Annotated in this window: 81 protein-coding genes, 3 tRNA genes, 8 pseudogenes and 1 riboswitch (2 of these 93 cut by a window edge); of the genes and pseudogenes, 38 read left to right on the top strand and 54 right to left on the bottom strand. The window is 66.5% G+C overall.

Annotated elements, in window-relative coordinates:
- The 4 genes from G6N68_RS27365 to G6N68_RS27345 all read right to left on the bottom strand — a co-directional run.
- Window positions 1-209 carry the start of a cytochrome P450 gene (locus G6N68_RS27365; protein ID WP_163719296.1) on the bottom strand. The gene continues 1105 nt to the left of window position 1, outside the view, so only the first 209 of its 1314 coding nucleotides appear in the window; it begins with the start codon at window positions 207-209; its stop codon lies beyond the left edge, outside the window.
- Window positions 210-358: 149 nt separating this feature from the next.
- Window positions 359-2287: a spermine/spermidine synthase domain-containing protein gene (locus G6N68_RS31260; protein ID WP_240355941.1), complete on the bottom strand. Its 1929-nt coding sequence runs from the start codon at window positions 2285-2287 to the stop codon at window positions 359-361.
- Between the two features lie 32 nt (window positions 2288-2319).
- Window positions 2320-3957: an N-acetylmuramoyl-L-alanine amidase gene (locus tag G6N68_RS27350; protein WP_163719993.1), complete on the bottom strand. Its 1638-nt coding sequence runs from the start codon at window positions 3955-3957 to the stop codon at window positions 2320-2322.
- 181 nt (window positions 3958-4138) lie between these two features.
- Window positions 4139-5089 carry a hypothetical protein gene (locus G6N68_RS27345; protein ID WP_163719295.1) on the bottom strand — a complete coding sequence of 317 codons (951 nt, stop codon included), beginning with the start codon at window positions 5087-5089 and terminating at the stop codon, window positions 4139-4141.
- A 214-nt stretch (window positions 5090-5303) separates the two neighbouring features.
- Here G6N68_RS27345 and glf point away from each other — a divergent pair, with 214 nt between their 5' ends.
- The 13 genes and pseudogenes from glf to G6N68_RS27280 all read left to right on the top strand — a co-directional run bounded on the left by glf (window position 5304) and on the right by G6N68_RS27280 (window position 28433).
- Window positions 5304-6560, top strand: a complete 1257-nt coding sequence (gene glf, locus G6N68_RS27340; protein WP_163719294.1) for a UDP-galactopyranose mutase — start codon at window positions 5304-5306, stop codon at window positions 6558-6560.
- Window positions 6560-8458: a glycosyltransferase gene (locus G6N68_RS27335; RefSeq protein ID WP_163719293.1), complete on the top strand. Its 1899-nt coding sequence runs from the start codon at window positions 6560-6562 to the stop codon at window positions 8456-8458. The genes glf and G6N68_RS27335 overlap by 1 nt, the downstream gene beginning before the upstream one ends.
- Complete coding sequence (locus G6N68_RS27330; RefSeq protein ID WP_163719292.1) at window positions 8451-9029, top strand: phosphatase PAP2 family protein; 579 nt, start codon at window positions 8451-8453, stop codon at window positions 9027-9029. The genes G6N68_RS27335 and G6N68_RS27330 overlap by 8 nt, the downstream gene beginning before the upstream one ends.
- A complete protein-coding gene (locus G6N68_RS27325; protein ID WP_163719291.1) occupies window positions 9026-9943 on the top strand; it encodes a decaprenyl-phosphate phosphoribosyltransferase in 918 nt (305 codons plus the stop codon). Before G6N68_RS27330 ends, G6N68_RS27325 begins: the two co-directional genes overlap by 4 nt.
- Window positions 9930-11921 (top strand): terminal beta-(1->2)-arabinofuranosyltransferase, encoded by a 1992-nt coding sequence (gene aftB / locus G6N68_RS27320; RefSeq protein ID WP_205351533.1) that lies wholly within the window; start codon window positions 9930-9932, stop codon window positions 11919-11921. Before G6N68_RS27325 ends, aftB begins: the two co-directional genes overlap by 14 nt.
- A 353-nt stretch (window positions 11922-12274) precedes the next feature.
- Complete coding sequence (gene ag85A, locus G6N68_RS27315) at window positions 12275-13309, top strand: diacylglycerol acyltransferase/mycolyltransferase Ag85A (protein WP_163719290.1); 1035 nt, start codon at window positions 12275-12277, stop codon at window positions 13307-13309.
- 172 nt (window positions 13310-13481) lie between these two features.
- Window positions 13482-14393, top strand: coding sequence for an alpha/beta hydrolase-fold protein (locus G6N68_RS27310; protein WP_163719289.1), 912 nt, complete (start codon window positions 13482-13484; stop codon window positions 14391-14393).
- Window positions 14394-14856: 463 nt separating this feature from the next.
- A complete protein-coding gene (locus G6N68_RS27305) occupies window positions 14857-15111 on the top strand; it encodes a PE domain-containing protein (protein WP_163719288.1) in 255 nt (84 codons plus the stop codon).
- A gap of 324 nt (window positions 15112-15435) precedes the next feature.
- Window positions 15436-18077: pseudogene (locus tag G6N68_RS31255) on the top strand (PE family protein).
- 126 nt (window positions 18078-18203) lie between these two features.
- Window positions 18204-19217, top strand: coding sequence for a carboxylesterase Culp6 (gene culp6 / locus G6N68_RS27295; protein ID WP_163719286.1), 1014 nt, complete (start codon window positions 18204-18206; stop codon window positions 19215-19217).
- A 303-nt stretch (window positions 19218-19520) separates the two neighbouring features.
- On the top strand, window positions 19521-21428 hold the full coding sequence (gene fadD32 / locus G6N68_RS27290) for a long-chain-fatty-acid--AMP ligase FadD32 (RefSeq protein ID WP_163719285.1): 1908 nt from the start codon (window positions 19521-19523) through the stop codon (window positions 21426-21428).
- A 10-nt stretch (window positions 21429-21438) separates the two neighbouring features.
- On the top strand, window positions 21439-26847 hold the full coding sequence (pks13, locus tag G6N68_RS27285; protein ID WP_163719284.1) for a polyketide synthase Pks13: 5409 nt from the start codon (window positions 21439-21441) through the stop codon (window positions 26845-26847).
- A gap of 11 nt (window positions 26848-26858) precedes the next feature.
- Window positions 26859-28433: an acyl-CoA carboxylase subunit beta gene (locus tag G6N68_RS27280; protein WP_163719283.1), complete on the top strand. Its 1575-nt coding sequence runs from the start codon at window positions 26859-26861 to the stop codon at window positions 28431-28433.
- A gap of 94 nt (window positions 28434-28527) precedes the next feature.
- Here the strand turns inward: G6N68_RS27280 and G6N68_RS27275 are convergent, their stop codons facing one another.
- From G6N68_RS27275 to G6N68_RS27245, 7 genes are all read right to left on the bottom strand, one after another.
- Complete coding sequence (locus G6N68_RS27275; RefSeq protein WP_163719282.1) at window positions 28528-28863, bottom strand: DUF732 domain-containing protein; 336 nt, start codon at window positions 28861-28863, stop codon at window positions 28528-28530.
- A gap of 15 nt (window positions 28864-28878) precedes the next feature.
- Complete coding sequence (locus G6N68_RS27270) at window positions 28879-30231, bottom strand: PPE family protein (protein WP_163719281.1); 1353 nt, start codon at window positions 30229-30231, stop codon at window positions 28879-28881.
- A gap of 11 nt (window positions 30232-30242) precedes the next feature.
- Window positions 30243-31466 (bottom strand): PPE family protein, encoded by a 1224-nt coding sequence (locus tag G6N68_RS27265; RefSeq protein ID WP_163719280.1) that lies wholly within the window; start codon window positions 31464-31466, stop codon window positions 30243-30245.
- A gap of 368 nt (window positions 31467-31834) precedes the next feature.
- Window positions 31835-32134 carry a hypothetical protein gene (locus G6N68_RS27260; RefSeq protein WP_163719279.1) on the bottom strand — a complete coding sequence of 100 codons (300 nt, stop codon included), beginning with the start codon at window positions 32132-32134 and terminating at the stop codon, window positions 31835-31837.
- Complete coding sequence (locus G6N68_RS27255) at window positions 32131-33912, bottom strand: acyl-CoA dehydrogenase family protein (RefSeq protein ID WP_163719278.1); 1782 nt, start codon at window positions 33910-33912, stop codon at window positions 32131-32133. Before G6N68_RS27255 ends, G6N68_RS27260 begins: the two co-directional genes overlap by 4 nt.
- 41 nt (window positions 33913-33953) lie before the next feature.
- Window positions 33954-34460 (bottom strand): hypothetical protein, encoded by a 507-nt coding sequence (locus G6N68_RS27250; protein ID WP_163719277.1) that lies wholly within the window; start codon window positions 34458-34460, stop codon window positions 33954-33956.
- Between the two features lie 51 nt (window positions 34461-34511).
- Window positions 34512-35393, bottom strand: coding sequence for an SGNH/GDSL hydrolase family protein (locus G6N68_RS27245; protein WP_163719276.1), 882 nt, complete (start codon window positions 35391-35393; stop codon window positions 34512-34514).
- 53 nt (window positions 35394-35446) lie between these two features.
- Here G6N68_RS27245 and G6N68_RS27240 point away from each other — a divergent pair, with 53 nt between their 5' ends.
- A complete protein-coding gene (locus tag G6N68_RS27240) occupies window positions 35447-36940 on the top strand; it encodes an arylsulfotransferase family protein (RefSeq protein WP_163719275.1) in 1494 nt (497 codons plus the stop codon).
- Here G6N68_RS27240 and G6N68_RS27235 read toward each other — a convergent pair.
- The 3 genes from G6N68_RS27235 to G6N68_RS27225 form a co-directional block, all read right to left on the bottom strand.
- Window positions 36937-38190 carry a PPE family protein gene (locus G6N68_RS27235; RefSeq protein ID WP_163719274.1) on the bottom strand — a complete coding sequence of 418 codons (1254 nt, stop codon included), beginning with the start codon at window positions 38188-38190 and terminating at the stop codon, window positions 36937-36939. The genes G6N68_RS27240 and G6N68_RS27235 overlap by 4 nt on opposite strands.
- A 491-nt stretch (window positions 38191-38681) precedes the next feature.
- Window positions 38682-41912: an arabinosyltransferase EmbB gene (gene embB / locus G6N68_RS27230; protein WP_163719273.1), complete on the bottom strand. Its 3231-nt coding sequence runs from the start codon at window positions 41910-41912 to the stop codon at window positions 38682-38684.
- On the bottom strand, window positions 41909-45256 hold the full coding sequence (locus tag G6N68_RS27225) for an arabinosyltransferase domain-containing protein (RefSeq protein WP_163719272.1): 3348 nt from the start codon (window positions 45254-45256) through the stop codon (window positions 41909-41911). Before G6N68_RS27225 ends, embB begins: the two co-directional genes overlap by 4 nt.
- 129 nt (window positions 45257-45385) lie before the next feature.
- Between G6N68_RS27225 and G6N68_RS27220 the strand changes: the two genes are divergently transcribed.
- Both G6N68_RS27220 and G6N68_RS27215 read left to right on the top strand, forming a co-directional pair.
- Window positions 45386-46522 (top strand): BTAD domain-containing putative transcriptional regulator, encoded by a 1137-nt coding sequence (locus G6N68_RS27220; protein ID WP_163719271.1) that lies wholly within the window; start codon window positions 45386-45388, stop codon window positions 46520-46522.
- A 45-nt stretch (window positions 46523-46567) separates the two neighbouring features.
- Window positions 46568-46921 (top strand): hypothetical protein, encoded by a 354-nt coding sequence (locus G6N68_RS27215; RefSeq protein WP_163719270.1) that lies wholly within the window; start codon window positions 46568-46570, stop codon window positions 46919-46921.
- Between the two features lie 223 nt (window positions 46922-47144).
- Here G6N68_RS27215 and G6N68_RS27210 read toward each other — a convergent pair whose 3' ends face one another.
- From G6N68_RS27210 to G6N68_RS27165, 10 genes and pseudogenes are all read right to left on the bottom strand, one after another.
- The gene (locus G6N68_RS27210; protein WP_163719269.1) at window positions 47145-50417 is read right to left on the bottom strand and encodes an arabinosyltransferase domain-containing protein; all 3273 of its coding nucleotides are present in this window, start codon (window positions 50415-50417) and stop codon (window positions 47145-47147) included.
- On the bottom strand, window positions 50417-52468 hold the full coding sequence (locus G6N68_RS27205) for a galactan 5-O-arabinofuranosyltransferase (protein ID WP_163719268.1): 2052 nt from the start codon (window positions 52466-52468) through the stop codon (window positions 50417-50419). Before G6N68_RS27205 ends, G6N68_RS27210 begins: the two co-directional genes overlap by 1 nt.
- Window positions 52469-52470: 2 nt before the next feature.
- Complete coding sequence (dprE2, locus tag G6N68_RS27200) at window positions 52471-53235, bottom strand: decaprenylphospho-beta-D-erythro-pentofuranosid-2-ulose 2-reductase (RefSeq protein WP_163719267.1); 765 nt, start codon at window positions 53233-53235, stop codon at window positions 52471-52473.
- Between the two features lie 10 nt (window positions 53236-53245).
- A complete protein-coding gene (dprE1, locus tag G6N68_RS27195) occupies window positions 53246-54649 on the bottom strand; it encodes a decaprenylphosphoryl-beta-D-ribose oxidase (RefSeq protein ID WP_163719266.1) in 1404 nt (467 codons plus the stop codon).
- Window positions 54650-54886: 237 nt separating this feature from the next.
- Entirely contained in the window at window positions 54887-55333 is a 447-nt protein-coding gene (locus tag G6N68_RS27190; RefSeq protein ID WP_163719265.1) for a GtrA family protein, read from the bottom strand.
- Between the two features lie 33 nt (window positions 55334-55366).
- Window positions 55367-55860 (bottom strand): annotated as a pseudogene (locus G6N68_RS27185) (GreA/GreB family elongation factor).
- 116 nt (window positions 55861-55976) lie between these two features.
- A complete protein-coding gene (locus G6N68_RS27180) occupies window positions 55977-57116 on the bottom strand; it encodes an SPFH domain-containing protein (protein ID WP_163719264.1) in 1140 nt (379 codons plus the stop codon).
- Window positions 57117-57148: 32 nt separating this feature from the next.
- Window positions 57149-57373: an NfeD family protein gene (locus G6N68_RS27175; RefSeq protein ID WP_163719263.1), complete on the bottom strand. Its 225-nt coding sequence runs from the start codon at window positions 57371-57373 to the stop codon at window positions 57149-57151.
- 17 nt (window positions 57374-57390) lie between these two features.
- Window positions 57391-57915: a 6-carboxytetrahydropterin synthase gene (locus G6N68_RS27170; RefSeq protein ID WP_163719262.1), complete on the bottom strand. Its 525-nt coding sequence runs from the start codon at window positions 57913-57915 to the stop codon at window positions 57391-57393.
- Entirely contained in the window at window positions 57908-58417 is a 510-nt protein-coding gene (locus tag G6N68_RS27165) for a GTP cyclohydrolase I (protein WP_163719261.1), read from the bottom strand. Before G6N68_RS27165 ends, G6N68_RS27170 begins: the two co-directional genes overlap by 8 nt.
- 164 nt (window positions 58418-58581) lie before the next feature.
- On the opposite strand from G6N68_RS27165, the gene G6N68_RS27160 reads away from it, so the two are divergent.
- Window positions 58582-59232, top strand: a complete 651-nt coding sequence (locus G6N68_RS27160) for a C39 family peptidase (RefSeq protein WP_163719260.1) — start codon at window positions 58582-58584, stop codon at window positions 59230-59232.
- Here G6N68_RS27160 and G6N68_RS27155 read toward each other — a convergent pair.
- The 10 genes and pseudogenes from G6N68_RS27155 to G6N68_RS27115 all read right to left on the bottom strand — a co-directional run bounded on the left by G6N68_RS27155 (window position 59229) and on the right by G6N68_RS27115 (window position 71279).
- Window positions 59229-61013: a PE family protein gene (locus G6N68_RS27155; protein WP_163719259.1), complete on the bottom strand. Its 1785-nt coding sequence runs from the start codon at window positions 61011-61013 to the stop codon at window positions 59229-59231. The genes G6N68_RS27160 and G6N68_RS27155 overlap by 4 nt on opposite strands.
- Window positions 61014-61149: 136 nt before the next feature.
- Window positions 61150-62919 (bottom strand): PPE family protein, encoded by a 1770-nt coding sequence (locus tag G6N68_RS27150; protein WP_163719258.1) that lies wholly within the window; start codon window positions 62917-62919, stop codon window positions 61150-61152.
- A gap of 177 nt (window positions 62920-63096) precedes the next feature.
- Window positions 63097-64899 (bottom strand): PE family protein, encoded by a 1803-nt coding sequence (locus G6N68_RS27145; RefSeq protein ID WP_372517445.1) that lies wholly within the window; start codon window positions 64897-64899, stop codon window positions 63097-63099.
- Window positions 64888-65112: pseudogene (locus tag G6N68_RS32435) on the bottom strand (PE family protein); the annotation flags it as partial. The pseudogene G6N68_RS32435 and the gene G6N68_RS27145, both read right to left, overlap by 12 nt.
- A 219-nt stretch (window positions 65113-65331) precedes the next feature.
- A complete protein-coding gene (locus G6N68_RS27140) occupies window positions 65332-66165 on the bottom strand; it encodes a class I SAM-dependent methyltransferase (RefSeq protein ID WP_240355939.1) in 834 nt (277 codons plus the stop codon).
- Between the two features lie 11 nt (window positions 66166-66176).
- On the bottom strand, window positions 66177-67007 hold the full coding sequence (gene wzm / locus G6N68_RS27135; protein WP_163719256.1) for a galactan export ABC transporter permease subunit Wzm/RfbD: 831 nt from the start codon (window positions 67005-67007) through the stop codon (window positions 66177-66179).
- A complete protein-coding gene (gene glfT1, locus G6N68_RS27130; protein WP_163719255.1) occupies window positions 67004-67918 on the bottom strand; it encodes a galactofuranosyltransferase GlfT1 in 915 nt (304 codons plus the stop codon). Before glfT1 ends, wzm begins: the two co-directional genes overlap by 4 nt.
- A complete protein-coding gene (gene wzt / locus G6N68_RS27125; RefSeq protein ID WP_163719254.1) occupies window positions 67911-68723 on the bottom strand; it encodes a galactan export ABC transporter ATP-binding subunit Wzt/RfbE in 813 nt (270 codons plus the stop codon). The genes glfT1 and wzt overlap by 8 nt, the downstream gene beginning before the upstream one ends.
- A gap of 3 nt (window positions 68724-68726) precedes the next feature.
- Window positions 68727-69296 carry a bacterial proteasome activator family protein gene (locus G6N68_RS27120; protein WP_163719253.1) on the bottom strand — a complete coding sequence of 190 codons (570 nt, stop codon included), beginning with the start codon at window positions 69294-69296 and terminating at the stop codon, window positions 68727-68729.
- 9 nt (window positions 69297-69305) lie between these two features.
- The gene (locus G6N68_RS27115) at window positions 69306-71279 is read right to left on the bottom strand and encodes a DUF6541 family protein (protein ID WP_163719252.1); all 1974 of its coding nucleotides are present in this window, start codon (window positions 71277-71279) and stop codon (window positions 69306-69308) included.
- 130 nt (window positions 71280-71409) lie between these two features.
- Here G6N68_RS27115 and G6N68_RS27110 point away from each other — a divergent pair, with 130 nt between their 5' ends.
- Entirely contained in the window at window positions 71410-72606 is a 1197-nt protein-coding gene (locus G6N68_RS27110) for a cysteine desulfurase-like protein (protein WP_163719251.1), read from the top strand.
- 354 nt (window positions 72607-72960) lie between these two features.
- Window positions 72961-74687, top strand: a pseudogene (locus G6N68_RS27105) (IS1634 family transposase).
- Window positions 74688-74845: 158 nt separating this feature from the next.
- Here the strand turns inward: G6N68_RS27105 and G6N68_RS27100 are convergent.
- Window positions 74846-76075, bottom strand: a complete 1230-nt coding sequence (locus G6N68_RS27100; RefSeq protein ID WP_163719250.1) for a helix-turn-helix domain-containing protein — start codon at window positions 76073-76075, stop codon at window positions 74846-74848.
- A gap of 36 nt (window positions 76076-76111) precedes the next feature.
- Here G6N68_RS27100 and G6N68_RS27095 point away from each other — a divergent pair, with 36 nt between their 5' ends.
- Window positions 76112-76390, top strand: a complete 279-nt coding sequence (locus G6N68_RS27095; RefSeq protein ID WP_205351530.1) for a hypothetical protein — start codon at window positions 76112-76114, stop codon at window positions 76388-76390.
- A 161-nt stretch (window positions 76391-76551) separates the two neighbouring features.
- Here the strand turns inward: G6N68_RS27095 and G6N68_RS27090 are convergent, their stop codons facing one another.
- Window positions 76552-76842 (bottom strand): DUF8820 family protein, encoded by a 291-nt coding sequence (locus G6N68_RS27090; protein ID WP_163719249.1) that lies wholly within the window; start codon window positions 76840-76842, stop codon window positions 76552-76554.
- A 91-nt stretch (window positions 76843-76933) separates the two neighbouring features.
- On the opposite strand from G6N68_RS27090, the gene G6N68_RS27085 reads away from it, so the two are divergent.
- A protein-coding gene (locus G6N68_RS27085) for an IS3 family transposase (protein WP_163715016.1) occupies window positions 76934-78071 on the top strand; the annotation gives its coding sequence in 2 pieces (ribosomal slippage) (window positions 76934-77211 and window positions 77210-78071; 1140 coding nt in all).
- 161 nt (window positions 78072-78232) lie between these two features.
- Here G6N68_RS27085 and G6N68_RS27080 read toward each other — a convergent pair.
- Window positions 78233-79549, bottom strand: a complete 1317-nt coding sequence (locus G6N68_RS27080; RefSeq protein ID WP_163719248.1) for a DUF6745 domain-containing protein — start codon at window positions 79547-79549, stop codon at window positions 78233-78235.
- 254 nt (window positions 79550-79803) lie between these two features.
- Between G6N68_RS27080 and G6N68_RS27075 the strand changes: the two genes are divergently transcribed.
- From G6N68_RS27075 to G6N68_RS27060, 4 genes and pseudogenes are all read left to right on the top strand, one after another.
- Window positions 79804-80292, top strand: a complete 489-nt coding sequence (locus tag G6N68_RS27075) for a hypothetical protein (protein WP_163719247.1) — start codon at window positions 79804-79806, stop codon at window positions 80290-80292.
- 272 nt (window positions 80293-80564) lie between these two features.
- Window positions 80565-82262: a PecA family PE domain-processing aspartic protease gene (locus tag G6N68_RS31700; RefSeq protein WP_163719246.1), complete on the top strand. Its 1698-nt coding sequence runs from the start codon at window positions 80565-80567 to the stop codon at window positions 82260-82262.
- A 32-nt stretch (window positions 82263-82294) separates the two neighbouring features.
- The gene (locus tag G6N68_RS27065; RefSeq protein WP_163719245.1) at window positions 82295-84103 is read left to right on the top strand and encodes a serine/threonine-protein kinase PknH/PknJ; all 1809 of its coding nucleotides are present in this window, start codon (window positions 82295-82297) and stop codon (window positions 84101-84103) included.
- A 367-nt stretch (window positions 84104-84470) separates the two neighbouring features.
- Window positions 84471-86200: pseudogene (locus tag G6N68_RS27060) on the top strand (IS1634 family transposase).
- Window positions 86201-86290: 90 nt separating this feature from the next.
- Here G6N68_RS27060 and G6N68_RS27055 read toward each other — a convergent pair.
- On the bottom strand, window positions 86291-86548 hold the full coding sequence (locus tag G6N68_RS27055; RefSeq protein ID WP_163719244.1) for a hypothetical protein: 258 nt from the start codon (window positions 86546-86548) through the stop codon (window positions 86291-86293).
- 495 nt (window positions 86549-87043) lie between these two features.
- On the opposite strand from G6N68_RS27055, the pseudogene G6N68_RS27050 reads away from it, so the two are divergent.
- Window positions 87044-88433 (top strand): annotated as a pseudogene (locus G6N68_RS27050) (IS1380 family transposase).
- 90 nt (window positions 88434-88523) lie between these two features.
- Here the strand turns inward: G6N68_RS27050 and G6N68_RS27045 are convergent.
- Window positions 88524-89759: a transposase gene (locus tag G6N68_RS27045; RefSeq protein WP_240355937.1), complete on the bottom strand. Its 1236-nt coding sequence runs from the start codon at window positions 89757-89759 to the stop codon at window positions 88524-88526.
- A gap of 247 nt (window positions 89760-90006) precedes the next feature.
- Here G6N68_RS27045 and G6N68_RS27040 point away from each other — a divergent pair.
- A pseudogene (locus G6N68_RS27040) lies at window positions 90007-91210 on the top strand (IS110 family RNA-guided transposase).
- A gap of 639 nt (window positions 91211-91849) precedes the next feature.
- A complete protein-coding gene (locus G6N68_RS27035) occupies window positions 91850-92842 on the top strand; it encodes an adenylate/guanylate cyclase domain-containing protein (RefSeq protein ID WP_240355935.1) in 993 nt (330 codons plus the stop codon).
- Here the strand turns inward: G6N68_RS27035 and G6N68_RS27030 are convergent.
- Window positions 92836-93957 (bottom strand): BTAD domain-containing putative transcriptional regulator, encoded by a 1122-nt coding sequence (locus G6N68_RS27030; protein WP_163719243.1) that lies wholly within the window; start codon window positions 93955-93957, stop codon window positions 92836-92838. The genes G6N68_RS27035 and G6N68_RS27030 overlap by 7 nt on opposite strands.
- A gap of 165 nt (window positions 93958-94122) precedes the next feature.
- On the opposite strand from G6N68_RS27030, the gene G6N68_RS27025 reads away from it, so the two are divergent.
- Entirely contained in the window at window positions 94123-94734 is a 612-nt protein-coding gene (locus tag G6N68_RS27025) for a hypothetical protein (RefSeq protein ID WP_163719242.1), read from the top strand.
- A 56-nt stretch (window positions 94735-94790) separates the two neighbouring features.
- Here G6N68_RS27025 and G6N68_RS27020 read toward each other — a convergent pair whose 3' ends face one another.
- Window positions 94791-96326 (bottom strand): serine/threonine-protein kinase, encoded by a 1536-nt coding sequence (locus G6N68_RS27020; RefSeq protein ID WP_240355933.1) that lies wholly within the window; start codon window positions 96324-96326, stop codon window positions 94791-94793.
- Between the two features lie 409 nt (window positions 96327-96735).
- Here G6N68_RS27020 and G6N68_RS27015 point away from each other — a divergent pair, with 409 nt between their 5' ends.
- Window positions 96736-98217, top strand: coding sequence for a serine/threonine-protein kinase (locus G6N68_RS27015; protein ID WP_163719241.1), 1482 nt, complete (start codon window positions 96736-96738; stop codon window positions 98215-98217).
- A 7-nt stretch (window positions 98218-98224) separates the two neighbouring features.
- On the opposite strand, the gene G6N68_RS27010 is transcribed toward G6N68_RS27015, so the two are convergent.
- The gene (locus G6N68_RS27010) at window positions 98225-99202 is read right to left on the bottom strand and encodes an NAD(P)H-quinone oxidoreductase (RefSeq protein ID WP_205351529.1); all 978 of its coding nucleotides are present in this window, start codon (window positions 99200-99202) and stop codon (window positions 98225-98227) included.
- Window positions 99203-99249: 47 nt separating this feature from the next.
- Between G6N68_RS27010 and G6N68_RS27005 the strand changes: the two genes are divergently transcribed.
- Window positions 99250-99336, top strand: a tRNA-Ser gene (locus tag G6N68_RS27005).
- Window positions 99337-99379: 43 nt separating this feature from the next.
- Here the strand turns inward: G6N68_RS27005 and G6N68_RS27000 are convergent.
- From G6N68_RS27000 to lipE, 3 genes are all read right to left on the bottom strand, one after another.
- Window positions 99380-100189: a TSUP family transporter gene (locus tag G6N68_RS27000; RefSeq protein WP_163719240.1), complete on the bottom strand. Its 810-nt coding sequence runs from the start codon at window positions 100187-100189 to the stop codon at window positions 99380-99382.
- Window positions 100190-100463: 274 nt separating this feature from the next.
- Window positions 100464-101480 carry a baeRF2 domain-containing protein gene (locus G6N68_RS26995; RefSeq protein WP_163719239.1) on the bottom strand — a complete coding sequence of 339 codons (1017 nt, stop codon included), beginning with the start codon at window positions 101478-101480 and terminating at the stop codon, window positions 100464-100466.
- Window positions 101481-101517: 37 nt separating this feature from the next.
- Entirely contained in the window at window positions 101518-102753 is a 1236-nt protein-coding gene (lipE, locus tag G6N68_RS26990; RefSeq protein WP_163719981.1) for a lipase LipE, read from the bottom strand.
- A gap of 30 nt (window positions 102754-102783) precedes the next feature.
- Here lipE and G6N68_RS26985 point away from each other — a divergent pair, with 30 nt between their 5' ends.
- Window positions 102784-103170 (top strand): hypothetical protein, encoded by a 387-nt coding sequence (locus G6N68_RS26985; protein ID WP_163719238.1) that lies wholly within the window; start codon window positions 102784-102786, stop codon window positions 103168-103170.
- On the opposite strand, the gene G6N68_RS26980 is transcribed toward G6N68_RS26985, so the two are convergent.
- The gene (locus tag G6N68_RS26980; RefSeq protein WP_163719237.1) at window positions 103157-103981 is read right to left on the bottom strand and encodes a crotonase/enoyl-CoA hydratase family protein; all 825 of its coding nucleotides are present in this window, start codon (window positions 103979-103981) and stop codon (window positions 103157-103159) included. The genes G6N68_RS26985 and G6N68_RS26980 overlap by 14 nt on opposite strands.
- A 24-nt stretch (window positions 103982-104005) precedes the next feature.
- Here G6N68_RS26980 and G6N68_RS26975 point away from each other — a divergent pair, with 24 nt between their 5' ends.
- Window positions 104006-104599 (top strand): TIGR03086 family metal-binding protein, encoded by a 594-nt coding sequence (locus G6N68_RS26975; RefSeq protein ID WP_163719236.1) that lies wholly within the window; start codon window positions 104006-104008, stop codon window positions 104597-104599.
- Window positions 104600-104692: 93 nt separating this feature from the next.
- Here G6N68_RS26975 and G6N68_RS26970 read toward each other — a convergent pair whose 3' ends face one another.
- On the bottom strand, window positions 104693-105154 hold the full coding sequence (locus G6N68_RS26970; protein ID WP_163719235.1) for a DUF4334 domain-containing protein: 462 nt from the start codon (window positions 105152-105154) through the stop codon (window positions 104693-104695).
- Window positions 105151-106236 (bottom strand): aromatic amino acid aminotransferase, encoded by a 1086-nt coding sequence (locus G6N68_RS26965; RefSeq protein WP_163719234.1) that lies wholly within the window; start codon window positions 106234-106236, stop codon window positions 105151-105153. Before G6N68_RS26965 ends, G6N68_RS26970 begins: the two co-directional genes overlap by 4 nt.
- A gap of 82 nt (window positions 106237-106318) precedes the next feature.
- Between G6N68_RS26965 and G6N68_RS26960 the strand changes: the two genes are divergently transcribed.
- Window positions 106319-106407, top strand: a tRNA-Ser gene (locus tag G6N68_RS26960).
- Between the two features lie 34 nt (window positions 106408-106441).
- Window positions 106442-106514, top strand: a tRNA-Arg gene (locus G6N68_RS26955).
- Window positions 106515-106755: 241 nt separating this feature from the next.
- On the opposite strand, the gene G6N68_RS31695 is transcribed toward G6N68_RS26955, so the two are convergent.
- From G6N68_RS31695 to G6N68_RS26940, 3 genes are all read right to left on the bottom strand, one after another.
- Window positions 106756-108813: a PE-PGRS family protein gene (locus G6N68_RS31695; RefSeq protein WP_163719233.1), complete on the bottom strand. Its 2058-nt coding sequence runs from the start codon at window positions 108811-108813 to the stop codon at window positions 106756-106758.
- 101 nt (window positions 108814-108914) lie between these two features.
- The gene (locus tag G6N68_RS26945; protein ID WP_163719232.1) at window positions 108915-110822 is read right to left on the bottom strand and encodes a neutral ceramidase; all 1908 of its coding nucleotides are present in this window, start codon (window positions 110820-110822) and stop codon (window positions 108915-108917) included.
- Between the two features lie 85 nt (window positions 110823-110907).
- Window positions 110908-111528 carry an Rv1289 family protein gene (locus G6N68_RS26940; protein WP_163719231.1) on the bottom strand — a complete coding sequence of 207 codons (621 nt, stop codon included), beginning with the start codon at window positions 111526-111528 and terminating at the stop codon, window positions 110908-110910.
- Between the two features lie 84 nt (window positions 111529-111612).
- Window positions 111613-111677, top strand: a riboswitch (guanidine-III (ykkC-III) riboswitch).
- Window positions 111678-111688: 11 nt separating this feature from the next.
- On the opposite strand from G6N68_RS26940, the gene G6N68_RS26935 reads away from it, so the two are divergent.
- Both G6N68_RS26935 and G6N68_RS26930 read left to right on the top strand, forming a co-directional pair.
- Entirely contained in the window at window positions 111689-112006 is a 318-nt protein-coding gene (locus tag G6N68_RS26935; RefSeq protein WP_163719230.1) for a DMT family transporter, read from the top strand.
- 97 nt (window positions 112007-112103) lie between these two features.
- Window positions 112104-112388: pseudogene (locus tag G6N68_RS26930) on the top strand (PE family protein); the annotation flags it as partial.
- Window positions 112389-112434: 46 nt separating this feature from the next.
- On the opposite strand, the gene G6N68_RS26925 reads toward G6N68_RS26930, so the two are convergent.
- Window positions 112435-113433, bottom strand: coding sequence for a phosphotransferase family protein (locus G6N68_RS26925; protein ID WP_163719979.1), 999 nt, complete (start codon window positions 113431-113433; stop codon window positions 112435-112437).
- Between the two features lie 32 nt (window positions 113434-113465).
- Window positions 113466-113813: a nuclear transport factor 2 family protein gene (locus tag G6N68_RS26920; RefSeq protein WP_163719228.1), complete on the bottom strand. Its 348-nt coding sequence runs from the start codon at window positions 113811-113813 to the stop codon at window positions 113466-113468.
- Window positions 113814-113972: 159 nt separating this feature from the next.
- Here G6N68_RS26920 and G6N68_RS26915 point away from each other — a divergent pair, with 159 nt between their 5' ends.
- Window positions 113973-114926, top strand: coding sequence for a class I SAM-dependent methyltransferase (locus G6N68_RS26915; protein ID WP_163719227.1), 954 nt, complete (start codon window positions 113973-113975; stop codon window positions 114924-114926).
- 37 nt (window positions 114927-114963) lie between these two features.
- Here the strand turns inward: G6N68_RS26915 and G6N68_RS31920 are convergent, their stop codons facing one another.
- Window positions 114964-115343: the final stretch of a PE family protein gene (locus tag G6N68_RS31920; RefSeq protein ID WP_240355931.1), read on the bottom strand. 2188 nt of this gene lie beyond the right edge of the window; only the last 380 of its 2568 coding nucleotides appear in the window; the start codon falls outside the window, past its right edge — the gene reads right to left on this strand; it ends in the stop codon at window positions 114964-114966.

Genomic DNA, 115343 nt, shown 5'->3' with positions numbered 1-115343 from the left:
CGCCGGAAATCGGGGTACGGGTCCGGGATGTTCCGCGCCAGCGTGGGGTCGAATGTCGTGCGCGGCAGCGCCGCGGGCGCCGAGCGCGGATGCGGCCGACGCAGATCGCGGTAGCCGCCGGTCGCCACCGGACGCCAGATGTCGCCTACGGAGCTGCGCGCCGCCGAGACGAGGGCCCGCGGCGGCGGCTTGAGCAGATCGGTCGCCACGCCGAAGACGCTAAGGCCTGGTACGTGTAATGGGAATAGCCGATCGTGCCTGTCCTGCGTTGATGCTGCGGTTTGGGCGGTGGTTACTCGCACTTCGTCGCCCTGGGCGCAGAGTCAATGTGGCGGCGGGGTGCCAGACCCCTGAGCTCCTAGCCGCGCAATGCCTTCGGCGGCACGGTGCAGGCGACCAGCGAATCGGCGTCAATGGTGCGGGGCTGGTAGGGAAGCGCCGACAATCGCGCCGACATGGTCGCCACGGGATCGTCCCGGACGGGTCCGGACAGCCCGGACAGAAACGCCCACTCGTGCTCGTCGCTACCGAAATAGACGACGGTGTCGAAGGTTTCGCGAAAGCGTCGCCAGGACCAATGCAGCGTCTCGTTGCGCCACAGCGTCGGACAACCGGCCTGCCCGACCACCACATGGCCGATCTTGCGGCACCTTTCCAGGAACCCAACGTCGTACAGCCGATTGTGTTGGGCGGGTTCGCTTCGCTCATCGGGCAGGTCGACGACGACGATGTCGTAGGCCACGGTGGACCGGTCCACGAAGTCCCAGCCATCTCGATAGTGCATGGTCACCGGGCCGAGACCCTGTTCCGCCCTGCGCAATTCGTCGACGCTGTAGCCATACGGCAGGTGCTCCGCGCACAGCCGGACGGCTTCGCGGTCGATGTCGACGTGGTCGACGTGCGTGGCCCCGGCGGCCACCGCCAGTTGACTCACCACGCCTTCCCCGGAGCCAATCACCAATACCCGTTCCAGCTTGTCCGCGAGCAGCAGCGCCGGCACGAGCAGTGCCTCGTGGTAGACGAGCTGACTGAATTCGGTGCTCTGGCGTTCGCCGTCGCTGAACAACGCGACGCCCTGTTCGGTCCGGGCGATCACCAGATCCTGGAACTCGGTGCGCACGTCGCACACCACCTCGGACAGGTGCCAATTGCGGGTCAGGCCCGGCCCGAGCGGCTCGACGATCTCCCTGGCCGGGTGGAGCGGCAGCGCAGCACTACCATCGAAATATGTTGGCAGCGGGGCGAATCCGTTGAATTCGGTCGACGCGTAGCTCGCCGTATACGCGCCCGCCGCCTCGATCTGCACCCTGTCGCCGGGTCGCAGCGTGATCGGCAACGGGTAGTTCCGGTACAGCACGTCGTCGCCGTCGCACGTCGGGCCGGCGACAACGGCGTCGGCAACGGGATCGGCGTCGCGGTCGGAGTGCAGCCGGTATCGGATGTACTCGTTCTCGGTCTCGGCAAGACCGCCGTAGCGTCCGATGTCGAGATACACCCAGCGCCGCCCGTCGGTGCCGGCGCGCACCGCGACCACCTCAGAATGGATCGTCCCGGCCGAACCGACAAGTGCCCGGCCGGGTTCGATCACCAGATGTGGCACGCCGTCGCCGAAGTGGCGGGTCAGTGCGGCACTGATCGCGTCGGCAACCGCCGACAACTCGGGCACCGCATCCGCGTAGGCAATTGGGAACCCGCCGCCGACGTTGATCGTGGCGAGGTCGCCCACCCGAGCGAAGACTTCGGCAGCACAACGTATCCCGAGATCCCACGCCGCCGGGTCAAGCTGCTGGGAGCCGACGTGGAAGCACACTCCCTCGGGGCGCAGCCCCAGGCTCCGCGCGCCCTCGAGCAGCGCAGCGGCGTCATCCGGATCGCAGCCGAACTTGTGGCCGAAGGGCGTGACGGACGACGGAAACGCCGGTGCGATACGGCATTCCACGCTCGCGCCGGGTGCGTGCTCGGCCAACGTGCTCGCGCCATCGGCTGTGTCGAACGCAAACCGCCGCACCCCGCGGGCATACGCCGTCCGCACCGCCGACGCCTTCTTGATGGTGTTGCCGAAGGTCAGCAGCCCGCCGTCGATGCCGGCGGCACGGCATGCGTCGATCTCGCCGAGCGAGGCGACGTCGAACTCGGCGCCCTGCGCCGCGAGCAGCGACAAGATCTCCCCGGCGGGGTTGGCCTTCACCGCGTAACGGATTCGCGCCTGCGGCAACAGGCCCTGCAACGCGACGAAGTTCTCGCGCGCCCGCTCGAGGTCGATCTTCAGATACGGCGTCTCGGGCACACGACGCAGACTAGCGCCAGTGGGCAGCTGACTCAGGGCTCCGGATTCGTCGGCGGCGTGAAGTGCTCGGCCGGCACCGTCGAACCGGCGGGCGGTTGGGTGACCACCGGCGTACTGATCCCGTCGACGACCGCGAAGACGTTGCCGGTGAGCCGCTCGAAGTTCAGCGTGCCGTGCTGGAAGTTCTGGGCGATGTACAGCGGCTCCTGGAATTCGGCGCCGGTCGGCAACCCGAGCGGGCCGCGTTCGTAGCTCAGTGACGCCCAGGCGTCATAGAGCGCGCCGGTGATCGGTTGCGGGCCGGTCGCCGGCGACCAGTACATCGCGCCCTTGCCGAAGGTCACAAAGACGGCGTCGCCCTCGGCGTCGGCCTCCGCTGAGGTCGGGGGTCCGAGATAGCTCTTCATCCCGCCCATTTCCTGCCAGTGCTGGTAGATCGCGCCGCCCTCCAGCGCTTTGATCAGCTCTGGCGGCGGATCGTTGACATGCGCCGCGATTTCGCGGATCTCGTCCATCAGTCCGTAGGCGGCATTGCCGGGACAGTGGGTGTTGCTGACGTCGCGGTGCGAGAAGATCGTCGGCAACTTGGCCACCGCACCGGCCGGGAACACGGTGTAGGAACTGCCCGCCGATTGCAGGTCCACCTCGCCCTTGGGGTCGACGTCGTTGAGGCTCAGCCGCCAGCCCAACAGCCGGCCGACGGCACGCAGTTGGACCGGCGTGGGCGGCATGTCATCGAAATTGCCGAGCATCGCCACACCCCAGGTGTCGCGGTTGAAGCCCCCGGTGTGGGAGGCCTCGACCGCCTTGGTGAGCCCGCCGGCGCTGCCCTCGAACACCTGGCCGTACTTGTCGACCAGCGCGTTATAGGCGATGTCGCACCAGCCCAGGGTCTTGCTGTGATACGTGTAAATCGCCTTGACGATCCCGGCGGATTCCAGCGGCGAGTAGTCGTTGCTGCCCGCGGTGTGGTGGACGACGGCGGCGCGTACTCCCCTGTCGTACCGCGGGCTTCCGCAGCGCAGTGACTCGTCGGCACCCCATTCCGCTCGGCTGATGATCGGCGGCGCCTGGCCCGGCATGGTCACCCCGGTCGGCGGCGTCCAGTGGATTTCGGACGGCGCCAGCGGCGGCGGGGAGATCAGGATGGCGGACAAGTTCTGCCCGAAGGGCTGTTCCTTGGTGGCGGGACGGTAACCGAGACCCCTGTCACGCGAGGAGTCGTGCGACGAAGGAGACGACCCGGGCGGGGCCTGCGTCACCGGAGCGTCCGCCGGGCGGGTCACCGCGATCTGCACGGTCGTTGTGCTGCCGACGAACACCGGAGAGGTCCCCCGGGCCTCCTCCGCACCGCCGCCGGTGCCGTCGACGGCGTCTAGCGTTGCAGTCTCGTACTCGGCCTGGTACCAGGGTCCCCACGACCCGTCCGGCCTCTTCGCGCGCACCCGGGTGGAGGTGCCGGACAGGTCGCCGGTGAGCGCGACCAGGGAGAACGGGGTGTCCTGGGTGAGTTCGCGCACGGTCTCGCCGCCACCGAGTCCCACCAGCGGCTGCTCGTTGAGCCGAGTGTCTTGGTTCGTGGTCGGCCGCGCGTGGTTGTTCCCGAAGGGCGGGGTGTGCAGCAGCCCCGAGACGATGACCACCGTTGTCGCTACAGCGGTGAGCAGCATCGTCGGTGCGCGGCTACGGGAGAGCACCAGGCGATGTTACTTGTGTGCCTAATGTTTCACGTGAGACGACACGGCATTTGTGGGACCAAACATGTCGACGACACCGCAGAGGATTAGGTGCTGGGCGGGGGTTGCCGAGCGTGACTCTGCGGTGTCGTCAGGTGACAGGTCGGTGGAGTTGTTAGGTGACCGGGATGAGGTCCGTGGGGGCGGGAGCTGCGGGCACCGCCGCCGCCACGGCCGGTGCACCGGGCACCGCGGGTGCGCCGGGGACCGGCAGCGCCGGCGCGCCAGGAATGGCAGGTGCGGCGCCCGCCGGAGCGGCCCCGCCGGCGTTTTGGATGCCCTGCATCATCGCCGGCATGACCAGGCCCTTGATCAGGTCGATCGCCTGAGTGGCGCCCAACTGGTTCGCCAATTGCATGACGTCGTTGACGAGTCCGCCGCCGCTGCTGCCGCCTGCGCCGCCGGTGGGCGTCACCGGGTAAAGGCCCGTGCCGGCGCCCAATGACGGGTCACCCAGGATCGGGTACGTGCCATCGAGGCCGGGGTCCAGTCCGACCGGAGTGGTGATGGGCACCTCGCCGAGGCCGGTGGCGGCACCGGGCGCGATGCCGACCGGGCTGGTGAGCGAGGGGTCGACTCCGGCGGCCGGCAGGCCCGCGGTGGGTAGGCCGGTTGCGGGCAGGCCCGTAGTCGGCGACAGCGTGGCTCCCGGCGCACCGACCGTTCCGTACGGGTCCACCGGGGGCAGGCCAGGGCTAGCCAGGCTCGGACTGGTGAGGCCGGGGGTCGTCCCGAGCCCAGGGGTGGTGCCGAGGCCCGGACTGACGCCCAGACCAGGGCTGGTGCCCAGGCCGGGGGTCGTGCCCAGACCGGTGGTTCCGGTGGTGCCCAGCGCGGGCACCGGTGGAATGTTGATCCCGAACTGCGACAACCCCTGCGAGAGCGCCCCGATCAGCTCGTTCGGCAGGTCAGCGATGTTGGCGGCCTGCTTGAACTCGTGGTGCTCCGTTGGCTTGTTGGCCTCGGTCGCTGAGTAGACGAGGAAGTATGCACACGGACTTGCGACTGCCAGGGCTGCGACCGCGCTCATGGCTTTCGAAAGCTTGCGTCGGCGTCGGTTCGGCACGAAAGTCTCCTAAGCATTTGAAATTACAGATGTGGCGTCAGCTCAAACCCACAGGATCGATGGTACGAGTGAGATTCATGTGACTAGAGTGGCGAGATCGAATCGTGAGGCAATCGCTACGGGAGCGGTTCATAAGCGTGACGTGTGATGAACCTCGCGTGGGACGTCGCCGCAAGCGGGTTTTGGCAGCAAGGTCAGATACCCTAGGCAACCGATGACTTCACCTTCTGGTCGCTTTGACCTCTATGTTGTCGGCTCCGGATTTTTCGGCCTGACCGTCGCCGAGCGCGTTGCTACCCAGCTGGGCAAGCGCGTACTCGTCGTGGAGCGGCGACCGCACATCGGCGGCAATGCCTATTCCGAGTCCGAGCCGCAAACCGGCATCGAGGTCCACAAGTACGGCGCGCATCTTTTCCATACCTCTAATAAGAAGGTGTGGGACTACGTGCGGCAGTTCACCGACTTCACCGGGTACCAGCACCGCGTCTACGCCATGCACAACGGGCAGGCCTACCAGTTCCCGATGGGCCTGGGCCTGGTCTCGCAGTTCTTCGGCAGATACTTCTCGCCCGACGAGGCGCGCAAGCTGATCGCCGAACAGGCCGCTGAGATCGACACGGCCGACGCGCAGAACCTCGAGGAAAAGGCCATCTCGCTGATCGGCCGGCCGCTCTACGAGGCGTTCGTCAAGGGATACACCGCCAAGCAGTGGCAAACCGACCCCAAAGAGCTGCCGGCGGCCAACATCACCCGGCTGCCCGTGCGCTACACCTTCGACAACCGCTACTTCAACGACACCTACGAGGGCCTGCCGGTCGACGGTTACACGGCCTGGCTGAAGAACATGGCCGCCGACGAGCGCATCGAGGTGCGACTGGACACGGACTGGTTCGAGGTTCGCGACGAACTGCGCGCGGCCAACCCGGAGGCACCCGTCGTGTACACCGGCCCGTTGGATCGCTACTTCGACTACGCCGAGGGACGGCTGGGCTGGCGCACCTTGGACTTCGAACTGGAAGTGCTCCCGACCGGGGATTTTCAGGGCACCCCGGTGATGAACTACAACGACCTCGACGTGCCCTACACCCGCATCCACGAGTTCCGGCACTTCCACCCCGAGCGCAGTTACCCGACCGACAAGACGGTCATCATGCGCGAGTACTCCCGCTTCGCCAAAGACGACGACGAGCCCTACTATCCGATCAACACCGAAGGCGACCGTGCGCTGCTGGCCGCGTATCGGGCCAGAGCCAAGGCCGAGACGGCTTCGGCGAAGGTCCTATTCGGCGGCCGTTTGGGTACTTATCAATACCTGGATATGCACATGGCCATTGCCAGCGCCTTGAACATGTACGACAACGTCCTTGCGCCCCACCTGCGCGACGGCGTGCCGCTAGCGGAGGCGGATGGGCCGCCTCCACCTCAGGCCGCTGCGCGGCCTGCATCGTCACCGACCGGAGAACCCTCCTGATGACTGCCGTAAGCCTGATTTCCCGAATAATCCTGCCGCGGCCCGGTGAACCCCTCGACGTACGCAAGCTGTACCTCGAGGAGTCGACCACCAACGCCCGGCGGGCCCACGCCACCAGTCGCACGTCGCTGGAGATCGGCAAGGAATCCGAAGTGTCGTTCGCGACGTACTTCAACGCCTTCCCGGCCAGCTACTGGCGGCGCTGGTCGATCTGCGAGTCCGTGGTGCTGCGCGTCGAACTGTCCGGCTCCGGCCGCGTCGACCTCTACCGGACCAAGGCCACCGGGGCGCGGATCTCCATCGGAGGCCGCAGCTTCGTCGGCAGCGAAGAGACTCCCGCGACCGTCGAGGTCGAGGTGCCGTTGAAGCCGTTCGAAGACGGCGGCTGGATCTGGTTCGACATCACCACCGACACCGATGTCACTCTGCACAGCGGCGGCTGGTACGCACCCATCCCAGCGCCGGGGCACGCCAACGTCGCCGTCGGGATCCCGACGTTCAACCGGCCCGCGGACTGCGCCAACGCGCTGCTCGAACTGACCGCCGACCCGTTGGTCGACGAGGTGATCGGTGCGGTGATCGTGCCGGACCAGGGCACCCGCAAGGTGCGCGACCATCCGGACTTCCCGGTCGCGTCCGCGCGGCTGGGCAACCGGCTCTCCATTCACGACCAACCCAACCTAGGTGGCTCCGGCGGCTACAGCCGGGTCATGTACGAGGCGCTGAAAAACACCGACTGCCAACAGATCCTGTTCATGGACGACGACATCCGCATCGAGCCGGACTCGATCCTGCGGGTGCTCGCGCTGAGTCGGTTCGCCAAGACCCCGATGCTGGTGGGCGGCCAGATGCTGAACCTGCAGGAGCCGTCGCACCTGCACATCATGGGCGAGGTCGTGGACCGGTCCAACTTCATGTGGACCGCGGCACCGCACACCGAATACGACCACGACTTCGCCGAATACCCGCTCAACGACAAAGACGAGAAGAGCAAGCTGCTGCACCGGCGCATCGACGTCGACTACAACGGCTGGTGGACGTGCATGATCCCGCGGCAGGTGGCCGAAGAGCTGGGCCAGCCGCTGCCGTTGTTCATCAAGTGGGACGACGCCGACTACGGGCTGCGGGCCGCCGAACACGGCTACCCCACCGCCACGCTGCCCGGCGCGGCGATCTGGCACATGGCCTGGAGCGACAAGGACGACGCCATCGACTGGCAGGCCTACTTCCACCTGCGCAACCGGCTGGTGGTCGCGGCGATGCACTGGGACGGCGACGTCCGCGGCCTGGTCCGCAGCCACCTCAAGGCGACTCTGAAACACCTTGCCTGCCTTGAATATTCAACGGTGGCGATTCAGAACCGGGCCATCGACGACTTCCTGGCCGGACCCGAGCACATCTTCTCCATCCTGGAATCCGGGTTGCCGGAGGTACATCGACTGCGCAAGGAGTACCCCGACGCAGTGGTGCTGCCGGCGGCGACCGAGCTGCCGCCACCATCGAACCGCACAAGGGAGATGAAGCCGCCGGTGAATCCGGTGTCGATCAGCTACCGGCTGGCCCGGGGGATTCTGCACAACCTCAAGGCCGCCGACCCGGCTGCGCACCAGCGTCCCGAGTACAACGTGCCGACCCAGGACGCCCGGTGGTTCCGGCTGTGCACCGTCGACGGCGTGACCGTCACCACCGCCGATGGGTGCGGGGTGGTCTACCGGCAGCGCGACCGGGCCAAGATGTTCTCGTTGCTGCTCGCGTCGCTGCGCCGCCAGCGCCAGCTGTTGCGTCGATTCGACGAGATGCGCAAGACGTACCGGGATGCGCTGCCCGTGCTGTCCAGCAAGCAGAAGTGGGAGTCGGTGCTGCTACCGGCGGGCGACGCGGCAGCAAAGCATGGCTGACGCCGAGCCGTTAGATCCGGTGGGGGAGCCGCCAAGCGGGGAAATCGCCGCGATGGTGGCCGTCCAGTCCGCACTGGCCCACCGCCCCGGAGTGTTGCCCGCGGCGCGGGCGCTGTCGCACTTCGGCGAACACAGCCTCGGCTGGGTCATCGTGTCGCTACTGGGCGCGGTCGTGGCGCCGCGCCGCTTTGGATCCCGACGGGACTGGCTGGTGGCCGCGGTGGGCAGTTTCGCCGCCCATGCGGCAGCGGTGGTGGTCAAGCGGGTGGTGCGACGCCAACGGCCGCGCCATCCCGCCGTCGCGGTCAACGTCGGGGTGCCCAGTCAGCTGAGCTTTCCGTCCGCGCACGCCACCTCCACCACCGCCGCCGCCATCTTGCTGAGCAGGGCAACCGGATTGCCGCTGGTGCCGCTCTTGGTGCCGCCGATGGCGCTGTCGCGAATACTTGCCGGGGTGCACTACCCGAGTGACGTGGCCGCAGGTGTGGCGCTCGGCGCCGCCGTCGCGGGCGTTGCCGTGCGCGTGGACAACGGTCTGCAGGGACGTCTGCAAGGAGGTACGGCCCGTTGAGTGAAGACCTGGCTCCCCCCGTGACCGGACCGCCGACGAACCTGGTCGCCGGGGTGATCAAAGCGATCCGCCCCCGCCAGTGGGTGAAGAACGTCCTGGTCTTGGCGGCGCCGCTGAGCGCGGCGGGCCGCGGGGTGCAATACGACCTCAGCCACCTGGCGGTCCAGGTGGGGGTGGCCTTCGTGGTGTTCAGCCTGGCCGCTTCCTCGATCTACCTGATCAACGACGTACGCGACGTCGAGGCCGATCGCGAGCACCCGACCAAGCGGTATCGCCCGATCGCGGCCGGCGTGGTGCCCGAGTGGCTCGCGTACGTCCTCGCGGCGGCGCTCGGCGTGGCCTCGCTGGCCGTGTCCTGGTGGTTGACGCCGCACCTGGCGGTGGTGATGGCGGTCTACCTCGCCATGCAGCTGGCGTATTGCTTCGGCCTCAAACACCAAGCGGTGATGGACATCTGCATCGTGTCGTCGGCGTATCTGCTGCGGGCCATCGCCGGGGGCGCGGCCACCAATACCCAGCTGTCCCAATGGTTTTTGCTGACGGCGGCGTTCGCGTCGCTGTTCATGGTCGCCGGCAAGCGCTACGCCGAGCTACAGCTGACCGAGCGCACCGGCGCGGCGATCCGCAAGGCGCTCGAAAGCTACACGAGCACATACCTGCGCTTCGTCTGGACGCTTTCAGCCACCGCTGTGGTGGTCTGCTACGGGCTGTGGGCCTTCGACCGTGACCAGGGCTCGGCGGGTTGGTTCGCCGTATCGATGGTCCCGTTCACCATCGCCATCCTGCGGTACGCCGTCGACGTCGACGGCGGGCTGGCCGGTGAACCTGAGGACATCGCGTTGCGCGACCGGGTCCTGCAGCTTCTTGCGTTGGCGTGGATCGGGACCGTCGGTGCTGCTGTTGCCTTCGGCTAGCGAGAGATTCAAGGCGCTGCAGCTTCGTGGGCTGGCGCCCGCGAAGCTCGCTCGGCCTGCGCTCAAATTGACCCGGCCGGCGTTCCCGTACGACAAGACGGTCCGGATCAGCCTGTGGGTCAGCGTGGCCGTTGTCACGGTGCTGTTCGGTTGGGGCGCCTGGCAACGCCGCTGGATCGCCGACGACGGACTGATCGTGCTGCGCACGGTGCGCAACCTGCTGGCGGGCAACGGGCCGGTGTTCAACCAGGGGGAGCGGGTCGAGGCGAACACGTCGACGATCTGGACATACCTCCTCTACGTGCTCAGCTGGGTGGCCGAGCCGATGCGCTTGGAGTATGTGGCGCTGGCCGCCGCGCTGGTGCTGTCGCTGCTCGGCGTCGCATTCCTCATGTTGGGGACGGGCCGGTTGTACGCGCCCAGCCTGCGCGGGCGGCAGGCGATCATGCTGCCGGCCGGTGCCTTGGTGTACATCGCGGTGCCGCCGGCCCGCGACTTCGCCACCTCCGGCCTGGAGAGCGGGTTGGTGCTGGCGTACCTGGGGCTGTTGTGGTGGATGCTGGTGTGCTGGTCGCAGGCGCTTCGGGCGCGGCCGGACAGCCGGGCGTTCATCGGCACCCTGGCCTTCGTCGCCGGCTGCAGCGTGCTGGTCCGGCCCGAACTGGCGCTGATCGGCGGGGGCGCGCTGATCATGATGCTGATCGCGGCGCGCACCTGGCGGCGACGACTGCTCATCTTCGTCGCCGGCGGTTTCCTGCCGGTCGCCTACCAGATCTTCCGGATGGGGTACTACGCCCTGCTGGTGCCCGGCACCGCCTTGGCGAAGGACGCCGCCGGCGACAAATGGTCGCAGGGCTGGACCTACCTGCTGAACTTCAACGGCCCCTATTGGCTGTGGGTGCCGGTTGTCCTGCTGGTGCCGTTGGGCACCGTGCTGATGCTGGCGCGGCGACGTCCGTCCTACCTTCGTCCCACGCTGGCGCCCGGGTACGGCCGAGTGGCGCGGGCGGTCCAGAGCCCGCCGGCCGTCGTGGCCTTCATCCTGGTCAGCGGGCTGCTGCAGGCGCTCTACTGGATTCGGCAGGGCGGCGACTTCATGCACGGCCGGGTGCTGCTGGCGCCGCTGTTCTGTCTGTTGGCGCCGGTCGCGGTGATTCCGGTGATGATTCCGGACGGCAAGGACTATTCGCGTCAGACCGGTTATTGGGTGGCCGGGGGAGTGACCGCGCTCTGGCTGGGGGTGGCGGGCTGGTCACTGTTTGCGGCCAACTCGTCGGGCATGGGCGACGACGCCACCCACGTCAGCTACGCCGGGATCGTCGACGAACGGCGCTTCTATGCGCAGGCCACCGGGCACGCCCATCCCTTGACCGCTGCCGACTACCTCGACTACCCGCGGATGGCCGCGATACTGGTCGCGATCGACAACACCCCGGAGGGCGCGCTGTTGTTGCCGTCGGGCAACTACACCCAGTGGGATCTGGTGCCGATGATCCCGCCCGGTAGCACCCCGGGCATCCCGCCGGACCAAAAGCCACAGCACGCAGTCTTTTTCACCAACCTGGGCATGGTCGGCATGAACGTCGGCCTCGACGTCAGGGTGATCGACCAGATCGGGTTGGCCAACCCGCTGGCCGCACACACCGAGCGGCTGAAACACGGCCGGATCGGCCACGACAAGAACCTCTTCCCGGACTGGGTGATCGCCGACGGCCCGTGGGTGAAGTGGTACCCGGGCGTGCCGGGCTACCTGGACCCGCAGTGGGTGGCCCAGGCAGAGGCGGCGCTGCAGTGCCCAGAAACCCGGGCGGTGCTGAATTCGGTGCGCGCGCCGCTGACTTTGCGCCGGTTCGTGTCGAACGTGCTGCATTCCTACGCGTTCACCAAGTACCGCATCGACCGCGTTCCGCTGTATGAACTGGCCCGATGCGGCCTTCCGGTGCCGGACGTGCCGCCCGCGCCGCCGCGCGGGGATTGACCGCCGATTCAGTACTTATCTGCTACCAGTTCAGTTCCGGAGGAGCCGAATGGGGCCAAAGTGTGACGCGCGCCTCACTTTTGACAGCAACATCACAAGAACGTCACGCGACCCGATGGCCATGAGCCGCAGGCACTTGCGGAAATGTTGTTTCCGGCAGCCTGTTCAAAACCGGCGATCGGCCCGGATTTCCGCCCGAGGCGGGGTTGCAAGGTCCGCTCGGGGTGAGGTGGCGGGAGAAGTTGTGGTTGACTACACGAGCACTGCTGCGCCCTGCGCATGCAGTCCTACCTAATTCAGGAAGCGCCCAGAACTTCAGGATGCGCCTAAAAGATGAGGATGAGGAAGCAAGGATGAAGTTTGTTGACAGGTTTCGCCGAGCCGTGACAGGTATGCCACGCCGGCTCGTAGTGGGTGCCGTTGGTGCGGCCCTGCTGTCGGGTCTGGTCGGCGTCGTCGGCGGTACGGCGACCGCGGGGGCATTCTCGCGGCCGGGCCTGCCGGTGGAGTACCTGCAGGTGCCCTCGGCTGCGATGGGCCGTGAAATCAAGGTCCAGTTCCAAAGCGGCGGTGCCAACTCACCCGCGCTGTACCTGCTCGACGGCATGCGCGCGCAGGAAGACTTCAACGGCTGGGACATCAACACCCCTGCTTTCGAGTGGTACCTGCAGTCGGGCATCTCGGTCGTCATGCCGGTTGGTGGCCAGTCCAGCTTCTACAGCGACTGGTACCGGCCCGCTTGCGGTAAGGCCGGTTGCACCACTTACAAGTGGGAGACCTTCCTGACCAGCGAGCTGCCGGGCTACCTGGCCTCCACCAAGCAGGTCAAGCCGACCGGCAGCGCCGCCGTCGGTTTGTCCATGGCGGGTTCGTCCGCCCTGATCTTGGCGGCCGACCACCCCGGTCAGTTCATCTACGCCGGTTCGCTGTCTGCTCTGCTCGACCCGTCCCAGGCGATGGGTCCCACGCTGATCGGCTTGGCGATGGGTGACGCCGGCGGCTACAAGAGCGAGGACATGTGGGGTCCGAAGGAGGACCCGGCCTGGGCGCGCAACGACCCGACGCTGCAGGTTGGCAAGCTCGTCGCCAACAACACCCGCCTGTGGGTGTACTGCGGTGACGGCAAGCCGTCCGACCTCGGTGGCAACAACCTGCCCGCCAAGTTCCTGGAGGGCTTCGTGCGGACCAGCAACCTGAAGTTCCAGGACGCGTACAACGCAGCTGGTGGTCACAACGCGGTGTTCAACTTCGACGCCAACGGCACGCACAGCTGGGAGTACTGGGGTGCGCAGCTCAACGCCATGAAGCCGGACCTGCAGGCCACGCTGGGCGCGACCCCCGGTGCCGGCCCGGCGACCGCTACCGCTGCTGGGAACTCCGGCAACTAGTCACCGACTAGAACCAGAACGAACCGCTACTAATGGCGGCGGCCCTCTCGGGCCGCCGCCATTAGTTATTCGCGTGTTATCGCCCCTTTATCGGATCGATAGCAGTGTGGTTAGCTTCTTTGCGGGCCGTTGACTGTGCCGCTAGTACGCGTGGAACACGATGGAGGTGGACATGAGGGGTCTGTCGTTGCTGCTACGGCTGCTCTGCGTTGCCGTGCTGGCAATCGCGTTCGGCGGCGTGCTGGCGGGGAGTCCGGCGAGCCCGGTGGGGACCGCCAATGCCGCCCCGTTCGAGACCCTGATGGTTCCGTCGGGGGCGATGGGCCGCGACATCCCGGTGCAGTTCCTGGCCGGCGGACCGCACGCGGTCTTCCTCCTCGACGCCTGCGACGCCGCCCCGGACGTCAGCAATTGGGCCACCGCGGGCAACGCGTTCAACACGCTGGCCGGCAAGGGGATCTCGGTGGTTGCACCGGCCGGTGGCGCCTGGAGCATGTACACCAACTGGGAGCAGGACGGCAGCAAGCAGTGGGACACCTTCCTGTCCAGTGAGCTGCCCGACTGGCTGGCGGCCAACAAGGGCCTGGCACCCGGTGGCCACGCCGCCGTGGGTGCCGCACAGGGCGGCTACGGCGCCATGGCGCTGGCGGCCTTCCACCCTGACCGGTTCGGCTTCGCCGGCTCGCTGTCCGGGTTCCTCTACCCGTCGAACACATTCACCAACGGCGCGATCCTGGCCGGTCTGCAGCAGTTCGGCGGAGTGGACGGCAACGGGATGTGGGGCGCTCCGCAGCTGGGCCGTTGGAAGTGGCACGACCCGTGGGTGCACGCCGCGCTGCTCGCGCAGAACAACACCCGGGTCTGGGTATGGAGCCCGACCAACCCCGGAGCCAGCAATCCCGCCGCCATGATGGGCGCGGCGGCCGAGGCAATGGGTAACAGCAGGGCCTTCTACCAGCAGTACCGCAGCGTCGGCGGGCACAACGGCCACTTCGACTTCCCCGGTGGCGGTGACAACGGCTGGGGCTCGTGGTCCGGTCAACTGGCCGCGATGTCCGGTGACATCGTCGGCGCCATCCGGTAGCCGTACGGGTTCCTGCACGGCGTCCGCACGGCCACGCCGCGCCTCGGCGTCCGGTCCGGCGACGTTGTCGTGCGCACTCGGACAGTGGTGGAGGCGCTGCAGCGGTCGAAATTCGACCGCCTCGTTTGGAGAATCTGACTATCCGACGGGCTGGCTACCGCCATGAACAATGCCGGTATGGGTGTCAAATCTGTCGACATTAATGGCCGGATCGTGTAATTCGAATTCAGCGATCGGCCGCTTATCGACGCGGGCCGCGCACCGAGTGTGGTCATAAAACCGCTGTTCAAAGCGGTTGAGGCGCTAATCAAGCGACAAATAAATAAAAATTCTCAGGTTGCGATAAAAATATTTCAGCGCCGCGAGTTGGTCGATAGCATCTGCATAGGACAGCGCGTCTACGACGTTGCAAATCTACTTTCACCGCAATCTTCGATCGTCGTGACCTATCGGGAGGTCGGACATGTCGTATGTCGTGGTACTGCCGGATGCGTTAGGAACGGCGGCCTCGGAGTTGGCCAGTCTGGGTGCTGCGCTCAGTGGGGCCAACGCGGCGGCTGCGGCGTCGACGACTCGCTTCGGCTGCCGCCAATCGCTGGCTGTGGTGGCAGGGACCTGTTACTGGGTTGCCGCAGTGGCGGCTGGTTTGGAGACGCCCACGTGCCCGCGGACGGGGGTACTTGACGGACTGATTCCACCCGCAACGAAAATCGCCTAGCTCAGTTAAGTAATTCGAGGTCCTCGTTATCTGCCAACAATGCCGCGGCAGGTGTCTTTCGGCCGCCATTGTGCGATGAATTCAATTTCGCTTGGCCGACCCTCCCGAGGGCGGACCGATCACCAAATCTGAAATGAAATTCGCAGTTCAAACGGGATTGCACCGAATTTCCGGCCGGGTAAATAAACGATCGGCATATTTTGGAGCATCATAGTTCAACACCGCGTGCTGGTCGATATGATTGCTACCAAAAGTGCGTTTTGGACGATCCAAGATTGCGAGCTTCGCAGTAACGCGACCGTAGGCCTATCGGGAGGTCGGGAAATGTCCTTCGTCGTCGTCGTGCCGGAGGTGTTGGGAACAGCGGCCACGGAGTTGGCCGCTCTGGGTGCTGCGGTCAGCGCGGCCAATGCGGCCGCGGCGGCGTCGACCACTCAGGTGTTGGCCGCGGCGGGGGATGAGGTGTCGGCGGCTATTGCGGCGCTCTTTTCCGCTCATGGCCACAGCTATCAGGCGCTCAGTGTGCGGGCGGTGTCTTTTCAGGCCGAGTTTGTGCGGGCGTTGGCGGCGGGTGGGGGTGCGTACGGGTCTGCGGAGTCCGCGGCCGCGTCGCCGTTGCAGAGTGTGATTGATGTGGTGAATGCGCCGGTGCAGGCGTTGACGGGGCGTCCGTTGATCGGCAATGGCGCTAATGGGGCGCCGGGGACTGGGGCGGCCGGTGCGCCGGGTGGGTGGTTGATAGGCAATGGCGGGGCGGGCGGGTCGGGGGCACCGGGATCTGGGGGTGCAGGTGGGGCCGGAGGGGCAGCGGGGCTGATCGGCTCCGGTGGTGCCGGTGGTGCCGGGGGCTCCTCGGCGGCGGGGGTCGCTGGGGCTGGCGGGGCAGGAGGGAATGCGTGGTTGTTCGGTTCGGGCGGAGCTGGCGGGGTCGGCGGGATGGGCGAGTTCGGATCGAAAGGGATCGGTGGGGCCGGCGGTGCCGGTGGGGCCGCAGGCCTGTTCTTCGGCGCCGCGGGCAACGGCGGCAACGGTGGTGGCTCAGCGCTTGGCGGGAGGCAGGTCCGGAGGTCCTCCAGCGGCGGGGTCGGCGGGGCTGGCGGCCAAGGCTTCGGTAGCGATGGTGGGGCGGCGGCGGGTCAGGCTGGCGGGTGGTGGTGGTGGCTGGCGGGCGGCGCGGGCGGGCCGGTGGTGGCGGAGCTGTCGGTGGGGCTGGTGGGTCTGGTGGTAACGCTGGATTGCTGGCCGTTGGTGCCGGTGGCGCTGGTGGGACTGGGGGGAGCAGCGGGGTTGGCGCGGCCGGGGCTGGCGGGGCTGGCGGGAATGCCGGGCTACTCTTCGGCGACGGTGGGGTCGGTGGGGTCGGTGGGGCCGGCGGCGCCGGCAGCAACTCCGGCGGGGCCGGGGGCGCGGGCGGCAATGCCGGTCTGCTAGTTGGCTCGGGCGGCGCCGGGGGCGCGGGCGGCGCGGGTGGCCCTAACGGGGTGACCATCGGGGGTGCCGGCGGCGCCGGTGGCAAGGCCGGGTTGCTCGGTAACGGCGGCAACGGAGGCAATGGCGGCGCCGGGTCGGCGGCCGGCCACGGCGGTGTCGGTGGCGCGGGTGGCAACGCCGGGTTGATCGGTAACGGCGGCAACGGCGCGCACGGCGGCACCGGCCAGAACATGGGCGCGACCGGTTCCGGGGGCGTCAGTGGGTTGCTGCTGGGTCTTGATGGCTCCAACGCCCCGGTGAGCGGCTCCCCAATTCACGCTGTTCAGCAGCAGTTGTTGAATGCGGTCAACGCGCCCATTCAGGCGGCGACGGGGCGTCCGTTGATCGGTAACGGCGCCAACGGGGCGCCGGACAGCGGGGATGCTGGTGGGGCCGGTGGGTGGTTGTTCGGCAACGGCGGCAACGGCGGGTCCGGAGCCGCTGGGTCCGATGGCGGGGCCGGCGGGCCCGGCGGGATCCTGTTCGGCGCCGGTGGCGCGGGCGGGGCGGGCGGTGGCACGACCTCCGGAAACGGAGGGTCTGGCGGGAACGGCGGCTCGGCCTCGCTGCTCGGCGCCGGCGGAACCGGCGGCAGCGGTGGGAGCGTGTCGCAGAACGGCGCGGTCGGTGGTGCGGGCGGCAACGGTGGGGCCGGTGGCCTGTTCAACAGTGGCGGCATCGGCGGGGCCGGCGGGGACACTACGGGCATAGTCTCTAAGGCAGGCGCCGGCGGTGCCGGCGGGGCTGGCGGGTTGTTCGCCAGCGGGGGTGCCGGCGGGGTCGGCGGGCATGGCGAAGGGGCTGTCGGCGGAGCGGGCGGGGCCGGCGGAGTAGGCGGGTCGTTCGGGGCCGGCGGTGCTGGCGGTGCCGGCGGGGAGGGCTCCGCCGGGGGTGCTGGCGGGGCCGGCGGTGCAGGCGGCCTGTTTGGTGCCGGAGGTGTTGGCGGTTTCGGTGGTTACGGCGGCAACGTCGGTGGAGGAGGCGGAGCCGGCGGGCATGCCGGCATTTTGGCCTTCGGCGCCGCCGGCGGCAGCGGAGGATCGGGTGGCGCTGCCGGTGGTGCGAACAACGTCGCCGGAGCTGGCGGGGTCGGCGGTGACGCGGGCATGTTCTTCGGCTTCGGCGGCGCCGGGGGTGCCGGCGGATCCCACGGGAACGGCACCGGAGGGCAAGGCGGCGCCGGCGGCAATGCCGGCATGTTCATCGGCTCGGGCGGCGCCGGCGGAGCGGGTGGCAATAACGGGGGCGCCACCAACCCCGGCGGCGCCGGCGGTGCGGGCGGTAAGGGCGGTTTGTTCGGCGACGGCGGTGACGGCGGGGCTGGCGGTGCCAGCCTCGGTGCCGGCGGCGACGGCGGCGTTGGCGGCGGGACGGTTCTGATCGGCACCGGCGGCAACGGCGGCAACGGCGGGACTGGCGCGACCGATGGCACGCCCGGCTCTGGCGGCACCGGCGGACAGCTGCTCGGACAGGATGGACTAAACGGCTTGCCGTAACGAGCCGGCGCTTGCGTCGTGATCGGGCTGCGGGCCGGTCTAAACCAAGCCGGTACCGTGTAATTGAGTGCAAGCAGAGGGCGGCGCGGCCACGCTGGCACCATCCGACTCTGTTAGCAGGAGAACATGGCCAAGATCTCTCGGCGTAAACGCAACCGACTGCTCGCCTGGGCGGCTGCCGCCTCGGTGGCGCTCCTCGTTGCGCTGGTCATGGTGGCCGCCGTCGTGATTTTGCGCCACCGCGACGCACCGCCCAGTGCGGTGCCGCCGGGCGTCCTGCCGTCGGGTCCGCCCACGTCATCGCAACCGAAGAAGCCGCGGCCCGCCTACCAGGATGCGTCCTGCCCGGACGTGCAGCTGATCTCGATTCCCGGTACCTGGGAATCGTCGTCGCAGGACGACCCGTTCAACCCGACGTTCAACCCGAACGCCCTGCTGCTTGGCGTGACCGGGCCGATCTCCCAGCAGTTCCCCAGCTCTCGGGTGCAGATCTACACGGTGCCTTACCCGGCCCAGTTCCGTAACCCGATGTCCGCTGACAACCAGATGAGCTACAACGACAGCCGCGCCGAGGGCACCCGCGCGACCGTCCAGGCGATCACGGACATGAACACCAAGTGCCCGTTGACCAGCTACGTGATCGTCGGCTTCTCGCAGGGCGCGGTCATCGCCGGCGACGTCGCCAGCGACATCGGCAACGGGCGTGGCCCGGTGGACGAGGACCTGGTGCTGGGTGTGACGTTGCTCGCCGACGGGCGCCGCGAGCAGGGCGTGGGCAACATGGTCCCGCCGAGCCCGCCGGGCGAGGGCGCGGAGATCACGCTGCATGAGGTGCCGGTGCTGTCCGGGCTCGGCCTGACGATGACCGGTCCGCGGCCGGGTGGCTTCGGCGCGCTGAACGACCGGACCAATGAGATCTGCGCCGATGGCGACCTGATCTGCGCGGCTCCTAAAGAGGCGTTCAGCCCCGCCAGGCTGCCGAGCACGATGAGTACGTTGGCCGGCGGCGCGGGTCAGCCCGTCCACGCCCTGTACGGCACGCCCGATTTCTGGAATTCCGATGGCCAGCCCGCGACCGTATGGATACTCAACTGGGCCCGCGGTGTGATCGAAAAGGCACCGCATCCCAAACACGGCTGATCGGGCGGGGGACACAGCCCCAGTTGCGGCGGTAGCGAGGCTACTCGGCGGTACCTTGTGATTTGGTCTGCCGAGCACCGCCCCTTAACATTAAGAGAAATTTAAGAGCATGTGTTTGACCCGGTTGGGTCGAGGCTGGTTAAGACAGGCGCCCACGAGAAGCGCGCGCCAGTCCGGACCGGCTTGCGTGCGAAGGCGACTGCCGGCGTTGCCGGCGCCCAGATTTGACCGTCGGCTCGAGAGACCGACCTGAAAAATCGGCCCGGGGCCGACCTAGAGAGTTTTGCGACAGGAGAGGGTGGCATGGCGACCGACAAACCGACCTACCACAACCCGTTCATCATGAAAGGGAAGATCCGCTTCCCCAAGGGCACCAACTTGGTTCGCCACGTGGAGCGGTGGGCCAAGGTTCGCGGCGACAAGCTGGCCTACCGGTTCCTCGATTACTCCACCGAACGGGACGGCATCCCCCGCGACATCATGTGGTCGGAATTCAGCGCCCGCAACCGAGCCGTGGGAGCCCGCCTGCAGCAGGTCACCCAGCCCGGTGACCGCATCGCCATCCTGTGCCCGCAGAACCTGGACTACCTGATCTCGTTTTTCGGGGCGCTGTACTCCGGACGGATCGCGGTGCCGCTGTTCGACCCGGCCGAGCCCGGTCACGTCGGCCGGTTGCACGCCGTCCTCGACGACTGCACCCCGTCGACGATCCTGACCACCTCGGAGTCGGCCGAGGGCGTCCGCAAGTTCATCCGCTCCCGTTCGGCCAAAGAACGGCCGCGTGTCATCGCCGTCGACGCCGTCCCCACCGAGGTCTCCTCGACCTGGGTGGAACCCGAGGCCGGCGAGGACACCATCGCTTACCTGCAGTACACCTCCGGCTCGACCCGCACCCCGTCCGGCGTGCAGATCAGCCACCTCAACCTGCCCACCAACGTGGTGCAGGTGCTGAACTCGTTGGAGGGCGCCGAAGGCGACCGCGGTGTGAGCTGGCTGCCGTTCTTCCACGACATGGGCCTGATCACGGCACTGGTGGCCCCGGTGCTGGGGCAGAGCTTCACGTTCATGACGCCAGCCGCGTTCGTGCGCCGGCCCGGCCGCTGGATCCGTGAGCTGGCCCGCAAGCCCGAGGACACCGGTGGGGTCTACTCGGCGGCGCCGAACTTCGCGTTCGAACACGCCGCGGTGCGTGGCGTTCCGCGCGAGGACGAGCCGCCACTGGACCTGAGCAACGTCAAGGGCATCCTGAACGGCAGCGAACCGGTGAACCCGGCGTCGATGCGCAAGTTCTACAACGCCTTCAAGCCCTATGGGCTGAAGGAGACCGCAGTCAAGCCGTCCTACGGTCTGGCCGAGGCCACGCTGTTCGTCTCGACCACCCCGATGGACCAGCCGCCGCGGGTCATCTACGTGGACCGTGACGAGCTGAACAAGCAACGCTTCGTCGAGGTTCCCGCCGACGCGCCGAACGCGGTCGCGCAGGTCTCCGCCGGCAAGGTCGGCGTGGACGAGTGGGCCGTCATCGTCGACGTCGACACGGCCAGCGAGCTGCCCGACGGACAGATCGGCGAGATCTGGCTGCACGGCAACAACCTGGGTAACGCCTACTGGGGCAAGGAAGAGGAGAGCGTTCAGACGTTCCGCAACATCCTCAAGTCGCGGGTGCCCAACTCGCACGCCGAGGGGGTTCCCGACGACGGGCTGTGGGTCCGCACCGGCGACTACGGCACCTACCACGACGGGCACCTCTACATTGCGGGCCGCATCAAGGACCTGGTCATCATCGACGGCCGGAACCACTACCCGCAGGACCTCGAATACACGGCGCAGGAAGCGTCCAAGGCGCTGCGCGTCGGGTACGTGGCCGCGTTCTCGGTGCCGGCCAACGAGTTGCCGCAGAAGGTGTTCGACGACCCGCACGCCGGTCTGACCTTCGACCCCGAAGACACCTCCGAGCAACTGGTCATCGTCGGGGAACGTGCCGCCGGGACGCACAAGCTCGAATACCAGCCCATTGCCGACGACATCCGGGCCGCGATCGCCGTCGGGCACGGGGTGACCGTGCGCGACGTGCTGCTGGTGCAGGCCGGCTCGATCCCGCGTACCTCCAGCGGGAAGATCGGCCGCCGCGCCTGCCGGGCGGCCTACCTCGACGGCAGCTTGCGCCGCGGCCAAGGTTCGCCGCAGGCGTTTGCCAACGAATCGGACTGAACAGGTAGCTATGGCTGACACAGAGAACCAACCTCAGGAGAACGCGCCCGCCGGACAATCTTCTAAAGGGCCCGACATGACCGTCCCCGAGATGCGCCAGTGGCTGCGGGAATGGGTGGGCAAGGCCGTCGGGAGGTCGCCCGACGACATCGACGAGTCGGTGCCGATGGTGGAACTGGGCTTGTCGTCCCGCGACGCGGTGGCGATGGCCGCCGACATCGAAGACCTGACCGGTGTCACCCTGTCGGTCGCGGTGGCCTTCCAGCACCCGACCATCGAATCGCTGGCCACCCGGATCATCGAGGGCGAGCCCGAGCAGCCCGAGGACGACGGCGAGGCCATCGACTGGTCCCGCAGCGGGCCGGCCGAACGCGTCGACATCGCGATCGTCGGCTTGTCCACCCGCCTGCCCGGCGACATGAACAGCCCCGACGAAACCTGGCAGGCGCTGCTGGAAGGCCGCGACGCCATCACCGACCTGCCCGAGGGGCGCTGGTCGGAATTCCTCGAAGAGCCACGGCTGGCCGAGCGCATCAAGCAGGCGCGCACCCGCGGTGGCTACCTGAAGGACATCAAGGGCTTCGACTCCGAGTTCTTCGCGGTCGCCAAGACCGAAGCCGACAACATCGACCCCCAGCAGCGGATGGCGCTGGAGCTCACCTGGGAGGCCCTCGAGCACGCCCGCATCCCGGCGTCGAGCCTGCGGGGCGAGGCCGTCGGCGTTTTCATCGGGGTCACCAACAACGACTACGGCTTCATGGCCATTTCCGACCCGACCGTCGCGCACCCGTATGCGATCACCGGTAACTCGGGCGCGATCATCCCCAACCGCGTGTCGTACTTCTACGACTTCCGCGGACCATCGGTGATGGTCGACACCGCCTGCTCGAGCTCGCTGGTGGCGATCCACCAGGGCGTGCAGGCACTGCGCAGCGGCGAGGCCGACGTGGTGCTGGCCGGCGGCGTCAACGCGCTCGTCACCCCTGCCGTCACGCTCGGTTTCGACGAGATCGGCGCGGTGCTGGCACCGGACGGCCGAATCAAGTCGTTCTCCGCCGACGCCGACGGCTACACCCGGTCCGAGGGTGGCGGCATGGTCGTGCTCAAGCGGGTCGACGACGCCCGCCGCGACGGCGACCAGATCCTGGCCGTCATCGCCGGCAGCGCGGTCAATCACGACGGCCGGTCCAACGGCCTGATCGCGCCCAACCAGGACGCCCAGGCCGAGGTGCTGCGCCGGGCCTACAAGGACGCCGGCATCGACCCGCGCAACGTCGACTACATCGAGGCGCACGGCACCGGCACCATCCTAGGTGACCCGATCGAGGCCGAGGCCCTTGGCCGTGTCGTCGGCCGCAATCGGCCCGCGGACCGGCCGGCGTTGCTGGGCGCGATCAAGACCAACATCGGACACCTCGAGTCCGCGGCCGGCGTGGCCAGCATCGCCAAGGTGGCGCTCGCGCTGCACCACGACAAGCTGCCGCCGTCGATCAACTTCACCGCCCCCAGCCCGTACATCGACTTCGACGCGATGCGGCTGAAGGTGGTCGACCACGTCGCCGACTGGCCGCGCTACGGCGGCTACGCCCTGGCCGGGGTGTCCAGCTTCGGCTTCGGCGGTGCCAACGCGCACGTGGTGCTGCGCGAGGTGCTGCCCCGTGACGTCATCGAGCGTGAGCCGGAGCCGGAAGCCACGCCCCAAGCGGTGGTTACGTCCGCCGGCGGCGACATCGCCGAGGGCGAAGGGCATTCGCTGCGTTTCGACGAGTACGGCGAGATCATCACGGACGAGACGGTCGGAGTCGGCGGCGCGGACGACGAGTACGAGCTGCCCGGTGTGACCGAAGAGGCGCTGCGGCTCAAGGAATTGGCTCTGGAAGAGCTTGCGGCACAGGAGCCCACACCACCGCTGATTCCGCTGGTGGTCTCGGCGTTCTTGACCTCCCGCAAGAAGGCGGCCGCCGCCGAACTCGCGGACTGGATGGAGAGCCCTGAGGGGCAGGCGTCGTCGCTGGAGTCGATCGGGCGATCGCTGTCGCGGCGCAACCACGGACGCTCCCGAGCGGTGGTGCTGGCCCACGACCACGAGGAGGCCATCAAGGGCCTGCGCGCGGTCGCCGAAGGCAAGCAGCGGCCGAACGTGTTCAGCGTCGACGGGCCGGTGACCAACGGGCCGGTCTGGGCCATGGCCGGTTTCGGTGCGCAGCACCGGAAGATGGCCAAGAGCCTGTATCTGCGCAACGAGGTCTTCGCCAAGTGGATCGAGAAGGTCGACTCGCTGATCCAGGATGAGCGCGGCTACTCCGTGCTCGAGCTGATCCTCGACGACTCCCACGAGTACGGCATCGAGACCAGCAACGTCACCATCTTCGCGATCCAGATCGCGCTGGGTGAGCTGCTCAAGCACCACGGCGCCAAGCCGGCCGCGGTGGTCGGTCAGTCGCTGGGTGAACCGGCGTCGGCCTACTTCGCCGGGGGCCTGTCCCTCGAGGACGCCACCCGGGTCATCTGCTCCCGCTCGCACCTGATGGGCGAGGGCGAGGCGATGCTGTTCGGCGAGTACATCCGGTTCATGGCGATCGTCGAGTACTCCGCTGACGAGCTCAAGACGGTGTTCTCCGACTACCCCGACCTCGAGGTGTGTGTCTACGCCGCGCCCAGCCAGACCGTCATCGGCGGCCCGCCGGACCAGATCGACGCGATCGTCGCCCGCGCGGAATCCGAGGGCAAGTTCGCCCGCAAGCTGCAGACCAAGGGCGCCGGCCACACCTCGCAGATGGACCCGCTGCTCGGTGAGTTCTCCGCCGAGCTGCAGGGCATCAAACCGAAGAGCCCGACCGTCGGGATCTTCTCGACCGTCCACGAGGGCACCTACATCAAGCCCGGCTCGGAGCCCATCCACGATGTCGCGTACTGGATCAAGGGGATGCGGCACTCGGTGTACTTCACCCACGGCATCCGCAACGCCGTGGACAGCGGCTTCACCACCTTCCTGGAGCTGGCCCCCAACCCGGTCGCGCTGATGCAGATCGGCCTGACCACCGCTGCCGCTGGGCTGCACGATGCCCAGCTGATCGCGACGCTGGCTCGCAAGCAGGACGAGGTCGAGTCGATGATCACGGCGATGGCCCAGCTCTACGTGTACGGCCACGACCTGGACGTGCGCACCCTGTTCACCCGTGCCAAGGGCCCGGAGGACTACGCGAACATCCCGCCGACCCGGTTCAAGCGCAAGGAGCACTGGCTCGACGTGCACTTCACCGGCGACACCGCGGTGTTGATGCCGGGCAACCACGTCGCGCTACCGGACGGTCGGCACGTGTGGGAGTACGCGCCGCGGGAGAAGACCGACCTGGCCGCGCTGGTGAGATCCGCCGCGACCACGGTGCTTCCGGACGCCGTCATCACGGCGGCCGAGCAGCGAGCGGTGCCCGGCCTGGGCGCGCGGTTGGTGACAACGTTGACGCGGCACCCCGGAGGCGCATCCGTTCAGGTACACGCTCGCATCGACGAGTCGTTCACGCTGGTGTACGACGCGCTGGTGAGCCGCGGCGGGACCGAGGCGGTGCTGCCGGCGGCGGTCGGCGCGGGTACCGCGGTTGCGGTGTCGGCGGCGGAGCCCGGTGGTGAGGTTGCGGCCATCGGGGCTGGCACCGAGGACGACGACGCGCAGACCCTGAGCGACAGCCTGACCACGCGCTACATGCCGGCCGGTTTCACCAAGTGGTCGCCGGAATCCGGCGAGACGATCGCCGAGCGGTTGGGCACGATCGTGGGGGCGGCCATGGGTTACGAGCCCGAGGACCTGCCGTGGGAGGTGCCGCTGATCGAGCTCGGTCTGGACTCGCTGATGGCGGTGCGCATCAAGAACCGGGTCGAGTACGACTTCGACCTGCCGCCGATCCAGTTGACGGCGGTGCGTGACGCCAACCTCTACGCCGTCGAGAAGCTGATCGAGTACGCGATCGAGCACCGCGACGAGGTCCAGCAGCTGCACGAGTACCAGAAGACGCAGACGGCCGAGGAGATCGCGAAGGCGCAGGCCGAGCTGCTCAGCGGCGCGACGCCGAACACCGTGCTGGCGCCCGCGCCGGATCCGCAGGCCGAGCCGCAGACCCAGGCCGAGCCGCAGACCCAACCGGACGGCGAAGCCCAGGGCGGTGCCGCTCAGCCGGAGGCTGCTCCGGACGCTTCTGACGTGCCGATCCCGCCGCCGCCGACGGACCCGTCGGGCCCCGCCGGGGCCGCTGGGAACGGGACGGCAGCGGCCGGGAACGGACAGGCGGTCGACCACAAGGGCACCGCGGCGGCGCTCAGCCAGGAAGCCGTCGCCAAGGCGCTGAACTCCGACGTGCCACCCCGCGACCAGGCCGAGCGGGTCACGTTCGCCACCTGGGCGATCGTCACCGGCAAGTCCCCGGGCGGCATCTTCAACCCGCTGCCGCAGCTGGACGAGGTGTCCGCCAAGAAGATGGCCGACCGGCTGTCCGAGCGCGCCGAAGGGCCGATCACGGTCGAGGACGTGCTGTCGTCCGCCAACATCGAGGAGCTCGCCGACAAGGTGCGCGGTTACCTCGAGGCCGGGGTGTTGGACGGGTTCGTCCGCACCCTGCGGCCGCGCCGCGAGGGTGACCCCACCCCGCCGGTGTTCGTCTTCCATCCGGCCGGTGGTTCGACGGTGGTGTACGAGCCACTGCTCAACCGGCTGCCACCGGAAACCCCGATGTACGGCTTCGAACGGGTGGAGGGGTCGATCGAAGAGCGCGCCGAGATCTACGTGCCGAAGCTGATCGAGATGCAGGGCGACGGCCCCTACATCCTGGTCGGCTGGTCACTGGGCGGGGTGCTGGCCTACGCGTGCGCGATCGGCCTGAAGCGACTGGGCAAGGACGTCCGGTTCGTGGGCCTGATCGACGCGGTGCGCGCGGGCGAGGAGATCCCGCAGACCAAGGAAGAGATCCGCAAGCGCTGGGACCGCTACGCCAAGTTCGCCGAGAAGACGTTCAACGTGACCATTCCGGCGATCCCGTACGAGCACCTCGAACAGCTCGACGACGAGGGCCAGGTCCGGTTCGTGCTGGACGCGGTCAAGGAGAGCGGGGTGCAGATCCCGGCCGGCATCATCGAGCACCAGCGCACGTCGTACCTGGACAACCGGGCGATCGACACCGCGCAGATCCAGCCTTTCGACGGGCATGTCACGCTCTACATGGCCGATCGTTACCATGACGACGCGATCATGTTCGAGCCGCGGTACGCCATCCGCAAGCCGGATGGGGGCTGGGGCGAGTACGTTTCCGACCTCGAGGTCGTGCCGATCGGTGGCGAGCACATCCAGGCCATCGACGAGCCGATCATCGCCAAGGTTGGCGAACACATGAGCCGTGCTTTGAAAGAGATCCAGAGCCGGACAAGTTAGGTAGGCACGCAGTGACGGGTACGGAAGCAACTCCGGTAGTTCACACGACCGCGGAGAAACTGGCCGAGCTGCGTGAGCGCCTGGAGTTGGCCAAAGAGCCCGGCGGCGAGAAGGCCGCGGCGAAGCGGGACAAGAAGGGCATCCCCAGCGCCCGTGCCCGCGTGCACGCGTTGGTCGACCCCGGCACCTTTTTCGAGATCGGTGCGCTGTGCAAGACGCCGGGGGACCCCAACGCGCTGTACGGCGACGGCGTCGTCACCGGGCACGCGCTGATCGACGGCCGCCCGGTCGGGGTGTTCTCGCACGACCAGACCGTGTTCCAGGGCACGGTGGGCGAGATGTTCGGCCGCAAGGTCGCGCGCCTGATGGAGTGGTGCGCGATGGTCAACTGCCCGATCATCGGCATCCAGGACTCCGGCGGGGCCCGCATCCAGGACGCGGTGACCTCGTTGGCGTGGTACGCCGAGCTGGGCCGCCGGCACGAGATTCTGTCCGGGCAGGTGCCGCAGATCTCGCTGATCTTCGGCAAATGCGCTGGGGGAGCGGTATATTCGCCGATCCAGGACGATCTGCTGGTCTCGGTGCGCGACCAGGGCTACTTCTTTGTCACCGGGCCGGACGTGATCCGAGAGGTGACCGGCGAGGACGTCAGCCTCGACGAACTCGGCGGCTCGGACGCCCAGGCCCGCTACGGCAACATCCACCAGGTGGTGAACTCCGAGGCCGAGGCCTTCGAGTACGTGCGGAACTTCCTGTCGTTCCTGCCGTCCAACTGCTTCGACAACCCGCCGATCATCAACCCCGGTTTGGAACCGGAGATCACGCCGACGGACCTCGAACTCGACTCGATCGTGCCGGACTCGGACAACGCAGGCTATGACATGCACGAGATCCTGCTGCGGATCTTCGACGACGGCGATTTCCTCGAGGTCGCCGAGCAGCAGGGGCCGGCCATCATCACCGGTTACGCGCGCGTGGATGGGCGTCCCGTCGGCGTCATCGCCAACCAGCCCATGTACCTCGCGGGGTCGATCGACAACGAGGCCTCGGACAAGGCCGCGCGGTTCATCCGGTTCTGCGACGCGTTCAACATCCCGCTGGTCTTCGTGGTGGACACGCCTGGCTTCCTGCCGGGGGCGGAGCAGGAGAAGCAGGGCATCATCAAGCGCGGCGGGCGGTTCCTGTACGCGGTGGTCGAGGCCGACGTGCCGAAGGTGACGATCACGATCCGCAAGTCCTACGGCGGTGCTTACGCGGTGATGGGTTCCAAGCAGCTGACCGCCGACTTCAACTTCGCCTGGCCGACCGCGCGGATCGCGGTGATCGGCGCCGAGGGCGCGGCGCAGTTGCTGATGAAGCGGTTCCCGGACCCGACGACGCCCGAGGCGCAGCAGATCAAGAAGGACTTCATCGAGGGTTACAACCTCAACATGGCGATTCCGTGGACCGCCGCCGAGCGCGGGTTCATCGACGCCGTGATCGAACCGCACCAGACGCGGCTGTTGCTGCGCAGGTCGTTGCACCTGCTGCGGGACAAGCAGCTGTGGTGGCGGGTGGGCCGCAAGCACGGCCTGATCCCGATCTAATTTTCCGCCGAGCAGACGCAAACTTGTACGAAAACAACGGTTTTCGTACAAGTTAGCGTCTGCTCGCGGGGGGTGGGGGAGCGGCGAGTGGCGCCTATTCGGTGGCCGCGATGGCGCGCGGACAGTAATGCTTCGCGGCTATGGTCGCGAACCGAGCGGTGTCGGCGGGGGTTAGCCCGGGGTTGTTGTCCCGAATGTCGTTGAGTAGCTGAAGTCCCGATACGCCGCGAGAAATGAAGCCGCACACCGCTTTACCGGCGTTGATGGCTTGGTTCGGATCCTGGAAGCTGATCCCGATCTGAGTGAGGTCGGCGAGGAACTCTTCGTTGTGTTCATCGGTGGGTGGCTCGTCGGCGCCGGGCTCGGCGTAGGCGGGTGCGGCGACGGCTATGCCGATGGCCGCGACGAGCAGCGCCGGCAGCAGCTTCATGAAAGTCTCCTGGTGCTACTTGGACTGTAATTCCGGGGGTGCGCCGGCGGCGGCTTCCTCACTGTCGAGCACATGAACGGCGTGCACGCCCGGCGTCGTCCTGAGCTTCGCCACCAAATCATCGAGGCCGGCCTCATCGACGCTCCAATGCTGGACCTTGTCGGGCTGTTCCTGCAGCTGCGCAATGATGCGATCGAGCTTGACCGGCTCGATGCGCCGCTCGGTGGCCGTCGCGCGGGCGGCCTGTTTGCCGGTGGGAGTGTTGATGACGCGGGCGGCGGGGCTGCCGAGTGCCCCGCCCATGAAGCTGCCCAGGTTCGCCTCGTCGAGCACACCGGCGGGCAGACCGGCCGCCGTCGGCGCGGCCGCCACGCTGGTGATCCCGTTGGACGCCAGCCTGATCGCGGGGGTTGCGCTTGCCCAGCTCGGCGGCACCGACAACCCGCCGACGGTGGGCGCAGCGCCCACAATCGCCGACGCCGGCTTGACCAAGGCGGTGGCCGCCCGCCCGGACGACAGACCGCCGGCCAGCGCCGACTTCGGGATTTCCTTCGCCCACGGCGCATAGATGAAGAAGTTCTTCCACTGTGAAATGCCCATGCCGGTGGTGCTGTTGACGACGTTGGTCCAGGTGCCCTGGCTGCCGACGCCGGAGATGCTCGAATACAGCGCTTCCCACAGCGGTGCGATGTCGGGGTTCCCGGTGACGGCCGTGATCAGTTGCTGCCAGAACTTCGTGTAGTCGCTGACGAACGTATTGATCAGGGCCTCTATCTGGTGGATCCACGAGAGCACCGAACTGGCCGCCGCGGTGGCTTGGGCCGCTTCCGCGGTGCCGTCGGTGGTGGGCGGCGGCGGTGTGAACGGGTTCAGGTCCCCGGCGGCTGCGGACGCGCTCGCGTAGGCGAACATCGCCGCGACGTCTTGCGCCCACATCTGCCCGTACTCGCCTTCGGTGGCGGCGATCGCGGCGCCGTTCTGCCCGAAAAGGTTGGTCGCGACCAGCGATTGCAGCTGGACGCGGTTGGCCACGACATCGGCGGGCGGCACGACGGCGGCGAACGCGGCCTGGTAAGCGCCGGCCGCGGCCGTGGCCTGGGTGGCGGTCTGCTCGGCCTGGGCGGCGGTGGCCGTGAGCCAGGTGACATACGGCGCGACGGCGGCCGCCATGGACGCCGACGACGGACCCACCCACGACTCGACCAACTCCGCGATCACGAGCCCGTAGTCGTACGCGGTGGAATGCAGCTCGCTGGCCAGGCGCTGCCAGGCTGCCGCGGCGGCCAGCATCGGTTCTGCGCCCGGTCCGGCGTAGATCTGGGTGGAGATCACCTCGGGCGGAAGGACCGCGAAATCAACGAAAACCATTGTTCCTGACCTTATTTCGCGCTCGGCGGTATCACGATGACGGTGGAACTGGTGGCGATGTCGTCGACGGCCACGGCCCCGGGCACGCGGACGGTAGATCCGAGGACCGCACGAGTGGTGCTGCTGCCGACAGCGCGACCGGCCAGACTCGACAGGGCCGTCTGCCCGGCCACGCCTTGCGGGGCGGTCGCCGTGATCGCGGGACCGGCCTCGATCATCGTCTCCGGCAGCTGCGACGCGATCGTCCTGACCGCGGGCACCGCCGAGGCCCAGTTCGCCGGCACCGACAGCGAGCCGATCGAACTCGCGCGCCCCAACCCGGCGGCCACCGACCCGGTTGCCTGCAGCGCGGACGCGCCGCCGGTCAGCAGGTCGCTGCGCAGCAGTGGGGCCAGTGCCCCGGTGAGTGGCTTGGGGTTGAGGAGCGGGCCGATGCCCTGGATTCCGGTGCCCAGCGCCGGGATACTGATGCTGACCTGCCACCAGCTTCTTACCAAGCCCGCCGCACCGATCGGCGTGTACGGCCCGGCGATCAGGTTGTTCAGCACGGCGTTGAACGTCTTGACGATCGCCGTGACCTCGGCCAGCGGGGATGTGGCCGCCGCGGTGGCCGGGCCGGTGGTCGACGCCAGGCTTTGCACCGCGTTGGGAATCTGCGAGATCAGTTGGGACAGCAGCGTTTGCGCGTCGGCGGCGGCCGCTCCACTGTCATTGGTGGTAGCCGGGGGCGAGGTGAATGGGTTCAGCTGGGTCGCGGCGGCCGACGCCCCGGCGTAGGCGTACATCGCGGCGGCGTCTTGGGCCCACATCTCGGCGTACTGCGCTTCGGTGGCCGCTATCGCCGGCGTGTTCTGGCCCAGCAGGTTGGTGGCGATCAGCGACCCCAACAAGGCCCGGTTGGCGGCGATCTCCGGTGGTGGGACGGTGGCCGCGAAGACGGCGTCGAAGGCGGCCGCAGCCGCCCTGGATTGCGACGCCGCCTGTTCGGCTTGCGCGGCACTGCCGCCGAGCCACGCAATGTAGGGCGCCGCCGCCTCCGCCATCAACGTCGCCGAGGGGCCGTGCCAGTTGATGCTGGTGAGCTGCGCGATCGCGGAACCGTAAACCGCTGCTGCGGAATGCAATTCGGCGGCGATGCTATCCCAAGCGGCAGCGGCGGCCAGCAGTGGCGCCGACCCCGGCCCAGCGTAAATTCTGCCGGAGTTGACCTCCGGCGGTAACGCTCCGAAATCCATGACGTCCTCCGGCCCGAAATGTTCGGTTGTAGACGGTACCGGCTACACCCGCTACACGCAGCGGACGCGACAACAATCAGGCGCTGATTGCGTTCCAGTTGACAGGGCCAAAGAGCAAGTTCGCGGCGCCGCGATTTCAGCTTTTTCTGACCTGGGTGACTGCCCGGCGGCGTCAGCTCCATGTGAATGCGCGGTGGCCGCCTTTCCGGCGGAGGCGCCACGCAATTAAAAGCACGACGAGTTAAAATCCGACGCGGCAGCTCCTCGTGTCCGGGTCTACGCGAAAGCGCCTGTCCCGGTTGGAGATTCCGCGTGACACGCGGATTATGCGCCGCGTGCGCTCGACGCGAAGGCTTGATCGAGGACTGTTACGGCGCAGGCTCTATCAGAGTAAGGCGCGGTCCGTACACGTCGTAGGCAAATCGAACCTGGGTGCCCCGATCGCGCGCATTCTGCAGGATGGCTAGCCACGTGGAGAAATTCGAATCATCCCGGTCCAGCAGATAAATCGCGGCATGGCGGCCGAAGAGCACCTTCACCGGCGCGTCCGGTGCGCCGATCAAGACTTGTTGGACGGTGTCTTGCTCCACTATCGAGGGGTCGGCCGACGCTGGCGGCGAGAACATCAGCGCTACCGCTGCCAGCGCCGCAAAACCCAAGTTCTTCACAGCCGCAGCGCCCCGTCCGCCAGTTCGTCGAAACGGTCGAGCGCCTCGTCCGCGTCGGCGTCAATACCGCGCAGCGGACCGCGGTCGGCCAGATACCGTTGGGCGTACAACCGCGCGACCAGGGCCTTGCGGTCGGCGCCGCGGGCCTCCCGCTCCCAAGCCGCCTGCTCGGTGAGCAGTGCACCGGCATAGACATCGCCCATGAACTGCGCCAACGGAAAAAGCCGCGCCTCGGCGGCATCCCGGTTGGCGTGGTTGAGCTTCGACCAGGCGGTGACGGCGGCGTCGAGATCGTCGATGCGGTGGGACACCAACTGCGTGGTGTCACCGTCGTCGGAAACCGATACCGCGTCGCGCAACCGCGACAACAACGCTTCGTGGGCGCTGCTCTGCTCGATGCCCCGACGCACGTCCAGACACAGGATGTTGTCCGGACCCTCCCAGATCGTGTTGACCTGTGCGTCGCGCAAAAGCCTTGCCACCGGCCAGGTTTCAATGTAGCCATTGCCGCCGTGGATTTCGATCGCGTCGGAGGCGGCGGTGATTCCCAGCCGGCACACCTTGAGCTTGGTGACGGGCACCGCGATGCGTTGCCGAACCTTGCGCCGCTGACGATGGTTCGCGGCGCCGATCCCGTCGAACACCAACGCCTGCGCGGCCTCGACGTCGACGATCAACTCGGCCAGCTTGCGGCGCATCAGCGGCTTGTCGATCAACGCTCCGCCGAACGCCTGGCGCTGCCGGGCGTAGCACAGCGACTCCACCAGCGCGCGGCGCGCGTTGCCAAGCCCGAACAGTGCAATGCCGAGCCGCGCGGCGTTGGTCAGTTCCATCATGCGGCCCAGGCCCTTTCCGTCGGACGGACCCGAGTCACCCGACGGCTCACCGGAGAGCAAGAAGGCCTCGGCGTCAACAAACTCGACCTCGCCGGAAGCGACCGAGCGCGTACCGAGTTTGTCCTTGAGCCGACGAATCCTGACCCCGTTGCGGGAACCGTCGCGGCGGGTGCGCAGCACCAGGAAGTTGGCGACGCCGCGACTCGAGTCGGGCGCACCCTCCGGCTTGGCCAGCACGACGAACGCTTCGCCCGCGCAGTTCGACGCGAACCACTTGAATCCGTTCAGCAGCCAGGAGTCGCCGTTGCGGGTGGCGGTCGTTTCGAGCGCCCCCAGGTCGGAGCCGCCGGTGCGCTCGGTCAGCAGTTGCGCGGTCTCGCCCGCCCATTCCCCCGACTCGAACTTGGCCAGGACGTGGTCGCGGACGTCGGCGGGCGCGTAGGCGGCCACCAGCGACTGCACCATTCCGCCACCCGTGCCCAGTGCGCAGCCCATCCCGATGTCGGCCTGGTTGAGCAGGTAGTTGGATGCGAACAACGGCAGCGACGAGCTGACCTTCGCAGCGCGTGCATCGGCGCGCAATGCGCGCTGGGCCTCCAACACCGCTTGCTTGGACGCGGTGAACGACGCGGGCATGACGACCTGGCTGATGTCGTGCCCCCACCGGTCGTAGCGTTCCAGGCGCGGTGGATTGCGGTCGGTTTCTTCGGCCCACCGGGCAACCGGGCCGCCCATCAGCGCGCCGATGCGGGTCAGGTGGGGTTCGACCACCGCCAGTTCGTCGGGGCGCAGGTAATAGGCCATGGTGAATTGCAAGGTCGGGTCGGTGTCGTACCAGTTGAGTCCGACCGCACCGCCGAAGCTATCGGTTCGGTAGCGCCGCGCCTTTTCCGGTGTGGAGAAGGGCAGCCGGTCCACCGCTTCGGTGTCGTAATCACCCATGCCCGTACTTATACAGGGCTGGCCTTGAAGCCCTGCCTGAGCTACAGCGGGACGACGAATTCAGAGGAGTAGTACTCCACCGGTGCCTGGTTGTTGGGACTCGGCCGGGACACCGAGAACCAGACACCCGTAGAGCCCGACGGGACCGTGCCGCTGATGGTTGCCGAACCGATACCGCCCTCGTTGGTGTCCAAGCCGACGGTGGTGGTGCCCGGAGCGCCCGGGCCACAGGGATTCGACGAGGCGCGTGGCGCGGGGATCATGACGACGTCGTAATGCTGGGGGCTGCCGATGGCGATCACCATCTCAATGTCGGCGACCACGGAGGACCCGGATTTGCGGACGGTTGCCGTGCCGCGGCCGTTGAAGGTGAGCGGTATCTGGACCGCGTTCTGGACCTTGCTGAAGTCGCAATTCCGGAGGTAGGCGTTAATGGGTACCCGGGTGGGTCCCGATGGTTCGGGCGCGGCGCCGGCACTCGCTGCCCCGAATGAAGCCGCGAAAGTGATTGCTGCGACGAAGGTTCCTGCACGTTTCACGCCTCGCATTGGCTGCACCATTTCCTCATACTCGCCGGGTGCAGGACCCGAATCAAGGGGTTAGCTATACGCCGACCGTATCAGGTAGTCGGTGAGCGCATTGCCCACCGCTTCCGCGCCCAACGCGGTCGGGTGCAACGGCACCGCGCCGACGGTGGTCACGTAGCCTTCGACGTAACGCTCGGCGGGTGGCGCGCACATGTCGTGGCCTTGCGACAACGTCCGGGTGTCGAAGAATTCAATCCTCTTCTGCGCGGCGAGATCCCTTTGCCGGTCGTTCAATTCGTCGACTTTGGCCTGTAGGTAATCGGCGTCGGTCGGCAGTAGCGGTTGGCTGGGGAAGCATCCCCCGGACCGAATGAAAAATCCGTAGCCCACCAAGATGATTCGCAACCGCGGTGCCTCTGCGCGGATCTGGTCGATCATCGTGGCCCACAACGGCACCTGCGCGTTGATCACCTCGGACACCTTGTCGACGCCGCCGACGACGAAATCCGCACGGCAGGGCTTGGGGTGTGGCGTTGCGACGCGGCAGGCCTCGGCATTGCCCGACATGCCAATGTCGTTGGCGCCGATGGTGATTGTGACCAGGTCGGTCGTCGGCTCGACGGCATCGATCTGACGTGGGATGAGCCCGTGGTCCGTCTGCTGGGCGCGGTTGGTGATGTCATCCGTAGTGGCGCCACTGCAGGTGACGTCGGTGAAGGTGGCGGCGTCGACCCGTCGTGCCAGCACGGACGGGTAGTTGTTGGTCGACTTGTGGCATCCGCGGGGAGCCGCCGACTCGGGCACGCCAGGCGCGGCGGCGACGGAGTCGCCCATGGCGACGTAGTGCGGACGTGCGACGGATCCCGGGCCGGGTGGCGGTGGCGCCGCGCATCCGGCGAACGTGAGGCAGAGGGCACCCGCAACCGATGCGATGGCCGGACGCCGCAAGCCCATGCGCCCCAGTGTTTCACCCGAGGTCTGACGGTCGCCTGGTGTAATACCGGTTGATGACCGCCGAGATCACGCGCCGCCAGTTCGGAGTGGCGGTCGCCGCTCTCGCGGCGGGCTTGGCCGGCTGCGGTTCGCGCGACAAGACGACCGGTCAGTCCGGGCCGTCATCCGCTCCGCCGCAGCCCCCGGGGGGAGTCGGCGCTCCCGTCACGGCGCAGTCGCTGGGCTACACCGTGAATGTCAACAAGCCCGGCGGTGCCCCCGGATACATCTTCTTGGTCTCCGGCACCACGGCGGCCAACCCCGGTGCGGACGCAGGGAAGTCGATTCTCGTCATCGTCGACAAGGCCGGGAAGGTGGTGTGGCAGCGCGAGCTACCGCCCGGGCAGACCGGCGGCAATCTGCGGGTGCAGAGCTACCAGGGCAGGCCGGTGCTGACCTGGTGGCAGGGCCTGAAGGTGGGCAGTCATGGCATCGGCGTCAGTTACATCGCCGACAGCCGCTACAACGTGATCGCCACCCTGACACCCGGCCGGGACCTGTCGTCGGACATCCACGAGTTCCGGCTCACCCCGGACGGCCACGCGCTGATCACCTGCTATGAAGAGGTCGCCACCGACCTGACGGTCATCGGCGGGCCCAAGGACGGGAGGATCTACAACTGCCACGCGACGGTGGTCGACGTGGCGTCGAAGACGAAGTTGTTCGCCTGGGACGCGCTCAGCCATGTCCCGATCGCGGAGACGGGGGCCACGTACACCGCTGGGCAGGTGCTCGACCCGTACCACATGAACTCGATCGCGCTGGATCCCTCCGGCAACCTGCTGATCAGCATGCGCGCGGTGTCGACGGTCTTCAACGTCGATCCCCGCACCGGTGCCGTCAATTGGCAACTCGGCGGCAAGCACTCGACTTTCGAGCTTGGCGACGGCGTCGAGTTCGGCTTCCAGCACGACGCCGAGATGCCTGATCCCAACATCTTGACCCTGTTCGACAACCACTTCGAAGGCAGCCGGGCACAGCCCGGCGGCGGACTGGTGCCGAGCAGCCTGAAGTGGATTCACCTGGATTTCGCCGCACGCCGCGCGACTCTCATTCGCGCGCAGCCGCATCCGGGCAAGCTCAGCGCCGGCGCCATGGGAAACCTGCAGCAACTACCCAACGACGACACGTTCTCGAGCTGGGGCATCGCCGACCACATCGCGGAGTTCGGCCCCGACGGCGACATGCTGTACGACGCCACGCTGACCGGCGGCACTTACCGTGCGTTTCTCGACGGGTGGTCTGGCGATCCCGTGTTGCCGCCGCAGTTGGTTCTCGACGGGGATACGGCTCGCGCCATCTGGAACGGTGCGACCGCGGTGCGTCAGTGGCGGCTGATGCAGGGGGCGCTCGGCGGCTCCATGACGCCGTTGGCGACCGTCGACTGGGCCGGTTACGACACACCGATCCCGCTTGGCGGTCGCGCCGACGGCTACTTCCAACTGCAGGCGTTGGATGCGAAGGGGGACGTGATCAACCAGTCGCCACCGCTGCCGCGGCCACGCTAGCCGCCTGCGGGCGGTTGTGCGATCACCGTCGGCTTGAATCCGTATCGCGGAGCGGCGAAGTTCGCGACGCCGCGTCCGCCAGCGCTACCCGGTGCCAGCGGCACCCCGCCGAACGCGCTCGCAGCGTGTTCGCCCGCCGCGGCGCCCGCGCCGTTCAGTGCCACGTTGACCGGTGCTGCCGCCGGTGCCGTGGCGGTCCACGAGGCCGGGACCTTCAGTCCGCCAACCGATGCGGCCTGGCCGACGGCACCCGAAATGCCGCCGAGGCCCTGGGTAGGGAGACTCGGGAGGGCCGACGGGATGGCGGCCGGCAGGCTGGTGGCGGCCTTCGCCGCGGCTTGCGCGCCCTCACCGGCCCATTTCGGCAGGTCGTGCGAGAGGGTCATGACGTCCCTCATCACGGTGACCGTCAGTCGGGTGGGATTGGCCAACCGGATGTAGGCGTCCATCGCCGTGCTGGCGTCGATGGTCGCCGATCCGGTCAAGCCCTGCAGCGCGTCGCCGAGCGCGCCACCCACGACGAGCCCATCGCCTTCGGCGTTCCAGGCGATACCGGTCAAGCCGAGCGCCGCCGCGGGATTGGTGAGCGCCGGTGGCGTGTTCGTGAGGCCGGCGAGACCCTGCAGCGCGGCCGGAATTGCGTTCAGGTCCGCGCCGCTCGTCGCGGCGCCGCTGCCGACCGCTTGGGCCACCGCCGCAGCTTGGTTGGCCAATCCCGCGGGGTTGGTGGTGGGCGTGACCGGGTTGAACGGTGACAGCGTCGACGCGGCCGCCGTCGCGGCGGCGTAGCTGTACATTGCACCGGCGTCCTGTGCCCACATTTCGCCGTACTGTGCCTCGGTGGCCGCAATGGCCGCGGTGTTCTGGCCGATGACATTCGTCGCGAGCAGCGTCATGAGCAATGCCCGGTTGGCCTCGATCTCGGGGGGCGGCACCGTCGCGGCAAAGGCCGCCTCGTAGGCGTTTGCGGCCGCCGTGGCCTGGGCGCCGGACTCGTCGGCCAGGGCCGAGGCGTGGCGTAGCCAGGAGATTTGTGAAGCCGCGGCCGCTGCCATCGCCGCCGCCGACGGGCCCTGCCATGGCCCATCGAGCAGGCTCTGGACCAGAGTGTCGTAGGAGCTCGCCACCGCTTGCAGTTCGGCCGACAACGCTGTCCAGGCCGTCGCGGCCGACGTCATTGATCCTGATCCCGGCCCCGCATACATCAGGGCCGAGTTGATCTCCGGCGGTAGTGCTGCGAAATCCAGCATGCTTCCTTCCTGGTGCGCAATATTTGCTCTAGCGCAATTATTCTCAGGCCAGGGTAGGCAGAGGGCTTGGGGGTGACACAAGCCAGGTGTGGCTAGTTCACGGAAAGGTCGTCGACCGTTCACCTACCGTCGACTCAGTCCACCCGCGGTTTACCTCGTGTGCGCGGCGCGCGCCGCGCGCCGCGCGTCGTCCTCGCCGAGCGTGTGGCCTCTGACCCAGATACGGCGTGGGCTGGTGCTTTTTGCTCACGCTCGACGCGGGCCTCCTGCGCCGCGCGGCCATTCATCTGCGCCGAGCGTGTGGCCTTTTGCCCAAAAGTGGCGTGGGCCGGTGCTTTTCCCTCACGCTCGACGCGGGCCTTCGCGCCGCGAGCCCACTCACCTGCGCCCAGCGTGTGGCTTCCAGCCCAAAAATGGTGTGGGCTGGTGCTTTTCCCTCACACTCGACGCGGCATAGCGAAGCAAAGCGCGAAGCAAAAGCGCCCAGCCAGTTATGGGTTGGTGCGAATCCGCCCCGGCGTCCACAAGCCGCTGCGAGTCGCCTCACCCAGTTCAAGCTCCGCGGGCGGGGCGTCCACCAACGTGTCGAACTTGCGCAGCGAACCCCAGTCGCGGGCCCAGTCACGAGACAGGTACGTCGCCATCACATGCGCCCGCAGCAGCAGGTCGGTGATCCCGAGCAGGCCGCCGTTGGTGCCGTCCTGCCAGGTGTCGGTGTCCAGCTTCTTGGCCGAATAGTCCGGCGTGATACGGAACTTCGGGATCTCGGTGACGCCGTTGCGGTGCAGCATCGGGTGCTGGCACGGGAACGCCAAGCCGACCGCCCAGTCCAGCAGCACGGGCTGGGTCGAACCGACGTACTCCTGCAGCGAGCGCAGTTCTGGCACCCGCGGCGGGGTCACCGCGATCCAGTCCTCCGGCGTCAGCGACAGGTCCTCGGCCACCACCCGCACCGCGACCGTGTCGGCGGGCATCTTGCCCCGGGCGAAGCGCAGGTTGCGCCACGCCTTGGGCTGCTCGCCGTAGAGATCGTCGGGCACCATCCGTCCGGCCGGCACCAGCGGGCCGGGCCCTTGCCGGGCGTATTCCAGCACCACGGTCTGCCCGGGGGTGTAGCCGTGCAACACGCTGTGGCCGGCGATCTTGCCGGCGGCGGTGATCACCACCAGCGGGTGGCTGTCCACCGAAGCCTGGTCAGGCTCGGGCAGTTGGTACCACGCCGAAGTGAGGCGACTCTGCTGCTGAGCACCGCTGGTGTAGGTGCCGGCCAGCGGTACCCGCGCCGGGTCGAGCTGGTAGGGGAGGGGCACGGTCGACCCGTTGATGCCGGGCTTGGTCAGCTTGGTCGGCGCATCCCAGTCGTAGTCGGTGCCGGGCTGGTTCGGCTTCATCACGATCGCCTCGGCGACGGTCTTTTCGGGCACCCCGTTGGGCGAGAAGCCGACGGGGTTGGTCCCGCCCAGCGGTCCCAGCGGGCCATAGTCACCGGGCAAAGCCGCCATGAAGCCGTCGTTGGGGTCCGGTTCGACGAGCACGTCGTCGGCGAGGCCGCAGCCGCCCGCCAGCGCCCGCAGGTTCGACCAGCCATTGGAATAGGTGGGGTACTGCCGCACGATCCCGGCCACCATCGAGGCGACGAAGACCACCACCATGAAGCCCGCCGTAATCGGTATGGGCGCGGCGGTCAGCGCCCGGGCCAGCCGACCTTCGCCGCTGCCGCGGGGCGCGAAATGCAGCCAGGCCGCATACGCCGCCGCCAGTACGAACAAGGCGAAAAAGATTGTGCTGATGGTGATCCCGTTGATCTTCGGCATCGCGCTGTTGAACGGCACCCCGTAGCTGGACACGTACCACCAGCCATTGGTGGTGGCGAAACACAGTGCCAGCATGAAGAACACGGCCGCCAGGAACGCCATTCGGTTGCGCGACCAGCGCAGCACCGATGGTGATACCAATACCGTCGTCAACGCCGCCACGGCCGCACCCACCGCGGCGAACAACCCGAAGTGGTGCACCCACTTGGTCGGGGTGAACATCAGGAAGAACATGGTGGCGAAGATGACGCCCATCAGGCGCCAGGCCGGACCACGTGCCACGCCGGGAACTCGCTTGCGGCGCAACATGATGAACACCGCCGTGAACAAGCAGAGCGCGGTGATCAGGAAGCCGAACCGACGCGACAGCGAACCGTCGACGGTCGGCAGGATCAGGTAGTAGTAGCGCAGGTTCTCGGTGTACCAGGCCTGGCTCGGTCCGATCTTGGTGCGAATCCTGGTGGCTTCCAACACCGTTGACAGCGTCTGGTCGGCGAAGACCACGGTGAGGATGATCGTGCCCGCCGCCAGCATCGGCGACATCAGCGGCAGCTTGCCGACGACGCGCTGCCGGCGCACGAAGATCCGCAGGATCGGGCGGCCGCCGGCCACCAGCGCGGCCACCGCGATGAGGCCGGTGGGCTGGACACCGAGGGTGAATGCCGCGGTGATGATGGCCAGCGCCGCCGGCGTGAGTCGGCTGTAGCGCATCGAACGCTCGATCAGCACGTAGGTGACCAGCGAGCCGAGCGCGATGATGGGCTCCGGCCGCAGGCCGTTGTTGAACGGCATCCACGCGGTCAGCAGGACCATGCCGGCCGCCCAGTTCGCGGCCTTGCTACCGGTGACCGCCGGCCCCAACCGGGGCAGCACTTCACGCGAGAGCAGCAGCCAGCACACCAGTCCGGCGAACAGGTCGGGCAACCGCATCCACAGGCTGTTGTCGCTGACGTGAGTCATCAGCGCCAGCAGGTTGTAGTACCAGCCGAACGGGTCCTCGGGGCTGCCGAACCAGCGGAAGTAGTTGGACATGTAGCCGGCATGGTCGGCGACCCGGGCCATGCCCAGGATGTAGCCGTCGTCCGACGAGTTCGCGCCGATGAAATGCCACAGCAGGAACAGGAAGATCACCACGGCATCAGCCAGGGTGAAGGTGCGCCAATTGGCTGGGATCCAGCGGCGCATCCGGTGGCCGTCCAGCTGATCCAGGCGCCACAGCGCGATCAGGGCCACGATCGTGGACACGATCGCGCCGATCATGGCGGCCAGCTTCAGGATGGTCGGCGTGGTGGAGAACCGGGTGTCGATGGTGGCCGTAAGGCTCAGCCCGGGTGGGGCCGGGCCGGACAGGTCGGTGAATATCCCGACGATCTGCGGACGCAGGTTGGGGTCGGGGTAGCCGCTGCGCAACGGCTTGCCCTGCGGATCCTTCAGCCCCACAAAGTGTGCGACGGTGCCCGCGTGCGTGGAGGTGACCTCAATCTTTTCACACGCTGGCGAGAGCACCAGGTCGCGCGGCACGGACAGGATCACCACGTTGCGGTCGGTGACGTCGACGGTCTTGGCCCTGACGACCACGAACAACGCGTTGAGGTTGGCGTCCTTGCCCTGCTTGGGCGCGGTGCCCAGGATCACGCCGCCGTTCGGCGGCATGTCGCGCACGACGCTGCAAGGCACGGTGGCGTTGAAATCGACTGGCGTCAGGGAAATCAGCGGCGCGGTGACGCTGTTGAGTTGGCCGTTCTGCGGCCAGTTCAGCAGCGCGGTGGTCTGCACCACCGGGAGCAGCGGCGTGGCGACCGCCAGGACAAAGCCGAGCAGTCCGGCGATCGTCGCAACCCAGCGGGTCAGCCGCACGTTGCGGTCCGCCCTGATTTCCTGGGCCTCTCGGGCCGTCACTGCCGTCACGGGAGAGCCCTCACCGGTCCGAGGCGCGTCCAGCCGTGCACGGTCTTCACGCCCTCTTCCACCACGCCCTCTTCCAACACGGCGTCGGGCGCCCGATCGGCGGGCACCACACGGTGGTACTGCTCGACCGATCCCCAGTCGCGGTACCAGTCACCGCTCAGGTAGGTCGAGATGGTTGACGTCCACAACAGCCCCTGGGTGAACAGGAACGGCCCGCCCGTCGAACGGCTCTGCCACAGGTTCGACGACACCGCGGTCTGCTTGTGGTCGGGCAGGATTCGGTAGTCCGGAAGCTCGGCGATGCCGAGGTGCTCGGAGAACGGCCGCTGGCAGGGGAAGTTGGCGGCTGTGGCGATGTCCATCAACACCGGTGTCTGCGACCCGATCAATTCCTGCAGCGTCTCCAGGTGCGGCACCCGCGGCGGGGTGAACGCGAACCACTGCTCGGAACTCAGGTTCGGGTCGTAGGCGACGATGCGCGCGACCGTGGCGTCCGGCGGCGCCCAGGTCAGCGGGAAGCGCAGGTTACGCCAGGCGGGTTGCGGCCCCAGATCGATCGGAAAGACCAACCCTTGTTCCTCGATGGTGCCGTCGGGGCGGGTCCGGCCCCACTGCAATCTGAGGGACTGGCCGTAGACGAAGTCGCCGTCCTCCTTGTAGCTCCAGATGGCGCCGGCCGCGGAGACCACCACCAGCGGGCGTTCCGCCTGATGGGCCTGCCAATCCGGAGGCAACTGGTACCAGGACGACGTGGCCGTCGCCGCCAGGTTGTTCTCGCCGTAGCTGCCCATCACCGGGGTGCGAGCGGGGTCCAGTCCGAACGGCAGCGCAGCGTGCGACCCGTTGACCCCGACCGGGCCCCGGCCGCCGGCGGTGCCCGCGGAGTCGGTGATCGCGGCGTTGGGCTTGTTGGGGGAGGCGTCGGAGTTGACCACTCCGGGTTTGCTCACCACCGGGTCGGACTTGAGATCGTCGCCGACGCCCTCGGGCTTGAACCCGACGGGGTTGACCCCGCCGAGCGGGCCGGCGGGGCCGAATTGCTGGCCCGGCAGCGGTTGCAGCATGCCGGCGTTCGGGTCGGGTTCGGCCAGTACGTCGTCGGCCATGGCGCAACTGGTGGGTGACAGACCCGACTTGATCGCGGCGAGGTTGGCCTTCGCGGTGGTGTAGAGCGGGTAGCGGAAGACCGCGCCCTTGGCCAGCGAGCCGACTTCGCCGAGGACCATGATCACCGCGACCACCAGTAGCGGCGTGGAGGCCAGGATGCGGTTGCGCCGGTTGTCCTTGACCTCGGTGTGCCCGGCGTAGTCCATCCGGAAGTGGTACCAGGCGGTCAACAGCCCGGTGGCGATCGACAGGATCAGGAACATCGACGTCACCGGGCGGCTGGCGATGACGGGCTGGATGTCGTACCACGGCACTCCGTAGTTGCCGACGTAGAACCAGCCGTTGATGCCCGAGGTGGCCCAGGCCAGCACGAACAGCAGCGCGGTGACGTACAGAGCCAGGTTGCGGCGGCTGTGCAGGCCGATCCGGGCGAAGACGAAGGCGGTGACGGCCCCCAGCGCACCCGCCAGCGAGGCGAACGCACCGAACTGGATGGCCCACTTCGTCGGCGTGAACGTCAGCAGCAACAGACCCAGTGCGGTGGTGCCGATCAGCCGCCAGGCCGGCCCGCTGGCCAGGCCCGCCACCCCGCCGCGGCGCAACAGCACGAACAGCACCCCGAACAGGCAGAGCAGCAACACCAGCACGGCGAAGCGGCGCGACATCGAGCCGTCGGCGTTCGACTCGACGGTGAGGAAGTAGTAGCGCAGGAAGTCCTGGTACCACGCGACGGTCGGCCCCACCGTGTATTTGATGCGGGCCGACTCGGCCACCGTCGCCAGCGTCTGGCTGCGGAACACCACCAGGGTGATCGATGCCAGCGCGGCCGCCAGCACAGCCAGCGGTGCCAGTAGGCCGTCGCTGTCCCGTCGGTGCCTAATCCGCTGGGCGATGGCGCGGGCGCCGGTCAGCAGCGCGCCGACGGCGATCAAACCCTGCGGGGCCAGCGTCGCACTGAGCATCGCGACGATGATGGCGACGGCGGCCGGCGCCAGCCGTCCCAGCGCGATCGAGCGTTCCACCAGGATCCAGGTGACCAACACGCCCAGCGCGATCAGCGGCTCGGGCCGCAGGCCGTTGTTGAACGGCAACCAGGCGGCCACGAACACCGCGCCGCCGGTGAGCACCGACACCCGGTTGGACGCCAGGCCACCCTTGCCCGGCCCCAACCGGCGCAGCACAAAACGGCTGATCAGCAGCCAGCAAGCGATACCGGCCAGGGTGGCCGGCAGCCGCATCCAGACGCCCGCCGTGCTCACCGACGCCATCCGGGAAAGCAGCGACAGGTACCAGTCGAATGGCGCCTCGGTGGTCCCGAAGTACCGGTAGTAGTTGGCGATATAGCCGGCCTTGGGCGCGATGCGCGCGATGGTCAGGTTGTAGCCGTCATCCGACGAGGTGGCTCCGATGACATGCCACAGCAGCAACGTGCCGATCACACCGGCGTCGGCGAGCCAGGTCGCGAAGCCGACCCGCCAGAAGATGCCTTTGTGTATGCGAGGGCGGTAGCGGGACAGCCAGGCGATGGGGGAGCGCCAGTTGCGTAGCGTGTCACCGCGGCTGTGCCGATCCAGGACGCCCAGCGCGAGGATCGCGGTCAGCACCGCCAAGGCGCCCAAGACCAGCGCGATCTTCTTGACCAGGGTGGGCTGGGTGATGAACCGGGTGTCGACGTCGACGCGGGCCGACAGCCCGGGCTGCGGGGGCACCTTTAAGTCGGTGAAGATGCCGCCGACTTGCGGCTTCTTCTCGGGTGGCAGGGTCCCGGTCGCGCCGGGGATGCCGACGAAATCGGCGCCCACTCCGCCGGGGGTGGCCCAGATGTGCAGCACGTCGCAGCCGCCGGCGACGGCCGCGCGGGGTGCGACGGCGGCCACGGTGTCCCGGAACGCGACGACGACGGTGTCCTTGTTGGCCCGGACGAACAGCCCGTACTTGCCCGTCTCGAACCCGTCGGCGGGAAGCGTGGACAGCACCAGACCGCCCTCGGGCGGCAGGGTGGCGATTGCCGAGCAGGGGACGGAGATGTCCAGTGCCTGCGGGGCGCCCGAGACCAGCGGCGCGGTGAGCTGGGTGACGTTGTTGTCGGTTGTGCCCTGCGGCCACAGGATGGTCGCCGTGGTCTGCCGGACCGAGAGCAACGGCACCGCCGCGCACAACAGCAGACCGGCGATTCCCGCGGCGACGGCGACAAGCCGGGCGATCCGCGGAGATCGCTCAATACCGTCGTGGGGCACGAGGCTCGATCGTAGGCGATGCATTTAAGCCGGGGCTGCGGTGCGTGCGCGGTGTCGCGCTCTGGCCCCGATCACTCGGCGAGCAAACGCTGAAGATCAGTGCTGCATACGCGTAGGCTGACTAGCGCGATGACCAACACTGCGCTCGGGTTTGGCGTTCTCGGACCGTTGCAGATGATCTCCAACGGCGCGCTGGTGCCGTTAGGGCCGGCGAAGCAGCGGGCGGTATTGGCCGTGTTGTTGATGAATCGCAACCGGCCGGTGTCCGTCGAGACGTTGATCAACGCCGTATGGGGCGACGAACCGGTACCGGCGGCGCGGACCAGCATCCAATCGCACATCTCCAACCTGCGCAGGCTGTTGCGCGAGGCCGGTGTCGACCCGGTCCGGGTGTTGGCGAGCGCGCCGCCGGGCTATCAACTGAGCGTCCCGGACACCAATTGCGATCACGGCCGATTCAGCCTGGAAAAGCGGGCGGGCATCGAGGCGGCCGCCCAGGGACGGTACGAGGAAGCCAGCAGGCACCTTTCGGCGGCGCTGGCCGAGTGGCGTGGACCGGTGCTCGACGACCTGCGCGACTTGGCCTTTGTCGACGCGGTCAACACCGCGCTCATGGAAGAGAAGGTGGCGGTACACACCGCTCGAGCCGAGGCGGAGATCGCCTGCGGGCGGGCCGGCGCGGTGATCGGTGAACTCGAGACGCTTACCGCCGAGCACCCGTTCCGCGAGCCGCTGTGGGCGCAGCTGATCACCGCCTACTACGTCACCGAGCGTCAGTCAGACGCGCTGAACGCCTACCGCCGGTTGAAGATGGCCCTGGCCGAGGGGCTCGGCATCGACCCCGGTCCCACGATCAATGCGTTGCACGAGCGCATTCTGCGTCAAGAGCGACTGGGCACCCTGCGCCCCGACCTGAAGACCCGTCGACGCTCGGTCTTCCGGGAAGAGCTGCCGACGCTGGGGATGCCGAGGTCCGTCATCGCGACGCTGACCGACACGGCCGGGCGACGACACAAGCTGACCGGTGCGACGACGAGAATCGGGCGCCTGGCCGACAACGACGTCGTCATCGAGGACACCGACGTCAGCCGCTACCACGCCGTAATCAGCGACACCGGAACGGAATACGTCATCACCGACCTGCGGTCCACCAATGGTGTGGAGGTGGAGGGGCGGCTCATCACCGGCAGCGCACCCCTGTCGCATGGTGACCGAATCTCCATCTGCGGTTATCAGTTCACCTTTGAGCTTCGAGCCGTGGATTGATTGCGGCGCAAGAATTCTGCAAGTAGCCAGCTGCAGTCTTGTGTCATGAGCATCTCTCGAAAATTGAACAGGACGATGGCCGGGGTCGTGGCGGCCGGTGGTGTAGGCGTATTCACCACTGCGGGAGTGGTATTCGCCGCCGGCGCTGCCCACGCCGATCCTGCCCCCATGGTGTGCCAGGACGGCGGCACGAAAGCGACCCCGACCAACAGCTGCACCTATCAGTGGTGTCCGGGTTCACCCGAACTGAAGAACATGCCCGACTGGGATCGAAGCGTCTGCCACCCTTGGTATTTCGACCAGAACAGTCCGTTGACTGACTCGAGGATCATCGAAGGCTTTCCGCCGCCCTATCCTCCGCGAGTGTGTATTCCGTTCCTGCCCAACTGCGAGCCGTAGGGGCGGCCCCGGCGCGATTCCCCCGCCTCGTCCTCGTCGAACGTGTGGGATATGCACCCGCCGTGCAAGATTCGGGGCAAAACCCCCCACGTTCGGCGGCGGGGGCCTTCGAAGCTCCTCGTCGAACGTGCGGGATCTGCACCCGCCGTGCGAGATTCGGGGCCAAATCCCGCACGCTCGGCGCAAGGGCCAAGGCGCAAGGGGCAGGCGACGGCCCGACGTCTCAGCTCCTACGCAGCGGCGCCGGGTCCCACAACCCGCTGCGCGTCACCGTGTCCAATTTCGGCTCGGCGGGTCGCGCGTCGGGGTACCACGGCGTCAAGCGTTGCAGCGACCCCCAGTCCCGGAACCAGTCGTCCTTGAGGTAGCTGGCCACCGTGGTGGTGTGCAGCAGCAGTTCGGTGACGCCCAACGGGCCGCCGCCGTTCTTGTCCATCACGGGGGAGTTGGCTTCGGCGCCGAAGCGGTCCGGCAGGATGCGCCATTTCGGTGTCTCGTTGACGCCGTTCTGATGTCCGAACGGACGCTGGCACGGGAAGGCCAGCCCGACAAGCCAGTCCAGGAACACCGGATCCTGCGAACCCACCACATCCTGCAGCGTTTGGACCTTGGGAATGCGCGGCGGTGTCAGCGCAATCCAGTGTTGGGGCGCCAGGTCCTGGTCCTCGGCGACGAGCCGAATCTGCGTGGCGTCACTCGGAATTGCCGACAGCGGCAGTCGGAGGTTGCGCCAGGCGGGTGCAGCGCCGACGTCGCCCAAGCCGAACGATCCGCCGGCACGTCCGCTCGCCGCGCCTTCGTCGGTGGCCCACTGCACCTGGACTTCTCGCGGGTCGAAACGGCCGGCCGCCGTAACCACCAGCAGCGGTGCCTGGCCCCACTGGTCCCGCGGTGGTAGGCGGTACCACGCGGAGCGCAGTGTGGCCGGCACCTGAACGCCGCTGCGCCAGCTGCCGAGCACCGGGGTGCGGGCCGGGTCCAGGTTGAACGGCAACCGGGCGCGGGAACCGTTGATGCCGGGCGCGGCGGTGGTGCCTCCTTCGGTGCCGGGGTCGCTGCCGGTGATCAAGCCGTCGTCGCTGAGGAAACTGCGGTCGAAGGCACGTTCCATCACCGGGTCGGCGGACACATCGGCGGGGATACCGTTGGGCGTGAACGCTTCCGAGAGACCCGCGCCCAGCGCGTCGCCCACCGACGCGTTCACCGGCGACAGCATGCCGGCGTTGGGGTCCTGCTCCACCAGCACGTCTTCGGCCAGCCCGCACGTCTTGCCGGTCAGCGCTTGGAGGTTGGAACGCCCCACCGTCCACGCCGGATACTGTCCGATCATCGCCAGGGTGAGCGACGCCACCTCGAAGGTCACCAGCGCCCACGCCGCAATTGCCAAGGGCGCCTGCACAAGTCCTTCCAGCCGCGTCCCGAGCCGTGTTTTCGGCGGTTCGTTCTCGGTGGCGATGAAGTTGAACCAGGCTGCCAGCAGCAGCACCACCACCGTCAGCCCGAGCAGCATGGTGGTGAACCCGAAGTGCCACTCCGGGAACTCATTCGACCACGGCACACCGAAATTCGACACATACCACCAGCCGTTGACGCTGGCGAATGACAACGCAACGAGGAACAGCACCGCCGCGGCGAACATCGTTCGGTTGCGTCGCGAGCGCATTGCCGCGGCCGTGACCGCGACGGCGGCCAGTGCCCCCAGCGATCCGGCCAACCCGGCGAACACGCCGAAGTGGTGCGTCCACTTGGTGGGAGTGAACATCATCGCGATGAACGAGATGATCGTGATTCCGACGATGCGGCGGCTCGGACCGGTGGCGGTGCCCGGAATTCGGCCCTTGCGCAACGACATTGCCACCGTGATCGCCAGCGCGAGCACCAGCGCCAGCACCGCGAAGCGGCGCGCCACCGACCCGTCCGGGCTGGCCATGAACAACCGCTCGTAGCGGATGTGTTCGTCGAACCAGCTCAAGCTGGGCCCGAGGGCGCGCTTGAGGGCGGTCGCCTGCATCTCGCCGGCCAGGGTCTGGTCGCGGAAGATCAGGATCGTGGTGACCGTGGCCGCGGCCATGATGGGCGCCAGCAGCGGCAGCGCACCGAACTGTCTGGACCGGCGATGCATGATGGTGCGCAGCGGACCGATCGCGACCAGCAGCGCCCCGATGGACGCGATACCCGTCGGCCCCGAGAACAGGGTCAGGGCACCGATGATGCAGGCGGTCGCCACCGGCAGCAGTCGGTTGGTGGCCACCGCGCGCTCCACCGAGCACCAGGTGAGCAGGATGCCCAGGGCGATGATCGGCTCGGGCCGCAGCCCGTTGTCCAGCGGCAGCCAGACCGCCAGGAACATGCCGGCCGCCGTCCACGCCGCGGCTCTGTTGGTCTTGACGGCGTGACCCAGTCGCGGGATGACCTCGCGGCTGATCACCCACCAGCAGGTCAGCGCCATCCCCAGCACCGGCAACCGCATCCAGATGCTGGTCGTGCTGACGTGCGACCACAAGGCCAGCAGGTCGTAGTACCAGCCGAACGGGGCCTCGGGGGTGCCCAGCCAGCGGTAGTAGTTGGCCATATATCCGGCGTGCTCGGAGACCCGCGCCATGGTCAGGATGTAGCCGTCGTCGGAAGTGTTGGCCCCGACGAAATGCCACCACACCAGCACCGCAATGACCAGCGCGTCCAGCGGTCCGAGCGACCACCACCGGGCCGGCAGGAAGCGGCGGTGCCGGGTGCCGTCGGCCGTGTCCAGAATGTGTAGCGCGATCAACGCCGCAAGGGTGAGCGTGAGCCCGAGGATCATCGCGGCGAGCTTCAGCGGCGTCGGGGCGCTGCTGTAACGGGTATCGATGGTCGCCGAGAAGTTCAAATCGGACGGCGCGGGACCGCTCAGGTCGGTGAACACCCCGACGATCTGCGGCCGGAAGTCGTAGCCACTCCTCTCACCGCGCAGTGGCTCGCCCGGGTGCTCGGCCTTGGGGCCCTGGGTGAGGCCGACGAATTCCGCGGTGACCTTGTCGGCGTGGGCGGTGAAGGTTAGGCGTTGGCAGGCCGGGCTCAGCACCTCGCTCATGGGGGCGCTGACCACCGGCACATTGCGCACCACGAGGACGAGCTCGTCGTTGGAGCGTTCCAGCAGCAGCCCTCGGTCGACGGCCTTCGGCGCCTGTTTGGGAACGGTGGACAGCAGCACCGTCTTGCCGTTGTTCTGAGGCCCGGTCAGCCCGGCGGCGGCCTGACACGGCACGGTGATGGTCAGTTCCGTCGCGACGTAGCTGATCAGCGGCGCTTCGACGCTGCTGAACGTGCCGTTCTGCGGCCAGTTGAGCTCAGCGGTGGTCTGCTTGACCGGCAGCAGCGGCGTGGCCAGCGAAAGGACCGTCCCGAGCAGACCGGCGACGATCGCGACGAGGCGAGCGATCCGATATTTCGCGCCCGCGTCGTTCACGGAGGTAGATGCTAATTGCTCGACGATCCGCGGGGAGGTTTCGGTAGCCATCAGGCACGCGCCTCGGGCTTGCGAATTGCCAGGACGAACGGCCCGATGGTTTCGACGGCGAAGCGCGGGTCGGTAAACAGCGACGACTTGAGCTCGACGGTGTAGCGGCGCACGTTGGGCTGGTTGGGGTAGACGTCCTCGGCCAGGCGCAGGGTGTAGGTGTTGCCCGCGCCGCGGCGCATCAGGAACACGGTCGGCGGCTGCCACGGCAGCTTGTCGAGGGCGCTGACGAACTCGTCGGTGGTCTGCAGCTTGGACCAGCTCTCGATCGCGGCGGCGCGCTTGTCGAACTGTGCCAGCGGGTTGGCGTAATGCGGCGTCAGGCCCTGGAAGCCCCAATAGGGGTAGTAGGACAGGAAGCTGTAGTCGGCGGTGAGGACGACGATCTCGTCGCGGGGCTTACCGGTGACACGCTGGATCGCGGCGTCGATGGCCGGGTAGTACTTCTCCGAGCTGGGGGGTCGACGATCGCCGCGCTCGCCGTGGCCGTCGGTGTCGGTGTACGCGATGGTGATGTCCGGCCGCAGCACGTCGGGGATGTCCTGGCTGAACGCGATCGCGCCGGTCAGCCCGATGGCCGCGGCGATGGGAATGATCACCCGGCTGCGGCCGGCCAGGGCCCGCGCCGCCTCGATAAAGCCGAACACCCCGGCCGCCACCAACAGCACGCTCAGGGTGGGCTGTAGCCGGAACGACAGCAGCGTGGTGCGCGCCAGTGTGGTCAGCATCGACAGCAGCGACCACAGGTAGAGGGCCAGCACGCCGATGCCCAGCGCTGCGGCACGTACCGACGACCGCGCCCGGATGACCAGCCACAGCGTGCCGATCATGCAGATCGCGCCCAGTAGGGAGAACTGCAGCATGGGGAAGGTCAGCTGGGCGCCGTCGGCCGGCAGGTAGTGCTGGGCGCTGCCGCTGCCGCTGACCGGGGAGCTGAGCGTGCGCAGCAGGTACGGCAGCCAGGTGATGGAGGCGATGGCCGCCGCGATGACCGCGATGACCGCGAGCCGGAACAGCGGGTCCAGCGCCGCCTTCTTGTTGATACGCCAGCGCGAGGCGGCTAGCAGCAGCGCCATCAGCGTCACCGTGAACGCGCTGTAGGCCACCAGCAGCGTGTACCAAGTGGCCGCGAAGCCCAGGAAGAGGCCGGCGCCGACGACCGCCGCCCAGCCGGCTCTTTTGTTCTCGCCGAGCGTCACGCCAGCGTGGCCGTCGGCGTCGGGCGCCACGCTGGCGTGACGCTCGGCGGTGGGCGGTGCCCCCAGCTCGGCGGTGGGCGGTGCCCCCAGCTCGGCGGTGGGCGGTGCCCCCAGCTCGGCGGTGGGGACCCGCGCGCCGGCCCGCAGGCCCGACCAGGCCAGCACCAGCGTTGGCGGCAGTAGCACCGCGATCATCGCGGCGTAGGGTTCCGGCGAACTGTAGGCCAGCGTGACCGCCGTGGTGGCGATGGTGACGATCAGCGCGTACTCGAAGCGGATCATCCGCCACCACAACACCAACGCGACCGCGGCCGCGATGGTGATCGACGTGATCGCCCACGGCTTGAACATCTCCCAACCGGGTGTCCCGGTCAGGGCCGCGGCCCGCCCGCCGATCCAGAACCAGCCCGGCGGATAGAACGGTGGCAACCCGATGTACGTCATGTCCTGCAGGGCGGCGCTGTCGGTGAGCCGGGTCAGGTATTCGGTCCGGAACTGCTGGTCGACGGAGATGCCGTACAGGTACAGCTTGGTGGCGCCCAGCGGCATGCCCAGGGTCACCACGCTGAAGGCCGACACGAACACCAATCCGCCCAGTTGCGCCAGCGCCCGAAACCTGCCCCGCCGCCACAACCAGCCCACCCCGAGCAGCCCGGCCAGGCAGCCGACTTGGCCGACGGTGGTCAACGCATGCAGTTGGTTGGACGACGGGTACGCGGGCCATTCCACCCGCGAGACGGCCACCAGGGATACCACCGAGACCAGGATGGCCACCGTCGCCGCCACGGCCATCTGTCCCAGGGTGGCTAGCGCATTACCCCCGCGAGCCAGTGTGTTACCACCGCTCGGCATGGTCAGATGGGCAGCTTGCGGAAGATTTTCCGCGGGATGTGACGCAACACCATCATCACGTAACGGAATGCTGCTGGCGCCCAAACCAGTTCCTTACCTTTTGCTGCCGCGGTCACCGCGAGATCGGCGACGTACTCCTTGTCGACGGTCAACGGAGCTTCCTTGATGTGCGCGCTCATCCGGGTGCGGACCTGGCCGGGACGGATCACCAGAACGCGAACACCGTACTCGCGCAGCGCTTCTGAGAGCCCCAGATAGAAACCGTCCAGACCGGCCTTGGTGGACCCGTAGACGAAGTTGGATCGCCGAACCCGTTCGCCGGCCACCGTGCTCATCGCGATGATCTGCCCGAAGCCCTGGGCCTTCATCTTCTGACCCAGCAGAACTCCCACGGAAACTGCTGCGGTGTAATTGATTTCCGCGATCTGCACGGCCTTGCGCTGGTTCTGCCACAGCTCTTCGGCGTCGCCGAGCAAGCCGAAGGCGACGATGGCCACGTCCACGTCACCCCCGGCGAATGCCTGGTCGATCACCTTGGGATGGCTGTCGGTGTCCACCGCGTCGAAGTCGATGAGCTCCACCGACCGCGCCCCGGCGGCCTTCATCTGAGCGACCGCGTCGTCTCGTCCCGGGTCGTCTGGCAGGCAGGCCAACAGGATTCGTGCCGATGCGTTGCGCAGGTAGCGCTCGCAGATCGCCAGACCAATTTCGGACGTTCCGCCGAGCAGCAGGATCGTCTGCGGGTTTCCTACGGCATCAAGAACCATTGCGCACCATTTAGAGCAGCTCCAAACGTCGGGCCATGTCGGAGGCGAACACCTGGTTCGGGTCTACCTTGCGGCGCACGGCGATCCACTCGTCGATGCGCGGATACATGGCGTGGAAGGTCTCGGCGGTGGTCCGAGAGTCTTTGGCTGTGTAGAGCCGGCCGCCGAATTCCATTACCCGGCGGTCGAGTTCGCTGACGAACTCGTTGAGGCCGGGCTTGATCGGGAAGTCGACGCAGATGTTCCAGCCGGGGATCGGGAAGCTCAGCGGCGCCTTGTTGCCGGGTCCGAACAACTTGAACACGTTGAGGAACGAGTAGTGGCCGCTGGCTTGGATGTCGACGATGATCTTCTTGAACTCGTCGACAGCCTCGGTGGGAATCACGAACTGGTACTGCAGGAATCCCGCAGGGCCGTAGGCGCGGTTCCACTCACCGAACATGTCCAGCGGGTGGTAGAACTGCGTCAAGTTCTGGATCTTGCCGCGGTAGGTGCCCGACTTGCGGTACCAGAGTTCGCCGATCGGCCCGAAGGTGTACTTGTTGGCCAGCCCGTTGGGGAAGATGTCGGGCAGCGTAAGCAATTGGGGCGCATCGAATTTCAGCGGATTGCGGGCGAGCTTGGCGGGCAGCTGGTCCAGGGTCGCCAGAGAGCCGCGCGATACGGCCGCGCGGCCCAGCTTCGGGGGAGCGCTGATCGCGTCGAACCAGGCGCTGGAGTACGTGTAGTTGGCCTCGCTGCCGTCGCTGTGCAGGGCGATGGTTTCGTCCAGGCTGGCGGTGATGTCGCCGTCGGCGATGAAGTACGCCGTCTCGGTGGGTGTCATCTCTATGGTGGCGCGCAGGATGATCCCGGTCAGGCCGTTGCCCCCGACGGTGGCCCAGAATAGTTCGCTGTCGGCGCTGTCCGGGCCGTCCGAAGTGAGGTGATGGATCTCGCCATCGGCGGTCAGCAGGTCCATGCTGCGCACGTGGTTACCGAAGCTGCCTGCGCTGTGATGGTTCTTGCCGTGGATGTCGCAGGCGATCGCACCGCCGATGGTGACCTGCCGGGTGCCGGGCAGGACCGGGACCCACAGCCCGAACGGCAGCGCCGCCTTCATCAACTGGTCGAGGTTCACCCCGGCGTCGACATCGGCCAGCTTGGTGTCGGCGCTGATCGAGTGGATCTTGTTCAGCGAGCTCATGTCGATGACCAGCCCGCCGCCGTTCTGGGCGTTGTCTCCGTACGAGCGGCCCAGCCCGCGCGCGATCACGCCCCGCCCGTGTGCGACGCCGCCGGAGTCGGCCGCGCGGGCCACCGCCTTCGCGATCACCTCCGGATCGGGGGTGCGGAGTACCTCCGCGACCGACGGCGCGGTACGGCCCCACCCCGTCAAACGGGTCGGGACGGCGGTCTCAGGGGTGCTCGACATCGTCAAAGAGGCTACCGCCTGGCCGGGTGAGGTTGCGGGACGCTGGCGTTTCGCTGTGCGGAGCTCAACTCGCGAGGGTGTGGCCTATCGCCCTGCAAGTGGCCGCGGGGGTGCTTAGGGCACACGTTCGGCGCGCCTGCTCGAAGTCTCGAACCGTCGAGCGTGTGGCCAGTGGCCCTGGAAATTGTGGTGGGGGTGATTAAGGCACACGTTCGGCGCCAAGGCGGCAAGGCAGCGTCAGCGGACCCGGAAGATCACCGTTCGCTGCACGATGAAATTGATCACCGTCGCGGTCCCCTGCGCGATGACGAATGCGACGGGTATCGCCCACCCCCGGGACTCCAACAGCTCAAGGGTCAGGTGGTTGAGCCCGACCTGCACCGCGAACGTGATCCCGTACAGCACCATGACCGCGATGAACCGCGCGGTGCTCGGCGCCGCCTGGAACGTCCAGCGACGGTTGATCAGATAGGCCGTGATGGTGCCGGCGATGAAGCTGATGGCCTTGGCCAGGTCGACCTGCAGGCCGGCCACCTTATAAAGCAGCACGTAGAGACCGAAGTCGACGATCGCCGAGAACCCGCCGGTGAGGATGAAGCGGGTCGCCTGGGCCGACAGGTGCAGCTGCTGGGGTGGGGCCGCCGCTGACTCAGCCGGTGACTCGGTGGGCTCTGGCGGCAACATCAAACGGAAGTCTAGACGCCGGCCGGGCGGCCGTTAGCTGGGCAGCTTCACCGCGATCAACTCGACCTCCTGCTGCCCTTGCGGGGTGGAGTAGGTCACCGTGTCGCCGGCTTCGTGCCCGGCCAGGGCCTGTCCCAGCGGACTGCGCGCGGTCAGCGTCTCGGCTTCGTGCCCCACCGGTGTCTCCTCGACGATGGAGATCACGTGCATGGTGACCACTTCACCGTCGGAGAAGCGCAGCGTCACCTCGGTGCGCTGGGCAGTGTCCCCTCGCCGTTCGGTGGCTCGGAGCCGGTGGGCTCGCCCTTCAACCGCCGATCGAGCTCGTTGATTCGATCGGCGAGGACGACCAGTTCGTCGGCCCGCTGAATCGCCTCGGCCGCGTCACCGTGATCGCCGATCATGCCGCGGTCGTTCTTGACCTCGACTTCCAGACGCTCGCGTCGTTGCCGCAGCCGTGCCAGCTCGGCGGCGAGGTGCTCGCGTCCGGCGGCCGCCAAACCCTTCGAATCGACTTCTTCGGTCACGTGCGCCGACCTTTCGCCCCCAATGGGATGCCATGTGGCCATTCAGTGATACACCACTAGCAGCTAGTAGTCACTGGTATTAGCCACACGTATACCCAGGGAAACATGCGCGACTCTTAAGCGCCCTCCACCGACGCGGGCAGGGGAGTCACGTTGTCCTCGGCGGTGTCCCCGGCGTCGTCCTTCGCGACTCCATTGCGCAGCGCGTCGAAGATGGCCAGTCCCTGGGAAACCAGCCCGCTGGCCACCTGGCTGATGCCGTCGGCGCCGTTGAGCACGGTGACGTTGGCGTTCGAGAGTCCCAATGCGGCCTTCTCCACGATCACGGGCAGCTGGTCGATGAGCAGCTTGTCCAGCGCCACGCGGTTGTGCGAAGCGGCCGCCTCGGCCTGGATCTTCATCTTCTCCGCGTCGGCAACAGCCAGGATCCGGACGCGTTCGGCTTCGGCCTCCGCGGGCTTGACCACCTCGGCAACCAGTTCCTGCTGGCGCAACTCGGCGGCGCGCTGGGCCAACTCGGTGCGCATTGCCAACACCTCACGCTGCGCCTGAGCTTCGGCCAGCGGGCCGGACTGGGCGGCCTGCGCCTGCGCCTTGTCCACCTCGGCCTTGTACTGCGCCTTGACGATCGCGGTCTCCCGGGCGAACTCGGCCTGCTTGCGCTGCGACTCCTGCTCGGCCTCGGCGGCCTTCTGGTCCGCCTGTGCCTGGGCGATCTGCGCCTGCTGCTGCACAGCGGCGTTGTGCGGCGCCGACATCGCCTTGATGTAGCCCAGCCCGTCGTCGTCGATGGACTGGATCTGCAACGCGTCTACGGCCAGACCGATCCGGGCCATCTCTTCCTTGGAGCCGTCGAGCACCTCGGTGGCCAGCTTCTGGCGTTCGCGGATGATCTGCTCGACGGTCATCGAGCCGATGATCGAACGGAGGTGGCCGGCGAAGATCCGGCCGGTCAACACCTGCATCTGGTCTTGCTCGGACAGGAACCGCTGCGCCGCGGCGATGATGCTCTCGGTGTCGTTGCCGACCTTGAACGCGATCACTGCCCGGACGTTGAGGGTGATGCCCTGTTGGGTGACGCACTTCTCGGCGACTTCGGCCTCACACATGGCCAGGGTCAGGAACGCGGCCTTGCGAAAGAACGGTATGACGAAGGCGCCGTGGCCGGTGACGACGCGGAACGGGGCGTTGCCCTTGGCCTTGCCACCAGAGATGAGCATGGCCTCATCCGGGGCGGGCACTTTGTAACCGAGCATTGTGTGGCTCCTTGAACTTTGGGAGGTGGGAATCAGAGAGGGTGGTGCGGGTCGTGCCACGGCTCCACGACCACCGTCCGGGCACCGCGGGCTTCGACGACGAGCACTGTGGTGCCTTTGGGTAACGGTTCATCGGAGCGGGCCAGAAACGTCTCCTTGGTCCCGCGCACCGTCACGACGACCTCACCGGGACCGTGGATCCCGCGTGTCGCCACGATCAACGTCCCCACGCAACCGATTACTGAGACGTCGCTCACACAGGCATACTGCTCCATCAGACGGGAGGTTCGGCAGTCAGGGTGATGACGTTGTTGCGGCTCTCCCGAGCGATCACCCGGGACACCCAGACCCGGCCCGCGGTCGCCTGAAAGACGATGCTGTCGACGGTGTCGAAAACCCACGCCGCCGAGGCCTGCATCCCGGTGCTGATCATGATCCGCAGATCGATCACTCCCCGCTCAGCTAGCAGTTCGAACAACTCGAGGTGCGGGTCGTCGGCGGCGACCAGCGTGGTGTGGTCGAACTGGCGGCGCAGCTCCGTCCGGACGTCCTTGAGGACACGGTTGTTCAGTACCGCCTCGGAGTCGGGTTCTGTTTCCGCGCAGGCGAATTCGATGTCGAATGACAGTTCATAACCGTGTAGGTAGACGTGCTTGCCTTGCCGGGACCACGAGCGGTAGCAGCACGGAAAATCGGCGAACCGCTTGCGAAGGTGGAATTGTGCAGACTGGCCTATGGGCGCGTCGTCACGATGGATCGTGGCGGTATGCACGGCCTCGGACAACATCACGTTACTCATTTCCTGCTTGTTCCTTTCGCATTTCTTGCCTTGCCAGCGTGAGGAATTCGCGTTGCTGGTCGGCGCTGTGCCGGAAGGACCCGTAGAACGCCAGCGTGGTCGTCGGCCCGGCCAGTGGCGCGCAGCCGTGTTCGGTGGCGCAGCTGTAACCGCCCTCCACCATCACGCCCACCCCGCGGGGCGCGAGCTGGTGGTGCAGCCACAAACCCATTCGCGTGGTCATCCGTTGCTGCTCTTGAATGCCACGCGAACAGGCCTCCACTATGCGGAGGAATTCGGTTGAGCTCAACTCATTTTCGCCGTGGACGTAGCCGATGTGGACAACGCCGTAGTACGGAAGCAGGTGCTGTTCACAGAGTGAACTGAAGCGAATCCCGCGTATCAGGACCAGCTCGTCGTCGGCGACGGCGGCCGGTGCGGCCCCTGGTCTCACGCTCTGTCCGATGGGAAATTGCAGCAGCGTTCCGCCGGTGTGCACCGATCCGTTGTCGTGACGCAGCATTTGATGGCCCCCTGGTGTCGTTCGTGATCCCGGGGCCTAGCTTCTAGGCAAGTCCTTGACGGATTCTTGAAGGATTCTTGGAAGATTCTCAAAGCGGTCGGCGGGCATCGGGATCCCAAGGATTCGCCGAGTTTTTCTAAAGACCGGCAGCCGAGTCTTTCGGCATGCGCATCATCCGCAATGTCGTTCTCGCCGTACTCGGTGCCGCCGTGACGCTGGGCCTGGCGACCGGGCTGGCCCACGCCGCCTCGTCGCACGGGCACCGGGGTAACACCGCCAGGATGTACGGGGACCCGGCGGCCGCCGCGCCGTACTGGCGGATGCAGTCGTACGACGACTGCGCGTTGATGGCTTCCGCCGACGTGATCGCCCAGCTGACCCACCGCGAACCCACCGAGCAGGAGGTGATCGCGCTGGCGCAGAGCCTGCCCAGCCAGTCGCGGCGCGGGCCGATGTACACCAGCGGTTATGGGACCGACCCGGCCGATCTTCCGCTGCTGCTTTCGCGGTACAGGGTGAGCGCGGTCTACGTCGACAACGTCGGCATGGAGGCATTGGAGCGCTACCTGGCCAACGGCAACAAGGTGATCGTCGGCGTCAACGCCGAGCTCATCTGGGGCATCCCGGTGGTCAACCGCGACCAGTCCGGCAACCCCGTGGCGGACCACGCGGTGGTCGTCACCGGTGTCGACACCGCCGCCGGGAAGGTGCATCTCAACGACAGCGGCAACGCGCAGGGCCGCGACGAGACGGTGCCCATCGACGTCTTCGTCCGGTCGTGGGCCACCGGAGGGGACCAGATGGTTGTCGTTTAGCCGACAGCAAGCTGACCGGGGTCGCCGGGATTGCCCTTCGAGCCGTCGGGCCCCACGGCGCCAATCACGCCGATCGCACCCGTTGCGCCGGCCGTGCCGCTCAGCGCGCCACCCGTCCCGCCGCTGCCGCCACTGCCGGCGGCACCGCCCCCGCCGCCGCTACCCTCGTCGCCGCCAAGGCCACCATCACCGACCCGGCTTGGGTGGAGGGCGGAACCACCGTGCCCCCCATCACCGCCGGTGCCCCCGCTGCCTCCGGTCCCGCCGGTACCGCCGGCACCGCCCACGCCGCCGACCCCGGCCAGCAGGCCGCTCGCGCCACCGTTGCCGCCGGTCCCGCCGGCCCCACCGGTCCCACCGGTCCCACCGGCCCCGCCAGCGCCGCCGGTCCCACCTTTGGAGAGAATCGCAATGTCGGCGGTGGGGGTGCCTGCGTTGCCACCGGCGCCCCCTGCCCCGCCGAAGTCGCCGATCCCGCCGGTGCCGCCAAATCCTCCGGTACCGCCGGCGCCGCCATCGCCGATCAGCAGTCCACCCCGGCCACCATTGCCGCCGGCCCCACCCGTTCCGCCAGCGCCGCCGGCGGCGCCCATGGTCCCGGCGCCTCCCGCACCGCCGCCGCCGGCAATCGCTTCACCGTTCGGACCTGTGGCCACGGCGTTACCGCCATCGCCACCGGCACCACCCGCTTGTCCGAATCCGGAGCCAGAACCGCCGGCACCACCGGTGCCGCCAGTCGCAGTATGAGTGCGCGGGCTTGAGCTGGTGGCATTGCCGCCAGTTCCGCCATCCCCTCCAGGGCCTCCTGCGGCGCCCGTGCCGCCGAGACCACCCGCCCCACCCACCGCCGACGTAGTGATGCCTGACCCGGTGGCTACCGCGTCACCGCCCGAGCCACCCGTGCCCCCCGCCGCACCGGGGGCGCCAGTGAAACCCTGGCCACCGGGGCCACCGGTGGCAATCACCTGGTCGGTACCGGTGACGTTGGCCGCGGTGCCGGGGAGCCCACTGTTCGCAACGGCGCCACTGGGGGTGTCGTTTATTCCGTTGACGCCGGTCAGGCCGGTGCCGCCGGACCCGCCGTTGCCCCCACTGCCGAACCACAAGGCGTTGCCGCCGTCGCCGCCACGGCCGGGATTGCCGCCATTGATTCCCGCTAATGCAGCGCCACCAGCTCCGCCGTGGCCGCCGTTGCCAAACAGCAGGCCCCCGGTGCCCCCGACGCCGCCGGCAGCCCCGGCTCCGCCCTGTCCGCCGGATCCGCCGTTGCCGAACAAGCCTGCGCTACCGCCCGCCCCGCCGGCCGCCCCCGCGGCAGTGCTCGTGCCACCCGCCCCGCCGTTGCCGAACAACAACCCGCCTGCGCCGCCCGGCTGGCCCACGCCATCCATGGTTACGCCTGCGGCGCCGTCGCCGATCAGGGGCCTGCCCAACAGTGCCTGGGTGGGCGCGTTGATGACGCCCAGCACTTGCTGCTCGACGACCTGGAGCGGAGCTACGTTGGCGGTTTCGGCGCTCGCGTACGACTCAGCTGCCGCACTCAACGCTCGAGTGAACCGGGTGTGGAAAGCGGCGACCTCCGCGCTGACCGCTTGAAATTCCTGAGCATGCCGACCGAAGAGCGCCGCGATCTGCGCGGAAACCTCGTCAGCCGCAGCGGCGAGCACGCTCGTCGTAGGAGCCAGTGCGGCCGCGTTCGCCGTGCCGACGGCCGACCCGATTTCGGCGACTTCCTGCACCGTATTTATTAGCCAGGCTGGGTTCACGAGCACGAATGACATCGCGGCGCCTCTCAAGAAGGTCGAGTTCGCGCCCGTTGACTGAGATGAATTCAGTTAGCGCCGCAATGTGCGAAAATTCAAGAGCCACTTTCCGCTGGCAGGGCGACACTGCTGGGTCGCTAGGCGGCTGAGCCGATCAACGTCGCAATATCTGAGCGATGTTGAACAGTCCGGAAACCAGAGTGCCCCCGCTGAACAGTCCCGAGACGTAGCCGCTGAAAGCGGGGTCCAAGTCGGGGTTGGGCAGGCCGATGTTTGCTATGCCAGACATAGAGCCGGTGATGAAAGAGCCGCCGTAGGCCGTGTTGAAGAACCCCGACATCACGCCGTTGATGAGTCCGCCGCTGGCCACGTTGAAAAAGCCGGACATGACGCCGTCGCTAAAGCCGCCGCTGGCCCTGTTGTTAAAGCCTGAGATTCCATCACCCACGTTGTTGAAGCCGGAGTTAGGAAGGCCACTGTTAGTGGTGATTCCGTAGCCGGTATTGGCGGAGCCCGAGTTCCAATAGCCCGTATTGATGTTGCCCGAATTTTCCCAGCCCGTATTCGCGATACCGGCATTCGACCAGCCCGTGTTTGCGACGCCGGAATTCCAGAAGCCGGTGTTTGTGCTACCCGCGTTCCCCACCCCGGTGTTCAACTCGCCGGCGTTTCCGAAACCGAAGGTCACGCTACCCGCGTTCCCGATGCCGACGCTCAACCCGCCCGAGTTTCCGATGCCGAAGTTGGCGATGCCGGCGTTCCCCAAGCCGACGTTGTTCAGAGCGCCCGGGTCGGCGGCGTTGATCCCCGAGTTGAAGATTCCGACGTTGCCGCTGCCGGAGTTGAAGAAGCCGATGTTGTTTGTACCGGAGTTGCCGAAGCCGATATTGCCAATGCCGGAGTTCAACCCGGCCAGGTTGATGCCGGTCTGATGATCGCCGGTGAGGCCGATTCCGAAGTTACCGTTGCCGGTGTTGCCAAAGCCCCAGTTCGCGAACCCGGTATTGCCGAAGCCCCAGTTCGCCAACCCGGTGTTGCCGCCACCGATGTGTGCGTCGCCGGTGTTTCCACCGCCCACGTCGACACTGCCGCTGTTGCCGACGCCGAAGTTGTTGTCGCCGACGTTGCCCATGCCCACGTTCAAGCGATCCGTCACAGCGTTGCGATTTCCGAAACCGATGTTGGTACCGACGTTTCCCGCGCCGATGTTGTTGTTGCCGTAGTTGCCGAACCCGATGTTGTCGTTGCCGTAGTTTCCGCTGCCGATGTTGCCGTTGCCGGTGTTGCCGCTGCCCTGATTGAGGTCGCCGCGGTTTCCGCTGCCGATGTTGTTCTTGCCGGTGTTGCCGTTACCGATGTTGTCGGTGCCGATGTTGCCGATGCTTAGGCCTTTCAGGAATTGCTGCAGGCCCTCCGGAATCGGAATCAACTGCGCGGCCGCCGATAACGCCCCGGAGTGGTAGCCGGCCATGGCGGCCACGTCGGCGGCCCACATCGCTTCGTACTGGGCCTCAAGGGCCATGATTCCGGGCACGTTGAGCCCGAGGAAATTTGACCGGACCAACTGCGTGAACGCCTCCCGATTGGCGATGACCGCCGTCGGGTGAATCGTCGCCGCCAGCGCGGCCTCGAACACGCTGGCGATCGCCTGGGCTTGCGTCGCTGCACCCGCAGCGGACGCCGATGCCGCGCTCAGCCACGTCGCATAGGGCGCGGCTGCCATCGCCATTGCCGCCGCGGCCGGACCCTGCCAGGCCCCGCCGGCCAGTCCCGAGGTGATTGAGGCAAACGAATTCGCCGCCACTCCAAGCTGATCCGCCAGCCCAACCCAGGCCGCCGCGGCCTGCAGCATCGGCGCGGCACCTGCGCCCTCGAACATCAAGAACGAATTGATCTCCGGCGGCAGAATCTGGAATCCGACCATGGCTGAGCCCCCTCACCCGCTTTCCGGGGCGAGCAACGCTCGGGGCACGTGGCCACGGGCGGTGTCGCCCGGGAGTTTCCGAGCTCATCGTCGCCCGGGTCGGAGCTGTGGGTTTACGTAGTTGACTACTTAAAATCGACGGCCTGACGCGAAGTGGAAGCCGTCGCTACGCCAGGGCTATCCGGGTAAGCCGTCATTGCCAACTGTGCCGGTGGAGCCGGCCCCGCCGCCGGCGCCCGCGCCGCCCACAAGTGCACCGCCGGTCCCGCCGCTGCCGCCGGCGCCCGCGGTCCCCCCAGCGCCACCGTCTCCGCCGAATCCGCCGAAACTGCCCTTCCCGGTGTTGCCGGACTGGGGACCGGCGCCGCCGGATCCTCCGAGGGCACCCGCGCCGCCTTTTCCGCCGCCACCGCCGGTCCCGCCGCCGCCGCCGACGCCGCCTGCACCGCCGCTTCCCATCAGGAGCCCGCCGGCACCACCGCTACCGCCGGCACCGCCCGTCCCGCCGGCACCGCCCGTGCCGCCCTCGCCGGCGTCGCCGCCATCGCCACCTGCGCCAACGACCGTGATGGGGGCGATACCACCGTCGCCGCCGGCACCGCCGGCACCGCCGGTAGCGCCGGATCCTCCCACGCCACCCAAGCCGCCGGCGCCGCCGGCACCGCCGTCACCGATCCACAGACCGCCGCGTCCGCCGTTCCCACCCGCGCCACCGGTCCCGCCGGCACCGCCCGCGCCGCCGTTGCCGCCTTCACCAGCATCGCCGCCCGCGCCACCGGTGGCGTCGAGAACACCGGTGACAGAACCACTGGCGCTACCGCCAGCGCCGCCGGCGCCGCCGGCACCGCCGATATCGCCGGAACCTCCCACCCCACCCAAGCCGCCCGCGCCTCCAGCCCCGCCGTTGCCGACCAACAGGCCGCCCCGCCCGCCGTTCCCGCCGGTGCCGCCCGTTCCGCCCACGCCTCCTTCAGCGCCTGCGGTACCGGCACCGCCAGCTCCGCCGTTCCCGCCTTTTGCGATGAGTGTGCCTTTGCCACCGCTCGCGCCCAGCCCGCCGTCCCCGCCGGTCCCGCCGGCCCCGCCCGACGCCCCTCCGGCCGCCCCATTACCGCCAGCTCCACCGATGGCTATGGTTTCGCCCGTGCTCATGACTGGAGTCTGCGCTACGGCCGCCCCCCCGGCTCCGCCATCACCGCCGGCGGCGCCGGCGCCGGCCGCGCCCCCGTCCCCGCCAGCTCCGCCCATGGCGATGGCTCCATTAGCGGCGCCGGTGCCGATGGCTTGCGCAGTGCCGCCTTCTCCGCCGGTACCGCCGGCCACCCCTGCGCCACCGCTGGCACCGTTGCCACCGATGCCGCTGCCGACGATGAGGCCTTCCTCACTAGATACGAAGTTCGTTGTGCCGTTGGCTCCGGTCGCCGCAGTGGCACCCGACGGGGTCGGGTTCACCCCATTCGCCCCTGCCAGGCCGGTGCCACCCTGCCCGCCGTGGCCGCCGTTGCCGAACCAAATGGCGCTACCGCCGTCGCCGCCGCGTCCGGCAAGACCGCCATTGATGCCAGCCAGTGCCGCCCCGCCCGGCCCACCGGCACCACCGTTGCCGTACAGCAGGCCCCCGGTGCCGCCACTACCGCCCGTCGCGCCCGCACCACCCGCGCCGCCGGCGCCACCGTTGCCGAACCATCCAGCGCTGCCGCCCGCTCCGCCGGGCGCCCCGGCCGCCGTGCTGGTGCCGCCGGCGCCACCATTGCCGAACAACAGTCCGCCGGGTCCGCCGGCCTGGCCCACTCCGTTCACGGTGGCCCCGGCGGCTCCGTCGCCGATCAGCGGTCGCCCCAGCAATGCCTGGGTGGGCGCATTGATGACCCCGAGTACCCCCTGCTCGACGATCTGCAGCGGTGAGGCGTTGGCCGTCTCGGCAATCGCATAGGAGTTCCCGGCTGCGCTCAGCGCTTGAACGAACTGGGCGTGGAACAGCGCGGCTTGCGCGCTGATTGCCTGATATCGCTGGGCATGAAGGCCGAAGATCGCAGCAATCTGCTCTGACACTTCGTCCGCCGCGGCGGCCACCTAGTTCGCCGTGGGCGCCACCGCGGCGGCATTGGCCGCACCGAGGGAGGAACCGATGCCGGCGACGTCTGCGGCCGCTGCCGACAACCATTCGGGAACCGCCGTCACGATAAGGGGCATGGCTAAGCCTTCCTGCCCCCGACCGCTCAGTGACCGCCTGATTGATCACCGATCCGGTGAAGCGGATCGTACGTCGGTATTGACGGTTGTGTCACTGGTATTGACGTGTTTTGCAATTCAGAAGTGACTGTGACCGCCCTTGGGGCGTTGGGCCACCCGCAGCGAAGGTCATCCACTGATGTCAAGGAATCGACTTGATGTGCCCGCAGTCGTTGGGTATCAACCGAATTCGAGCAAGGTGTAGGCGCCCCGCAGTGGCTTGATCGTCGGGAACTGCCAGAGCGCGGGATAGATCGTTCCGAAGAACACCCCGCTGCCTTTGGGTATCGGTATGTCATGCACCGCGCGGATGCCGGGAACGGTGTCGGCCAGCTTGGCCAGTTGACGCGCCGAGAGGCTGAACGGCATCGGCGGCACCCGGTATCGCTTGGACGAACGCATCCCCTTCGGTGCCAGCTTCTTGACGATGGTCGGTGGCACATCGAAGAACATCTCGCCACCGGGGAATCGTCTGGCGCACTCGGTGATAAGTCCCAGCGCCTCGTGCGGCTGCAAATACATCAGCAGCCCTTCGGCGGTGATGAACACACCGTTACGGGTGTCGATCGCGTCCATCCAGCTGTAATCCAGGGCAGATTGCGCTATCTCGGTGATCCGTGGTTCGCGCGGTAACAGGCGGCGGCGCAGCTCGATGACCGGTTCCAGATCGATGGACACCCAATGGAATTGGGGATCATCCAACGCGCTACTCAGCCGCCAGAAACTGGTCTGGAAGCCTTCGGCAAGGGCGACCACCGTGGCATCAGGGTGCTGGCCGAGGTAACCGAGCGCGCATCGGTCGACGGCCAGCGACCGCAACGCCATCTCCTGGCCCTTGCGGCGGCCGAACTTGTCGAAGTCGAAGTCGATGGATTCGACGAGCCGGACGGCCATCGGGTCGTCGATGATCGCGTCCGCGCGGCCGGCCTGGTAGGCCCGGCCGCGGAGGGTGAACAGCGCTGTCTCGGATACGCCGCCAAGCAGGCTGGCGTCGATCTTGCGGGGCTCACTCAATGCCGCGACTCCTAAACCCAGTACGGCACCCGCGCGCGATACTGCCGCATCGCAACCGCAGCCAGCAGCCATCCGACGATCGTCAGGACCACCACCACCGCCCAGTGCCGCAGTTCTTGGTGGGCACCCAGCAGCGGTGCCCGCACGATGTCCAAGTAGTGCAGCAGCGGGTTGAGTTCGACGATCTTCGACCACTGGCTGGCGCCCTGCTGTCGCAGCGTTTCGTCGTTCCAGATGATCGGCGTCATGAAGAACAGCAACTGCACCACGGAGAAGAGCAGGGGGCCGATGTCGCGGTAGCGGGTCGCCAGGATGCCGAAACACAGTGACACCCAAACGCAGTTGAGCACGATCAACGCCAGCGCCGGGATGACCGACAGATCCGCCCACGACCACGGCTTGGGGAAGATGATCGCGATGACCACGTAGATCACGATGTTGTGCGCGAACAGGATCATCTGCCGCCAGACCAGCCGGTAGACGTGCACGCTCAACGGCGTCGGCAACTGCTTGATCAGGCCCTCGTTGGCGACGAAGACGTCGGCGCCCTCCAGGATCGCGGCGTTGATCAGATTCCAGATGATCAGCCCGAGCGTGACGTACGGCAGATGCACCGACAGCTCCAGGTGGAACAGCTTCGAATACAGCCCGCCCATCGCGACGGCGGTGGTTCCGGTTGCGATGGTGATCCAGAACGGGCCCAGCACCGAGCGGCGGTAGCGCTGCTTGATGTCCTGCCAGCCCAGGTGCAGCCACAACTCGTGACGATGGAAGCCGTCAACTAGATCACGCTTGGCGCGGGCGAACGTTCTGGATTGCGCCGCCGCATCGGTGAATGTCATGAGGACCCTCCGGGCTTGGTGAAGATTTCGCGGCGTCCCAAGCGGCGCAACCGGATCCACTCCAGTAGGCCCTTGGGGTCGCGGCGGGTTACCAGGAAGAACCAGCCGAACCGCACCCATTCCTGCGGCAGCAATTTCCGCAGACCTGGTTGCGACAACACGTAGCCCCGGTTGCGGTAGGTGAAGAAGCGCTTGCCGGGGTCGTCGGGGTATTGGGTGTGCATTCGCCCGCCCAGGATCGGCTTGAACTCGTCGGAACCGCACGGATGTAGGTAGACCGCGTCCAGGCAGGTGCCGAACGGCAGGCCGGAGCGGACCAGACGACGGTGCATCTCGACCTCGTCGCCGCGGATGAACAGGCGCAGGTCCGGGACGCCCACCGCTTCCAACGTCGACGCACGGAACAGCGCGCCGTTGAACAGCGAGGCGATGCCGGGCAGCAGGTCCTGGCCCGGCTCGGTGCGCAGTTCGCTGGCCCGCCGGCGCCATACCAGGCCGCGTCGCAGCGGGAACGCCAGCTGATCCGGGTCGTCGATGTTGCACACCATCGGCGACACCTCGGCCAGGTCGTGCTTCTTGGCGCACGCCAGCAGGGTCTCGAGCACCTTCGGGTCCTGTGGGCGTCCGTCGTCGTCGGCCAGCCAGATCCAGGTCGCGCCGTGCGCCAGCGCCAGCAGCATGCCGAGGGCGAAACCGCCTGCGCCACCGAGGTTTCGGCGTGAGTTCAGATAGATGGAGGTGATCTGCTGCGCGGCAACCAAGTCGTGGATGCGGCTGTCGCCGGAGTCGTCGTTGTCGATGACGATCAAGCGGTCCGGCGCCCGGGTCTGCGCGGTTAGCATCTCCAACGAACGGGCCAGTTCCTCGGGACGCCGGTGGGTCACCACGACGGCGAAGACGGATTCACTCATTCGGAGCGGCAGTGCCCTGTGTCTCGGCCAGCACTTCGCGGACGTGCCGGGCCGCATCCTCACCCTCGTAGGCACGGACCACATCTTCGATGCCGCCGGTGAGCTTGATGGTGCCGTGGTCGATCCACATCGCGGTTCGGCACAGCCGGGCCAGGAACTCGTTGGAGTGGCTGGCGAACACCAGGATTCCGGAGCGCTCGACCAGGCTCTGCAGGCGCGACTGCGCCTTCTTCAGGAACTCGGCGTCCACCGCGCCGATACCTTCGTCGAGCAACAAGATCTCGGGGTCGATGCTGGTGACGACCCCCATGGCCAGCCGCACCCGCATGCCGGTGGAGTAGGTGCGCAGCGGCATCGACAGGTACTCGCCCAGCTCGGTGAATTCGGCGATCTCATCCACCTTGCTCAGCATCTGCTTGCGGGTCTGTCCCAGAAACAGGCCGCGGATGATGATGTTCTCGAAGCCGGAGATCTCGGGATCCATGCCGACCCCAAGGTCGAAGACCGGCGCCACCCGCCCGGTGACCTTCGCCCAGCCCCGGGTCGGTTCGTAGATACCTGAGAGCAGCCGCAGCAGGGTGGACTTGCCGGCGCCGTTGTGTCCAACCAGGCCGACGCGATCGCCGAGGTTGAGCTCCATGGTGATGTCGCGCAACGCCTCGATGACAACCACGTTGGAGCTGTTGCGTCCGATCGTGCCGCCCGCCTTGCCCAGGACGGCCTTCTTCAGGGACCGCGACTTGGCGTCGAAGATCGGAAACTCGACCCACGCATCGCGGGTCACGATGTGAGGCCCGGTCGACACGGCTTACAGGTACTGTCCCGTGCCGTGGGAACCGTGGTGACCGTGACCCGGTTTACCCAACCCCGGCGGCAATGCCCCCTGGCGCATCTGCTCGAGCTGCGCGCGGGCGGCCATCTGCTGAGCGAACAGCGCGGTCTGGATGCCGTGGAACAGCCCCTCCAACCAGCCGACCAATTGTGCCTGGGCGATGCGCAGCTCCGCGTCCGTCGGCGCCACGTCCTCGCTGAACGGCAGCGTCAGACGCTCGAGTTCTTCCCGCAGTTCCGGCGCCAGTCCGTCTTCGAGCTCGCGGATGCTGGTCGCGTGAATGTCGCGCAGCCGGGTACGGCTGGCTTCGTCGAGCGGCGCGGCGCGAACCTCCTCCAGCAACTGCTTGATCATCGTGCCGATCCGCATCACCTTTGCGGGCTGCTCGACCAGGTCGGTCAGTGAGCGCTCCTCGACGTCCTCGTCGTCCTCGGCGTCCGCATCGTTGCCGGCACGGAGCGCCAGCAGCCTGGGATCGACGCCGCCGATGACCTCGACGTCGTCCATATCGGGGTCATCGCTGCCCGAAGTCAACCCAATCACCATCCTCGTTATTTACGGGGTAGACGCAGGAGAGCCTTTGCCGCGCCACTCGTAAATCTGTGCGCCGCCGTTGTCGTAGATCATGGCCCAGTACGGCGACTTGTTCAGTGAGACTAGCCCGTCTGGAATCTTGAAACCCCTGACCGTCGGGCCGCTGGCCAATACGTAGCGGATATTGAGCGCCTTGATTGCCTCGACGACCCGTGGGTCGGCATCGCCCTTGCTGGCGTAAGCCCAGAAGATATAGCGGTGGTAGCCGGGGCCGGCCTGCACGGGGTAGTCGTAGTGCGTCCACAACGGGTGTAGGCCCGCAACCGCGTACATCCAGGCGGTGCCGTCGACGTTGGAATTGCCGATCGTGGTGTCGCGCGCACCCGGCAACGTCGCCAGGTAGGCCATGGCTCGGAGATCCTGGTCGTTGATCATGACCGAGTCGTACTTGTCGCCGAACAAGAACTGGTGCCGTGGGAAGTAGTGCCAGGCGCTGATCACGCAGGCGCCCACGAGTAACGCTGCCGTCGCCGGCGCCCAAACGGACGCCGGCAGCGGTCTGAAACGGGCGCTGAGCGCCTTCGCCGCCGCCACCACCAACGCAACCACCACGAACAAACCGAGTCCCGCCCCGGACGTGAGGATGAGCGTCGTGGCGGCAGCGACCCGTCGGGGATCGTTGTAGAAGAACTCGCCGATCGCGCTGGCGACCCGTTCGACCGGTCCGCCCAGGGGTGTGCCCGCGTTGACGTTGACGACGATCAGCAGCGCCCACACCGCCAGCGGCCACCAGATCTTCTTGACCAGCAGGACGATGCCGCCGATCACCGCGAGGGCGGTCAGGCCGTACTGGACCGGGAAGTCGTTGAGGTGGCGGGAGTGCTGGAAGACCGCGTCGAAGATCCCCCTCCGCTTGCTCAGGTAGGTCAGGAAGGAATGTCCGGCGATGATGTCTTCCTGCTTGGTCACGCACAGGAACTGCGGTAACAGGATCAGCCCGGCCGCCACCGCGACACCGGCCAGGGTGAGCACGTCGCTCACGCGGGAACGCACCGGACGCCAAAGCGCCTCGAACAGCCACCACCCGGCCAGCAACAGCATGACGACCATGCCGCCGGTGATGTGCACCGAGAAGACGCCGACCAAAGCCAGGATCGCCACCGGAATCCGGTCGCGATGCCGCGGTGTCGAGGCGATCAACGCCATCGTCGGCACGGCAACGCCGTAGGCCGCCAGGTTGGGCATCGCGGCGGTGTCGAACTCGACGTAGGGCACCGCGGTGAACGATGCGGAGAGCGCCGCGGCCGTGGCCGCCACTCCCGCGGTGCGCCACTCGGTGGTGTGCCTGCGCAGCACTTGCCAGGCGAGAACGGCCGCGCTGACCGGAAACAGCCAGATAGCCGCAGCCAGTGAGGTCAGGGTGTAGCCGGTGGTGGCCGCCGCCCCGGTGAGTTGGCACAGCACCGCGGTCAGGGCGTGAAACACCGAGGGGTAGTACAGCAGCGCGTGGGTTTCGACATTGCGCAGCTCGCCCATGTGGGTCGGCGACGCCTGGCCGGTGTCCAGGATCCAGCGCACGGTGTTGGCGTGCCACACCGCGTCCCACGTGCTGGGGATGGATTGCCAGTGCGGGATGCCGGTCCAGGCCGCCCAACCGATGAGCACTACGCCCAGGATCACGCCGCCCGCGACGGTGAGCGCTGGCCAGGGGGAGACGCCGCGCGCCTCGGCCTCGGTGTCCCGGAAGCGGTCCAGCAGCAGCTGCAAAGCGAGAGCGATGACACAAATGACGGCCAATGCGGCCAGCGCGGTCCACCCGTTCCAGGGGATGCCGAGCGCACCGTAGGGAACGATGGCCAACGCCACCACGCCATAGGTCAGCGGCGGCCCCGCGGCGATGGCGATAGGCCAACTGAGCTGCGCAATCCGCGCAACAATCGCACCCGGCGCGATCAGCAATATCAATGCGATCAGCGTTCCGAACCCTAAGCTCACTCGACTAGTATGGCTGCCCGGGTGACCTGGCTCGCGTAGCCCGAACGACTGGCACCGTCGGGAAATGTCAGGGGCTCCTCATACCAACGTCACCAATTTGCGAAATTGCGAAAGCTCTAAGGTGGCTTCCATGGGTTACGACGTCGCCCGGGTGCGTGGCTTGCATCCGTCTCTGGGTGACGGGTGGGTGCACTTCGACGCCCCGGCCGGCATGCTCATCCCCGACTCGGTCGCCACGACCGTGTCGACCGCTTTCCGTAGGTCCAGTGCCAGCGCGATCGGCTCCCATCCGTCGGCGCGACGCAGCGCCGCGGTGCTGGACGCCGCGCGCGAGGCGGTGGCCGATCTGGTCAATGCCGATCCCAGCGGGGTGGTGCTGGGTGCCGATCGCGCGGTGCTGCTGTCGGCTTTGGCAGAGGCGTCCTCGTCGCGCGCCGGCCTGGGATACGAGGTCATCGTCAGCCGGCTGGATGACGAGGCCAACATCGCGCCCTGGCTGCGGGCGGCGCATCGCTACGGCGCGAAGGTGAAGTGGGCAGAGGTCGACATCGAGACCGGCGAGTTGCCGACGTGGCAGTGGGAAGGGTTGATCAGCAAAGCGACGCGGCTGGTCGCGGTGACCTCCGCGTCCGGAACGCTGGGCGGCGTCACCGACCTGCGCGCGATGACCAAGCTGGTGCACGACGTCGGCGGCCTGGTGGTGGTCGACCATACCGCCGCGGCCCCGTACCGGTTGTTCGACATGAAAGAGACCGACGCCGACGTGGTGGCGGTGAACGCGGTCGGGTGGGGCGGCCCGCCGATCGGCGCCATGGTGTTCCGTGACCCGTCGCTGATGAACACGTTCGGCTCGGTGTCGACGAACCCGCATGCGACCGGTCCCGCGCGGTTGGAGGTCGGTGTGCACCAGTTCGGCTTGTTGGCCGGGGTGGTCGCCAGCATCGAGTACCTGGCCTCGCTCGACGAGTCGGCGCGCGGAAGCCGCCGCGAACGCCTGGCGCTGTCGATGCAATCGGCGTCCGGCTACATGAACCGGGTCTTCGACTATCTGCTGTCCTCGCTGCGCTCGCTGCCGCTGGTGATCCTGCTGGGACGGCCCGAGGCGCGGATCCCGTTGATCAGCTTTGCTTTTCAAGATGTTCCGGCGGACCGGGTGGTACAACGGTTGGCGGACAACGGGATTCTGGCGGTGTGCAACGAGGGCTCTCGGGTGCTCGATGTTTTGGGTGTGAACGATGTCGGCGGCGCGGTGACCGTCGGGTTGGCGCATTACTCGACGACTGCCGAGGTCGACCAGTTGGTGCGCGCGCTGGCCTCGCTGGGCTAACTTTTTACTGCGAGCAGACGCAAATCACCTTTTTAGCAACGAAATTGGGTGATTTTGTGTCTGCTGGCCGGGGTGGTGGCGTGCTGGTAGGTACTGCTTGGTTAGCGAATGCTCAGCCGATCGTTCAGGCGATCGAAAACCCTTGCTGCAGGCGGGATCGTTAGTGCTGGCCATGCTCTTCTAGACCGTAGTTCCCCCCGCTGAGTGGGTTCTGAATCCCCGATGTTGTTCGTGAGCAGGTGTTTGGCGTTCATGCGGGCGTACTAATGTAGTCATGTATTATGCATGGCATTGCTCGGCGTGTTAACTTGGCATATCGTAGATATAGCGCGGATAAGTTGATATAAAGTAATCATGTACGTGACTCGGGTTCCCAACCGTGGGTCACCGCCAGCGGTGCTGTTGCGGGAGTCCTACCGCGACAACGGCAAAGTCAAAACACGCACCCTGGCCAACTTGTCACACTGGCCCGAGCGCAAGGTGGAAAAGCTACAGCGTGCCCTCAAAGGCCTGCCGGCCACGCGGGATCTGGCCGAGTCGTTTGAGGTCTCCCGCAGCCTGCCCCATGGGCACGTGGCCGCAGTGCTGGGCACCGCCCGGACCCTGGGCGTCGAAGATCTCATCGACGCGACACCATCGCGGCGGCGCGACCTGGTCACCGCGATGCTGGTAGCCCAGGTCATCGCCCCGGAATCCAAGCTGGCCACCGCACGCGGTTTGCGCACCCAGACCGCCACCAGCTCACTGGGCGAGGTGCTGGGGGTCAGTGGGGCCGATGAGGACGACCTGTACGCGGCGATGGACTGGGCGCTGGCCCGCAAAGATGCCATCGAAACCGCGCTGGCCGCCCGGCATCTGAACGATGGCACCCTAGTGCTCTACGACGTGTCCTCGGCGGCCTTTGAGGGCCGCACCTGCCCCCTGGGCAAGATCGGACACGCCCGTGACGGGGTCAAAGGACGTTTGCAGATCGTCTACGGGCTGCTGGCCACCACCGCCGGGATACCGGTTGCCATCGAAGTGTTCGACGGCAACACCGCTGACCCGAAAACGTTGACCGCCCAAATCAATAAGCTGAAAAACCGGTTCGGACTGTCGCGGGTGGCCCTTGTCGGCGATCGCGGCATGATCACCAGCGCGCGCATCACCGAGGAACTACGCCCTGCCGGTCTGGACTGGATCACCGCGCTGCGCGCCCCGCAGATCAAGGCCCTTGTGCAAGCCGACGCCCTGCAGCTGAGCTTGTTCGACGAACACGACCTCGCTGAGATCAACTCCCCGGACTATCCCGGCGAACGCCTGGTCTGCTGCCACAACCCGCTCTAGCTCAAAAGCGCACCCAAAACGCCAAGACCTGTTGGCCGCCACCGAAAACAACTCACCGCCATTACCGACGCCACCACCCGAACCCGCCGACCCTTGCGCGGCAAAGACGATATCGCGCTACGGGTAGGCAAGGTGATCAACCACTACAAGATGGCCAAACACTTCCACATCACCATCACCGACAACTCATTCACCTTCACCCGCAACGAAGACGCCATCGCCGCCGAAGCCGCCCTCGACGGCATCTACGTGCTGCGTACCAACCTGCCCAAATCCGCCCTGGGCCGTGACGATGTGGTGTTGCGCTACAAGGGACTCGAAGACGTCGAACGCTTCTTCCGGACCCTCAACAGTGAACTTGACGTGCGACCCATCCGCCACCACCTCGCCGACCGGGTCCGCGCCCACATGTTCCTACGCATGCTGTCCTACTACATCAGCTGGCACATGAAACAAGCCCTGGCCCCTGCTGTTTCGCGACCACGACAAACCCGCAGCCGCCGCCAAACGCACCAACCCGTTGCCCCGCTCAACGTTCCGATGCCGCCCTAGCCAAAGCCTCCCGCAAACGCACCACCGACGACACCCCGGTGCACAGCTTCACCAGCCTGCTCGCCGACCTAGCCACCATCTGCGCCAGCCACATCCAGCCCGCCGACGACATGCCCACGTTCACCAAATTCACCACCCCCACCGCACTACAACACCACGCCTTCGAACTACTCGGCCTCACCCACCGCCTGGGCTACAAGTAGTCATGCAGACAACACAAAACCCCAGGTCACGGCACACTCATCACCAAACCAGGGGGAACTACGGTCTAGAGCACATCACCGGGGTCTACACGATCTCGTGTTCTGGCATTGCAATAGTTGCTGTGCCACGCCACCTATGCCAAACGGCGGTCGCGCCCTCAGACGAGCGACTCGATAGTCGACTGCGCCTCTGTGAGGACTTCGTCGATGAACTCGATCAGCTTCTCCCGATCCTCACCGCGACTGGCCATCAGGCCTTGAACGTTAATGCTGACTACCGCCAGCTGGGCGGCAGCGACTTCGCTGAAATCGTAATAGCGCTGTATATCCTCAGGGGACATTGAATCCCAATCCAGCGGTCGCAATCCAAGTCGGCGTTCCCACCGTTTGAGCGCATGGCCACTGTGCACGGCTACGTAATCCAGAATCTCAGTGGCACGAGGAAGGATATCCACCAGTGCCTCAAAGCTTCTGTGAGTGGCGGCAATCTCCGCGTCTACCTCGTTGAGCTGCTCCATGAGTTGTTGCTGCTGCTTGCGGCTGCGCTTTACCATCCAGACCAGACCACCAACCGCCAGTAGGAGCGCGGGAGCTGCCACGATCCCGGCCAGTAGTGCCGCGCCTCCCGCCACTCCGGCGCCTCCGGCCGCAAGCGTGCCCCCACCCAGCAGAGCCAATGCAGCGTTGCTGGCAGCAACTCCGGTCAACCCTCCAATCGCGGTGCCGGTCGACGCAGTGCCGAAGGACACTGCAGCCATGAAGGTGCCGTAGGCCGCGGCCCCTCCTAACGCCGCACCCGCGACGGCACCCCCCGCTCCACCCGCAAGCGCATACCTAACCCCGTAGGAGGTCGATCGAAGCCGGTACTTCGCCTGCGCCTGTGCATCCTCGGTCACATCATCATCTTCAAGGCCCACGGGTTCCGGCTGGGGCGCGCCGTTGATCCCTCTAGCGATTGCCACAAACTTCATGACAAAGTCGTCACGGGCGCGGTCATGAGCTGTATTGAACGCGTCCCCTAGCTCAGTGATGAGGCCAGTCCGACGCTCTACTTCGTGCTGGACCCGCTTGATTCGATCCTTAATGCGATCTTCGCCAGACCCCGCTGCGGCGCCAACGCGCGGTTCACCGCGTTCTTTTGCTAGCTCGAGAGTCCGCTTCGCTGCCTCTGCCTCTAGTTCTGCCGGGCTAAGTCCCAGCGCGAGGGCGATGGCATCGAATCGGTCCGATCCAGGACGCGTCAGTCCGCTCTCGATGCGGGAGATCGAAACGCTGGCGCCCTTCTTATATCCAGCCTTGGCACCCAGTTCGTCCTGAGTCATCTTCGGCACCTTGACCTCGCGATGCTCGCGGATGACCATGCCCAGCGCCTCGAGTGAGAACTTCATAGTGGGACCATAGTGCATAAAGACTAAATTAGTGTGTTGACAGTCACTAAATACATCACTAAATTCTTCCTGGCGGGGCCGACTGGGGCCTCTTTCCTGAAAGGTCTCATCATGGCCCGTATCAATACCGCACTGCTGATCGCGCAGCAGGCCGCAATCGTGGCCGACCGCGCGAACTTCGTTCGCCAGGACCCTGCGGTGGTAAAGGCTGCAAAGCAAGCTCGCGCGGACCTCGTGCAGGCTGGGCGCTCGGCCACCACTCTCCTTCAAGAGACACTTGCCTCATGGCAGCGCTCAGACAGGCGCAGTCGCTAACGCCACACCGCAGTGGCCCCGGTGCGGTTGGATCAGCCGCATGCTCGAGTGCTGAGCTGATAGTGGCCACCGAGAATGGGTTAGTGGTCGGTGGCGGACTCTCCCCCTCCGGGTCGTGGTGCGTTAAACGCTCGACTGCAGAACAGCTAATGACAAGCGCACTAATCGATGACCATTCGGGCCCACGCAGCCATCTCTCGTTGCCGACGGATCTCATAATTGCCGGGAGCGATGCCCATGTAGCCGTGCTCGGCGTGGCCAAGGTAAACCCTCGATCCCGCCGGGACGGTGAGAATAGCTATCCGCAGGTCCTCGTGGTGCGGAATGGCGGTGTCGCAGTAGGCGGGTCCGTCCGCCGCGTAGACGACGTGGGAGTTACCAGCGTTGGCCCCCTCCACCACAGCGGTCCCAGACTTCGGCACGAGCGTGGTTGCGGTCACCTGCGCGGGCAAGACCAGGACGTTGAGGTGAGCCCGTCGTAGTGGTCCAGTCGTTGTGGGACTCTGATGCCCGAGTGTTCGGGCAGGAAGAATCGACGACGACATGGCAACGAACAAGCGCCGGCGGCACACGCCGGATCAGATCATCCGCAAGCTCGCCGAGGGCAACAAGCTCCTTGGAACCGGGCAGCAACTCAGCGAAGTGTGTCGCCACCTCGAGATCACCGAGTCGACCTGGCATCGCTGGGTCGCCCAGTACGGCGGGATGAAGGCCAGCGACGCCAAACGCCTCAAGGAACTTGAGGCCGAGAACGCCAGGCTCAAGAAGCTGGTCGCCAACCAGGCCCTTGACATCGACATGCTCAAGGAGATCTCGTCGGAAACTTCTGACCCCGAACCGCAAGCGCAGCGCCGCGGCGATGCTGCGCGAGCGGTTCGGGGTCTCCGAACGGCGGGCGTGCGCGGTGGTCGGCATCCACCGTTCCACCATGCGTCTACAACCACCACCGATCAGCGATGAGGAGGCCCAATTGCGGGCCTGGCTACGCGCGTTCTCCACCCAGCGGCCCCGCTGGGGATGGCGCCGTGCTGCGATCGCGGCACGGCGAGCTGGCTGGAAGGTCAACAACAAGCGCATCCGCCGCCTGTGGCGCGAGGAAGGCCTGCGGGTTCCGCAGCGCCGCAGGAAGAAACGCTTGACCGGCATCGGTGCGCAGGTCGGGGCGATGTGCCCGATCCGCCCGAATGCGATCTGGGCGATGGACTTTCAGTTCGACACCACCGCCGACGGACGAACGTTGAAGATGCTCAACGTAATCGATGAGTTCACCCGCGAAGCCCTGGCGATCGAAGTCGACCGGGCCATCAACGCCGACGGCGTGGTCGACGTCCTTGACCGTCTGGCCCTGATGCATGGGGCACCGGCCTACGTGCGGTTCGACAACGGACCCGAGTTCATCGCCCATGCTGTCAACGACTGGTGCCGCTTCAACGGCACCGGCTCGCTATTCATCGATCCCGGATCCCCCTGGCAGAACGCCTGGATCGAGTCATTCAACGGCCGACTGCGCGACGAGCTACTCAACTCCTGGCGCTTCGACTCCCTGCAAGAAGCCCAAATCATCATCGAAGATTGGAGAATCGACTACAACGCCAACCGGCCTCACTCCGCCCACAATGGGCTCACCCCAGCCGAGTTCGCCCTACAGTGGACCACGACCCACCAACCGCAAGCCGCATAGCGACTGGACCATCAAACGGGTCCCCCTCAACGTCGCCCTGCCGCTGGGCTCCGGCTAAGACGGGAATGTCGGCATCAAACTGCTGCGGAGCGAGGGCGGCATTCACGATGTTGGTCAGTTCAGCGGTCATCGCTGTGTCCTTCCGTGCGGTTTGGCTTGGGCTAGGTCGCTCGTGCCAGACGTTCATAGGTCTGCTCCGGCACGTCGAATGACCACGCCACAGCCGTCAGAGCGGTGCGGCACGTGGTTGGCACGGACAGTTCGTAGACGCGGCGAGCACCATTGCGCTCTGGGGTGGCGTTGACGCACAATAGAATTCGCGCTCGGTAGCCGAGAACCCGGCGGGGCACCTTGTACAAACGGAGCAGCTGACCGGGGTTAGCTGGATCGGGTGCCTGATCAATAAGTCTGAAACCGGCGGTTGTGATGAACTGATGCCAACCGACGCGTTCGATGGCGCACCGCCGGACCTCGGCGTTGCGTTCGGCCATGATTCGCTTGGTGTCCCAACCATTTTCGATGAGATCGCGCGGGACTGTGGTGCCGTGCCAGGCGTGAATTTCCCAGCCGTCGCCCCAACGGACCGCGGGTCCGTCCGCGTTGTGCAGGCGAATGCGGCCGTCGACGGTCTCGGTGTGCACCTCAGTGGGTAGATCGCAAACCACCACGAAGTCCCGAAAAGGCCACCAGCACTCCGCGGATTGGGCGTTCTCTATCGCTCGTAAACTTTCCCGAGTCTCGTCACCGAAATCAAGTGCGCAGGCATCCCGCAGAAACGCCCAAACGACGTCGAATCCGACGTGGCCGCGCCCAGCCAGCGGGACGCGCCAATTCCTCGCAGAGGAGACCGCGCAGACCGCAGCGCAAAGCAGTCCACGGATCGCCCCGTCCACGTTGGGAACTGCATAAAGAACGGGTTCGAAAACCTCACGGATACACCTACGGACTATCTTCCGCGAAACTGCAGAGTGACTCTCCTCGTGCGTTGGTGTCGCGGGTATCTGGTCGAATGCTGGGCAGACCATCCCGGCCCGGGTGGCGTCTATGACATCCCGGACCGCTCGGGAAAGCGCTTCACCTACGCGCGGGGCGTCCCCGACGCTGCTTACCGACCGCCCCGCGGCATCGACCGCCGATCGCACCGCTGAATCCAGAGAAATGCCCGGTTTCGAGTTACGGATTTCACGAACGACCCCCTCCGCGATCGGCGGTGCCAGCGCACCGACAACAGGTGAGGGCACCTTCACGATCACACCCGGCCAGGGGACACCAACGAGTTCATAGCATTTGCGTACACCCGCTTCCCAAGCCGCCCACTCGTCTTCGGTGAGCGGCGTCGTGCGGCGGGCATGGTCGATCCGTTGGGCGACGAACGCGGCCATGCGCTCGCGCTGATCGGCAGTCAGCTCGGTCAGCTGTTTAGGACGGGTGGGCCGGACCAGTTCGCATTCAGCGCCGGCCGGGTTCATGCGATCCATCAAGCAGCCACGAAGGTTCGCTAACCCATCGATGGTTCGATTCAGCAAGTTCATCCACCACGCTCCGGCTAGGTCTCACGGATCGTCCGCGATGCTAGTGACCCCCTCCGACAAGAACCTCTACGTTCCAAGAAGATTCCAAGGTGCCTGCCGGAACGTTGTCGCAAGCCTCACGCGGCGACCCGGTGGCAGCGATCGGCCAAAGCGGGCCCTGCTGCTCGGGCCCGCAATTGTGCACAGAAAGGGGGCAGATCATGGCGTCCTGGCTGACTGGCGCAAGGTCACTAGCTGTCGAAATTATCTGTACGTCAGTCGCTTTCGCTCCGCTTGCCGGTGCCGATCCCGCCCCTGGGCAGTTCGTCAACGTGAAAGCCCCGTCACCGCCGATGCGTTGTCAGCTCAGCTCGGATGACAGCGACGGAGGCGACCCGAAGGTTGTTTGTCAGACGGCCGGTTTCCCGCAGGCGCCGATGGACCCGATGCCCTATCCGGGGTGGGTGGGGGATCCTGCGGTGTTGCACCAGAATCAAGCCATCATCACCGAATCGGGTGAATTCACATGGCGAACAGCGAATCTCGGATTGGCGCCCGCCGGACAGCCGGACACAGCCCTGGCGATTGGGCAGACGCAGCACCTTCAGGGATGGACGGTCGTGGCGACCAGCGACGGCACGACGTTCACCAACGACGCGACGGGTCACGGCATGGTGATCGACAGCGCCTACAACGTCAGGCCCTTCTGACGACATACGAATGTAAAGGAGAAAGGGATGGCCGCACGGTTGTCCGGGCGCCAAGCGCGCCCCCAAGATTGTTCCGAAGATGCTCAAAGAGACCTCACGGAATCCTCCGAACTATCAGCGGAACGGTCGCCGCACCGGCACCCGGCACAGTCGTCGGCCGGTTGTCTCGAAATTGCCTATTCCCTGCGCAATCGCCGAGGACTAGCATTCGCTCATCGCTGCCTGCGGCGGACTGCGCCAGCTCTACTGCGTAGACCACCTGGAGGTGGCACATGTCAATCGTGATTGTGACTCCGGAAGCCGTCGCGGGGGCCGGCGGCGATATTGCTCGCATTGGCTCCTGGCTCAATGAGGCCAATGCTGCGGCGGCGGGCTCGACCACCTCGGTGATGGCCGCTGCGGGGGATGAGGTCTCGGCGGCGGTCGCGGCGCTGTTCTCCGGCTACGCCCAGGAATATCAGCTGCTGAGCGTGCGGGCAGCGGTGTTTCAGGAGCAGTTCGCGGTTGCGCTACGCGGAGGTGCGGGCGTCTATGCCGCCGCCGAGACCGCCAATGCATCCCTGTTCGAACTCTTGGTGGAAGACGGGCTGTTCCTCATCAATTTCCCCACCAATCTGTTGTTGGATCGCCCGCTGATCGGCAACGGTTACAACGGCACCACCACTGCGCAAGGCGTGGGGACCCCCGGCGGGGCTGGTGGGCTCTTGATCGGCAGCGGCGGTAAGGGCGGGGACAGCATCGTCGCCGGAGCGCCGGGCGGCATCGGTGGTTCGTCCGGACTGCTCGGCGCCGGTGGAACCGGCGGGATGGGCGGTCTTGGCGCGCCCGGCGGGGCCGGCGGCACGGGCGGGTTGCTGTACGGCAACGGCGGAATCGGCGGCATCGGTGGGCCGTTCAGTACCGGCGGACCCGGCGGCAGCGCGCAGTTCATCGGCAACGGCGGAACCGGCGGTCTGGGCGGGATGCTCGGCGGCACCGGCGGGGTCGGCGGCCGGGGCGGGCTGCTGTACGGCAACGGCGGGATCGGCGGGACCGGCGGGGTCTCGGGTGGTCTTGGTGGCGTTTCGGGTGGTCCTGGCGGCGCCGGCGGTATCGCCCCGTTCATAGGCGTCAACGGTGCGCACGGCGAAACGGGCCATATACCCGCCGTCGGAATAACGGTGGACAATGTAATAAACAGGCCGTTCATAAGTGTTTCCATCGGCGGCGGACCGTTTTCGCAACTCACCGTCGACACCGGATCCGTGGGAATACTCGTGCCGCCCCAAGATGTGAATTTCACTTCCCTTGGCCCGTCCATTGGATCGGGTACCACCACTTACGGCGATGCATTTAACTCCGCGACCTACACTTACGACAAGTATGCGACGACGGTGAACTTCGGCAACGGAATCATTACCACCACACCGGTGACGGTCGGTGTCATCACCTCGTTCAAGCACACCGTGAATGGCATTACCACCGTTCTGCCTGCGTCGCAGGGAGACGCCATTTTGGGTATTGGATCCAACGCGGGAGGGCCCGCGACCATCAGTCCGGTGCGAGCGTTGCCAAGTACGCTTGGCCAGAGTGTTCTCCTCGCGGAGCAATACAATGCGTTGCAGTTTGGCGCCAACCCGTTCGATTCCTTTGCCGTCTCGAGTGGGGCGCCGATCACCACCCTGCGCGTGTCGGTCAATGGTGGACCGCTGCAGACTGTTACCGGCGCTTTCGTCGATAGCGGCGGTTTGTGGGGCAGCGTTCCGTCTTCGTTAGGCACTGGCTCCGTAAACGGCTACCTGCCCGCCGGAACCCACCTGGAGTTCTTTACCGCCTCTGGCACAAGCATTTATTACTTCACCGCTGGTACGCTGCCCCAAACAACGGTAATACCAGGGGGCGCGCTGAACACCGGAAACATACCGTTCCAGTACATGCCTATTTACATTAGGTATGGCGCTAGCGGAACAATTTTCTACGACGACATGTGACAATTTTCGGATGGGTGAGAAAGGACCTGCCTTTGGACGGAGTCGAATTCGGCCGGTACCGGCTGCTCTCGTTGATTGGCGAGGGTGGCATGGGCAAGGTTTACAAGGCCCACGACACGATGATGGATCGCGACGTGGCCATCAAGGTGTTGCCGCCCGAGCTGGCCAGCGAGCCCAATTATGAGCGGCGATTCCGCCGTGAGGCCCACATCGCGGCTCGGCTGAACGAACCGCACATCATCCCCATCCATGAGGCCGGTGAGATAGACGGTCGCCTGTATCTGGTCATGCCGATCGTCGAAGGCACCGACGTGCACGAGCTGTTGCAGCGCGACGGTCCAATGAGTCCCGCGCGGGCCGTGCACATCATTGAGCAACTGGCCGCCGCGCTCGATGCGGCCCACGCGGCCGGGCTGGTCCACCGCGACATCAAACCCCAGAACACCCTGGTGACAAGTCGCGACTTCGCCTACCTGATCGACTTCGGCATAGCCCGCGACGGCTCGGGGTCCAAACTGACCGGCACGGACAGGATCATCGGAACCATGGCCTGCATGGCACCCGAACGCTTTAACAGCGGGGTCGCCGATGCCCGCTCGGATGTCTATGCCCTGGCGTGCATGTTGCATGAATGCCTGACCGGGGAACTGCCGTTCCCGGGGGACAGCATGGAACAGCAGATCACCGCGCATCTCATGTTGGATCCGCCGCGGCCCAGCCACATTCGGGCCGACGTGCCCAACGGCTTTGATGACGTGATCGCCACCGGCATGGCCAAGAACCCCGACGAGCGCTACCAAAGCGCCCACGCGCTGGCCACCGCCGCCCGCCGCGCCCTGACGGCCGCTCCGGTAGCCGCACCTACCCGTCGCCATGATCTACCCGCGCCGGGCGCACGCGACGACGGCCCGACCCGAATCCTCCCCGGTACCCCGCGCGCTGTACGGCAACCGGTCGGCCGGCCTGTCCCGGCCGCAATGCAGCAACGCGCGCCCGGCTGGGGACCTCCTCAGCCCCCGCCTCAGCCTCAGCCGCCGCCCAACTGGTCGCACCCGGCACCGATTCGGCCGGCGCCGACCCGACGCCGAGGTCCCCTCATCGCCGGGATCGTCGTCGCCGTCGTGATTCTCACCGTCGGCGCCCTCACCGTCACCCTGTTGACCCGATCGGACTCGGGCGCCTCTCGGACCGCAACTGCCACAACCGCCAAGTCCGCGCTGCCGTCGGAAACAACGGTCGCTCCGATTTCAGAGGATGCGCTGCAAGGGCTGTTGCTCACGTCCGACCAAGTCAGCGCGGCGTTCGGCGCACCGGCCATGACCCTGACAAGCACCGTCAACACCCTGCCTGGAAACGGGACCGCCTCCGTGTCGGACCAGGCGTGTGTGCCGTTGGCCGCAGCCGCCTCGAGCGCTGTGTACGCCGACAGCGGGTGGACCGCCGTGCGTGGGCAAGAATTCAAGTACCCCGCCAGCGGCCCGCCGGTGCACGATGTCGTCCAGTTCGCAGTGTTGTTTACCTCCGCGCGGGATGCGGTCGCATTCTTCGCCGCCTCCGCGCAGCGCTGGGAGGGCTGCTCCGATCGCCAATTCACCGTCAGTGCACCTGGTTCTGGCTTTCCCGACACAGTGGAGAAAGTGGGGCCGGTAGCCAACAACAACGGCACCCTGAGCGCCACGCTAACCAACGCGGCAAACAGCGCTATCAACTGTCAGCGGGCGTTTACGGTGGCCAACAACGTGGCAGTGGACGTCCAGGCATGCAATTCGAGCCCGACGTCGGACGCGGTTGCCGTCAGCGTGGCACATCAGATCGCGAACAAGGTGCGCAAAACGATGTAGCGTTTCTCCGACTAGAGTCGGACGACTGCGACAACGCTGCCCGGCCAATGCCGCCGAACCGGTGCGCTTATTCCAAGTGCGCCAAGGTAATTGACGTTAGGCCTGACCGGCCGAACTCGGCCCCATCCCGCGGCGCCCACCCCACGCCTCGGCGGCGGCAAACCGGCGGCGGCAAAGCGGCGGTCGCACTTCCATAGACCGTAGTTCCCCCCGCTGAGTGGGTTCTGAATCCCCGATGTTGTTCGTGAGCAGGTGTTTGGCGTTCATGCGGGCGTACTAATGTAGTCATGTATTATGCATGGCATTGCTCGGCGTGTTAACTTGGCATATCGTAGATATAGCGCGGATAAGTTGATATAAAGTAATCATGTACGTGACTCGGGTTCCCAACCGTGGGTCACCGCCAGCGGTGCTGTTGCGGGAGTCCTACCGCGACAACGGCAAAGTCAAAACACGCACCCTGGCCAACTTGTCACACTGGCCCGAGCGCAAGGTGGAAAAGCTACAGCGTGCCCTCAAAGGCCTGCCGGCCACGCGGGATCTGGCCGAGTCGTTTGAGGTCTCCCGCAGCCTGCCCCATGGGCACGTGGCCGCAGTGCTGGGCACCGCCCGGACCCTGGGCGTCGAAGATCTCATCGACGCGACACCATCGCGGCGGCGCGACCTGGTCACCGCGATGCTGGTAGCCCAGGTCATCGCCCCGGAATCCAAGCTGGCCACCGCACGCGGTTTGCGCACCCAGACCGCCACCAGCTCACTGGGCGAGGTGCTGGGGGTCAGTGGGGCCGATGAGGACGACCTGTACGCGGCGATGGACTGGGCGCTGGCCCGCAAAGATGCCATCGAAACCGCGCTGGCCGCCCGGCATCTGAACGATGGCACCCTAGTGCTCTACGACGTGTCCTCGGCGGCCTTTGAGGGCCGCACCTGCCCCCTGGGCAAGATCGGACACGCCCGTGACGGGGTCAAAGGACGTTTGCAGATCGTCTACGGGCTGCTGGCCACCACCGCCGGGATACCGGTTGCCATCGAAGTGTTCGACGGCAACACCGCTGACCCGAAAACGTTGACCGCCCAAATCAATAAGCTGAAAAACCGGTTCGGACTGTCGCGGGTGGCCCTTGTCGGCGATCGCGGCATGATCACCAGCGCGCGCATCACCGAGGAACTACGCCCTGCCGGTCTGGACTGGATCACCGCGCTGCGCGCCCCGCAGATCAAGGCCCTTGTGCAAGCCGACGCCCTGCAGCTGAGCTTGTTCGACGAACACGACCTCGCTGAGATCAACTCCCCGGACTATCCCGGCGAACGCCTGGTCTGCTGCCACAACCCGCTCTAGCTCAAAAGCGCACCCAAAACGCCAAGACCTGTTGGCCGCCACCGAAAAACAACTCACCGCCATTACCGACGCCACCACCCGAACCCGCCGACCCTTGCGCGGCAAAGACGATATCGCGCTACGGGTAGGCAAGGTGATCAACCACTACAAGATGGCCAAACACTTCCACATCACCATCACCGACAACTCATTCACCTTCACCCGCAACGAAGACGCCATCGCCGCCGAAGCCGCCCTCGACGGCATCTACGTGCTGCGTACCAACCTGCCCAAATCCGCCCTGGGCCGTGACGATGTGGTGTTGCGCTACAAGGGACTCGAAGACGTCGAACGCTTCTTCCGGACCCTCAACAGTGAACTTGACGTGCGACCCATCCGCCACCACCTCGCCGACCGGGTCCGCGCCCACATGTTCCTACGCATGCTGTCCTACTACATCAGCTGGCACATGAAACAAGCCCTGGCCCCTGCTGTTTCGCGACCACGACAAACCCGCAGCCGCCGCCAAACGCACCAACCCTGTTGCCCCCGCTCAACGTTCCGATGCCGCCCTAGCCAAAGCCTCCCGCAAACGCACCACCGACGACACCCCGGTGCACAGCTTCACCAGCCTGCTCGCCGACCTAGCCACCATCTGCGCCAGCCACATCCAGCCCGCCGACGACATGCCCACGTTCACCAAATTCACCACCCCCACCGCACTACAACACCACGCCTTCGAACTACTCGGCCTCACCCACCGCCTGGGCTACAAGTAGTCATGCAGACAACACAAAACCCCAGGTCACGGCACACTCATCACCAAACCAGGGGGAACTACGGCATAGACCTCAGCGAAGCTGGGACAGTCAGTGCCTCCATTGGTGCTGCGGATGGTGGTCGTTTATTCCATTGATGAAGTCGCTCAGTTGAACAATCCAGTACAGGATGAGGAAGATGACGATGACGGTCCACACCCTTTGCGCCGTGCTGATCTTCTTGTCTTCCCAATGCTGGTTGCCGTACTCGTCGATGAACAACGTTTCAACCTGCGGCTTTCGGAGTGTCTGAAATAGCCACACCGGCAGCCAGAATCCACAGGTCACCACCGACATCACTAGAGACACCAGCACATTTCCCCAATGCGTGATTGGTGTCACCCATTCGATCTCCGCTGAGGTAGTGGATCGCCTGACCGCCGGCCCGGTATGGAATATGTTGCGATCCCAAACCACTATTGTCCGACGAGCATGCGACGTAATTGCCTGGTCGAGGATGTGGTTGCGCTCAGCCTCGGTCAGTCGGCGTCTGCCGGATTGCGGCGCGGACGGGCGCTCGGTGGCGGTCTGGGGTGGCGGGGGGAGTCGGGGCACGTAGTCGGAGTGGTCCTCCGGCGGGTACCACTTGAGGTCCGACGCCTGCCACCACCCGTGTCCTAACGGTTCGTCTGATGCTCCTATCTGTGTTACGGGTCAAGCGGCGTCAATGAGCTGGATCTTTAGCCTGGATCCACTGACGAATGAGCTGTCTGTCGGGGTGTCGGTATAAGGAAGTGCCCTCTGAGCTGGGATGATTGGTGTTCTTCAGGCAACAATCGGTCCAGTTCGAGAAAGGCACTTCCAGTGCGAGTGTCCCACACCTTCACCCCGCAGTCCGCCGTATTCGATGAGGACAATCTCGTGTCGTGCGCGGGCCTGGTGCCGGTGATGGTCTTGGCTGAGCAGGCTGGCCTGTCGGAGTTGTTGGCCAACAAGATTCACATCACGGCACCTCGGATCAAGTCCGGGTCGGCCAACCCCGCCCCGAAACTGGCCACCCTGATCGCGAGCATGTGCGCGGGCGCGGACTACATCGACGATGTCGACCTGGTCCGCGCCGGCGGGATGAAGACCCTTTTTCACCGGGTGTATGCGCCCTCAACGGTGGGAACTCTGTTGCGGGAGTTCACCTTCGGCCATGCCCGCCAGTTGGATTCCGTGCTGGCCGAGCATCTGGCCGGTCTATGCAAACGGACCGATCTGCTGCCCGGCGCGCAGGTGCGTGCCTTCATCGATATCGATTCGTTGGTGCGCCCAGTCTATGGACACGCCAAGCAGGGCGCCTCTTACGGGCACACCAAGATCGCCGGCAAGCAGGTCCTGCGCAAAGGCCTCTCGCCTCTGGTCACCACCGTCAGTACCGACACCGCGCCCCCAGTGGTGACCGGGATCCGGCTCCGCGCCGGCAAAGCCAACTCCGGCAAAGGTGCGGCCCGTATGGTCGCCCAGGCGATCACCACTGCCCGCGCAGCCGGGTGAGCGGGCTGATCACCGTGCGCGGTGACAGTGCCTACGGCAACCGTGCGGTGATCCGGACCTGCCGCCGCTACGGTGCGGTGTTCTCGCTGGTGCTGACCCGCAACACCGCAGTGCAACGCGCCATCGACGCGATTCCCGAGGGCGCGTGGACCCCGGTGAAATACCCCGGCGCCGTACTCGATCCCGATACCGGAGCATGGATCTCTGACGCCGAAGTCGCCGAGACCACCTACACCATGGCCGAATCCGATACCGAGGCGATCACCGCCCGCCTGATCGTGCGCCGTGTCAAAGACGCCACCCAACCCGACGGACTGTTCCCGATCTGGCGGTATCACCCGTTCTTCACCAACTCCACCGAGCCCGCCACCGACGCTGACATCACTCACCGCCGCCACGCCATCATCGAAACCACCTTCGCAGATCTCATCGACGGACCCTGGCTCACATACCTTCTGGACGCTTCGGCGCCAATTGCGCATGGGCGATCTGCGCGGCCATCGCACATAACCTGTTGCGTGCGGCCGCGACCCTGGCCGGCACCCGCCACCGCAACACCCGCGGCACCACCCTGCGCCGACACCTGGTCAACATCCCCGCACGCCTGGCCCGACCCCAGCGCAAACCGATCCTGCACCTACCCACCCACTGGCCCTGGGAACCCGCCTGGATCACCCTGTGGCACAACATCATCGGCCACCCACAACGAACCTGAACATCATCACACGACCCGACAACCAGGACCCCACAGGAAAAGCTGGGCAGACCAGCAGCTACCCCGCGTCCACCGTCACCAGAATCAAGATCAAAGGCTCAACCAATCACCACGACGGCCCATCGGTGGTTTGAGGTTTAGCCAGCGGCGGTAGTCGGCGGCGAGGGTGTCGTCGCGTTTGAGTCCGCGTTCGAGTCGGGAGATGTCGTTGGGCCAGACGCCGAAGTGGTTGGCGACGGCGCTGAGGGTGATGTTTTTGGCTTGCCGGGCGGGACGTAGGTCGCTGTAGTCATCGATCGGGCAAGGCGCGGTGAGGTGTCGAAACATCTCACGCGCGATGGCGCGTTTGAGCAAGCGCAGGATGTCTTTTTTGGAGCGGCCAGCGGCGAGTTGGCAGGCGGTGTAGTCGCGGGTGCGGGGGTCGTGGGACCAGCGGACCAGGGCGATGCGGTGCAGTGCGTTGTTGGCGGCGCGGTCTCCGCCGCGGGAAAGCCGGTGGCGGGTGGTCTTTCCTGAGGATGCCGGAATCGGCGCGGCGCCGGCGAGCATCGCGAACGCGGCTTCAGACCGGAGTCGATGAGCGTTGGTGCCGGCGGTAATGAGCAGCTGGGCGGCGGTGTCAGGTCCGACTCCGTAGGCCGCCCTCAGGGCCGGATTGAGTTTCGAGGTCAGGGAATCGAGTTCGGCGGTCAGGTCGCGGTCTTGGCGTTCGAGGAACTCAATGCGCTGGGCCAGCGTTTTGCAGGCGGTCAGTACCGACACCGTGGTCGGATCCTCGTGCGCGGTGGGTGGCAGCGTGCCAACGCTTCGACCAGTCGCAGGGTGGTCCGGTAGCGGCGGTAGCGCTCGCGCAACTCGGCAGGAGCGGTGACGAGGAGGTCTTTGATCTGCTGAATGGCCGCGGTGCGGGCTTTGATCGCCGCGGCGGGCAACCAGCAGTGCTTTGAGTGCCCCGGTGTGGGGGTCTTTTGGCACAGCCAGTCCATGGCCGGCCAGCACCGCCCGGGCGGCGCTGTGGGCGTCTAGGGGGTCGGATTTACCCTGTCGCCTCCGCGCAGACCGATCGGGGCGGTTGACTTCGACGACGTGGATATTGTTGGCCTGCAATGCTTGTGTGAACCCTGCGCCGTAGCTGCTGGTGCCTTCCACGCCGGCACTGACGACCTCGCCCAAGCTACGGGCCCAGCAGATCGCCGCCCAGTAGCCCGTTGGGTTGGTGCGGAACTCGGCATCGCTGAGCAGTTGACCGGTATCGGTGATCGCGGCCAGGTGGATGGTGTCGAGATGAGTGTCGGCGCCGATGACGATGCGGCGGTCAGATGTCACGATGGTGGTGTCCTTAAGTTCGTAGGTGCAGTTACTTCGTGTTGTTACGTTGTGCTGTGACCCGGGCGGGTCGGGTGAGGTTGTTGGTGTGTTGCCGGCTTGATGGTGCGGCTTGAGAGGACTGGCCGCCCGACCCGCTTGGACTCTCTGGCCGCTGATTGAGATCTGCGATGTGATCGCTTGTTTAAGGAAATGCTGGCGGGTGGTCCGTGGGGAACATGTTGGCAGACAAGCGAATAGAGGCGAGATGACTGCGGTCCAGTTGTGGGCTGGTGTGGACGTCGGCAAGGAGCATCACTGGGTGTGCGTGGTCGATGACCACGGTGCGGTGGTGCTTTCCCGAAAGTTCGTCAACGACGAGCAACAGATTCGTGGACTTGTTTCCGATGTGGACAAGCTCGGTGGGCAGGTGTCTTGGACAGTGGATCTGACCACCGTCTACGCCACCCTGTTGTTGACGGTGCTCGCCGATGCCGGCAAGTCGGTGCGCTATCTGGCGGGCCGCCAGGTGTGGCAGGCCTCGGCGACCTACCGCGGCGGGGAGGCCAAGACCGACGCCAAGGACGCGCGGGTGATCGCCGATCAATCCCGGATGCGCGGTGCCGATCTGCCGGTGCTGCACCCCGGCGATGACGTGATCACCGAACTGCGGATGCTGACCGCCCATCGGACTGATCTGGTGGCTGATCGCACCCGCACCATCAACCGGCTGCGTCAACAGCTGGTAGCGGTCTGCCCGGCCCTGGAGCGAGCAGCTCAGCTGACCCAGGATCGTGGTTGGGTGGTGCTGCTGGCGCGCTACCAGCGTCCGAAAGCCATTCGGCAGAGCGGCCTTTCGCGGCTGACGCGGGTGCTGGCCGATGCCGGTGCGTAACGCCGCTGCAATCGCAGCGGCGGCCGTGGCTGCGGCGAAGACCCAGACGGTGCGCCTGCCGGGCGAAGAAGTCGCCGCTGGGCTGGTCGCACAACTGGCCCAGGAGGTGATCTCCCTCGATGAACGCATCAAGACCACCGACGCCGACATCGAGGGCCGATTTCGCCGCCATCCACTTGCTGAAGTAATCACCAGCATGCCCGGCATGGGATTTCGGCTCGGCGCCGAATTCCTGGCCGCTGTTGGTGACCCCGCCCTGATCGAGTCGGCTGACCAACTCGCGGCGTGGGCCGGGCTGGCCCCGGTCTCGCGACTCGGGAAACGCACTGGACGCCTGCACACTCCGAAGCGCTACAGCCGACGACTGCGCCGGGTCATGTACATGTCCGCGCTCACCGCCATCCGCTGCGACCCGCTTTCCAAGGCCTATTACCAGCGCAAACGGAACGAAGGAAAACGACCGATCGCGGCCACCATCTGCCTGGCGCGACGCCGCACCAACGTCCTCTACGCGCTCATCCGTGACAACCGCACCTGGCAACCCGACTCACCCCCAATAACACAGTCGGCGGCTTGACATCTTCATTGAGAGTCCTCTCCTGCATATGAACCTGCGGTGGGTGACAACCCGGTAGGGCGGGCAGACAAGACATTGATGAGGCAGCGGACAGGCTCCTGATTAAGTCATGTCCGCCCTGCCAGGGCTGCTGTGGTACTTGCCCGCACGTCGCCGGTGAGACAAATCAATTGGAAGACAGCCCAGCAGGACGTCAGTCAGTGCGCGTGTCATCACCGGCAGCGAACGAGCAAGACCATCCTCACCCGAACTCGGTTAACAGGATCAATGTCATGTGCCCTCGATTCAGGGAGTTGTGCTGAATTGATTTGCTACGTGCCCGAAATCAGCGGAGGTGCCCGATCACGCGAAGTCGACGCTGTCGATTTGGGCGATCGGCGCCTCGAGGGCAAAGGAAGTCGTTTTGTGCGGTAACAGGTCCCATTATGTTGAATGGCACAGGCTTTTGGAAGCGGCATTTGCAGTCTGTGTCATCTGGCGCATCGAGGCTTCGTCAGTTGTGCGTAGCGGATATCTCCCAAACTCCGTTTGGGGACTGAGTTGTCAAGGCACCCGCGCGGCGATGTGCGAGGTGCACCATCACGCCCGACCGGCCTGTATTGTCGGCGTGTCACCCGCCACCAGGCACGAAGGACAGACGTGGCCGCACAGGAGTTGGGCCGGCAGCCCGACAAACCGTTGGCACAGTTGGTCGTCGTGGGCGAGGGTGGTTCCGAACGCAGCGTCCCGATCTACGACCAACTGTTCGTTGGTCGCGAATGCGCAGGGATCCGCGAGTCGCGCCGACTGGTCATCGATGATCCCGAGATCTCGCGCACGCACCTCGAAATCCGCCTGGACTCGACGGCCGACCACGCCTTCGTCATCGACACCAGTAGCAATGGGACCTTGCTCAACGGCGTTCGGCTCGAGCGGGCTGTCGCCTCGCTGATCAGGCCGGGCGACGAGATCCGGATCGGCGATGAGCTGTTGATCTTCCGGTCGGAACGATTTACGGCCGCGCCCAAGCGGGTTGCGCGCCGCACGTTGGCCCGGATCGGCAAGACCGCGATGGTGATGGTGGTCGGCGATATCGTCAACTACTCGACGATCTCGCAGGTGACCGATGAGGGCGTCATGGCGCATAGCCTGCAGACGCTTTGGCATCGATTGGGTGATGTGCTCAGCGACCATCACGGCACGTTGAGCCACTATGCCGGCGACGCGCTCTTCGCGGTCTGGGAGGTGCGCACGTTTCCAGATGCCGCCGAACTGGCGATCAAGTTCGCCCTCGCAGCCAATCGCGTGGTCGACGAAATAGGACCCGAACTGCCCCTGCGCGGCCCGGATGGCTTGCCGATTCGGATGGGGTGGGGTGTGGTGCAGGGTATGGCCGCGCTGGCGGCCATGACTCGATCGGCTGACGCGGTGATCGGTGATGCGACGAACATCGCGTTTCGGCTGTCCGGCCTGGCCGGTCGAAACGGGCGGGCACCGGTGTTGGTGGCAAGTGGGGTGCAGGCCGCCGTGGCAGCGCAATTTACCTGGGGCCCAAGCGAAAGCGTCGAAATCAAAGGCCGATCCGGAACGGCGACGGTATTTCCAGCCCTCGCAGGCAAGGCTCCCGGACAGGCTCGCCCCGCGCGTTACTGAATCTCGAAGATGAAGTCATGCCCGCAGATGCTGATGTGATCGCCGTCGGCAAGGTTGGCGCTGTGCCGAAGCAGCTGCCCCTGCACCTGCACTCCGTTCGCCGAACCCAAATCCGTCATCACGAAACTTCCTCCGGTGTCGACGATTACGGCGTGGTGCCGGCTGACATCGTCGTCGTTGAGAACGATGTCATTGTCCGAAAGCCGGCCTATCCGGGTGGCGCCCGCGCGTAACGGATGGTGGCGACCGGTCGCGTCACGCAACCAAGCGGCGGCGGGCTTTCTGCTGGCGACGGCGTACGCCCCAGCCATGGCACGCGCTGCGGTTGTCCGCGCGGACTGTCTGATGCGCAAACGCTCCTGGCGCAGGATCCGCGCGTGCAGGGCGTTGATCGTCGGGCCGGGGTCGATACCCAAATCCTCCGCTAGTGCCGTCTTCAAGCGGCGGTAGGCATCGAGGGCATCGGATTGCCGTTCGCAAACGTAATAAGCGGTAATCAGCTGCGCCCACAACGGCTCCCGATAGGGATGTCTGGCCGCCAGCGTTTCGAGTTCACCGATGATGGCTTCTGCTCTGCCGCAGGCGATTTCGACCTCCGCCCGAGTGGTAACGACCAACATGTGGTCTTCGGTGACGGCGGTCGCGAACGTCTTGACGAACGCGAAGTCGGCGAGGTCGGCAAGCACTGGCCCGCGCCATTCGCTCAGCGCTGCCGAAAGATGTCTGCTGGCCACGTCGAATCGCCCCGCTGCCGCGGCCTGAAAACCCGTGTTCTTCTGGTCATTGAAGCGATCTAGGTCGCAGTCGTTGGCGGCCACGTTGAGTCGATATCCCGGTGGGACGCTCGCGAGCACCGAATAGGGGTCGACGCCTGCAGTCCCGAGCAACTTGCGCAGGTTCGACACGTAGGACTGAATGCTGGTGCGCGCGGCGGGAACCGGTGACTCATCCCACGCGGCGTAGACCAACGAATCCGAGCCGATCGCGCGATTTCGGTTGATCAGCAGCATGGCGAACAGTGCCCGTTGTTTCGGTGTACCCAACGCCACCGTCGCTCCGGCAACGGTCAGCAGCAAGGGACCGAGAAGGCCGAACTTGAGCTGAGTTCCGCTCATAGCCCTCCAGTCTCGGGGTCGTCAGTTGAATCGACCTCTCATTGTGTCTGCCCGCGGCGTTCAGACTCCAAGATTTTTGCAAGAGCCGGCCCCCAATGTCTGTCCTACCCGGTCGTAGTGGCCGGCTGAAACCCCAATACACCTTGCAATGAGAGGAAATTGATCATGAACCACGTATCGCGCGACCAGCAGCCAACGGATCCATCGTTTCGCCCACCGCAGTACCGTCCCGACTACTCGGCGCCTGGTAGGCAGCTGCAAAGCCCCGGTTTCGGCGCGGTCAAGAGCTTTGTCCCGAAGGCGCCGATCACGGCCGGATTGCTGTTTGGCGGCCTGGCTTTGGCCGCGATTTCGCTGTTCCTGCCCTGGACGACGATCAAGGCCACTGTGCTGTTCGGCAGCACCACCATCGATGCCAGTCCATTCAGGGGCGGATGGATCTTCCTCATTCTGTTGGTCATTGCCGGGGCCGGTTGGCTGGCGTGGCCCACGATCTCCGGAGCGGAGATGTTGATGAAACGCCTTGCCGGACTCACTGGCGTGGTTGGCCTACTAGGGGTCTTCTTCGTGATCGGCGCAATCAATTACGCGCAAGGCATTTCGGAGAAGCAGCAGGCGATAGCCGAGGCGGGGGACAGCGCCGACTTCATCGCCAGTGGGGTCGACGTCTCTCTTGGCTTCGGATTCGTGCTCTACACGATGGCCCTCGTGGCGATCGTGGTCGGTCTCGGGCGGGTCTGGAAGCAACGCTCAACCGCGGGAAATCGCGCGCCGTGAGCCCGAGCCCGGCGCCGGAGGAGGCGGCTAGCGGTTCGCTGCTAGCCGCCGAACCTTTAGAAGGTGGCCACCTCGGCGTGGCCACTGTTTCCTTGCGTCACCCAGGTGATTTTCATGCCGTGGCCCGTCGCGTCGTTGGTGAACGTGGCATGGCCATTTCCGTCCGCGTGCGCGGTCCAGCCGAACCCGTGGTACGGCTGTGAGACCCACAAGGAAAACCACCCAGGCCCCCCGGGACCGTCGGGGGTCCCCAGGTTTGCGTCGCGCCAAGTGAGTTTTCCGTTAGGGTCCACTATCGCTTGGTCCATGGGCATCTCTTGCGGGCATCCCGGACACGGGACTACGGGTGCCTGCGACCAGGTGCTCTGACAGACAACACTTTCGTCGTCAATTTGGCATGTGGCAACGCCAGGAATCTTGATGTACGGGGTTGAGGCGATGGGGATTTGAGTGGTCGGCTCAGCCGGCTGAGCCGTACTAGGCGCGGCGCTTGACCCGAAAGGTGCTTGCGCAGTCGGTGTTTCGGCTGCAGGAGGTTCCGGCTTGAATAGCTGGTAACTGACAGCGATGACGGCGATGAGAGCGGCGGCGAGGCCGGCGATGACTGCGATCAACCTTGTTGGACGGCGCGGCGTTTGGGGCACAGGCTGGTCGATCGGCCGGCGCTGCGGCGGTGGGGCGGGCAAGCTCGGCTGCGAGCGGGATGGCGGTTGCGATCTGGGTGGTGGGGGAGGGGGCCGATCGTGTCGACGGGTGGACGCCGCGACCGAGGGGTTCGACGGCGCGGCCAGGGCTCGGCGGGCTGCTGCAGCCAGCGCGGCGGCGCTCTGGTAGCGCTCGTCGGGATTTTTCGCCATGCCAATGGCGATGACGTCATCCAACGCTGCAGGCAGACTAGGACGACTGCGGCTGGGCCGCGGCGGATCCAACGACAAATGCGCTGCGATCTGCTGTTCCACGCTGTTGCCCGGAAACGGCAGTTCCCCGGTCAAGCACTCGTGTAAGACGCATGCCAATGCGTATACGTCAGAACGCGCATCGGCGACCCCGGTGTTGAAGCGTTCGGGGGCCATGTAGGCCATGGTTCCCACCATCATCCCGGTGCGAGTCAGTTTGGTGGCCGAAGCGTCGTGAGCAATGCCGAAATCGATCAAATACACGAAATCGCGTGGGGTGACCAAGGTGTTGGAGGGCTTGACATCACGGTGCACCAACCCCGCCGCGTGCGCGGCATCCAACGCAGCAGCCAACTGCTCGATGATGCCCACCGCGCGCTCGGCGGGCATCGGTCCCTCGCGGCGCAACAGCGCATCTACATCGGTGCCCTCGATAATGGGCATCACCAGGTACAACCGGCCATCAATCTCGCCGGTGTCATAAATCGGGATGATGTGCGGCTCGGTCAGCCGGGCCGCCGTATACGCCTCACGGCGGAACCGCTGCTCATAGCCTGGCTCATTGGCCAACTGCGACGGCAGCACCTTGATCGCCACATCGCGTCCGATCTCGGTATCCCGGGCCCGATACACCGTGCCCATAGCACCCTGACCGATCACCGAGATCAGTCGATACCGCCCGAACACCTCATCCACAGGCAGCGGTGCGTTCGATTGGAGACTCGTCCGGAGCTACCACGTTTGTCATCGACTTCCGCTCCGCGTTGAGGGATTCAAGTGCCCGTTAACAATAGTCAAAGGCGGTTCCAACGTCTTCCAAATCTTCGCAGCCTTCAAGATACTTGTTGCTGCACGGATCCAACTTCCTTGCCGAAGGGCCCGCGATTACGCACCAGACGCCGTTTCGTCGGCACGTTGACTCAGGACGTCGCCGCCGCATTCGGTTCCTTGGCATCGCTTGTCACGACGCAACAAGCTGAATCGAGGGCTCGATGGCCGACTGGTCTGAAGTGGTGTCCGCCGGAAGCGCACCCGAGGCTTTGATGAGTGGCCAACTACCAAACCCGTTGTGCCGCTTCGTCTGAACACTGTGGGAGGTGCCCTGATGAATGAAGCGTTCGGGCGTTATCGGCTGATCTCAGTGCTCGGGCAAGGCGGGATGGGCACGGTATATCGAGCCCATGACACCGAGATCGACCGCGATGTGGCGATCAAGGTGCTGCCGCCGCAGTTGGCCAACGAGCCAGGCTATGAGCAGCGGTTCCGTCGTGAGGCGTATACGGCGGCCCGGCTGACCGAGCCGCACATCATCCCGATTTATGACACCGGCGAGATTGATGGCCGGTTGTACCTGGTGATGCCGATCGTCGAGGGCACCGACGTCGGCGCTTTGTTGCGCCGCGGCCCGATGCGTCCGCAGCGCGCGGTGCACATCATCGAACAACTCGCCGCCGCTTTGGATGCCGCGCACGCGGCGGGGTTGGTGCATCGCGATGTCAAGCCCTCCAACACCTTGGTCACCCCCCGCGATTTCGTGTATTTGATCGATTTCGGCATCGTCCACGACTCTTCGGCGACCAAGCTGACCAGCACCAACGTGATGGTGGGAACCATGGCCTACATGGCCCCCGAGCGTTTCAACACCGGGGTCGCCGATGCCCGTTCCGATGTCTACGCACTGGCCTGCGTGCTGCATGAATGCTTGACCGGCAGCCATCCGTTTCCCGGTGACAGCATGGAACAACAGATCGCAGCGCATTTGCAGCTGGATCCCCCGCGGGCCAGCCAAATTCGTCCTGGTGTACCGGCCGCGTTCGATGCGGTCATCGCCACCGGCATGGCCAAAAACCCCGACGAGCGCTACCAGAGCGCCAACGCACTCGCTTTTGCGGCCCGCCAAGCCTTGAGTGCGCCCTCGGTCGCTGGATCCACGCGGCGCCACGATCGACCCCCGCCCCCACCGCCGAGCCAGCAACTGCACTCGCAACCGACCGTGCCCGCCCCACCACCACGCCGTCGGCTACCCGACCAACCTGCGCCGCAACCGCTCGCCTACCAAACCGGCGGGCCAACCCGACTCGGCGGAGGCCGGATCGCGGCGATCACCGCAGCGGTCGTGATCGTGGCCGTATTGGGGATCGTCGGCGGCTACCTGCTGAGCAGGCCCGCGACGACGTCGCAGTCCCCCGCGACCGCCCAGTCTTCCGCGACGGTCGAGCCCTCGACGCCGGCGCTCCCGGCTACTCCCGCCGAGCCCACCACAACGGCGCGTACCGGCCTCGCCGGACTCGAACCGTTCGTCGGGAGCTGGCACGCTCACCGCGAAGGTCTCGTCATCACCGCCAACGGCAAGGGCCAACACACGTACTCCGACGGCATGGAGAACTTCACGCTGACCTCGGTGTTCGGTGACACGGCCACCGGCACGGTCGACAGCAGTTCGAACCTCAACGGGGCCGTTCCCGGCGACCCGGTGACGGTGACGCTCGTCGGCAACGGGCAAGGCCTGACGTTCAGCGCCGGAAAGGAACAGCAGTTCCCGTATTGCAAAGTCGGTGGCACTGACCCGACCCTTTGCGGCGCGTAGCCGGTCGTCAGACCGTCAGCAGGATCTTTCCGTAAGTCTTGCCCGACACCAGCAATCGGTGTGCCTCCGCGGCCTGCTCGATCGGCAGGCGGGCGCCGATGACCGGTCGGACTCGGCCGGCGGCGATCATCGGCCACACCGACGCCGTCACCGCCGCCGCGATCTCGCTCTTGCTGTTCGGGCCGCTCACCGGGCGGGCGCGCAGCGTGGTGCCGATTACCCGCGCGCGTTTGGTGAGCAGCTTGCCCAGATTGAGTTCGGCCTTCACCCCGCCCTGCATGCCGATCACGATGAGTTGGCCGTCCGTGGCCAGCGCGTCGATATTGCGGTCCAAATAGGCCGCACCCATGATGTCGAGGATCACGTCGACGCCGCCGCCGTCGGTCACCTCCTTGATCCGCGCGACGAAGTCCTCGTCCTTGTACGAGATCGCGATCTGCGCGCCGAGGCTGCGGCAGAGTTCCAGCTTTTCCGGCGCCCCCGCAGTGATCGCGACTCGGGCGCCCAGGGCGCGTGCCACCTGAATCGCATGGGTGCCGATGCCGCTGGCCCCGCCGTGAATGAGGACCAACTGGCCGGGGCTCAAATGAGCCGTCATCACCAGGTTGGACCACACCGTGCAGGCCACTTCGGGCAGCGCGGCGGCGTCGGCGAGTTCGACTGTCGGGGGGACCGGCATCACCTGGCCGACCGGGACTGCGACGTATTCCGCGTATCCGCCGCCGGCCAGCAGGGCGCAGACTTCCTGGCCTTTCGACCATTCCGTGACGCCGGGACCGACATCGGCGACGATGCCGCTGACCTCCATGCCGATCGTCTCGCTGGCACCCGGCGGGGGCGGGTACTTACCCGCGGCCTGCAGCACGTCGGCGCGGTTCACCCCCGCGGCGGTCACCTTGATCAAGACCTCACCCGGCCCGGCGGTGACGTCGGGGACTTCTTGCCATACGAGTTCTTCGGCGGATTCGGCGACGATGGCACGCATGTTCGTCACGCTACTTGCCACCGCTACCCTTGGCTTACCGTTGTCCGGGTGGCGTGGCAGAGCGGCCTAATGCACTCGCCTTGAAAGCGAGAGACGGCTAAAACCGTCCGGGGGTTCAAATCCCTCCGCCACCGCAAGTTGCGATGAGTCGAGTTCGGCCTGGTTTGCAGGCGCCAGTCACATGCGGAGTGCTTGCCAGACGTAGAGCAGTGCGCTGGCCACAGCGAGCGCTCCCAGCAATGTTCGGAGCACAGTTTCCGGCGCTCTCGGTTGCAGCCGAGCGCCGAGGTAGCCACCGATCAGGCCGCCCAGTCCGGCCAGCAGTCCGACGGCCCACACGGGTGCGATGTGCTGACCGGGGCTGGCCAGGGCGATCAGGGAATAGGCGGCCGCTCCGACGATAGACGTGACGAAGGTCGTGGTGAGCGCCGCCGGAGCGACCAGGCGCGTCGGTAGACCGCGACCGACCAGGATTGGGCTCAACAACGACCCGCCGCCGATGCCGTAGACGCCGCCGACGACTCCGACACCTAGCGCGAGAGCGCCTATCACCCATGACGACGGGACGACCGGATCTCGCTTAACGGGCGACCGGATAAGGGACTTTGCGCAGAGCCAAAGTCCCAGCGGCAACAAGAGTGCAGCCACCACGAAGCGAAACAGGCGTGGTCCGGGAATCAGGAACACGCGCACCAGCGAACCGAATACAACGCCGGGAACGGTGCCGGCGACCAGCACCTTCGTCAACGGGTTGGTGAGGAGTGGGCCGGCCGGATTTGCGCTCCGGCGGTAGCGAATCAAGGCTCCAGGCGTCGACACGATGTTGAACAGCAAGTTCGTCGGCGTAACTGCAGGATTGGGCACGCCCAAGAGCGTCAGCTGCACCGGCAGCAGGAACACGGCCCCGGAGACACCTACGGGCGTGGTGACCATCGCCAGAATCAGGCCGGCGATCGCGCTGGTTAGCAGCGTGACCGGGTCGTCCATTCGGCCAACTATGTCGGAGTTGACGCCCGCGGACCATATTTCGACTCAGCAGGCAGCTGTTGCGGAGGTCCGCCCGCGAGCGCGCTCATTTGTACGGCGACACGCCGTCGCGGCTGGCATTTTGAGCGCGCTCGCGCTGACCGGCGCGGCGGGCTGGGGGTTTACGCGGCGAGGGCGCTCATTTGTACGGCGACACGCCGTCGCGGCTGGCATTTTGGGCGCGTTCGCGCTGACCGGCGCGCGCTCGCGGCCGAACGGCGCGCTCGCGGCCCGATCAACCCAAGGTTGGCGCGTAGCGCAGCACCGCGGCGACCCCGTCGGACGGCGAGATCCGCTCGTCGGTACGCACCAGTGATGCTCCGACCGCCACCGCGAACAACGGCAGCGCCTCGTCTGCGCGCAAAGTCTTGGCGGGCGCCGCCCCTTGCTCGGAAAGCACGTTGGCGTTCGGCGCGATGTGGGTCAGCTCTTCGTCGGTGACCACGATGGCGTCGCCGATTTCCCCGATGATCAAGGTCTCGACCGCCCCCTGTCGCAGTGCCGAACACACGCCGTCCAACCCTTCGGTGGCCAGTCCGGATTGCCGGCCGATCTCCGCGCTGAACCGCGCGGCGGCATGGTCGATAACTTGCAGTTGACGCCTGGCGAACCAGGATTCGATCGCCAGTAGGTCTGAACGGGACCGCACCTCGCCGACCACGAAAAGCGCCTCGGCCCCCGTCCGGTCCACCAACTCGGCAATGCGGTCGGCGACCGCTCGAATGTTCTTGCGGCCGGCCTCGTCGGTGCGCGGTTGCGGGTCGCCGTAGCCGGCGGTCTCAGGGCCCGCGGCCTTATGGACGGGGTAGCCGCCGCCGTCCACGGTCTCCGAGCGCACCCCATTGCCGTCGCGGACGGTGAGGTCGGCGCCGGTGTGATCGACGATCGCCAAGAGATAGTTCGGCTGTTCCAAACCCAACTCGAGGATAGGGACGAGATAGGGCAGCTCCGACAACCGGACCACCGTTGCAGCGGTGGGACGCGCTAAGTGCTCGTTGATCAGGACGCCAGTCGGGCCGGCCACCACCGCGCGTCCGCTGCGCCCGATCGGCGGCCGTAAATCCATAACCGCCTGCTCGATTTCGCTGGTGACGGACTTTCCGGCACCTTGCTTCTCGAGCTCCTCACGTACCGCGCGCCACTTCAGGTCGAGCTGCGCAGCGGCGTCGTGGCTGTCGTGCGAGTCGTCGAAGTAGACGGACGCAAACGGTCCGGGGGTGGTGAGCAGTTTTCGGAAACGTTCGGAATCCATGCCTTAATGGATGCCCGTCTGTCCTTCCGACAAACGCTCACACCCGCGGGATCGAGTCGGCGATGGTGTTCATCAGGGCGGTGTAGCGCTTGAGCTCGGGGTCCTTGCCCGGCTTCCCGCTGCTGATCACGCCGCCCGACAGCCCGCGCGCCGGGTCCGCCCAGATCGCGATGTTGGCCAGGCCGAGGTTCCCGAACGCTGTCGATGCATTGCGCCCGAACGGGCCCCAGCGATCGGTGCCCAGCATGAACCCGGTGCCCCACCGGGCCGGCAGCAGGCCAACCGCGAAATCCGGCCGCAGTCGCCGGGCCTCCTGCACGGCGTTGTACATCCGCTCCGCGCTGATGATGCGTACACCGTCGAGTTCGCCGCCGCGGCGCCAGATTTCGGCGAAGCGCGACAACTCGTTGGCGGTGGAGACGGTGTTGGACGAGGGCACCACGGTGGTCAGGAACGCCTTGGTGTTGGTGTAGGGGATGATCTCGTGCACGGTGCCGCCGATCGCCTTGCGGAAGATGGCCGCGATCACCGGGGGTAACGGCTTGCCGGTCGGGTGACTGGGTGCGACGAGCGGGACGTCTTGCTCGGCAACCCCGAAGTTGGTCCAGCGGAAGTTCAGTGGGTCGAGGATCTCGCTGGCCAGGATGTCGCGGATGTCTTTGCCGGTGCTGGCGTAGACGATCTCCCGCATCAGCGGACCCCAGGTCAGCGCGTGGTAGATGTGCACCAAGCCCGGGCGGTACAGCGGGCGCAGTTTGCCGAGCTGCTCCTGTGCGTATTCGTGGTCGTCGGCGCGCTTGAGGTCAGGCTTGGGTCCGGTGGGGAACGGGACGCCGGCGCTGTGGTTCAGGACGTGCCGGATCGTGGTGCGGTCCTTGCCGTGGCTGGTGTAGCTGGGGATGTATTCGCAGACGCGGTCGTCGAGGTCGAAAACCCCACGTTCGACGAGCAGGTGGATGACGGTCGCGGTGATGCCCTTGGACGCCGAGTACACGCAGAACGGGGTGTCGGTGGTGACGGGAATCTTCTCGGCGTCGGGCTCGTCGGTCGGGGCGTTGCCCCAGCCGTGCCCGATCGCCCGGTTGAGCACCACGCGCCCGTTGTGCCGGAGGCACAGCTGGATGGCGGGGTGCATGCCGCCCTGGTACCAGTGCCGCGCGGCCTGCCAAATCCGCTCGACGGCGGCGTCATCGATTTCTGAGTGGTCTTCCTCGCCGATTGCCGTCACCGCGTCGAGGTCGGCCGGGACACGGATCTTGCCGTCTGCTGTCATAGTCACCCCCGCGAGCCTAACTTTGAGCCCATGCCTACCCGCTCACGCTATGTCGAGGTGATCCTCGTCGTGTTCGGTGCCTACTCGGTCGGCCTGGGGTTGTTCCAGTGGCTGGCGCCCGAGACATTCTTCGACACCCTCGGCGCCTTCGGCATCCGCAACACCCACTACATCTTCGACAACGCGTCGTTCGAGTTGCCGCTGGGACTGCTGCTGCTGGGCGCGCTGCGTTGGCCGTCTTGGCAGGTCCCGGCGCTGGCGTTTGCGACGGCGCACTGGGCGCTGCACACGCTCAGCCACCTGATCGACACCAACCACCGCGCCGGCGCGACCGTCGGGTGGCTGGAATTCGCCGCTTTGGCGATCTCCACCGGTTGGCTGGCCGTCGCCCTGTGGTTCAGCGCTATTCGCCGGTGAACCGCGGCGGGCGCTTCTCGAAGGTTGCGGCGATGCCCTCGGTGAGGTCTTTCGACGGCAGGAAGGCGGCATTCCAGGCGGCGACGTAGCGCAGGCTCTCCGAGACCGCCGCGATGCGTTGCTGATCCAGCACGTCCTTGATGCCGTGCACCGTCAGCGGGGGATTGGCGGCGATCTCGGCGGCGGTGGCGTGCGCCGCGGCCAGCGCGGCTTCGGCATCGTCGAACACGTCGTTGACCAGGCCGATCTTTTCGGCGCGGGCGGCGTCGATGTCCTTGCCGGTCAGCGCGAGCTCCCGCAGGTGTCCGTCGCTCAAGATCAGCGGCAGGCGGGCGAGGCTGCCGACGTCGGCGACGATGGCCAGCTTGACCTCACGCACCGAGAACTTCGCGTCGGCGCTGGCGTAGCGGATGTCCACCGCCGAGATCAGGTCGACGCCGCCGCCGATGCACCAACCGTGCACCGAGGCGATGGTGGGGGTGCGGCAGTCGGCGACCGCGTTGATGGCGCCCTGCATCCGCTTGATCTCGCGGTGGAACTCCGAGCGCGGTCCGGCCAGCGCGTCGCCCGACAGCAGGGGAGTGAACGAGCCGCCCATGGCGGGCACGTCCAGGCCGTAGCTGAAATTCCTCCCCGATCCGGTCAGGACGATGGCCCGAACCTCTGGGTCGGCGTCCAGCTCGGGGAATAGCTCAGGCAACTCCTTCCAGAAGGCCGGCCCCATCGCGTTGCCCTTGCCCGGCCCGATCAACGTGACCTGTGCGACCTGGTCTTTGACCTCGACGGTCACGGATTCATATTTCTCGCCCATGCCCGAGACCGTAGCGTGGCGAGTATGCCCCCAGATTTGCGCCCCGGACCAGATTCCCCACCCACCGACGAGCTGCAAAGCGCGGAAGCGACACTAGGGGTGCTTCAACAGGTCGTACACACCCTGGCCTCCGACGACCTGACCAAACAGACGCCGTGCACCGAGTTCGACGTGTCCGGCCTGACCGATCATCTGCTGAGCTCGATTACCGCCCTCGGCAACATGGTTGACGCGGACTTCTCGTCGCTACCGGACGACACCGAGTCGGTGGAACGGCGGATCATCGGTGCGGCCCGCCCTGCCTTGGACGCCTGGCACCGGCATGGTCTGCAAGGCGAGGTGTCACTCGGCCAGGGGGCGATGCCGGCCAACGTGGCCGTCGCGGTGTTTTCGATCGAGTTCCTGGTCCACGCATGGGATTACGCGGTAGCCGTGGGACGGCAGGTAGACGCGCCCGACTCGCTGTCCGAGTACGTGCTGGGTTTGGCGCAAATGCTGATCCAGCCGGCCCTGCGCGGCGCGGCGGGTTTCGATCCGCCGGTGTCGATGTCCGACGACGCGCCCGTATTGGACAGATTGGTCGCGTTCACCGGGCGCAATCCCGGCGACGCTCGCTGACGATTGCGGGGCGCTGGACGCCGGACGCCGAGCGTCACGCTGGCGCGACGCCGGACGCCGAGCGTCACGCTGGCGCGACGGTCGAGGGCGCCGCTAGACCCGCTCGAGGAAGAAGTAGTAGTACCGGCCGTTGTCGAGGACGCGTTTGCCGTTCATGATGCCCATCACCGCGTCGTCGTCGATCTTCTTGAAGTGGTCGTGAACGGGTTGGCCGTCGTAGACCATCGTCGCGGTGACCTCGCCGCGGAACTCTTCCAGCCACAGGCTGGCCTCGCCCTTACCCATCTCCACGTTGGAGAACTTGTTCCCGTCGACGTCGAGGCACACCAGCGGCTGCACGTCGTTGACCGACTTGAAGGTCTTGCCGAACCACCGGGCCTTCTCCAACTGCCAGTTCATCCTGTGTCCGGTGTCGAACTCGCCGCCCTTCCATTCGCCGATCATGCCGTCGAGCGTCATGGGCGCGAGGGTCTCCCAGAATTCGTCCAGTTCGGCGTCGGCAATCTTGCCGGTGCGCGCCTTCAACTCGTTGAACTTCTCCCGTGCCGAGCTCATTGGTCTCCCTGGTCCGCCTTCCAGCTGCGCGCGAACCGCAGCAGCGCATCGTTCTCTTCCGGTTTGGCCGTGACGGTTACCCGAACGCCATCGTCGCCATAGGGTCTGACCACGATCCGCGCGTTCGCGGCCTGCTCTACGAAGTCCCTGGTCCTGGCGCCCAGTGGCAGCCAGACGAAATTCGCCTGTGAGGGTGGCAGCGTGAAGCCGGCAGCGCGTAATTCGGCGCTGACCCGGGTGCGCTCAGCGACCACGGCGTCGGTGCGGGCCAGCAGTTCGTCGGCGGCCTCGATCGAGGCGATGGCGGCCGCCTGCGCGACGCTCGACACGGTGAACGGCACGTAGACCTTGTCCAGCGCGGTGATCACGTCGGGGTGGCCGACGGCGTAGCCGATGCGCAGCCCGGCCAGCCCGTAGGCCTTGGAAAACGTCCGCAGCACAACGACGTTCGGATGGGAGTGAACGAGTCCCAGGCTGTCGGGGCGCATCCCGTCCCGGATGTACTCGACGTAGGCCTCGTCGATGGCGATCAGGACGTCCGAGGGCGCGGCCTCGACGAAACGGGTCAGCGCCTCGGGATCGACGACGGTGGACGTCGGATTGTTGGGGTTGCAGACCAAGATCAGCCGGGTGCGCTCGGTGACGGCGGCCAGCATCGCGTAGAGGTCGAAGGTGTGGTCGGTCAGTGGCACCTGGATGGGCGTGGCGCCGGCGGTGAGGACCTGCGGCGGGTACAGCTCGAAGCTGCGCCAGCCGAAGACCACGTCATCGCCGGGCGCCGCGGTGATCTGCACCAGTTGCTGGCACAGGCTGACCGACCCGCAACCCACCGCGATGTGTTCGGGTGCGAAATCGGGTCCTCCCGCGGCGCTCACGTGCTTGGCCAGGGCGGCCTTGAGCTGCACGCACCCGTTGTCGGGGTAGCGGTTGATGACGTCGGTTGCGCGCTCGATGGCCGCGCGGACACTGGGTAGTGGTCCGAACACGGTTTCGTTGCTTGCCAGTTTGATAGCACCTGGCACGGTTTTGCCGGGAACGTAAACTGGAAGCCCGGCCAACTCGGGCCGCAGGCGGGCAGTCACTTCGACAGCATATGTTGCCGATGTGTACGCTATGCCTCCGGCGGCTGCGGGTTTTGGGGTCGGGTACCCTCATGAAGTTCAAGGAGGCGTGCCAGAGCGGCCGAATGGGGCTCACTGCTAATGAGTTGTTCCCCTTAAAGGGAACCGGAGGTTCAAATCCTCTCGCCTCCGCTGGTCCTTTCGAGGACATAACTGAATAGGTAAGGCGCCCGTAGCTCAACGGATAGAGCATCTGACTACGGATCAGAAGGTTGGGAGTTCGAATCTCTTCGGGCGCGCTCTGTTTGTGGCGCTGCTAGCGCATCGAGATTGCCGCTGCGGTTGTGGTTTGCGGCCCGCGCACAGCCCTCACGGCAATCTCGGCGGGGTCGTGGTGTTCGGCCCACGGGTCGTGGCTGCTGACGCATCGAGATTGCCGCTGCGGTTGTGGTTCGCGGACGTCGGCCACATGCCGATGCGGGACGATGCGGAGCTCGTCGCGCGCACAATCCTCGCCCCTCGCCGCCGCCCGCCAACCGTCTAGGTGATCACCGAAACCCTGTCGGCGGAATTGGTGACATACACATTGCCGAAGCCGGGACTGGTGGGGCTGACCGCGACACCGGATGGGCTGTCGCCGATTGGAACGATGCCGACCACGGCGTTCGTCGCAGGGTCGATCACGGATACCGCGCTCTGGCCAAGTAGGGGGACGTAGATGGCGCCGGTGAAGGCGTCCACGGCCACCCCTAGCGGGACATCGCCGAAGGCGATTGTCGCGGTGACGGTATTGGCGGCGGGGTCAATCACCGACACCGTTCCGCTGAACGCGTTGGCGACGTAGATGACGCCGGTGTCGGGGTTGACCGCCACCGCAATCGGAAAGTTGCCGACGGGGATGGTGGCGGTGACGTTGTTGGTGGCGGGGTCGATCACCGACACTGTGCCGCTGGCCGAATTGCCGACGTAAATGGTGCCGGTCAGGGGGCTGACCGCTACGCCGACCGGTTCGTCACCGACGGGGATGGTGGTCGTGACCATATTGGTTGCGGGGTCTATCACCGACACCGTGTCGCTGGATGTATTGGTGACGTAGACGTGGCCGGCGGCGGGTCCGGTGGAGCTGACCGCCACTCCGTTCGGGCTCTCACCGACGGAGATGGTGGCCGTGACGGTATTGCTGTCCGGGTCGATTACCGACACTGTGTCGCTCAACGAGTTGGCGACGTAGACATGGCCGGCGGCGGGGCCAGTGGGACTGACCGCCACTCCGTCCGGCCTTGAGCCAACGGGGATGACGGCGGTGACGGTATTGGTGGTGGGATCTATCACCGACACCGAGCCCTCGATGCTTTCGTTGGTGACGTAGACAAGGCCGGTATTGGGACTGACCGCCACTCCCTTTGGACTGTCACCGGCGGCGATGGCGGCGCTTCCGGCACCGCTGCCGATGCCACCACTGCCGCCCTCCCCACCGACACCGCCCGAACCGCCGATTGCCCCGGTCGGGCCGGTGCCTTCAGCTCCCACGGCACCGGCGCCGCCACTCTCGGCGAGGCTGAAGCTCAAACCGGCCCCACCGGCCCCGCCCTGGCCGCCGGCGCCTCCGGCGCCGCCACTACCACCCGCGGCCCCGCCGACCCCGGTGCCTCCACCGCCGCCGGTACCGCCAAGCCCACCTAGACCACCCATACCGCCCTGACCCACCGTGCTGGCCCCGCCGCTGCCGCCGAACCCGCCCTCTCCGCCTTGGCCGCCGTTCCCGCCAACACCATGGGCACCCGGAACACCGCCGAATATCCCCGGAGCCTGCCCACCCGCGCCGCCGGTTCCGCCGGCGCCGCCCATGCCGCCCTGCGCGCCGGTACCCCCCGCGCCGCCGATGCCGCCGTTGACCCCGAACACCCCGGACGCTCCGGCCAGACCCGCACCGCCGATACCGCCAACCCCGCCCAGGCCGCCGGCTCCGCCGGGCCCGCCGTTGCCCCAGAGGATCCCGCCGTTACCGCCGGCGCCGCCGACACCGCCGACGCCGCCGACCCCTCCTTGTTCACCCGGCAAACCGGCCGTGCCCGGTATGCCGGTCCCGCCCGCACCGCCGGCGCCGCCATGGCCGAACAGGCCCGCATCCCCGCCTCGACCGCCAGCACCACCCGGCGCCCCGGAACCTCCGTTGCCGCCGTTGCCCCACAACAAACCGCCCGGCCCGCCGGCCTGTCCGGTACCCGGCGCGCCGTGGGTGCCGTCACCGATCAGCGGACGCCCCAGCAGCAACTGCGTCGGCGCGTTGATCAACCCCAACACCAACCGCTCGACACTGAACGCCTCTGCGCTGGCATAGGCGTTCGCGCCGGCCGACAACGTGCGCAGGAACTGCTCATGAAACGTCGCCGCCCGAACGGCCGCCGCCTGATACTCGCGGGCCTGCTCGGCGAACAGTTTCGCGATTGCCACCGACACCTCATCGGCCGCCGATGGGACCGTCGCCAGGATCGAGGGCACCGCCCACCGGTGCGCCTGCTCCAGCGTCGAATTAATGCTTGCCAAGTGTGTTGTCGCCGTCGCCATGTTCTCCGGCGCCGCAAGAAGATACGACATTCCTGCCCACCTCATCTGATTCGCCAATACAGACGATCAGAGCGTCGCGCGGATCTATGGGGCGGGATACAGTAGCCGGCTACTTAAATTGCGGACCGAAACTAGCCGACCGTGAATTCGCGGGTCTTCCCGGTGAACGGCAACAGTGAGCCGTTGGGGCCCCGAGCGGTGCCGTGGTGCACGATGCGGTACGTGCCCGGCGTGGTGTCGTCGGGAGTGTCCCAACGGATCGTGACGCGCGAACCGGCTCGTCCTAGGCGGGCCCACTCGAAGCGCGTCGACCAGTCGCCATCATTGGCCACCTGCACCCATTCCTCGCCGGCTCGGCGCTGCACTTCGAGGTAGGTGTCGTTGCGGCGCAGATCGTTCCCCGGGTGCGCGCTGTCGAAGACCACCTCGACCACATCGCCGGGGCGGTAGGAGGCCGAAGGCTCGGTGATGACGGTGCCGAACGATCCAGTGTCGGGCGGGGGAGTGCGCACCCAGCTCAAGGGCTTCTTCCTGATCGGGCCCTGGCCGGTCGTCGCCGGCCGGCCGTCGCGCATCGCCTCGGCGAGCCCGGCGACGGTCTGCATCAGGGCGGGCAGTTCCCAGCGGCCGAACAGCGTGCTGCCGCCCTCGTACCGCTGTTCCAGATACTCCTCGGGCGTCGTGACGTAGTGGATGTAGGCGTTGCTGTAACCGACGCAGAGCACATCGGCCAGTTCGGCGCCCACGATCGATGCGACGGTGCGACGCAATCGAAGTCCGGACATGATGGTGGGCTCGCCCGGAATGCCGATCAGGTACAGACGGCCGATCCGCAGCAGCTGGACCGGGACGATCTCGGAGATGAAAGGAGTCATCCGGTTGATCAGCCCGGCCGGAACCACGATGCCCTTGGGGGATTGCGTCGACCCGAGCGCCGCCGCCCGCTGATAGACAGCGCCGGAAACCTTGTCCCAGAACGGGTTTCGGCCCTGTCGGAATCCGGCGAAACCGGCGCCGTCATCCGTGCCCGCCATCATCGCGGCTGAGATCATCGGACGCCCGGTGCGATGTGGCTGACCATCCGGGGTGAATTCGCCCCGCACTTCCACATTGCTGAGGTCGACGTAGGTCAGCCGGCTGTCAACGCCGTCGCCGATCGGCTTCCCGTCGTCCAACAGCTCGACGGCGTCCTCGAACTGCGACAACCCAACGACGCGGGTGTTTTCGAAACCGTTGTCGGTAGGGTCCGCGACGCCCTCGTGGCTGTTCCGTTCGACGTGCGGGCTGATGTCGCCTGGGTTCGTCTGCGCGAAGGCCGCGATGAAGTCGGGCTGGCCGCTGAGGTAGTCCGCACCCTCCACGTCGCGTTCCCAGTGGTAAGCGGCGTATCCCTTGTTGTCGCTGGAGATGAGGTGATTGCGGTTGTTCATGCTGGTGCCGTGCGTGGCGAAGAAGTGGATGGCACCGACCGTCCGGTCGCCGCGATCGATGCGCACCAGCGTGGTCTGCGGATCGATGCGGTCGGGGAAGAACGACTTGTCGTCCGGCGGGTTGCGATCGAACGCCGTCGGCGAACGATTGATGCTCGCGTTACGCAATTCGCCTTGGGACAACGTCACCTCGGCCGGCGCCAAGTCGTGGTGGGCATAGGTCGCCGCCTCGACGATTCCGTCGACGATGGCGCCAAAGGTGGCCGGCCGAAAGCCGCTCGTCGTCAGGTTGTAAAGCAGGTTTCCGCAATAGCCGCCGGGCGCGGAGTGGGTGTGGGTGGTGGTGATCAGCGTGTTGTGCGCCGTGTAGGTCTCACCAAAGGAATGCGACAAGCGGCTCAGTACCGCATCGGTGACGTTCTGCATTGGCAGCGGCAGTTCGGTAACGACCAGCAGAACCCGCGCCTGACCGTCGTCGAAAATGAATGCCCGGGCGCGGAGGCGCAGATGAATTCCGGCGGTTCGCTGATCGGATTTGCCATAGCCGAGCATGCCGCAGTTTGCCGATTCACCGGTGATGTCGGCGATACCGCGGCCTACACGAAACATGGTCCAGGCTCCCGTCGCAGCAACAACTTCGGCTTCTCTAGACGGTCACACCTTATACACAGTGGTCAAGGTGCAGTTTGCCCAATCAGAACGGCGACCAACTGTCCCAGCGGTTGTCGAAGTCGAGAACCTTTCGGGAGAACTGGGCGCTGCCGATGATTTCCCGGAAGTGGTCCTGCCAGCCCCACCAACCGCTGATCTGAAACTCGTGCTGGTACCAGCTCAGCTTGTAGTTGATCGGCGCGTGTTCGCCCTTGTTCTCGGGCGCGAACACAGCAACCGCCAATAGCCCCAGGACCGTGGCTGCGGGCAGTTGGATCTTTCCCTCGCGCCAGATGCTGATGTTCGTGTCACGGGAACCGTGCCGGGTTATCTCAAATCCCTTGGGCAAGTCGTCAGTATGGCCGTGGCCGTACCGGTGAATGCCGTATAGGACGTCGGCGATATCGGGCCGACCATCGGGCAGGTCGGTTTTCACCTGTATTGGAAACCGCGACTTTTCGAAGTCCACAGCTGGCGCGGCCATCGCGTGGAAAATGTCCAAACCGTCTCGAATCGTGCGCCGGAAGGCGGTGGCAACTCCCTGCTGCGGATATCGCTTCTTGCCGGTCCCCTTGATGGCGTCGCAGGCATGGTACATCGCGGTGTCCCAATCCTGCCGAGCCCAATGATCGAGTGATTGCCTGACCGAATCTCCCACGTTCACACACCAGAGGCTAACGATCCCGTCCGCGCCGGGTGACCAGTGCCCCGTTCCCAAATAGCGGTGTGTCGTCTCGGATAGCATCGGATCACGTCACATCCGTGACGCCGGACGAGGGGAACCGTACCCGGCCAGCGACAAGACGGTGCCGCGGGAGGGCGTGATGTCCTGGTTAATCCTTGTCGTATCAGGCGTTTTGGAAGCGGTGTGGGCCATCGCGCTGGACAAGTCGCAAGGTTTCTCCCGGCCGCTGCCCACAGGCGTGTTCGTTGTGGCGCTCGTGCTGTCGATGGCTGGACTGGCGGTCGCGATGAAGGAACTGCCCGTCGGCACCAGTTACGCGGTGTGGGTCGGGATCGGCGCCGCCCTCACGGTCACGTTTGCGATGGTGACCGGGCAGGAGGCCGCGTCCCTGGTGAAGTTGGCCTTCATCGTCGGAATCGTGGGCTGCGTGGTGGGCCTGAAGCTGGTCAGCGACTGATCTTTGTAAACCAGTTTTACAAAGCGAGCTTTTGCTGTTGACGCTGTGCGTATGCTTCATGCAATCCGATAGACCTAATTTGCTCAGGGGATACCGCATGTCGTTTTTGCTCACGCAGCCCGGATTACTCACCGGCGCGGCAACGGACTTGGCGGGCATCGGTTCGTCGCTCGATGCGGCCACGGCGGCGGCCGCGGCTCCCACGACGGCGGTGTCGGCCGCGGGGGCCGACGAGATCTCATCAGCGGTAGCGGCGATATTCCAGGCGCACGGTCAGCTTTATCAGTCCGTCAGCGCTCAGGCGGCGGCCGTGCATGCGCAGTTCGTGCAGGCGATGAAGGGCGCGGGTCAGGCCTACGCGCACGCCGAAGCCGAAAATGTGAGGTTGCAGGCCTAGTTACGGCCCTGGTTACGGCCCTGGTAAAGGCTTAGGTCTGGCTGTCGATCAACTGCAGCGCCCGCTCGAACAGGTACACCGTCCCGGCGTGCAGGTAGTCGCCCACCGACTTGTCGGCCTTGCCCGCGTACGCGCGGGCCAAGGTGCCCTCGATGACGATGCCGAGCTTGAAGCAGGCCAGCACGGTATACCAGGTGATGTGCGACAGGTCGCGGGTCGTGTTGGCGGCGTAGCACTGCAATAACTCGTCGGTGCTGGCCAAGCCGGTCTGATTGGCCAGCGCGTGGCTGAATACGGACGCCCCGTCGTCCTGGCGCCAGGTGGCGAGCAGCCAGCCGAGGTCCAGTAGCGGGTCGCCGATCGTGCACATCTCCCAGTCGACGATCGCAACCACCTCTGGGCCGGTGTTCGAGAACATCACGTTGGCGGCGTGGTAATCGCCGTGCATGATCCCGGGCTTCCACGAGGTGGGCCGGTGTGTTTCCAACCAGCGGGCCACCTCGTCGACCCCCGGAATGTCGGGGCCCGGGTACCCCTCGTATTCCTGGTAGGAGGCCAGTTCCGAAAGCCAACGTGGCACCTGACGTTCCAGAAAGCCGTCGGGCTTGCCGAAGTCGGCGAGCCCGACCGCCACGTGGTCGACGGCACCAAGTTTGGCCAGCGCGTCGGCCATCGACAACCCCATGCCATGCCGAATCTCGGCATCGTTGGCGTGCAGCGGGGGCAGCCCTTCGCCGGCGTTGAAGCCGTCGACCGGCTCCATCAGGTAGAAAACCGCGTCACCGAGCACGCTCGGGTCGTCGCAGGTGGCGATGAGTCGAGGATGCGGCACGTCGGAACCGGCCAACGCCGCGAGCACGCGGGTTTCCCGCAACATCACCGCGTTGCTGCGGGGACGGAGGTGTTTGGGGCCGCGGCGCAGGACGTAGGGCCGACCGCTCCGGGTGAACCGCAGCATGATGTTCTGCGTCCCGCCCGTCACCGGGGTGACGTCCTCCAAGGGTCCTTCGCCGAGGCCCTGCCCCGACATCCAGCGCGCTACCGGTTCCAGATCCACCAGCGTCAGTCCTTGGCGCGCGGGGTGTATCGAACCGTCTGGGCCGCAATCACGCCGTCGCGAAATACGAACGTGTCGACGCCGTCGTCGACGCGGTTTACGCCCGACTCGGCCGCCCATTCGAGGAAGAGCACGTCGCCATCGAAGATCATGGTCTTCAGGTCCCAGGCCGCGTCGGGCAGGTCCTCGAGTAGCTTGACGAAAACCTGCCGGATTTCGTTCTTGCCGCGCGCGACGCCCGCCGAGGTGATTACGACGGAGTCGTCGGCGTAGTCGGCAACGATCTCGTCGAGATCGCCCGCCGCCAAAGCCTGACCGTGATGGGCGAATACTTCCTGCGGCGTGCCGGCCATATAGCTCCTTTGCTACTTGTCGAGCGACCTGACGAGAAACCTGTCGGGCTCCTGGGAAAAAGCGTAGGGCACTCTTGGCGAGCTCCCGGCGGCCTAGCCGACTGGAAGAATAGTTCGCATAACTGACTTTCTGGGTCGGGGCTCGGTAGAGAGGTGGCCATGATCCGCACTGACAACGACACCTGGGACATCACCCAGAGCGTGGGCGCCACTGCGCTTGGGGTGGCAGCGGCTCGCGCCGCGGAAACCGAGAGCGAAAACCCATTGATCAGCGACCCGTTCGCGCGGGTCTTCGTCGACGCGGCCGGCCACGGCATGTGGAGCATTTACTCCAATCCCACGCTGCTCGCGCAGGCCGCCGATGTCGAACCCGGTGTGCGCGAACGGGTGCAGCTGATGGTCGACTTCATGGCGACCCGCACGGCGTTCTTCGACGGGTTCTTCCTGGGCGCCGCCGAGGCCGGTGTCCGCCAGGTGGTGATCCTTGCCTCGGGTCTGGATTCGCGCACCTGGCGGCTGCCCTGGCCCGACGAGCCGGACGGGACCGTGGTCTACGAGCTCGACCAGCCCAAAGTGCTGGAATTCAAGACTGCCACCTTGCGCGAACACGGCGCCCAACCGCGGGCGCGCCTGGTGACCATCCCGATCGACCTACGCCAGGACTGGCCCACGGCGTTGCGGGACGCGGGTTTCGACCCTTCGCGGCCGTCGGCGTGGTCGGCCGAGGGGCTGGTGCGATACCTGCCCGCGCGGGCGCAGGATCTGCTGTTCGAACGCATCGACGCGCTCAGCGCGCCCGGCAGCTGGCTGGCTACCAACGTTCCCGGCGAGGGCTACCTAGACGCCGACCTGGTGGCACGGCAGCGCGAGGACATGAAGCGCATGCGTGCGGTGGCGGCGCGGTTCGTCGAGACCGAGATGCCGGAGGTCGAAGACCTTTGGTACGCCGAGGAGCGCACTCCGGTTGACCAATGGCTGCGGGACCGCGGCTGGAACGTGTCGGTGACGGACTTCCCCGGACTGATGGCCCGCTACGGCCGACACCATCCCGAAGACATTGAGGCGCCCTTGCCGCCGACGCTGTTCGTCTCCGCGCAACGGCCCCGGGGCTGACCCCCTCCCGCGTCTTCTCGCGGCGAAACGGGACGGGCTACTGAGGTGCTCCGTGGGCGCCGGGTTGGCCAGGGGGTGTCCCCGTGCCCCCAGTTCCGCCAGTCCCGCCAAAGGCGTTCCCCGGTGGTGGGGAGGGGCTGGTCGCAGTTCCGCCGTCGCCACCATCGCCTCCCGCGCCCTGGATGCCGCTGCCGCCGTCCCCGCCATCGCCCGCCGTCGCGGTCGCGGTGGGAACAATGTTGAGGAGAGTGGCGGCTCCACCCATGCCGCCGTGGCCGCCGCTACCGCCGTCCCCGCCGTTGCCGCCGTCCCCGCCGATCGCGTCGCCCGTGCCGAGGCTTCTCCCCTCCCCGCCGTTGCCGCCGTTGCCGCCGCCGGTCGTTCCGGTGCCGCCGGCGGCACCGCGTCCGCCGGTCG

It is taken from the genome of Mycobacterium bourgelatii (assembly GCF_010723575.1).
In the GTDB taxonomy this organism is placed as follows: domain Bacteria; phylum Actinomycetota; class Actinomycetes; order Mycobacteriales; family Mycobacteriaceae; genus Mycobacterium; species Mycobacterium bourgelatii.
This window is presented reverse-complemented; position numbering and strand designations above follow the sequence as displayed.

What these genes read in the sequence shown, in the direction of transcription:
- G6N68_RS31700 (WP_163719246.1), top strand. Translation starts at nt 80,565, where the DNA reads ATGTCAATCGTGATTGTGACTCCGGAAGCCGTCGCGGGGGCCGGCGGC.
- G6N68_RS27255 (WP_163719278.1), bottom strand. Translation starts at nt 33,912, where the DNA reads ATGGGTGATTACGACACCGAAGCGGTGGACCGGCTGCCCTTCTCCACA.
- G6N68_RS27030 (WP_163719243.1), bottom strand. Translation starts at nt 93,957, where the DNA reads ATGAGCGGAACTCAGCTCAAGTTCGGCCTTCTCGGTCCCTTGCTGCTG.
- culp6 (WP_163719286.1), top strand. Translation starts at nt 18,204, where the DNA reads ATGGCCAAGATCTCTCGGCGTAAACGCAACCGACTGCTCGCCTGGGCG.
- wzm (WP_163719256.1), bottom strand. Translation starts at nt 67,007, where the DNA reads ATGACATTCACCGATGCGGCGGCGCAATCCAGAACGTTCGCCCGCGCC.
- G6N68_RS26980 (WP_163719237.1), bottom strand. Translation starts at nt 103,981, where the DNA reads ATGGGCGAGAAATATGAATCCGTGACCGTCGAGGTCAAAGACCAGGTC.
- G6N68_RS27350 (WP_163719993.1), bottom strand. Translation starts at nt 3,957, where the DNA reads ATGCTGCTCACCGCTGTAGCGACAACGGTGGTCATCGTCTCGGGGCTG.
- glfT1 (WP_163719255.1), bottom strand. Translation starts at nt 67,918, where the DNA reads ATGAGTGAATCCGTCTTCGCCGTCGTGGTGACCCACCGGCGTCCCGAG.
- G6N68_RS27180 (WP_163719264.1), bottom strand. Translation starts at nt 57,116, where the DNA reads ATGCTCGGTTACAAAGTGCCCGCCCCGGATGAGGCCATGCTCATCTCT.
- G6N68_RS26915 (WP_163719227.1), top strand. Translation starts at nt 113,973, where the DNA reads ATGATCCGCACTGACAACGACACCTGGGACATCACCCAGAGCGTGGGC.
- G6N68_RS27205 (WP_163719268.1), bottom strand. Translation starts at nt 52,468, where the DNA reads ATGCCGAGCGGTGGTAACACACTGGCTCGCGGGGGTAATGCGCTAGCC.
- G6N68_RS27120 (WP_163719253.1), bottom strand. Translation starts at nt 69,296, where the DNA reads ATGGTGATTGGGTTGACTTCGGGCAGCGATGACCCCGATATGGACGAC.
- G6N68_RS27250 (WP_163719277.1), bottom strand. Translation starts at nt 34,460, where the DNA reads ATGCGAGGCGTGAAACGTGCAGGAACCTTCGTCGCAGCAATCACTTTC.
- G6N68_RS26925 (WP_163719979.1), bottom strand. Translation starts at nt 113,433, where the DNA reads ATGTCGGGGCAGGGCCTCGGCGAAGGACCCTTGGAGGACGTCACCCCG.
- G6N68_RS27265 (WP_163719280.1), bottom strand. Translation starts at nt 31,466, where the DNA reads ATGGATTTCGGAGCGTTACCGCCGGAGGTCAACTCCGGCAGAATTTAC.
- G6N68_RS26935 (WP_163719230.1), top strand. Translation starts at nt 111,689, where the DNA reads ATGTCCTGGTTAATCCTTGTCGTATCAGGCGTTTTGGAAGCGGTGTGG.
- pks13 (WP_163719284.1), top strand. Translation starts at nt 21,439, where the DNA reads ATGGCTGACACAGAGAACCAACCTCAGGAGAACGCGCCCGCCGGACAA.
- G6N68_RS27170 (WP_163719262.1), bottom strand. Translation starts at nt 57,915, where the DNA reads ATGAGTAACGTGATGTTGTCCGAGGCCGTGCATACCGCCACGATCCAT.
- G6N68_RS27275 (WP_163719282.1), bottom strand. Translation starts at nt 28,863, where the DNA reads ATGAAGCTGCTGCCGGCGCTGCTCGTCGCGGCCATCGGCATAGCCGTC.
- G6N68_RS27235 (WP_163719274.1), bottom strand. Translation starts at nt 38,190, where the DNA reads ATGCTGGATTTCGCAGCACTACCGCCGGAGATCAACTCGGCCCTGATG.
- G6N68_RS27165 (WP_163719261.1), bottom strand. Translation starts at nt 58,417, where the DNA reads ATGCTGCGTCACGACAACGGATCGGTGCACACCGGCGGAACGCTGCTG.
- G6N68_RS27245 (WP_163719276.1), bottom strand. Translation starts at nt 35,393, where the DNA reads ATGGGCTTGCGGCGTCCGGCCATCGCATCGGTTGCGGGTGCCCTCTGC.
- G6N68_RS31695 (WP_163719233.1), bottom strand. Translation starts at nt 108,813, where the DNA reads ATGTCGTATCTTCTTGCGGCGCCGGAGAACATGGCGACGGCGACAACA.
- fadD32 (WP_163719285.1), top strand. Translation starts at nt 19,521, where the DNA reads ATGGCGACCGACAAACCGACCTACCACAACCCGTTCATCATGAAAGGG.
- G6N68_RS27110 (WP_163719251.1), top strand. Translation starts at nt 71,410, where the DNA reads ATGGGTTACGACGTCGCCCGGGTGCGTGGCTTGCATCCGTCTCTGGGT.
- G6N68_RS27010 (WP_205351529.1), bottom strand. Translation starts at nt 99,202, where the DNA reads ATGCGTGCCATCGTCGCCGAATCCGCCGAAGAACTCGTATGGCAAGAA.
- G6N68_RS27270 (WP_163719281.1), bottom strand. Translation starts at nt 30,231, where the DNA reads ATGGTTTTCGTTGATTTCGCGGTCCTTCCGCCCGAGGTGATCTCCACC.
- glf (WP_163719294.1), top strand. Translation starts at nt 5,304, where the DNA reads ATGACTTCACCTTCTGGTCGCTTTGACCTCTATGTTGTCGGCTCCGGA.
- G6N68_RS27215 (WP_163719270.1), top strand. Translation starts at nt 46,568, where the DNA reads ATGAGCATCTCTCGAAAATTGAACAGGACGATGGCCGGGGTCGTGGCG.
- G6N68_RS27335 (WP_163719293.1), top strand. Translation starts at nt 6,560, where the DNA reads ATGACTGCCGTAAGCCTGATTTCCCGAATAATCCTGCCGCGGCCCGGT.
- G6N68_RS26920 (WP_163719228.1), bottom strand. Translation starts at nt 113,813, where the DNA reads ATGGCCGGCACGCCGCAGGAAGTATTCGCCCATCACGGTCAGGCTTTG.
- G6N68_RS27305 (WP_163719288.1), top strand. Translation starts at nt 14,857, where the DNA reads ATGTCGTATGTCGTGGTACTGCCGGATGCGTTAGGAACGGCGGCCTCG.
- G6N68_RS27155 (WP_163719259.1), bottom strand. Translation starts at nt 61,013, where the DNA reads ATGTCATTCGTGCTCGTGAACCCAGCCTGGCTAATAAATACGGTGCAG.
- G6N68_RS27220 (WP_163719271.1), top strand. Translation starts at nt 45,386, where the DNA reads ATGACCAACACTGCGCTCGGGTTTGGCGTTCTCGGACCGTTGCAGATG.
- G6N68_RS27160 (WP_163719260.1), top strand. Translation starts at nt 58,582, where the DNA reads ATGCGCATCATCCGCAATGTCGTTCTCGCCGTACTCGGTGCCGCCGTG.
- ag85A (WP_163719290.1), top strand. Translation starts at nt 12,275, where the DNA reads ATGAAGTTTGTTGACAGGTTTCGCCGAGCCGTGACAGGTATGCCACGC.
- dprE1 (WP_163719266.1), bottom strand. Translation starts at nt 54,649, where the DNA reads ATGTCGAGCACCCCTGAGACCGCCGTCCCGACCCGTTTGACGGGGTGG.
- G6N68_RS27190 (WP_163719265.1), bottom strand. Translation starts at nt 55,333, where the DNA reads ATGTTGCCGCCAGAGCCCACCGAGTCACCGGCTGAGTCAGCGGCGGCC.
- G6N68_RS27240 (WP_163719275.1), top strand. Translation starts at nt 35,447, where the DNA reads ATGACCGCCGAGATCACGCGCCGCCAGTTCGGAGTGGCGGTCGCCGCT.
- G6N68_RS26995 (WP_163719239.1), bottom strand. Translation starts at nt 101,480, where the DNA reads ATGGATTCCGAACGTTTCCGAAAACTGCTCACCACCCCCGGACCGTTT.
- G6N68_RS26975 (WP_163719236.1), top strand. Translation starts at nt 104,006, where the DNA reads ATGCCCCCAGATTTGCGCCCCGGACCAGATTCCCCACCCACCGACGAG.
- G6N68_RS26985 (WP_163719238.1), top strand. Translation starts at nt 102,784, where the DNA reads ATGCCTACCCGCTCACGCTATGTCGAGGTGATCCTCGTCGTGTTCGGT.
- dprE2 (WP_163719267.1), bottom strand. Translation starts at nt 53,235, where the DNA reads ATGGTTCTTGATGCCGTAGGAAACCCGCAGACGATCCTGCTGCTCGGC.
- lipE (WP_163719981.1), bottom strand. Translation starts at nt 102,753, where the DNA reads ATGACAGCAGACGGCAAGATCCGTGTCCCGGCCGACCTCGACGCGGTG.
- G6N68_RS26945 (WP_163719232.1), bottom strand. Translation starts at nt 110,822, where the DNA reads ATGTTTCGTGTAGGCCGCGGTATCGCCGACATCACCGGTGAATCGGCA.
- G6N68_RS27015 (WP_163719241.1), top strand. Translation starts at nt 96,736, where the DNA reads ATGAATGAAGCGTTCGGGCGTTATCGGCTGATCTCAGTGCTCGGGCAA.
- G6N68_RS27330 (WP_163719292.1), top strand. Translation starts at nt 8,451, where the DNA reads ATGGCTGACGCCGAGCCGTTAGATCCGGTGGGGGAGCCGCCAAGCGGG.
- G6N68_RS27310 (WP_163719289.1), top strand. Translation starts at nt 13,482, where the DNA reads ATGAGGGGTCTGTCGTTGCTGCTACGGCTGCTCTGCGTTGCCGTGCTG.
- G6N68_RS26970 (WP_163719235.1), bottom strand. Translation starts at nt 105,154, where the DNA reads ATGAGCTCGGCACGGGAGAAGTTCAACGAGTTGAAGGCGCGCACCGGC.
- G6N68_RS27150 (WP_163719258.1), bottom strand. Translation starts at nt 62,919, where the DNA reads ATGGTCGGATTCCAGATTCTGCCGCCGGAGATCAATTCGTTCTTGATG.
- G6N68_RS27075 (WP_163719247.1), top strand. Translation starts at nt 79,804, where the DNA reads ATGGCGTCCTGGCTGACTGGCGCAAGGTCACTAGCTGTCGAAATTATC.
- G6N68_RS27210 (WP_163719269.1), bottom strand. Translation starts at nt 50,417, where the DNA reads ATGGCTACCGAAACCTCCCCGCGGATCGTCGAGCAATTAGCATCTACC.
- G6N68_RS27080 (WP_163719248.1), bottom strand. Translation starts at nt 79,549, where the DNA reads ATGGATCGCATGAACCCGGCCGGCGCTGAATGCGAACTGGTCCGGCCC.
- G6N68_RS27000 (WP_163719240.1), bottom strand. Translation starts at nt 100,189, where the DNA reads ATGGACGACCCGGTCACGCTGCTAACCAGCGCGATCGCCGGCCTGATT.
- G6N68_RS27100 (WP_163719250.1), bottom strand. Translation starts at nt 76,075, where the DNA reads ATGAAGTTCTCACTCGAGGCGCTGGGCATGGTCATCCGCGAGCATCGC.
- G6N68_RS27025 (WP_163719242.1), top strand. Translation starts at nt 94,123, where the DNA reads ATGAACCACGTATCGCGCGACCAGCAGCCAACGGATCCATCGTTTCGC.